This window comes from Neisseria sp. P0020.S005 (assembly GCF_051957055.1).
In the GTDB taxonomy this organism is placed as follows: domain Bacteria; phylum Pseudomonadota; class Gammaproteobacteria; order Burkholderiales; family Neisseriaceae; genus Neisseria; species Neisseria subflava_A.
On record NZ_JBQCWV010000006.1, the window covers coordinates 1 to 113521 of the forward strand.

Consider the following 113521-nt stretch of genomic DNA (forward strand, 5'->3'; position numbering starts at 1 on the left):
CAGCGGAACGGGCGGTAACTTGGAGTACAAAAAATTCAAGTAGTTTCTTTTGAACTCTCTTGCTTAATTTACAATTGGTTATCTGCATTTTCGTAGCCTAGCATAACTGCTAATCTACGTCAGCCCCTATCGATATGCGGATTTTTCAGATATTTGATGCCGCTTGTGCTGACCGTACCCATACTGTCATTGGCATGAGCAGCCCCAGTCAGCAGAAGGAGTAAGATTAAAGCTTTTTGTTTCATGATTTAACCCCTTTGAAACAGGCCGTCTGAAAAACAGGTTTCAGACGGCCTTTAACAGCAGCTTGGTTTTAAGCCAAAGCCACTTCCAAATTATCAATCAGGCGCGTGGTACCCAAACGGGCGGCGGCAAGCACCACCAATTCTTTATCGCCGACATGAGCTACTGCCAAGCTGTGTGCATGGCGGATTTCAACGTAATCAACCACCCAGCCGGCATCGGTCAAACGGCGGATACATTCGGCCTCAAGCTGGGCGTAATCCAGATTGCCGTTTTTCAGGGCGGCGGCAATATTTTGCAACTCTTGATAGAGGCGGGGCGCTTCTGCACGCTCTGCTTCGCTCAAATATTGGTTGCGGCTGGAAAGTGCCAGGCCGTCTGAAGCGCGGCCGGTATCAACCGGGACGATTTCGATATTGAAATTCAAGTCTTCGACAAAGCCTTTGATAATCGCCAGCTGCTGATAGTCTTTTTTGCCGAAACAGGCGGTATCGGGTTGAACAATGTTGAACAACTTGGTCACAACGGTCGCAACGCCGCGGAAATGTCCCGGGCGGAATTTGCCGCACAATTCGTTTTGCAGGTGCGGAGGCTCGACATTGAAACGCTGTTCCACATTCGGATACAGCTCTTTTTCATCAGGCGCAAACACGACGGCAACGCCCTCGCCTGCCAATTTGTCGGCATCTTGCTGCAAAGTACGCGGATATTTGTCGAAATCTTCGCCTTGTCCGAATTGCAGGCGGTTGACAAAAATACTGACCACAACGTTATCGGCACGTTTTTTCGCTTCGCGCACCAGCGCAAGATGGCCTTCGTGCAAATTGCCCATGGTCGGCACAAATGCCACTTTTCCGGCAGTTTTGCGCCACTCGCGCAATTCTTTAATCGTATGAATAATTTGCATGGTTTGAAAAATCCTTTATCTTTTCCGCCGTTTCATCAACGGAAATCACGCGCCGATTATACGCTTTTATTCATTAAAAAGGCCGTCTGAAATAAGTTTCAGACGGCCTGGTTTTTATTTTATCCGGTAAACGTATGTTCGACAGATGGGAACGTTTTTGCTTTGACTTCGTCCACATAGGCTTTGACCGCAGCTTGAACGCTGTCTTTGCCCTGCATAAAGTTTTTCACGAATTTGGCGGTTTTACCGGGGAAAATGCCGAGCATATCGTGCATCACCAAAACCTGACCGTCGCAATCCACGCCTGCGCCAATACCGATGGTTGGGCAAGAAACTGTCTCGGTCACTTTTTTCGCCAACTCTGCAGGAACGCATTCCATCAATACGATTGCCGCACCTGCCGCATCATGCGCTTTGGCGTCGTTAAGCAACGCTTCCGCCTTGTCGCCGCGGCCTTGAACTTTATAGCCGCCGAATGCAAACACGGATTGCGGAGTCAGGCCGATGTGGGCGCAAACAGGGATACCGCGCATTTGCAGAAATTCAGTGGTCTCCGCCATCCAGACACCGCCTTCGAGTTTGACCATATGCGCGCCGGCCGCCATCAATTCGGCCGCCGCCGCAAATGCCTGCTCTTTGCTCTGCTGATACGCGCCAAACGGCAAGTCGCTGACAATCATTGCATTTTGAGTGCCGCGAGCCACGCATTCAGTGTGGTAGCACATATCCTGCAAGCTCACCGGCAAAGTGGACTGACGACCTTGCACCGCCATGCCCAAAGAATCGCCGACCAGCAGTACATCTACGCCGGCATTGTCCATTAGCGCGGCAAAGCTGGATTCATAAGCGGTCAGCATGGCGATTTTCTCGCCCTCTGCTTTCATTTTTTGCAAAGTGTTTACGGTAATCATGGTGTTGTGTGTGTTCCGCCCGACGGGCAGCCCTTTGTTGTAATGGAAACGCGGTATTATAAGGTCTGCTTTTAAAATATCAAAGCATAAGCAAAAAGCCCGACTGCTTTCACAATCGGGCTTTTAATTGGTGCCGGCACCAAGAGTCGAACTCGGGACCCCCTGATTACAAGTCAGGTGCTCTACCAACTGAGCTATACCGGCTTACTGAAATGCCTTGCGGCACCATCAGTCTTTAACTGGTGCCGGCACCAAGAGTCGAACTCGGGACCCCCTGATTACAAGTCAGGTGCTCTACCAACTGAGCTATACCGGCAAGGAAGTCGGCATTATGCCGATAAGTTCCCATCTTGGCAAGCATTTTAAAACAAAGTTACTCACGAAATTATAAAAACCAATGATTTTAAAGAAAATTAAATACATGCCTTATCTTTCCATCCAACACACTCAAAGGCCGTCTGAAAACCGCCCCAGCGCAAAACATCATTGTTTCTGTTAAAATAACGCCTTTTATATCTTTCCATCTGCACCCATGCCACCCCGCCATCCTTACCGCCGCCTGCGCCCAGCCAAATCCCATCTGCCCGAAGTCGGCATTTCCGAAGAAGTCAATATCCGTTCCCTACACTTGGGCAGCGACACCATTCAAAGCTCCATGAATGTCGATCATCCGTCCGAGCTGGTGTTGTCGTACAGCCGCGCCATGATGGGTTGGCTGCTGTTTGTAGAAACCCCGCCCAAACACATCACCCAAATCGGCTTGGGCGGAGGCTCGTTTGCCCGTTGGATAGACAGCTATCTGCCCCACACTAAGCAAACCGCCATTGACATCAATCCGCAAGTCATCGCCGTGGCGCGCAGCCTGTTTGAATTGCCGCACGAAGGCGAAAATTTTGAAATTATCGAGGCGGATGGCGCGGAATATATTAAAGTGTTCCGCCACAATACCGATGTGATTTTGGTAGATGGTTTTGACGGCGAACAGATTATCGATGCTTTGGTGGAAGAGCCCTTCTTCCAAGACTGCCGCAATGCCCTCTCTCCAGACGGCGTATTTGTCACCAACTGGTGGAGTGGCGACCAGCGTTATCAACGCTTTGTCGAACGCCTGCTCAACGTCTTTGACGGCCGCGTACTCGAGCTGCCTGCCGAGAGCCACGGCAACGTAGCGGTCATGGCATTCCAAAGCAGCCCCAAAGAACAAAATCTCGACAACTTAAAAAAACGCGCCGAAAAATTAAGCGAAAAATACGGCTTGGATTTCAAACGGATGCTTGCTGATTTGAAAGCCTACAATCAAAACAACGGTAAGAATTTTTATCTGTAAACCGCTTCAGGCCGTCTGAAAAAACAAACAAGGACACACTCATGCTCAAACCCGACATCATTCAAATCCCCGGCCCGGCCGGTTTGCTGGAAACCATCTACCTGCCAAGCACACAAGAATCCGCCCGCGGCGTTGCCGTCATCAACCACCCCAATCCACTGCAAGGCGGCACCAACACCAACAAAGTCATCCAAACCGCCGCCAAAGCCCTCAGTCAACTCGGCTTCCATTGCTACCTGCCCAATTTGCGCGGCGTAGGCAATAGCGAAGGCGAACACGACTACGGCCGCGGCGAAACGCAAGACTGCATTGCCGTTATCGACTACGCCCGTGCGCAACATCCTGATGCACCGCAATTCGTCCTGGCCGGTTTCTCATTCGGCGGCTACGTTTCCACCTTTGCCGCCCAAGAACGCACGCCTGATTTACTGTTACTGATGGGCGCAGCCGTCCATCACTACACCGACCGACCGGAACCATCCGACGTTCCTGATGTCGCCAAAACATTGATGATTCATGGCGCGGAAGACGAAGTCGTCGAAATCAATAAAGCCCTGACATGGGCAGAACCACAAGGCCTGCCTGTTGTGACCATTGCCGGTTCGTCCCACTTCTTCCATGGCAAACTCATCGTTTTGCGCGATACGATCACACGGTTTGCACCGGCTTTATTAGGCTAAAATCCGGCTACAAAATAAAACAGGGCCGTCTGAAAGCTTTTTCAGACGACCCTGTTTGTATCTTAACATATCAATTCTGAGTCAACCAATACTGCAAACCAATCAAAGTCTTACCATCTTTGATTTCATCGTTTGCCAATGCATTGCGCACCTCTTCCTTGCTCATCAGGACGGTTTCAGTAATTTCATCTTCATCATTGCTCAATTCGCTACCCAAACGCACGCCTTGCGCTTGGTAGAGATACATTTTTTCATCGCAAAAACCGACTGCAGTATAAAAGGAGTACAACAGTTTGACACTGTCGGCGACATATGGCGTTTCTTCCGCCAACTCACGCAAAGCGCATTCGGCAGGATCTTCGTCCGCCACATCCAATTTACCCGCCGGCAATTCCAACGTTGCCTGATCGGCGGCATAACGCCATTGGCGCACCAAAACAACTTTGCCGTCTTCCGTTTCAGCCAACACACACGCAGCACCCGGATGACGGATCACAACCCGTTGACTTTCGTTGCCGTTGGGCAGGCGCACCCGATCGCGGCTGATGGTAACAAAAGAACCTTCGTAGATTGGCTCGCTGCTTAATTTAGTTTCTTTCAAATCCATTTTTTACCTCATTTCCAAATTATTAAATATTAAAGGCCGTCTGAAATCCTTTTTCAGACGGCATAGATAAGTCCTATTCCCGAGCGCGTTCAATCTCAATACCGACCTGCGCCACATCAGGCAAGATACCGGGTTTCACAATACGGACGCGCACTTTGACCGCACCAAAATCATTTAAAATCAATTGGGCGATATGTTCCGCCAAAGTTTCCAGCAGTAAAAAATCCTGTTCGGCAAGGCTGCGGCGTACGACTTCGCATACGTCGCCATAATGGATGGTGTCGCTGATATCGTCGCTCGTGCCGGTACGCTCGGGAACACTGATTTCCAAATCCAAAATCAAAGTCTGTTTACGCTCGCGTTCCCAATCATATACGCCGATTAAAGTATCGGCCTTCATGCCGTACAAAAAGATTTTATCCATTTGCCTGTCCGTTTTTTTGATAGAATAACCGTTCCCATTTTAAGTAAAGCACCCAAAATGTTCAATGTACTCGCCATTATTGCCGCCTATCTTATCGGCTCCCTGTCTTTTGCCGTCATCGTATCAAAATATTACGGCATGGATGATCCGCGCACTTACGGCTCCGGCAACCCCGGTGCCACCAACGTCTTGCGCAGCGGTAAGAAAAAAGCGGCAGCACTGACCCTGCTCGGCGATGCAGTAAAAGGCTTGGTTGCCGTCATCTTGGCGCGCTGCCTGCAAGATGCTTTAAATTTGTCCGATGCGACGATAGCCCTGGTCGCGATTGCCGCATTGGTCGGCCATATGTGGCCAATATTTTTCAATTTTAAAGGCGGCAAAGGCGTAGCCACCGCATTGGGCGTTTTGCTCGCCCTCTCCCCCGCAACCGCCCTACTCTGCTCCTTGATTTGGCTGGTCATGGCATTCGGTTTCAAAGTATCCTCCCTCGCCGCACTGGTCGCCACCGTCTGCGCCCCTATCTTCGCCTTCTTCATGATGCCACACGCCTCTTGGGCATGGGCAACCGTATTCATTGCCGCATTGGTGTTGTACCGCCATAAAAGCAATATTCAAAACCTGATTCAAGGCAAAGAAAGCAGAATCGGAGATAAAGCCGGAAAATCTTAAAAGTGTAGATACAATCAATAAAAGGCCGTCTGAAAGTATATTTTTCAGATGGCCTTAATAGTATTCAAAAATCAGAAGGGTTGTTTCTCTATATTAATCATTATCCAACCTGATAATAAATGCCTAGAGATAAGTAATAAATGCATCAATATACTCTACCACTACTCCTTCTTTTTAGAATTAAAACAGTGAGCATAACATTAAATAATAAGCACATAACTATGCTAATATCTAAAAACTTAAGTCTCAGTAGAAAGTAAAAATATAGAGATGTTCTTCCCAAAAATGATGTTTCATCAATTTACTGTTTTTTTTTTGGCACACTCCACCTGTTCTACTTTTTCTTTGAAATAGTTGTTGAATTTAAAATACAGATAATTACTAATTTCTAAATAATACAGCAAGAGTAAGTCAAATACCACCATAATCAAAAATGCTACTAACCCCGACCAGACTAAATCAAAAGCAACATTAACAGTGCTTATGAGCGTATACAAAATTCTAATTTAATATATATCTTTATGATCAATATGAGAAGTTTGAAGAAGCGATTCGGTTTATACAAATACCATTTTCAGAATTAGAAATAGCGTTTTTATTTAAAATAATCTTTTATAAAGAAAAAACTGGTAATAATAGAGAAATTTAGCTTAAATTTCACTATCAATTTCTTCCCCAATCGTATTCATATATGCCTGTAAATCAATAGCTGGCACTGTTCCGATTGCTTGTTGCAAATAACGAGTTAATTGCATAAAGAAAGTAATTAATGAATTTTCAGGACGACTAAATACCAATGATTGAAAAGTTCGCTTCTGATAATAATCGTGAATGCGTTTTTTAAAATTGACTTTCTCATTTACATCCTCTTCACCATCATACTGAACAAAGAAACTACCATAATCCACAATACAGCCCAAATCAATCCTCTCTAAATCAGTTAAAGATTTGATATGCTTCTCAATGGTGTTATTATGATAACGTGTGAAAGAATTGGTGGTGGTTAAAATACCACCAATAATCTTTGTCAATGGGCGGGCAGATAACTTTTGTCCAGAATTAATCATAGATGTTGATGTGCGGTCTAGTCTTCTAACACTGGCAATTTTTTGACCTGCATACTGAATGTAATTAATATCGCCAACCTTTCCCTGAATATCAGGTTTAACTTCAAAAACTGCATAAACGCCTTCGGCGGGAATGTATTTAAAACCATTTTGATTGAAAATAAATGGCGTAAACCAATTATCGTAAATGACAACATCGATTTGATCACTGGTATTTCCCTGATAATCAATAACAATTGCCTTATCTACACTATAACGATTTGGCAAATAATTTTGCAACCATTCAATCCAAGCATTTTCTAAGGCATCACCTTTTGAGCCCGGATGATGAATAAATTCACGATTAGTACTTAATTGACTTTGCATTTGCCCTTGCATGCCACAAAACAAGGCTGATAAATCAACTTTATTCATAAACAACCAACCTACCTTGATCAAAAATAAAGAAATTAAAATCTAATAATTTATTACTAGAAATACTCAAAATAAGTAGCACTGGATTATAGAGTTGAACTGTATCGCAAGAAACAATATCATTCATTGCTTGTAAATCTGTCAAGCTATACCATGCTGATGCATTGGGATGGCTATGCCATTCACCTATATAATATAATTCAGTTTCTTGGAATATATTTTCAAAATTATGAATTTTTGAATTTAATTCACGCCTAAATTTCACAGATGAGCTGGTGTATTTATCAACCAATAAAAAATCTTTAATATGCAATCTAGTAAAATCATCAGAGTAACAACCTAAAAGAAACCCACCATATTCGTTTGGATAATGATGAATTGCTATTTTTGCCATTTGTTCAATGATTTGGCGTTTAAAACATAATTGAAGGTTTTTATATTTTTTAACAATCATTAAAACCTCTCAACCTTTAAATTAAGATTATCATCATATTGAATAGTAAAATGTTGATAATTATTTTCTTGAATCATTAGATTAATTGTTCTTAATGATAGTTGAACCATAATGGCAATATCATTATACGATGCTTTAAAAGTTGGATTCCAACAGCCAATAGGATTATATAAATCCAAAGTATCATTCTCTAAAATATTATCAAACTGATATCTAACAAATCGGTAATGATTGGGTGAAATGCCACACACCAACGATTTTGCGTAATTTGTTATAGATAAATTAAATATAGTGCTGGTTAAACTGAACTTACCTGTAAGATACATTAAATCATTATCGGTAGAACAATCAAAAATATAATCAAATTCTGAAAATTGCTCTGATAAAAAATTAAGATGTTCTGATGGAAGATCAAATTTAATATATTCTGTTGCTAAATGACGAATGGAACTCAACTCAACAAAAGGAGATATACACCATAAAATACCTGCTAATTCATCTGTTTTATTGGTATAAGATGGAAGAAAGTTATATTCTGAACGGCAAATATTCTCTGGTTCTTTAACATCATAATCAGCAATGGTAATATTTTTACAACCACCACGCACAAGTGTCTTAGCAACTTGACTTCCAATCGCTCCTAGCCCAATAATAAGAACTTTTTTATCAGTTAGATTTGGATGAAACGCACCTCTTCCAAAAAAATAATGATAGGATGAATTTTTTGAAATAACCCAGTTTATTTGCTTATCGCAAAGCTCATACATGCCATTTTTATTTTTAAAGAATAAGTCTTTTAAATCAATCATGGCAACTTGCCAGTGAATATTTTTATTTTTTATATAATACCCAATGAAAATAGGTATAAATTCTTGTTTAATGGAAAAAGAAATTTTCCAAATCTCACTTAACATCTCTTGATTAAATAAGGATTTGAATTCTTGCCAGCTTGAAAATGAAAATCTGTCATAAATTGAAGGTTTATCTTCGATAAAGATATAAATTCCTGATAAGTCGTTTTCCTTGCTTGAATAAAACGATGACCATTGGCAATTTTTATTGGTAATATTATGTGTAAAGGATTGCACTAAATAATTATGTATATCCTTATCTTGATATTTTGATTTTGTTAAGCAAGTGTTAGTAACAATACCAATTTCATTTTTAGAAAATGACTTATCAACATCTGTAAATTGAAAAGAAAAATATGTCCCATTATAAGCATAATTTGCTGTAATTAGATGTTCATAATGTTCATCTTTTTCTTGGTTAATAACATACTTAACAATCCATTTTTTTATTGCCTGGAAATCTTGCTGTAATTTCTTCTCAAAAATAACGCAATGCTGATTATGAAAGCAAATAGCATTATCAGCCATCACATGGCTAAATTTTTTATATTCATCATTTTTTAGATAAAAGCGAATGGATTCACTATCGCTAATTTTTAATGGGTAGGCTTGGTAGATAATGACATGAAAATCAATTGAGTTATCTAATTCTTCAAAATCAAAAGTAATATCAAAACTTACCTGCTCTTGCGAAAATGAAAGAGCAGATAAATTTTGAATATATGGAATAGATTGAATGGTTTGCTTTAATTCAATTTGAGAAAATTTCATATCAACCAAATCTTTGTGAAATTGGAGGTGTTGAAACTAATACCAAACGTTTAAGCCCATAAGCCTTATTCCCATCGTTATTATTTTCAGCAAATTTTTCATTTAATGGAAGATAAAACTCTATTTGTTTCTCATTTAATTCAATTTGTTCCAACATGGATTTTAGTTGAGAAACTAGAACAGTTTTTTTTGTATCATCTAATGATGATGCCAAATCATTATTGCAGTTACCAGGGTCTTTAAGTGTGAAATTTTCACTCTGAATATTATCAATGATATATTTTAAAACAATTTTAAATTGTTCCCATAAATTACCCTTTGGAGACGATTTTTCATAAGCTTTAATCACCAATAATTCAATAAAAAAAGACTTGTATTTGTATTGATGACAAGCTTTCCAAATTTTTAGCAAACGAATAACTTTTCTTTCATTATCTTTAGCTTTAATGTGTTCAATTTGAGCGTGAATATTGGTTTTAAGATAACCCTCATTTTGTGTTTTATGTAGATTTAAATCCTCATGTTCTAGAAAAGAATCTTGGCTAGTCTCTCTTGCAGGAACAACATCAATATTAATTTCATCTTCTTCATCAAAAGTTAAACCTATAGAAACCCCTTGTTTCTTTACAGTAGTTTCATCTTTATACTTTTCTGTTAGTTTTTCCAAAACATCTTCAAACATTTTTTCTAATGTTGAAAAAGCATTATGTTTAAATGGTACAACCAAATCCAAATCAAACTTGGTATTGATGGCCGTGTGTTTTTTATACGAGCCAGAATTAAATGGCTCATAAATTTTACTACCGTATTGTTCATTTAAAAATTGCTTAATCTCATCTCGTTTAGTGCGATATGTGTTGATTAGCTCTTCAATATGTTTCATTCTGTAACTTTCCAGAACAGAATTTAAGTAATCGCTTTTGTAGTCAGCCATAGTCAATCTCCATAAATTTTTTAGTACATAACGGATTATGTGGGGTTATGATGCACTCAGAATAGTTTTGTTTTTGCTATATTGGATCGAACCTATGGAATTTCAAGCCTTAACTGATAGTAAAGATGATTTTTATTAAAATATAAGGTGCTGTCTTAAATAACTAGGGAAGTTCAAATTAAGCTCAAATTATCTGTATTCAAAAATGTCGTCTAAGTAGTTATAAACAAAATAAATTAACTGAGCTATTTGTTGCAGTTGTAACTGCAAGAACGACAAGCAGAGTTAGTCCGTATTAATAAAAATACCCCTGCCTATTATTTTCATTACTTACGTCTGCTTATCTATTAAAAGCAGTCTGCTTTTGGAAATGTTTGACAGAGAAGTAGAAGTTGATGAAAGTTATTTGGGGAAAACATAAAGACAAATACTGTTATGCTACTACCAGTAAAGTCGCCGTATTCAGGCTTTTAAAGCAAAATGGTAAGGTTCACATTGTTACTGCATCGAATACTGAAACAGAAACTTTATTACCCATTATTCGCGAACAAGTTAAATCTGACAGCATTGTTTATAAGGTACCACCGTCTATGCCGATAAAGGCTATGACAGTGAGGAAAAAGGGAGATTAAAGGGGATATTTGAAACAAAAACAGCCGAAAACCTGTGTTTAGGTTTCGACTGTTAGGAGGCAAAGGTCTCAGACCGTCTGAAAGTATATTTTTCAGACGGCCTTTATAGTTTTTATTCACGCATAATCAGTCAATCTTAATATATTCCACCGACAGAATCTCTATAACCTCACGCCCTTCCGGTGTATCCAAGACAACTTCATCCCCTTCGCGTGCTTTAATTAGGCTGCGTGCCAAAGGGGAAATCCATGAGATTTTGTTTTTAGCAGTATCGATTTCATCTACGCCGACGATTTTGACGGTTTGTTCATGACCCTCTCCGCGCAATAAGCCAACGGTGGCGCCGAAAAAAACCTGGTCCGTGGCTTCGCGCGCTTCAGGGTCGACGACAACGGCTGCTTCCAAGCGTTTGGTTAGGAAGCGGATACGGCGGTCGATTTCGCGCATACGGCGTTTACCGTAAAGATAGTCGCCATTTTCGCTGCGGTCGCCATTGCTTGCCGCCCAGTTAACGATTTGGACGATTTCCGGGCGTTCTTTGTTGACCAGATGATAAAGTTCGTCTTTCAATGCCTGCCAACCGGTAGGTGTGATGTAATTTTTGGTTTCGGTACTCATAATGTGTCTATAACATAATTAAAGGCCGTCTGAACATTAATTTTCAGACGGCCTTTATTGTAAGTCAATTTACTTTATTCTTCATCATCATCGCTATCGCTGATACTGATGCTGTGTTCCATTTTGCTTGGATGAACTTTCAAGCCGCCACAACCTGATTTTTCGGTAGAGAGGCGGTTTAGATACACTTCATCGATATCGCCGGTTTGATAGACACCATTAAAGCATGAAGAATCAAAGGATTCGATTTTTGGATTGAGTGCTTTGACTACTGCTTCCAAGTCTTCTAAGTTTTGGAAGACGATGCCATCCGCGCCAATCTCGGCTGCGATTTCTGCCGCGCTGCGGCCGTTTGCAATCAGTTCTTCACGGGTCGGCATATCGATACCGTACACATTCGGATAGCGCACTTCGGGAGCTGCAGAAGCAATGTAGACTTTGCGTGCACCTGCCGCGCGTACCATTTCAACGATTTCACGGCTAGTCGTACCGCGCACGATGGAATCATCCACCAACAAAACGCTTTTGCCGTTAAACTCGGTTTCCATCGGGCTGAGTTTTTGGCGCACTGATTTTTTGCGTGTTGCTTGGCCGGGCATAATAAAGGTGCGGCCGATGTAGCGGTTTTTAATCAGACCTTCGCGGTAAGGTTTTTCGAGATGAACGGCAAGCTCCATAGCGCTGGGTCGGCTGGTATCGGGAATCGGCATCACGACATCGATATCATCGACAGGCAGCTCGCGTTTGATTTTTTCTGCCAAAGATACGCCCATATCCATACGGGACTGATAAACGGAAACGCCATCGATGACGGAGTCCGGGCGGGCAAAATAAACATATTCAAAAAGACAAGGGCTTAATTTGGCTTTATCGCTGCATTGACGCGACACAATTGAACCGTCAAAGCTGACAAATACGGCTTCGCCCGGCTGGATATCGCGTTCCAAATCATAGGCAAGCGCGTTGAAAGCAACTGATTCAGAGGCAACGGCATAAGATTTTTTGCCGGATTCGTCAATTTGCGAACCCAATACCAATGGACGGATACCGAAAGGATCCCGGAAAGCCAGCATGCCGTATCCTGCAATCATGGCTACTACGCCGTATGCGCCGCGCACCAAACGGTGCACTTCGGAAACGGCGTTGAAAATATTGTCGATGGTGAGTTGATAAGGGGCTGTACTTTTAGAGACTTCGCGGCGCAATTCATGCGCGAATACATTGAGTAATACTTCGGAATCGGAGCTGGTATTAACGTGGCGCAGGTGTTTGTTGCATACGTTTTCATACAGCTCTTCGGTATTGGTCAGATTACCATTGTGTGCCAAAACAATGCCGAATGGGGAGCTGACATAAAACGGCTGGGCTTCGGCGCTGCTGCCCGCATTGCCTGCGGTTGGATAACGGACATGTGCGATGCCGGCATTACCGACCAAGTCGCGCATATTACGGGTACGGAACACTTCGCGCACCATGCCTTTGCCCTTGTGCATATGAAATATATTGCCTTCGGCAGTAACAATACCTGCTGCGTCCTGACCACGGTGTTGCAACATCTGCAAACCATCATACAACATCTGATTGACCGGCTCATGACTAACCAAACCTAATACACCACACATATCGTGCTTCTCCGAGTTTGAAGATTAAATGGGTAAGCTGTCATTATAAAATAATTTAGATGAGTTTGCTCAAATTGTTGACAATATGATGCTAAATTTACGCAAATAAAAACGGATTCAGACGGCCCATAGGCCGTCTGAATCCGTCAAACTCAATCATCCAATTCTTCAACTTCAGCTATTTTACCAGAAAGATGGGGCATTGCGGTATCTTTTCCAGGCAGATAAGGCATCGCAGCATCGGCCAGTGATTCAAAATATGGAATTGTGTGTGAACTTTGCCACTCTTCCGTTTTCGGCAAATCAGTGTGTGAAAAAACCATCACTGCCAGTGTCACCAAAATCACACCTTTCACTGCACCAAATACACCGCCAAGCAAACGGTTAATGCTTCCTAAACCAACGGCAGACATCAAACTGCTCAACAGAGACCGTGCCAGTTTTTGCAACAGCCATGCCAGAAAAAACACAGCGGCAAAACCCATTGCAACCGCCAAGGAATGCGGCTCAACCGATTTAAAGACCACATCGGCAAACGGCACGGCGAGCGTTCTGGCTGCAATAAACGATACCACCCAGGCCACCATCGCTCCTGCTTCGGCAATAATACCCCGTGTCAACGAGATAATGATGCAGATGACGATGACGGCAACAGCCAACAAATCGGCAACAGGCAAATTACTCACTGGTCACCTGACCGGCAATGCCATGTACACGCAATTTGTTCAAATCGCGCTCTGCATCGCGTGCATTTTTATAACTGGCTGATTTCACGCGATACACCTTACCTTTATCGGTCATCACTTCAGTAATGGTCGAATCGATACCTGCGGCTTTCATTTTACGTTGCAGGCTTTGCGCGCGTTCTTTTTCAGCATAACCAGCCTGAATGGCGGCTTTTTTCGCAGGTTTGGCTTCTGCTTTTTCTTTTTCAGCTTTAGGTTTGGCTTTTTCAGACGGCTTCTCGGCAGTTTTTACCTTATCGGCTTTTTCTGCTTTGGCCGTTTCCGGTTTAGCCTTTTCATTTTTTGGTTTTTCAACTTTGGCTTCTGCTTTCTTGGCAGGCTCGGCCTTGTCTTTTACGCTGTCTTTGCTGTTTTTGGCAGATTTACGCTCGGCAATGGCTTTCTCTGCTTTTTCCAATTGTGCTAATTTATTGCGTTCGGCAGCGGCTTCACGCTCTGCTTTTTCAGCACGCGCTTGAAGTGCACGTTTTTTAGCAGCCAATGCGTTTTCTTTTTCATCCGCTTCCTGTTGGGCTTGTGCCTTGCGTGCCGCAGCACGTTGTTCTGCCTGGCGTTGGCGGCGTTCTTCGGCTCGGCGCTCCGCAGCTTCGCGTTTAGCGGCCTCAGCTCGTTGAATACGCTCAGACTCTTCCAAACCTTTAATATTGCCGTCATCCAAAGTATCATTAATCAAAACCAACGGCTCGCCGACATCTTCGGGAGCAGACTCACGGTTTGGCTTCAATACTTCAACCGGCGCATTGTCTTCTTCGTCGCCGGCATTTTGAGGTTTGCTTTGCGCTTCGGCATCCGCATGGCGGGCTGCTTCTTCAGCCATCGCAACATCCTCTTTATTCGGCTCTAAAACAACGGCCTTGCTCGGCTCATCAGCCGTTTTGACTTGGCTCTGACCGACAGGCGCTTCTTTAAACGGTGAATTTTTATCGTCGCCCGATGTCAGCGCCAGGCCGAACAGCATACCTGAAGCCACCACCAAGCCGGAGGCCAAGACCAAGCGACGGCGGTTGCGACGTTTGAGTTGTTCGTAACCGTCTAAATCGTATCCGTTTGGAGTTTCTTTTTGTTTATTGTCGGACATGATAATTTCCTCGTTAGTGTTCTTTCAAAACAGCCATTACATCGGCAACAGTATGGAATGAGCCGAAAACAACGATTCTATCATTTTCGGTTGCTTTAGCCAAAGCAGCGCGGTAGGCAGCAGCGACAGTTTCAAAAACATTTACATTGTCGATGCCGTGTTCAGCCATTTTAGCCTGCAAAGCCTCCACAGTCATGCCGCGCGGCACATCTAAAGGCGCGATATTCCACTCGTCAAACTGATCTTTAACGATTTCCAGCACGCCATCAATATCTTTGTCGGACAACATACTGAACACGGCGGTCCGTTTTTGGGCAAAGGCAAGGTTAATCAGACTGCGGCGCAAAGCACGGGCTGCGTGCGGATTGTGGCCGACATCCAAGACCACCAGCGGACGGCCGGGCAAAACTTGGAAACGTCCAGGATTCTCAACCAATAGCAAACCGCGTTTAATCGCGCCGATGTCAACGGGCAGCTGATTGTTCAGACACTCTAAAACAGTTAGTGCGCACGCGGCATTGGACAACTGATAGGCACCGCGCAAAGCAGGAAACGGCAAGGAATTGCGGTTACGGCTTTGGCCGTCTGAAGATTGCGGATGGAAGCGGTAGTTCCACTGTACGCTTTCCATTGACGCAAAATCAAAATCTCGCTGAACCATCAACAGTTTTGCGCCAATTTCTTCTGCGTGTTTGACCAATGATTCAGGCGCAGGATTCTGACCGCACACGGCAGGCTTGCCGCTACGGAACACTCCGGCTTTTTCAAAACCGACCTGCTCAACGGTATCGCCCAAAAAGGCCTGATGATCCAAATCCACACTGGTAACGACTGAACAGTCGCCATCGAATACATTCACAGCATCTAATCTTCCGCCCAAACCGACTTCCAGAATCATTACGTCCACATTTTCACGCATGAAAATATCGACGGCCGCCAAAGCATTAAACTCAAAATACGTCAGAGAAATTTCGCCGCGCGCCGCTTCGATACGCTCAAATGAGGAAACAATCAATTCATCTGAAACCGGCTGAGTGTTGATGGCGATTCGTTCGTTGTAACGCAGAAGGTGCGGACTGGTCAGCGTACCGACTTTAAAACCGGCTTCTTTATAAATATGCGACAAATAGGCGCATACAGAGCCTTTGCCATTTGTACCCGCCACCACGACGACAGGACATTGCGGCACCAAATTCATGCGTTTTTTTACTTCTCCCACTCGTTCCAAACCCATATCGATAAGGCCGGACCTATGGGCAGTCTCCAAATGAGAAAGCCAGTCTTGTAATGTTTTCATTGTATTTATCGCTTCAAAAGGCCGTCTGAAACGGCCGTTTAATCTATATCTGCCGCAAGTTCTGCTTTGTCTTCTTTTTCACGGCACCAGCGCGCCCACACTTTCAGACGGCGGTATGCATCACGGTCGGCCATATCGGGCAAGATGCAGTGTTTGACCATTTTCCCATCAACATTCCATTGTAAAAACAAAGCATAAACCGTCAACATACTGCTGTCTTGCAAAACCGCACTTCTTCCCTCTGCCTCGTCATTCAAGTAAACCGTCGCACGGTATTGGCGGTCTATGATGATTTTTCTGACCGCATTTTGAGTGTAAAAATTAACGCTGCGCCAAGCATAGGCAAAACTGCCGGCCAACGCCGCCAAACCCAGCCACATCATCCAGCCGTAAAACTCGGCAAGGCATAAAGCCAACGCCGAAAGGTGTAAGAAGACAATCAGAATTTTCAAAGAACGCGAGGGCTTTAAGGCCGTCTGAAAACTTCGCACGGCTTTACATCATATTGTCGAAAACAGGCGTAATGTTCAATTCCGCCTCTTCCATATCCAAAACCATATCGTGGATTTCGGTATCGAAAAACTCCCAAAAAGCCTTCAAGCTCATGTCTTGCGGCCATTTGCTTTTATCGATGTCCCAGCCGGCCAATTCAGCTTCAAAAATCTGCTGGTAGCGTTCGTCAAAATAAGAAATGACAGATTCGGGTTCGTCAAATTGCGGCACAAGGAATACAGAACAGTTGGTGCGCAGTTGCTCGACGGTCAGGTCGGGCATATTTTCATCGGCAGATTTCAGCCATTCCAAAAAACGGGCGGTCGGCTTCAGCACAACAGCAGTACGGTCAACAAAATACATAATGTTCAACTTTCAAAATCATTCAAACCGATCATGCCGTCTGAAATTTCAGACGGCCCGAGTTTAATGTGTCATCACCTGTTGCAGGAATTGTTTGGCACGCTCGTGTTTCGGATTGGTAAAAAATTCTTCCGGCGTTTCATCTTCCAGAATCTGGCCTTTATCGACAAAAATCACACGGTCGGCAACTTCGCGCGCAAAACCCATTTCATGGGTCACACACATCATGGTCATGCCGCTTTCCGCCAAGTCTTTCATCACTTTCAATACTTCGCCGACCATTTCAGGGTCAAGCGCAGAAGTCGGCTCGTCAAACAACATCACGCGCGGCTCCATCGCCAAACCGCGTGCAATCGCCACACGCTGCTGCTGACCGCCGGAAAGCTGGCCGGGCAGCGCGTCTTTTTTATGCGCCAAGCCGACACGTTCCAAAAGCTCCATCGCTTTCTTTTCCGCCTCTTCACGGCTTTGGTTTTTCACTTTCATCGGAGAAAGAATAATATTTTCCAAGACAGTCAAATGCGGATACAGATTGAACCCTTGGAATACAAAACCCACTTCTTCGCGCACTTTGTTCAAATCGGTTTTCGGATCGGCAACATTGATGCCGTCCACCCAGATCTCGCCGCTTTCAATGCGCTCAAGTTGGTTTACCGTACGAATCAACGTCGATTTACCACTGCCCGAAGGGCCGCATACAACGACCACTTCGCCTTGTTTGACTTCCAGATTCACGCCGTTGATAACGTGCAAATCTTTAAAATGTTTGTGTACATTTTTGAATTTAATCATTATTTCTTTCCAAACTGCCAAAATTTTCGGGGCTTGAGTTGCGATTGCCGCTGCCAAAGCAAAGGAATAGCCGTTTCCAGCCAAAAGCGGCAACTGACTATGCCGCCGGAGATTCCGCCTTGATTGTACCGATTGACTTTAAATTGCTCTTCCCTATCGAGACGATACCCAGTCAATACCCAAACTGCGCCGATAATTGCCGCTTCAAAACGGTGCTGCTCAGACGGCATATCCTTACTGGAAAAATACTGCGCCAACTCGCACCACAAATATGAATCACCCAGAAACCCCCATTGAATAGGAGATTGCTTAAAAATTGCCATCACTGTTTCAGACGGCCTTTTGAACCAGATAATTGCTCAATTCCACATATTTCTCAGCAGCAATGTGTTCTGCCCTGTCCTGCGGATTGATACCGACTGCCTGCAAATCATCATCGTCGGCAAGTTCCTTCAAATTATTGCGTATGGTTTTACGGCGTTGGTGGAAGGCGAGTTTCACCAGTTTGGCAAAATGTTCAAAATCTTCCGCTTTACCGATGCGGTGTTTCACCGGAATCATGCGCACGACGGCCGAGTCAACCTTCGGCGCAGGATCAAAGGATTCAGGCGGTACTTCAATCAACATTTCCATATCGAAGAAATATTGCAGCATTACGCCCAGACGGCCATAGTCGTTGGTTTTCGGCTGCGCCACCATGCGTTCAACCACTTCTTTTTGCAGCATAAAGTGCATATCGATCACATCGTCTGCCACTTCGCTCAATCGGAACAAAAGCGGCGTGGAAATATTGTACGGCAGGTTGCCGACAATTTTTTTCTTGCCTTCAATGCTGTTGAAATCGAACTGCAATACATCGCCTTCGTGTATCACCAATTTGTCTGCAAACGGCAAGGTTTTCAGACGGCGTACGATGTCGCGGTCGATTTCGCAAACATGCAGGCAGTTGAGTTTTTTCGCCAAAGGCTCGGTAATGGCTGCCAAGCCCGGACCGATTTCAATCACGATATCATCAGGCTGCGGTCTGACCGCGTTGACAATATCGCTAATAATCCGCGTATCCCGCAAAAAATTCTGCCCGAAGCGTTTCCGGGCCTTATGTTCTTTCATATCTTTCTTCAAGCAAGCTGTTTAAGGCAGTATTGTAACTGAAACAAGCGTTTTTGTCGGCACGCTTTCAGACGGCATTTGCCTAATTTTAAGCAAACGGCGGCACTTCCAAACCCAAAGATTTCAGCAGTTGCGCGGTCTCATAAACCGGCAAACCCATCACGCCGGTAAAACTGCCCTGCAAATGCTCGACAAATACGCCGCCCAAGCCCTGAATCCCATACGCACCGGCTTTATCCATCGGCTCGCCGCTGGCAACATAGGCTGCAATCTCCTCAGCCGTCAACGTTTTAAAGCGCACTTCGCTCATCTGTACCACATCATGGCGCACGCCTTGCCAGTAAACGCATACAGCCGTCAGCACTTGATGCGTCCGCCCGGACAGGCGTTCCAGCATATCGACCGCATCCGCCTCGGACTCCGGTTTACCCAAAATAGCCTCACCATCCGCCACCGTCGTATCCGCCGTCAATACAGCAAACTCAGGCTCTTGATCATGAGCAGCAAACCATTGCGCCACCGCCGCATGATTTTTCTCGCAGGCCATGCGGCGCACATACTCTACTGCGGCTTCGCCTTCTTTAGGGGTTTCATCAATATCAGCAGGAAGGCGGCGTACCGTGAAACCCAAATTCTCCAAAATCTCACGACGGCGCGGACTACCCGAAGCCAGATAAATTGCGTTCATTGTATTGGTTGTCCTTATTTTGAAATTTTATGCTGGCCGGACAGGCGGACATAATGCGCAGAGGAATACGTCAAAAATGCCTTTTCCTCATCAGTCAGCGGACGCACTTGTTTCACAGGCGAACCGACGTATAAAAAACCACTTTCCAAACGCTTGCGAGGAGGCACCAAACTGCCCGCGCCTATCATCACATCATCTTCGACAACCGTATCGTCCAAGATAATCGAACCCATACCCACCAACACACGATTCCCAATTCGGCAGCCATGCAGCATGACCTTATGCCCAATCGTCACATCATCGCCGATAATCAAAGGCGAACCGTCAGGCTTCGCCGCATTCTTATGCGACACATGCAAAACGCTGCCGTCCTGCACATTGCTGCGTTTGCCGATAGAAATACTGTTCACATCGCCGCGCAATACGGCATAAGGCCAAATCGATACATCTTCCGCCAGCGACACTTCGCCAATCACTACCGAAGTCTCATCTACAAAACAAGACTCATCAACCGACGGCACATAATCCAAAAACGCACGAATAGGGTTTGCCATTTCCAATAATCCTTTTCTCAAAACCAAAACTGATCAGGCCGTCTGAAAACACGGCGTAAAACGATTTTATACTACAACAATACGAAATCAAGCCAGAAAATCATCAAATGGCCGTCTGAAACAGTTTTCAGACGGCCTTTCATCATAAATCCTTTATCTTGGCTTACGACTATTTATCATTAGCACCCCAGCTATCTTTTATGGAATAATTGCCTTCATTTGATTCTTGGAGAAGCCGATGGATACACGTTCGGGAAATTATGCAGCACCCCTGCTAGTCGTCGGCTGCATCGTCTTCGGCTTGGGCAGTTTAATCGTCAAATTTGTCGATGTCGGCTCTTACGCCATCGCATTCTGGCGCTTACTGATCGCCGCCCCTATATTCTTCCTGCTCGGGCGTTTTTTCAGACAAAAAATACCCACGAAAAGAAAAACAGTTGGCTACGCAATCTTATCCGGCGTTTTTCTCGCATTCGACCTCGCCCTTTGGCATGAAAGCATTCACGCCGTAGGTCCCGGCATTTCCACCTTGCTCAACAGCCTGCAGATTTTCTTTTTAGCCGCCATCGGCTTCTTCTTTTATTCGGAACGTCTAAGCGCCCTGCAAATTTTAAGTTTGATATTGGCCACCATAGGCGTCGCCTTAATCGGCAGCCCAGAGTTCGGTCATAACAACAATGCCGCATGGGGATTTGTCAGCGGCGTATTGTCCGGTGCCATGCTGGCCCTGTCTATGGTCTTTGTACGCAAAACCCATGATCAGGAAAAAGTCGGTTTGTTTCCGCTCATGATGATTTTAAGCTTCGGCGGCGCAATGGCGCTGGTCATCCCATCGCTGCTATTCGATGCCGCCCATCTTTACCCCAAAACTTTAAACGATGTGATTCTAGTCTCCATCTACGGCATCGTTATGCAATGCTTCGCTTGGGCATTGATTGCTTACGCCATCCCGCTTTTATCCTTATCACTAACCGGCCTCCTACTGCTCTCCGAACCAGTCGCCGCCATGTTGATCGATTATTTCTGGTTGGATAAACCGATTAATATCGTCCAATGGTGTGGCGCCACTTTGACTTTATTGGCAATTTATTTGGGTTCGTTAAAAGACAAAAAATAGATACAAAAAAGGCCGTCTGAAAAATTTCAGACGGCCTTTTCATCTGTTATTGCTTATTTAATACTGGTACCTATACGGCTAAGTTCGCCAAAGTTCATCCAAACGAAGAAGGCTTTCCCAACAATCAGTTTGTCATCGATAAATCCCCAATAACGGGAATCGGCGCTGTTGTCACGGTTATCGCCCATTGCGAAATAACGACCTTCAGGAACTTTACAGATAAAGCCATTGCCGTCTTCTGCGTATTCGCAATTTTCCAAACCGCTTGTTTCAAGCGAGTAATTGCTTTCAGGCATTACTTCTGAAGTGTATTTGTTCAATACAGCAATAGATACGGAAGGCTGACCGGCCTCCTTGACCACGTCAAAATTTTTGCCGTTCAAGGCTGTCTGAAAACGCTCAAGCGTATGAATCATAGACGGATCGGTATCATCTGCGTATTGATAATTACCGTTGGGTTTTTCGGGAATAATTTCACCGTTAACAGTCAAAACTTTATCACGATATTCTACAACGTCGCCTGGAATACCGACGATACGCTTGATGTAATTCATCTCAGGCTGAAGTGGGTAATTGAACACCACGACATCGCCTCGTGCAATATTGCCAACAGGGATAATGACCTTATTCAAAATCGGCAGGCGGATACCGTAAGAGAATTTGTTCACCAAGATAAAATCGCCTTTGACCAAGCCCGGACGCATGGAGCTGGACGGAATTTGGAACGGCTCGGCAATAAAGCTGCGCAACACAAAGATAACCAAGATGATGGGAAAAAAGCCGCCCATGTAGTCGGTAAAATGCGCATTGTCTTCTCCGGTCTCGCTTTTTTTCAGACGGCCTTTATGGATTGCCCAAACAATACCGGTAAACACGACAAACACCAGCAATACGGCGGTAAAGCTCATAAATTCGGACAAAATGCCGAATACGCCGACCATGCACAAGAGATAACTCCATTGCAAGCCGGAGCTCCATTCGCCGTTTTCCTGACGCTCTTTGCTGCTTTTGAAGTTGAGGACCAAACCGGCCAGCAGTACAACGATTGCGCCTAAAGTCAGATTTATACTCATTATTTATCACTCACTTGCAGAATCGCCAAGAATGCGCTTTGCGGGATTTCCACATTGCCCACTTGTTTCATGCGGCGCTTACCTGCTTTTTGTTTTTCAAGAAGTTTTTTCTTACGCGTAATATCGCCGCCGTAACATTTCGCCAAAACGTTTTTACGCAGGGCTTTGACGTTTTCGCGGGCGATAATCTGACTGCCGATAGCGGCCTGTACGGCAATATCAAACATCTGGCGCGGAATCAGTTCGCGCATTTTCGATGCCAGCTCTCGACCGCGGTGAACGGCGCTTTGACGGTGCACAATCAGGCTCAAGGCATCGACTTTTTCGCCGTTGACCATAATGTCGAGCTTAATCAAATCAGACGGTTGGAACTCTTTGAAATGGTAGTCCAACGAAGCATAACCGCGCGAAGTCGATTTAAGCTTGTCAAAGAAATCCATTACGACTTCGTTCATCGGCAAATCATAAGTCAGCATGACTTGGCGGCCCATGTATTGCATATTGACCTGAACGCCGCGCTTTTGGTTACACAAAGTCATGACGTTGCCGACATATTCCTGCGGCACAAGAATGGTCGCAGTGATAATCGGCTCAAGAATGGTTTCGATAGTGCTGATTTCAGGCAGTTTGGACGGATTTTCAACTTCGATTTTCTCGCCGTTTTTCAACACGACTTCATAAACCACCGTTGGCGCAGTAGTAATCAAGTCCATGTCGAACTCGCGCTCCAAACGTTCCTGCACGATTTCCAAGTGCAACAGGCCCAAGAAGCCGCAACGGAAGCCGAAGCCCAATGCTTGGGAAACCTCAGGCTCAAATTTCAACGAAGCATCGTTCAGCTGCAATTTTTCCAAAGCGTCACGCAAGGCTTCGTAGTCGTGGCTTTCCACGGGATAGAGACCGGCAAATACTTGGCTTTGTACTTCTTGGAAACCGGGCAACGGCTCAGAGGCAGGGTTGGCAACCAAAGTAACTGTATCGCCGACTTTAGCCTGACCCAATTCTTTTACGCCGGTAATCAAAAAGCCTACTTCGCCGGCTTTGAGTTCTTGTTTTTGGACTGATTTCGGCGTGAATACGCCCAGCTGCTCAACCTGTGTTTCCGCCTTAGTACTCATAAAGCGCACTTTGTCTTTCAGTTTGATGGTGCCGTTTTTCACACGAATCAACATGACCACGCCGACGTAGTTGTCAAACCACGAATCGACAATCACCGCTTGCAACGGCGCATTTTCATCGCCGGTCGGCGCAGGGATTTTGGCAATGATTTCTTCCAAAACATCTTCCACACCAATACCGCTTTTGGCAGAACACTGCACCGCACCAACGGCATCAATGCCGATGATGTCTTCAATTTCCTGCTCCACGCGCTCGGGTTCTGCGGCAGGCAAGTCAATTTTGTTCAAAACAGGCACAACTTCCACGCCCAAATCAATCGCGGTATAGCAGTTCGCCACGGTTTGCGCTTCTACGCCTTGCGACGCATCGACCACCAAAAGCGCACCTTCGCAAGCCGACAGCGAACGGGATACTTCGTAAGAGAAGTCGACGTGTCCCGGAGTATCAATCAGATTGAGCTGATACACCTGCCCATCGCGTGCTTTATAGTTGAGCGCGGCGGTTTGCGCTTTAATGGTAATGCCGCGCTCTTTTTCGATGTCCATGGAGTCGAGCACCTGCGTACTCATTTCGCGCAAATCCAAGCCGCCGCAGTATTGGATGAAGCGGTCGGCAAGCGTCGATTTACCGTGGTCAATGTGGGCAATAATGGAGAAATTCCGTATGTTTTTCATATTGTTATTAAGATAAATGCAATTAAAGTCGGAAAGGCCGTCTGAAAAAACAGGGATTCGGTTTTCAGACGGCCTTAGAATAAGGTTGAATCGTTCCGTATTCTAACGGAAATTCAACGTTTCTGCATGATTTTATAGCGATTTGACAATCTCGGTAACCATCTTCGCCGAGCTGACGGCCGCCATTTTCAAAAACTCTTCAAAGCTGATGTCCGCTTTCTCATCCGCCGAATCGGATACGGCGCGAATAATTACAAACGGCACTTCCAACTGATGACAAGTCTGCGCAATCGCCGCAGCTTCCATTTCTACTGCTTTAACGTCAGGGAAATGACTGCGGATTTCTGCGACACCTTCGCTACTGTGCACAAAACGGTCGCCACTGACAATCAGGCCTTGAGTTACAGCCGCACCTTCAAACACTTGCGCCGCCTTTTCTGCTTGGCGAATCAGGTTTTCATCCGATACGAACACAGCAGGAAGTTGCGGTACTTGTCCCCAAACATAACCAAAAGCCGTTACATCAACATCATGATGCGCCACAGTTTCGCCAATAACCACATCACCGACCTTCAAACCCTTGCCCAAACCGCCTGCACTGCCGGTATTGATGACGCAATCCGGTGCGAACTGATGAATGACCCAAGAAGTCGAAACCGCCGCATTGACTTTACCGATACCGCTCAAAACCAATACCATGCGTTTTCCGGCCAATTCGCCTTCATATGCTGAGAATTTACCGAAGGACACATGCTTGACATTGGCCATGCTTTCACGCAAAAGCTCGATTTCCTGTTCCATTGCGCCGACCACGGCAATTGTTTGTACTGACATCTCGTTACCTTTCCATTCACTAATCGGGCAACATTATAACAGCAGAATTTAAAATCACAGGGATACTGAAAAATCTGCTATATTCCCAGAACGACACCCAATTTAAAACAGATTGATGCTCTAGCTAGCAATCAGCAAATAATGATTACCTCTGTTATAATTACTATAGATAAAATAACTCTATTTTAAATACCTAAATTCTTATGTTTAACGAAAATACTCCGGGCGCAAAAGAAGAATTGTTCGCTTGGCTACGCCATATGAACAAATACAAAGGCTCCGACCTTTTCATTACCACCAATTTCCCGCCAGCCATGAAAGTGGACGGCAAAATCACGCGACTGAGCGATGAGCCGCTGAGTGCTGAAAAATGTATGGAAATCGCTTTTTCGATTATGTCTTCCAAACAAATCGAAGAATTTTCCTCTACAAACGAATGCAACTTCGCCATCAGCCTGCCCGATACCAGCCGCTTCCGTGTCAATGCCATGGTTCAACGCGGTGCAACTGCTTTGGTATTCCGCTCTATTACCAGCAATATCCCTAAATTTGAAACGCTCAATCTGCCCCCTATTCTGAAAGACATCGCCCTCAGAAAACGCGGCCTGATTATTTTTGTCGGCGGTACAGGTTCGGGCAAGTCCACTTCCCTCGCCTCCCTTATCGACTATCGAAACGAAAACAGCTTCGACCACATTATTACCATCGAAGACCCGATTGAGTTTATCCACCAACACAAAAACTGCATCATCACCCAACGTGAAATCGGTGTAGATACCGAAAATTGGCCGATTGCGCTGAAAAACACCCTGCGCCAAGCGCCGGATGTCATTCTGATTGGCGAAATCCGCGACCGCGAGACCATGGACTACGCCATTGCCTTCGCGGAAACAGGCCATTTGTGTATGGCGACACTGCATGCCAACAGTACCAACCAAGCGCTCGACCGCATCATCAACTTCTTCCCCGAAGAGCGCCGTACCCAGTTGCTGACCGACTTGTCGCTCAACCTGCAAGCCTTTATTTCACAACGACTGATTCCCCGTGAAAGTGGCCGGGGTCGTGTGGCGGCGGTCGAAGTTTTGCTCAATTCTCCGATTATTGCCGACTTGATTCAAAAAGGCGAAGTCCACAACATCAAAGAAATGATGAAAAAATCAACCGGCATGGGCATGATCACTTTTGACCAAGCCTTGTATGATTTGTATGAAAACGGCGATATCAGCTATCAAGACGCCATTAAAAATGCTGACTCCGCCCATGATTTGCGCTTAGACATTCAATTACGAAGCCGTCGTGCGCAAAATGCCGGTCCGGATTTAGAATTGATTTAATAACTTCAAAGCATAAAAAAGGCCGTCTGAAACCTCACTACGAGTTTCAGACGGCCTTTATTCCATCAAATAATCAAGCCTGTTTCAATTTTGCATCTGCATCACGCAATGCAGTACGCAGACCTTCTTCGATAACCGGATGGTAGAACGGCATATCCAGCATTTGCGGAATCGTCATCTTCATTTGATGAGCCCAAGCCATCAAGTGTGCCAAATGTTCGGCAGCAGGGCCGACAACTTCCGCACCAATGAAACGGCCGGTCGCTTTCTCAGCATACAAACGCATATGGCCTTTGTTTACCAGCATAACGCGGCTGCGGCCTTGGTTTCGGAAGGAAACTTCGCCGATTACAAACTCATCAGGTTGATATTTTGCCGCAACTTGCGCGTATTTCAAACCGATAGTGGCAATTTGCGGACTGGTGAATACCACGCCGATTACGCTACGGCGCAAACCGCTCTCAATATTCGGGAAAATAGCGGCATTGTGACCAGCAATTTTGCCTTGGTCGGAAGCCTCATGCAGCAGAGGCAATTGATTGGATGCATCGCCTGCGATAAAGATGTGCGGAATGCTGGTTTGCATGGTCAGCGGTTCGGCAACAGGCACGCCACGTGCATCTTTTTCGATATTCAGGTTTTCCAAACCGATATTGTCCACGTTCGGACGGCGGCCGGCGGCAGCCAAAGCATATTCGGCATGGAACACGCCTTTTTCGCCATCTTGTTCCCAATGAACTTCAACATTGCCTTCTGCGTCCAATTTGACTTCGGTTTTGGCATCCAAATGCAAAGTCAACTCTTCGCCAAAAACGGTTTTGGCTTCTTCAGCGACAACAGGGTCGGAAATACCGCCAATCGCACCGGCCACGCCAAAAATTTCAACTTTCACGCCCAAACGGTGCAAAGCCTGACCCAACTCTAAGCCGATTACGCCAGGGCCGAATACGGCCACACTCTTAGGCAGGGTATCCCAAGAGAAAACATCATCATTCACAATCAAGCGATCGCCCAAAACTTCCCACTGAGGGAAAATCATAGGGCGCGAACCGGTAGCAATCACAAAACTTTTTGCAGTAATTTGAGTGTGGTCATCAATTTGGACGGTGTGTTCGTCAACAAATTTTGCCGTACCCATAATACGCTTGTCGGCTGGCCACTCTTCTACATCGCTGACCACAAAACCGACAAAACGGTCGCGTTCGGACTTCACGCGGTGCATGACTTCTTCGCCGTTTACCGTTACGCTGTCTTTATCCAAATGCACGCCAAACGGATCGGTATGCAGAGCATGATGGCGCGCTTCTGCAGCCGCAATCAGCAATTTAGACGGCATGCAGCCGACACGCGCACAAGTTGTTCCGAATACATTGTTTTCGATCAGGTAAACATTGTCTGTATGAAGTCGGGCATTGCGAAATGCGCCCATACCGGCTGTACCGCCACCCAGTACTACCACATCTGCTTGAATCTTTTTCATATTTTATCCTTACTGTCTATATCCAAACCGATATTGCCATCAGGTTATCCGTTTTCAGACGGCCTAAACTTCATAAACTATCAAAATTTAAAAATTAATAGTCAATACCTAAATATCGATTTAAAACAATAATCTCAAATTCTATTTGTAAATATAGAGTTATTCAGAACGCCGATTTGCAAACGTCGTCTGAATAACTCTATATTTGGGTCTTTCAGACGGCTTTTTCAAGCCGTCTTAAGCATACAGGCAATTAGTTTTTAGCCAAGTAAGCTTCCAAGTCTTCGCTGCCGCCGATGTATTTACCGCCGATGAATACTTGAGGAGCAGTCATCTTGCCGGTAATAGCGCGTACGGAAGTAACAGTTGCATCTTTGCCCAATACGATTTCTTCGTAAGACAAGCCTTTGTCTTGCAGCGCTTTTTTAGCTTTAGCGCAGAATTGGCAGCCAGGTTTGGTGAAGATGGCAACAGACTCTTGAGCTTTCCAGTCAGGAGCAATGTATTTCAACATAGTGTCAGCGTCAGACACTTTGAAAGGATCGCCTGGTTCTTCAGGTTCGATAAACATTTTTTCAACCACGCCGTCGTTAACCAGCATGGAGTAACGCCAAGAGCGTTTGCCGAAGCCCAAGTCTTCTTTGCCAACCAACATGCCCATGCCTTCAGTGAATTCACCGTTGCCATCAGGGATCATGTAAATGTTGTCGGCTTCTTCTTCAGCAGCCCAAGCGTTCATTACGAAAGTGTCGTTTACAGATACGCAGTAGATTGCGTCAACACCGTTTTCTTTGAACGCACCAAACAATTCGTTGTAGCGTGGCAGGTGAGAAGAAGAGCAAGTTGGAGTAAATGCGCCAGGCAGAGAAAACACGACTACTTTTTTGCCTTTGAACAAATCATCAGTAGAAACATCTTTCCAAGTGTCGCCAACGCGAGTGCGGAATACTACGGAAGGTACTTTTTGACCGGTACGATCTTGCAAAGCCATTTTTAAGCTCCTTAAAAATTCGGGTTTGAGAAATGAATCAATGCTTGCATTCTAATGCAGGCCCATCGATTTGTATAATTTATAGTTCAAATAATATTAATTACATCAAACTATCAATTCAATTAAACCGAAAACAGCTATTCCTCTAAATGAAGGCTATCTGAAATAAAACAAGTGCCTGACTGAAATTATTTTTTAGGTAAGGGCTGAACGGGAGAATCCGAAGCCACAATTTCACCGATGGCTGTTTCCGCAATATCCTTCAAAGCATAGCGGTCTTTATCAGGCATATCTGTCGATTTGTACTGAGGCGAGAAATCCAAGCGGATACAGATTTTCTTCATAGAAACAATGCGCCATAAAGATTGAAGCAGGTTTACCTCCGCATAGGATGGCAGAACCGTCCGTTGTCCTTCGTCATCATAATATCGCAAAGTTACCGCCTGAATCGGCGCTTTCGCATCAATAGCCGATTGGAACAGGGCAGCTTTAAACGGCAAAATACCCAAGCCGGAAGAAGTACGCGCCTCAGGGAAGAAGCTGACATTCTGCCCTGCTTTCAATGCTGCACAAATCGCCTGATTAATCGGCTCGATATCTCGGCGGGAATTGCGGTTGATAAACACCGTGCCGGCATTTTTACCCATTTTTCCCAAAACCGGCCAACCGCTGATTTCCTGCTTGGCAATAAAACTGCTCGGATAAACGGCGCTCATGGCAAAAATATCCAACCAAGACACATGATTGGCTACCACCAAAGTACCACTCACATTTCCTTGAGGCGGTACGCCGATTTCCAATTCGATATCCAAAGCATCCAATGCGCCTTTTCCCAAAACAACCACCGCATGATTGCGTTCCTCTGCATTATTGCCATCGATGGCACGCAAATTCCGACCGGTTCGGAACAACCAAGCCGCCAAACGGCAAAGCCTGCCCAGTCGTTTAAAAAAAGGAGCTTTTTGTTTAGACATAAAATTTCTTCTGTATGGTATTCATTATTTTCAGACGGCCTCTGACATTTAAGGCCGTCTGAAACTATTTCTGGCAATTTGGACAATAAAATGTTCCACGCTGCCCCAAAGTTTCTTTAAAAATCAGCCCGCCACATTGGACACAAGGCTCATTGTGACGGCCATAGACCGTATATTCCTGCTGAAAGTAGCCGCTTTTTCCATCGCTATTAACGAAGTCTCGCAGCGTACTGCCACCCGTTTCAATCGCCCTTTGCAGAACCGCTTTAACGGTTTCCACCAATAATGCGCATTCTTTCTTGGTCAGCTTATTCGCCGGACGCAATGGCGAAATACCTGCCTTAAACAGACTTTCATTCGCATAAATATTACCGACACCAACCACCACTGCATTATCCATCAGCGCTAATTTGACTGCACGCTTTTGGGTTTTCAATTTCTGATACAGGTAATTTGCATCAAAATCATCCGAGAGTGGCTCCGGTCCCAACTTTTCCAACAGCGGATGATGCTCGGAAATACCCTCATACCACAATACCGCACCAAATTTACGCGGATCGTGATAACGCAATACGGTACCGTCATCAAATACAAAATCTAAATGATCATGTTTATCCGGCGTGGCAATGCGCTTATCATCGGCGGTAAAAATCCGCAAACTGCCGGACATACCCAAATGCATAAGTAAAATACCCGTTTCAAAAGTAACAATCAAATACTTCGCACGCCGGTTGCATGCCAAAACTTTGCGCCCGGCCAAAATTTGCGCCAAGTTCGGATGGATAGGCCATCTCAATTTAAACTGGCGAATAATGACTTTTTCTATCTTTTTGCCATCAATATGCGGCGCGATTCCGCGTAAAGTCGTTTCTACCTCAGGTAATTCAGGCATCATTATTCTCCAAATTCATCATTATATATAGGCCGTCTGAAAACTATTCGGCCAAACGTGCCGTACTTAAAGCAACCGTATTGCCATCGAATGCAGATTCCAATTCAGGCAAAGGATGGACACCAATCAAATGTTTTGTTAAAACCACACCATACACCGCCGCACACTGCGGCCACCACCTATCCCCTGCCTTTTCCATAAACTGCCAAAATTTCAAAGCAGATGATGAATTCACAGCAGGCAGATAATCCATAAACTGCCCATATTCCATTTCAAAACCAATAGCGGCAGTTTTTCGTTTCAACTCAGCCAGAGCCAAGCATTGAGATTTCATAGGCAGTCTTTTGCCATCAAACCACGAGCTCAATCCCCACAAAGATTTAGGGTTAAACCCCGTCAAAATCAACCTACCCTCGGGTTTTAATATCCTAAATGCTTCTTGCAACACCAAATCTGCAGTTGAAATTTCCAAAAGATGGGGCATCAATAACACATCCACGGAATGCGTTTCAAATGCCAACATTTCAGCATCCATCCGCACATCGCGCGGCACCACAATCATATTTTCAGACGGCCTCTGCCATATGCCGCCCAATTGAACCACCACTTGGCCATTCAAATATTGCAAATGCCGTCTGAAAAAATCCTCCTCTTTTTGAGCAAGATACTGCCCCATTGGCGTTTGCATAAAAAAAGTTTCCATTAAATGCTCCCCTATGCATCCCGACTTGTGTGACAGAATTTTAACACCACGACCACATCATACACGCAAATTCCCTGCCCGACTTGACGTTTGAATTCTGAAACGATACCATCGAAAGGACAAAATTTTATTATATATTTGATAACTCTATTTACTATGGCAAAACTAAAAACCATCGTTCTGACCGTTTCAAGCCTGTCGGCAGTTTCCGCCACAGCCTACGCGCAAAACGCTACGCCCAACCAAGTCGGCATGGCAATGATGCGCCTCAACTCTTCCCTGCTCGACCAAGCCAAAGCACAAACCTTCGGCTCTGGCAGCTTGTGGGCATCATTACGTAAAGACTTCCGCATTAACGAAGTCAACACAGAACTGGTTCGCCGCCATGAAAACAAATTTGCTGCAAACAGTGCATATTTCGACCGCACCATCTCCCGCAGCAAACCTTATATGTACCATATTGCCAATGAAGTTAAAAAACGCAATATGCCTGCTGAAATCGCTTTGCTGCCTTTCATTGAAAGCGCATTCGTAACCAAAGCCAAATCACACGTCGGCGCATCCGGCCTGTGGCAATTTATGCCGGCTACCGGCCGCCACTTCGGCTTGGAAAAAACGCCTTTGTATGACGGCCGCCACGACGTTTACGCCGCTACCGATGCTGCATTGAACTACCTGCAATACCTGCACGGTATGTTCGGCGACTGGTCTTTGGCCCTTGCCGCTTACAACTGGGGCGAAGGTAACGTCGGCCGTGCCGTAAACCGTGCCCGTGCTCAAGGTTTGGAACCGACATACGAAAACCTGCGTATGCCGAACGAAACACGCAATTACGTTCCCAAACTTTTGGCTGTCCGTAATATCGTTGCCAATCCGCAAACTTTTGGCATGAATATCAGCGAAATCAGCAATCAGCCGTATTTCAAATCCGTCAGCATCGATAAACCTATTGATAACAGCACAATCGCTCGCTTTGCAAACATCAGCGAAAGCGAACTGTTGGCGCTCAACCCAGGTTTCAATGCCCCGGTATTCATCCCTAAAAACAACCGTCGTCTGTTGTTGCCGGTTTCTGCGGTTTCCGCATTTGAGAAGAACTACCGCAATGCCAATCCAGATACCCTGATGTCTTGGGATATTTATACTTCTTTGGGCAACAAAAAACTTAATGCCATCGCCAACGATACCGGCATGAGCGTAGCCGAACTCAAACGCCTCAATGGCCTGAGCGGTAGCGCCATTTCTGAAGGCCGCAGCATTTTGGTGGCTAAAAACTCAGCTATCCAAAGCCAAGATATTATTAACTTTATCGACAAAGACAATACGCCGGATACTTACCAATCCAATATGCCGGCCATGTCTCCGATTATTGCTTCCAACGCAGCAGAACCGGTTAAAGTCGCTCAAACTACCTTGACCAATATTGTTGCACCTGTTGTTCCTCAGTCCACTAAACCGGTTGACTTTATTGCACACAGCAAAACTGAAAACGTTACTTCCGTAGCGGTAACAGAAACCAAGGCGCAGCCTCAAGTTGCAAGTGCGGAAGTAGCAGCCCCTGTTGTAGCCATGACCCATACTACTGCTGAGCCTGCTGCTACAAATGTTGCTGAAGCACCCAAAGCAGCTATCCCTGCCGACTTGACTGCACCGACTGTTGCCGCAAACGATGTAGCCCCTACTCCAGCAGTTGAATCTGTTGCTGTTGCACCGGTTCAAGAAGAGCATGATGACCTGATGGCTTTGGTACAAAGCCAACCTGCGGAGGAACCTGCAGCGACTGTTGCTGAAGCGGCTTCTGAAGCCAAACAAGTTCAAACTGTTGTGACTGCCGAAAGCGCTCGTACAGCACGTATCGCAGCCAATACCGCTAAACAACAACAACGCATCAATGCGCGTCTTGCCCGTGTAAATGGCCAACAAAACACACAAACTGCAGCACTTGCAGCAGGCACACACCGTGTGGAAGATGGTGATACGTTGTTTAATATCTCCAAACGTTACAACTTGAGCGTAGCTGATTTGATTATTGCCAACAACATCAAAGGCAACAATATCAGAAAAGGCCAAATCCTCCGTGTTACAGCTGCTCCGACAAAAGTCCACAGCAACCCGGTTCAAAACGTTTCCTACACTGTACGTAAAGGCGATACCCTGAACACCATCGCTAGCCGTTTCAATGTTGATATTAACGATATCCGCCGTTGGAACCGCAATACCCGTACCGTATCTCCCGGTCAACGTTTGAAGCTGATTGGTAGCTAATATTATCTTTAAAACAAAGGCCGTCTGGAAGATTCAGACGGCCTTTTTCTTGATGATAGATAATCAAGTTAATGTTTGATAACAAACAGAATAGTCTTTACTTAAAGATAAAAATATTTTTTGAAAATTACTGTATAAAAAAAAAGAGTGTGCAAAAACACACTCTCTTCTTCAAACGAATTGTCGTCAAACCCTATGCTAAATACCCTTATCCAAACATATGAATTCCGTAAAATATATTCCTATGCCGGTGAAAAAGCATCACAGAAGAAGGCATCTTCCGGTAAAGCGCAATTTTGAGTCAGCAAACTTTGCGCATTCTCCGTCATGGCTGGTGACCCGCAAGCATAAACTTCATATTGCCCCATATCAGGATAATTTTGTGCGGCAACATTTTGCACGTATCCATTCTCCCCTTTCCAATCGGAATTAGGCTTAGAAAGAACAGGCGAAAATTTTGCATTTTTCAGACGGCCTATTAATGCTTCTACTTCTTCCAATGCGTACAAATCCTCCTGCTGACGTGCTCCCCAGTAAAAATGAACCGGACGTTCGCTATTCTGATGAATCAAATCAAGCAAGATACTGCGGATAGGTGCGTAACCTGTACCCGTTGCCAACAAAACAATCGGTTTATCGCTGCCTTTTTGCAAAGTAAACGTACCCAATGGACCTTTAACACGGACAATACCTTTTTCTTTGATCTTAGGCTCTACACCAAAAATCATTTCCGAACATACGCCGTTTTCACGTTTACGGATATGCAGCTCCAAAATGCCTTCTTGATCAGGCGAATTAGAGATTGAATAGCTGCGGCTGATATTGCCGGGAAGCAGCAAATCAATATATTGTCCGGCATAAAATGCAAATGGCGGCGCTTTAGGCAAAGCCAATCTCAACAAAGCAACATCGTGTTTGATTTCAATGTTTTCAATACGTGCCGGCAATGTGCGTATTGGCAAAGCATTTTGATTAAAACCTGGCACATTAATTTTGAGGTCACTCTTCGCAGTGGTACAGCACAATAATACTTTACCCTGCGCTTTTTCTTCTTCACTGATGGCTTTATCAATATGCTTGCCCATTTCAAATTCGCCACTAATCAACTCGGCCTTACACTGCCCGCAAGCACCGCTTTTGCAAGAATGAGGCAAATTTAAATTCTGACGGGTTGCGGCAGCAAGAACAGTTTCGTCCTCATTCGCCGTAAATGTAGTTTGATCTGGTAAAATAATGGTATGTGTCATGGTATTTAGAATAAATTTATTATCAAAAACAAAGGCCGTCTGAAAATAAAACCTGTTTTCAGACGGCCTGTCCTATCTATCAAGCCAATTTAGCTTTAATCAACTCTTGAACCTGAGCAGGATTGGCCTTGCCTTTACTTGCTTTCATCACTTGACCGACAATCGCATTCAAGGCTTTCTCATTACCGGAACGAAATTGCTCAATGGCTTTCGCATTGTTTGCCAACACTTCATCCACCATAGCTTCAATTGCGCCAGTATCGGTAATCTGTTGCAAACCATGTTTTTCGATGATTTCAGCAATACCTGCTTCAGGCTCGGCCCACATTGCTTCAAAAGCTTTTTTCGCCAATTTGCTGCTTAATGTTCCATCCGCAACTTTGGCAACCAACTCGGCAAGGCGTGGAGCTGTAATAGGGCTTTCAGCCAATTCCAAGCCTTCTTTGTTCAAAGTAGCAGCAAGCTCGCCGTTCATCCAGTTCGCCGTTAATTTACCTTGGCCGCAGGCTTTGGCTGCTTCTTCAAAATAGGCAGCTTGAGCGCGGCTGGCAGTTAACAAGCGCGCATCATAGTCAGACACGCCGTAATCGGCAACAAAACGCGCCGCCATTTCATGCGGCAATTCAGGCATTTCATCTTTGGCTTTTTGCAATTGACCGTCTGAAATAATGACCGGCAGCAAATCCGGATCCGGGAAATAGCGGTAATCGTGCGCATCCTCTTTCAAACGCATCACACGGGTTTCGCCTTTTTCAGGATCAAACAGCATGGTTGCCTGCTGTACTTTACCGCCGTCTTCTAAGATTTCAATTTGCGCTTCCACTTCATAATTGATGGCTTGTTCCAAGAAGCGGAAAGAGTTGAGGTTTTTGATTTCACGGCGTGTACCAAACTCAGCCTGACCTTTTGGACGTACAGAAACGTTGGCATCGACGCGGAACGAGCCTTCCGCCATATTACCGTCGCAAATATCCAGCCAAGTTACCAAACCATGCAATGCTTTAGCGTATGCCACGGCTTCGGCTGCGGAACGCATTTCAGGCTCGGAGACAACTTCCAACAAAGGCGTACCGGCACGGTTCAAGTCGATACCGGTGGCACCGTTTAAACCTTCATGCACGGATTTACCCGCATCTTCTTCCATGTGCGCACGGGTAACATTGATGGTTTTAACCTCATCGCCCACTACGATCTCCAGTTTGCCGTGTTCCACAATCGGCAAATCCAACTGGCTAATTTGATAGCCTTTTGGCAAATCAGGATAAAAATAGTTTTTACGGTCGAACACGTTTTTCTGATTGATTTTCGCATCCAAAGCCAAACCGAGTTTGATGGCTTTTTCGACGACTTCGCGGTTCATTACCGGCAATACACCCGGCAACGCACACTCAACCACGCTGGCGTGGGCATTAGGCTCGGCACCGAATGCAGTGGATGCGCCGCTGAAGATTTTGGATTGGGTGTTGAGTTGGACGTGGATTTCCAGTCCGATTACGGTTTCCCAAGTCATAAGGGTCTTTCTGTCGAAAAAAAGTTAATCGGTTAAATGAGTGATTCGTTTTTCAGACGGCCTGAATAAAAAACCATAACAGGCCGTCTGTAAGATAAGTTTATTTCCTGCGGCGTTGGAAACCGGGCAGTTGCCAATGGAAACGGTATGCAGTCAGGCGAAACAACAATCCTCCAGCAAAGAGCAGGTTTAACGTAAAAATATTAATCCAGCCCAAATGCCCGAACAGATAAATCAGTCCGCCAATCAAAATAGCCACGCTGCCGTAAAGGTCGGTGCGCAAAATCATCGGCACATCATTGACCAAAATATCGCGCGCAATCCCGCCGCCAACGGCAGTCACAAAAGCCAAAGAAATAACGCCAAACAGATTGAGCTGCAAAGCAATACCGATTTGTGCGCCGGTAATGCTGAACGCTGCCAAACCGATGGCATCGGCAATAATAAAAGCAGCGGCCAAATAGGTGCTACGATAACGTTGCACCCTTATCAACCATGCAATGGCAAGCGTGGCAAACACGACTATCAGCGCATCGGTTTGCAAAAACACTTGCGGAATCCGGCCGACCAAACCATCGCGTATCATGCCGCCGCCGACAGCCGTCAGTAACGCAGTAATGACGACACCGAGTACATCCAACCGCTTGTTGTAGCCGACCAAATAGCCGGAAATGGCAAACGCGGCTGTCCCAATGATTTGAATGAAGTCGGTGGCTGTCATAATTTTTTAAATATCTACAATATGCAGCACCTCAACACATTCAGGCGCTTTTATATGGTTTATTTTCAGACGGCCTTGAACCATCAAGGCCCTAAAAATATTATTCCGGCGCTTTAGTATGCCAATCGCTGTTCAGCTGAACTTGATGTGCGGCACCCAAAATTTTAGCTTCGGAGAAATAGTTGCCGATAAATTGCACACCAATCGGCAGGCCGTTTGCGCTGAAACCGGCAGGCAGAGTCAGTGCAGGCAAACCGGCAAGATTCACGGCGATGGTGTAAATATCGGACAAGTACATTTGCACAGGGTCGTGAATGTCGCTGCCAAGTTTTGGCGCGGCAGTCGGCGCAGTCGGCGCCAAAATGAAATCACATTGACCAAAGGCCGTCTGAAAATCATTGGCTACAAGGCGGCGCAATTTTTGCGCTTTCAGGTAGTAAGCATCGTAGTAACCATGGCTCAATACATAAGTACCGATCATGATACGGCGTTTGACCTCGCTGCCGAAACCTTCGGCACGGGTGTTACTGTACATTCCTTCCAAATCGCCGAATTGCGCTGCACGGTGGCCATAACGTACGCCGTCAAAGCGGGATAAGTTGGTACTTGCTTCCGCAGAGGCGAGAACGTAATAAGCGGGAATCGACAATGATGTTTGCGGCAGGGAAACTTCAACAGTCTCCGCGCCTTGAGCTTTGAGCAAATCAATAACGCTTTGCAAGGCCGTCTGAACATCGGCATCTGCGCCTTCGCCGAAATACTCTTTAGGCAAACCGATTTTCAAACCTTTGAGCGGCTTGTCCAAATCACGGGTGTAGTCTTCTTTGTCGCGTTCCAAACTGGTGGAATCGCGCTCGTCAAAGCTGGCCATGGCGTTCAACAAAATCGCGCAGTCTTCGGCCGTTTGCGCCATAGGACCAGCTTGGTCGAAGCTGGAAGCATAGGCAACCATACCGAAGCGTGAAACCGTACCATAAGTCGGCTTGATGCCGGTAATACCGCAATGCGATGCAGGCTGACGGATAGAACCGCCGGTATCCGAACCCAACGCAGCCGGTGCCAAACGCGCCGCAATTACAGCAGCCGAACCGCCTGACGAACCGCCAGGAACATGTTCAAGATTCCATGGGTTTTTGGTTGCGCCGTAGAACGAAGTCTCATTGGTCGAACCCATGGCAAATTCGTCCATATTGGTACGGCCAAGAGTGACCATGCCGGCATCCAACAGGTTTTGCACCACAGTGGCAGTATAAGGAGAAACAAAGTTATTCAACATTTTGGAGCTACATGCACTGCGCCAACCTGTTTGGCAGAAAATATCTTTGTAAGCAACCGGTACACCGGTCAAAGCCGTTGCATTACCGACTGCTATACGCGCATCGGCTGCTTTGGCTTCAGCAAGGGTCTCATCTTGGTCGATGGTCACATAGCCATTGATGGCAGGGTTTTTCACAGCAATAGCGGTCAAATATTCGGTCGCCAATTCGACTGCGGAAATTTGTTTGGATTGCAGCAGGCTGCTGGCTTGTTTGAGCGTGTAAGCGGTCATTGTGCCGTACTTTCTATAAAACAGTTTTTGCTTTCAAAACAGATATTGAAAACATCCGTTTAAATCAATAAATCAGGCCGTCTGAACAGAATATCCTTTCAGACGGCCTTGCAATAGGAGTTTGCCGATAAGCAAAGGCCGTCTGAAACCTTATTCTTCAATCACTTGAGGAACGATATACAGGCGGTTGCGCACTTCTGGGGCAACAGCCTGATATTCTGCAGCGTGGTCGGTTTCAGTTACTTTATCTTCGCGCAGACGCAAAGCGGCTTCGTGCGGATGCGCCATGGGTTCGATGCCGTCGGTATTGACGCTTTGCATGTTTTCAACCATAGCGAAAATGTCGTTCAACTCGGCAAGCGTTTTGTTTTTTTCTTCGTCCGTTAAAGTGAGGCGCGAGAGTTTTGCGATTTTTTCCACATCATTTAAGCTTAAAGCCATAAAAAATCCTTGTCTGATAGCAATGCCTCTTAGGTTTGGGGTATCATTGCATTTCGTCTTCTATGAAGCGAAGAATTATAACCGAAAACCAAACAGGTTGGCATGGTGTTTTGATTCAGACGGCCTTTTAAGGGCGCATTTATCCGTCTAAAACCGTGTACCTGTTTTTCTTATTTTAAATACTGCTTAAAGCATCCGGACTGGGCCGGAATTTCAGGAATCCTAATGTTTCGTCTTTTATCTCGTTTCCTCTCCAATGATATTGCCATCGATTTGGGCACGGCCAACACGCTGATTTTTGTACGCGGCAAAGGGATTGTTTTGGATGAGCCGTCCATGGTTGCGATTCAATCCGGCGCAGGCAATAAAAGTAAAATTATGGCAGTGGGCACGGAAGCTAAAAAGATGCAGGGCCGTGCGCCACGCAATATCGAAATTGTCCGCCCGATGAGGGACGGTGTGATTGCAGACTTTGTGATCACCGAGCGTATGCTGGGGATGTTGATTAAAAAAGCCACCGAAGGACGGTCTTTGGTTCCGCCTCGTGTGGTTATCTGTGTTCCGGGCGGCTCTACCCAAGTGGAACGTAAAGCAATTTTGGATTCTGCGTTTGCTGCCGGTGCGGCAAGCGTGCATTTGATTGAAGAATCGATGGCTGCCGCTTTAGGCGCGGGCTTACCGATTGAAGATGCAGCAGGTTCGATGATTGTCGATATTGGCGGCGGTACGACTGAAATCGGTATTCTTTCACTGGGCGGTATGGCCTATTCTGCTTCTGTCCGCGCAGCCGGCGATGAATTCGATAAAAGCATCATCCATTACCTGCGCCGCCATCGCGGTGTCTTGATTGGCGAAGCTACAGCCGAAGAATTGAAAAAACAAATCGGCTCTGCCTCTGGCTTTGAAACCGAAACAGCCATGCGCATTAAAGGCCGTGATCTGGCCGAAGGTACGCCTAAATCCTTGGCGGTTACTTCAGATGAAATCCGTGAAGCATTGAGTGAAACGGTAAATCAAATCATCCGTGCCGTCCGTCTGGCTTTGGAACAGGCACCGCCTGAGCTGGCCGGCGACATCGCAGACCGCGGCATTATGCTGACAGGCGGCGGTGCGCTTCTGCACGGTATTGATACCGTCTTAGCCGATGCAACCGGCCTGCCTGTCGGTATTGCCGATCAGCCTCTGAACTGCGTCGCCTATGGTGCCGGTAAGGCTTTGGACTATATCGGCAAATGGGATACCGTGTTTACGGAAAACCCATAAGGTAGATGGTTATGGAACGCTCTTCTTTGCGCTTTGACGAGGCAAAAGGCTCTAAGCTGTTGCCTCGTTTTGTCGTTTATATCGCTCTGGCTGCCGGCCTGATGGTAGCCGATTACCGCTTTTCATTGATGCAGCCTGTACGTGCGGCAGTCATGCCCATGCTCTACCCTGTTCAATGGCTGGCCAATCAACCTGTTCAACTTTATCAATATTTTGCCGAACTCTCCCAGTCCAAATCCGAGCTCTTGGAACAAAACCGCCAGCTTATGGAAGAAAATGGCCGTCTGAAAATCGATTTGCAGCGGGATAAAGTCAATACCGATGAATTGCGCGAATTAAAAAAACTGTACGGTTTGCAACAAAAAGGTATTCACAACGTTATCGGTGCGGAAGTCATTTCCAATGGCAAAGATCCGCTTTCCGAAAGACTGATTATCGGCAAGGGCAGTCAAGACGGCTTGAAAGTTGGCGATGCGGTCATCGATCAAAGCGGTTTGATCGGCCTGTTGACACAAGTTCACACACAAAGTGCAGAAATTGGGCTGATTTCAGGCGGACAAAGCATTGTCCCCATAGCCGTCAGCCGCACCGGCGAACGCAACTTGGCATACGGCAATGGCAGCGGTTTAGATTTGCGCTATTTCCCAACTGGCTCAGACTTGAAACCCGGCGATATTCTGCTGACTTCCGGTTTGGATGGTACTTATCCGGCGGGGATTCCCGTTGCAACCGTCAGCAAGGTTGTCCGCGCATCGGGAACACCTTATTACGATACGCAACTGACGCCTTTGGCCGCTTTACGCAGCAGCCGTTTTGTCTTGGTACTTTCTTCCGCCCCTTCTTCCCCACGCTGATTTCATGAACGATTTTGACGATTCTTACCGTGCAGTACCGCTGCACATCATGGCGGCCAGTCTCATTGTGATGATGATACTGGACTTTATGCCGTTTTCCTTTGACGGGTTCTTCTGGCTGCCTGAAATGACGGCACTGATGCTGCTGTATTGGGCATTGCACCAACCGCAACGCGCAGGCATGGGACTGGCTTTTGCCATCGGTCTGATTGTCGATGCAGCAACCGCCGCGACTTTGGGCTTGCACGCCCTGTCTTACGTCGTGATGACTTATTTCATCTTAAACCGCCGCCGCCAAATCATGCTGTACGGCCACATTATGCAATTGGCCGCTGTCTTGGCTGCGTTGTTGCTCAATCAGGCCGTTTTAACTGCTGCCCGTCTGTTCCTCAATAATCAGGTCATCACTTTGCAAGGCTTTGTTGCTCCATTTGTCGGCGCACTGCTTTGGCCCATACTCAGCCAGCTGATGCTGATCGTGACCCGTATTTACCGCTCCCACTGAAAAGATGAAACCGATTCTTCCACGCCGTCTTTCCGGTGGTCAACATACCAAAAAACCTTCCGCTCAGGCAGCACAAACCGATGCTTTGTTGCGCCTGCTCGTTGCGTTTATCCTGATTGTTATCTTCTTTTCCATTTTGCTGGCGCGGTTCTTCTACCTGCAAGTGACCCAACACAACGAGTTTTCCGGTCAGGCATCGAGCAACCGTATTACCCTGATTCCAACGCCGCCCGTACGCGGCGAAATCGTCGATATCAACGGCGTTCCTTTGGCCAAAAACTATCCCATCTTTTCGCTCGAAGTTATTCCCAGCCGCATCGAAGGCAAGATGGAAGATGTCATTGAAGCATTGAAAAAATACGTCGATATCACGCCGACAGATTTAAAACGCTTCAAAAAATACCGCGAAAGCTATCGAAAATTTGAAAACATCCCGCTCAAGCTCAGGCTGACCGATGAAGAAGCTGCACGTTTGTCTGTGCATCTGCGCGAATTCAAAGGCGTAGAGGTTAACTCACGCACATTCCGCGAATATCCTTACGGCAAGCTGACTTCCCATTTCTTAGGCTATATCGGCCGTATTAGCGATAAAGACAAAGAAATGCTGGAAGAAGAAGGCCTGACTGCCCTCTACCGCGGCAGTACGCATATCGGCAAATCCGGCTTGGAAAAATATTACGAACACCAGCTTCATGGCATTCCAGGCTATCAGGAAGTCGAAAAAGACGCTTACGGCAATATCGTCCGCGTATTGAAAAATGTTCCGTCCAAAATGGGGCAAACCTTGCGCCTAGGCATGGATATCCGTATGCAACAGGAAGCCGACCGCATCTTGGGCGACCGTCGTGGCGCATTGGTGGCCATCAATCCGCAAGACGGTACTGTTTTGGCTTTTGTTTCCAAACCTTCCTTTGATCCCAACCTCTTTATTGACGGCATCGACAGCGACACTTGGAAAATGCTGAATGACGATTGGAAAAAGCCTTTGATCAACCGCGTTACCCAAGGCCTTTATCCGCCGGGTTCTACATTCAAACCCTTTATTGGCATGGCTTTGTTGGAAAGCGGCAAAATCACTCAAAACACTATCATCCCCGCCCCCGGCGCATGGAGCATCCCTGGCAGCCGCCATATCTTCCGCGACTCTGTCCGCAGCGGCCACGGCTCGGCCAACTTGAGTAAAGCCATTCAAGTATCGTCTGATACTTTCTTCTATCGTCTCGGCTATGAAATGGGTATCGATAAAACCTCTCCGTATCTGGCGCAATTCGGTTTCGGCCAGAAAACCGGCATTGATCTGCCCAGCGAATACACAGGCGTTTTACCTAGCCGCGAATGGAAAGCCAAACGTTTTGCCAAGTCTTCCGACCCTACCGCAAAAGAATGGCGCGCCGGCGAAATGGTTTCTGTCAGTATCGGCCAAGGCTACAACGCCTACACGCCTTTGCAAATGGCACATGCGACAGCTTCTCTGGCCAATGACGGTGTCGTTCATCAGCCGCATTTGGTCAAAGAAGTATTGGACTTCGGCGCACGCAAAATTACCCGTATCAACCCCAATCCTGAGCGTCAAATTCCGTTCAAAGCCGATAACTTCGAATACGTCAAACGCTCAATGGAAAAGGTATTGAAACCGGGTGGTACGGCGCACCGTATCGGTGGCGGACTCGCCTATACGATGGGCGGTAAAACCGGTACAGCCCAAGTCGTACAAATTAAACAAGGCGGCCGCTACAATGCCGCAGCCCTGCGCGAACAACACCGCGACCACGCATGGTTTATCTCGTTTGCGCCATTGGAAAAACCTGAAATTGCCATTGCCGTTATTTTGGAAAACGGCGGCTGGGGTGCGTATGCCGCGCCATTGGCCCGTGAAATGACTGATTTTTATATGCTTCACGTCAAGCCGCAACAGTTTTCAGACGGCCTTGAGTCAGATTTAGCCAAAACTGAAACAACGGACAAGCATCAGCCTATTACCAGCATTTTCCAATCTGCCTACGGACTGACGCCGACAAGCCCTGCCTCACAGCCGGAGGTTCATCATGAATAACACATCAGTGTGGAAAAATTTCAAATCCACCATTGCAGCCCCGATTGACCCTTGGCTGTTTTTTGCCATGCTCGCCATCTACATCATGAGCCTGTTCCTGCTCTATTCTGCAGACGGGCAAGAGTTCGGCCAATTGGAAAACAAAACCATCCATACCGTTTTGGGCTTTGCCCTTTTATGGATTATCGCCGTATTCAAGCCGCAAACGGCTGCCAAAGTCGCCTTGCCTGTTTACATTGTCGGCGTATTACTGCTGATTGGCGTCGAAGTCGCCGGCGTTACCGTCAACGGCTCGACCCGTTGGCTGAGCCTCGGCTTTACCCGTATCCAACCTTCCGAAATCATGAAAATCGGTATTCCCATGACTGTCGCGTGGTATTTCCAACGCTATGAAGGCCGTCTGAAATGGATACATTATATTGTCGCCCTTGTGCTGATTCTTGCTCCTGTCGCCCTGATTTTGAAGCAGCCCGACCTCGGTACGGCCGCGCTGATTATGGCTTCGGGTATTTTTGTCATCTTTTTTGCCGGATTGCCTTGGAAAGCCATTTTTTCCGCTATTATTGCCTTTGTAGCCGCCTTGCCGCTCTTGTGGAATTACGGCATGCACGACTATCAAAAAACCCGCGTCCTTACCCTGCTCGACCCAACCAAAGATCCGTTAGGTGCAGGCTACCACATCATCCAATCCATGATTGCCATCGGCTCGGGTGGTGTATGGGGTAAAGGCTGGCTCAACGGTACGCAAACCCATTTGGACTATATTCCCGAATCAACGACTGACTTTATTTTCGCGGTATTCGGTGAAGAGTTCGGCCTGATTGGCAATATCCTTTTACTGCTGGTTTACCTTATCATTCTGGCACGCGGATTGTGGATTGCCGCGCAAGCGCAATCCCTTTACAGCCGTACTCTGGCAGGCGCGTTGACCATGACCTTTTTCTGCTATGCCTTTGTAAACATGGGCATGGTCAGCGGTATTTTGCCCGTTGTCGGCGTCCCCCTCCCCTTGGTCAGCTACGGCGGTACAGCTACGCTTTCCATCATGGTGGTACTCGCCCTGTTGATGGGTATTGCCAACGAACACAAAAACCGTCGCCGCCGTAATGCGGATAACGATAACCTAACTGAAAGCGAGGAATAATATGGAACTGGGTGTAGAAATCGGCAAGCTGCTTGTGGCATTTCTCGTGCTGATTAATCCTTTCAGCGCACTCTCAATTTATCTTGATCTGACACAAAACCACAGCACCAAAGAAAAGCGCAGAATCGCGCGTACTGCCGCATTGGCTGTTTTCATCGTAATCATCGTCTTTGCACTGAGCGGCGGTATCTTATTGAAAGTACTAGGCATCAGCGTCGGCTCTTTCCAAGTCGGCGGCGGTATTCTGGTTTTACTGATTGCCATCTCCTTAATGAACGGCAACGATAATCCTGCCAAACCCAAAATTGATCCCCATTCAGAAGAACATCAAAGTGCGCAACAAGTCCGCCGCAATGAAAAAGCGATTGCCGTCGTACCCATTGCCATTCCGATTACCATCGGTCCCGGCGGTATCTCCACTGTCATCATTTATTCCTCTGCCGCCAAAAATTACAGCGATATTGCCCTGATTATCATCTCCGGCTTTTTGGTCAGCCTGATTTGCTATTTCATTCTGGTCGTGGCCGGACGCATCAGCAAACGCCTGGGCACTACCGGGCTGACTATCCTCAACCGCATCATGGGCATGATGCTTGCCGCCATTTCCGTAGAGATTATTGTTGCCGGCTTAAAATCCATTTTCCCCCAACTGGTCGCTTGAAGTACAATCATCACAATAAAAGGCCGTCTGAAACATTTTCAGACGGCCTCATAAAAACATAAAAACAAAGGAGCCAACCATGTTTCACAGCACCCACGTTTTCACCGGAGAAACCATTTACCGCAGACCGGCGCAAAGCTATACCGAGTTCACCGACGAATTAAACCGCCTCCAAACCCTTCAGCAAACCTTCGCACAATCAAGCATTATCGAGCGCACCGCCCTCTTACAGCAATTTGCCAACAGCCTTACCCAAAACCAAGAACGCCTCGCTGAAATGGTTTGCGAAGAAGTCGGACGCTGCCTGCACGAATGCCGTGCCGAAATCAGCAAATCCATCGAGCTTATCCGCTACTACGTCCGCCTTGCCCCCGAACTGCTTGCCCATAAAACCATCGCCACCCAAGCCAGCCTCAGCCAAGTCCGCTTCGAGCCTTTGGGCGTTGTTTTGGCAGTCATGCCGTGGAACTACCCTGTTTGGCAGATTTTACGATTTGCCATCCCTGCCCTCTGTGCCGGCAATGCCTGTGCGGTCAAACCTGCGCCCAGTGTTGCCCGCGTCAGCGAAACCCTATTCAGCCTTATCCCCGAAGGTTTACCACTTATCGGCGCATGGTTAAGTCATGAAGACACGCTTCAAGCCATTGAAGATACCAATGCCATGGCGTTTACCGGTTCGACCCATACGGGCCGCCTGCTGGCCGCCCATGCGGGCAGACATCTGAAAAAAAACGTCCTTGAACTGGGCGGCAGCAATCCGTTAATCATCCTGCCCGACGCCGATCTGCAACGCGCAGCCATCGATGCCTGCTATTCTCGTTTCCGTGATGCCGGGCAATCCTGCAATGCCGCTAAACGCATCGTTGTTACCCAAGATATTGCCGAACAATTTATCCCGCTCTTCCTTGCCGAATGCGCCAAACTGCAAACCGGCAATCCCAAAGATCCGAACACTACCCTTGCCCCGCTTCACCGCGAAGACCTGCGTCAAACCGTACACGAGCAGGTTCAAGATGCGGTTGCACATGGCGCGCAGTGCTTGAGCGGCGGTTATATCCCTGAGGGAGAAAGCTGGTTTTACCCTGCCACGGTATTGGATCAAATCAACCCGAACTGCCGCGTTTGGCACGAAGAAGTCTTCGGCCCAGTTGCCATGATTTTACGCGCCAACAATCCGGATCATGCCGTCGCACTTGCCAATGACACACCTTTCGGCCTCGGCGCCTGTATCTACACAGCCGACACGGCAAACGCATGGCAATACGCCGAAAAAATCCAAGCAGGCTCTGTCTTTATCAACCGCCACACCAGCAGCGACCTGCGCCTCCCCTTTGGCGGCGTCAAAGCTTCAGGCTACGGACGGGAGCTATCCGAATTCGGACTGTACGAATTCGTCAACATCAAAACCTATTGGCAAAAATAAACCGTTTCATTAACTCAGGCCGTCTGAAAACCCAATTTCAGACGGCCTGATGTTTTTTAAAGACTGGCAAAAATGTTGTATTTAAAACCCATACCAATTCTGCAAAATCAAAGCGGCTCAAAAATAAGCAACCTATTTTAGAAAGCAATTTATATTTCCACGCCTATTTTGAATCGGCAGCTTACCATGTTCATCATTCCAGCCGTTTCATTAAACTCTCTATAAAATACGCGACAAACAAAAATGCCGTCTGAAATACAACTTTCAGACGGCATTTTCAATCAAATACTACTTACCGGATTACAATTTCAAACCGGCCAGTTTAGCAGCATACGCATCCAAATCAGCGATTGGACGGGTAGCCACGCCGCTTTCCATAGCTGCTTTAGCGGTAGCAGAAGCAACGCGCGGCAACAGGCGGGAGTCGAATGGGGTAGGAATCAGGTATTCCGCACCGAATTCAAATTTCTTACCGTAAGCAGCAATCACTTCTTCAGGAACTTCTTCCATTGCCAAGTCAGCCAAAGCATATACGCAAGCGCGTTTCATTTCTTCATTGATGGTGGTTGCGCCGACATCCAATGCGCCACGGAAGATGAACGGGAAGCACAATACGTTGTTTACTTGGTTCGGGAAGTCTGAGCGGCCGGTACCAATGACCACATCCGGACGGGTTTCTTTTGCCAAAGGAGGCAGAATTTCCGGATTTGGGTTTGCCATAGCGAACACGATTGGTTTTTCGTTCATGGTGTTCAGCATTTCAGGAGTCAGCAGGTTTGCACCGGACAGACCCAAGAAGATGTCTTTACCTTTTACGGCATCAGCCAATACGCGTTGGCCGTTGTCTTCGATGGCGTAGAATTGTTTGGATTCGTCCATCGAGTCTTTGTCTTCGCGGGTTTTGTAAATCACGCCTTTGGAGTCGCAGACGGTCACGTTTTCACGTTTCAGTCCGACGGCGAGCAGTTGGTTCAAGCAGGCAATCGCTGCGGCACCTGCGCCGGAGCACACCAAAGTCGCTTCTTCAATTTTGCGGCCGGTATAACGCAAAGCGTTCAGTACAGCGGCAGCGGTAATGATGGCAGTACCGTGTTGGTCGTCGTGGAATACGGGGATTTTGCAACGTTTGCGCAATTCGCGTTCGATGTAGAAGCACTCAGGCGCTTTGATGTCTTCGAGGTTGATACCGCCGAAAGTCGGTTCCAAAGAAGCAATGATGTCTACCAATTTTTGCGGGTCTTTTTCATCGATTTCGATATCGAATACGTCAACGCCGGCGAATTTTTTGAACAATACGCCTTTGCCTTCCATTACAGGTTTACCGGCCAATGCGCCGATGTTGCCCAAACCCAACACTGCTGTACCGTTGGAAATCACGGCAACCAAATTGCCTTTGGCAGTGTATTTGTAGGCATTTTGCGGATCGGCATGGATTTCCATACAAGGAGCAGCTACGCCCGGAGAGTACGCCAACGCCAAGTCTTTAGAAGTAGCCAGAGATTTGGTTGGGGTAACGGAGATTTTGCCCGGCACGGGGAATTCGTGGAACTGCAGAGCGGCTTCTTTTAATGAATTTTCCATTTATCAATCCTGTTTGCGAGAGAGATTTTACAGCGAACAAGTCTGAAACAGGCTGCTTCAGACGTTTAAAATTTCTAAAGTCGGGTTGTTAACAGACCGGCTTTGTAACAGGCCGTAATTTTATCATGTTCTTTTGGTGGCGCATACCGATATTTATTACATTTGTTTTGATATTTCGTTTTATTTGGTTTTATGTCTAAAAACTTCTGTAATAATATTTCTTCGCCACATTACCCTTCTTTCAGACGGCATTTTATTTAAACTTAAACATTCAATCCAAAATAACTGTCTAGCGCGGTTTCAATCTGATTTTTTACCGCGTCCAGACTTTGGCTGCTGTCGATGACGGCATAGCGTTCCGGCTGTTCGTTAGCACGTTGCAGATATACTTCGCGCACCCGATTGAAAAACTCGGCTTCTTCTTGTTCAAAGCGGTCTTTCTCACGCGTTTGGTTGATGCGTACCATTGACACTTCTAAAGGCACATCCAACAGCAAGGTTAAATCTGGGCGGAAATCGCCCTGTACCCAATGCTCAAGCGTGGCAATATCTTGCAAGGGAACGCCTCGTCCGCCTCCTTGATAGGCAAACGTTGCATCGGTAAAGCGGTCTGAAACGACATGCGTGCCGTTTTTCAGGGCAGGTAAAATGACTGTTTCCAAGTGTTGCTGTCTGGCTGCAAACATCAGCAGGGTTTCTGTACGCAGGCTGACTTGGGTGGCTGGGTTGAGCAGGATTTCACGCAATGCTTCTCCGGCCGGAGTACCTCCCGGTTCACGCGTAAACAATACGGGCAGTTGGTGTTTCTCAAACCATGCTTTCATTACGGCAAGATTGGTGGATTTGCCTGCGCCGTCTATGCCGTCAAGGGTAATAAATCTGGGTTTCATATTGATATCGTCAATTTAAAGGCCGTCTGAAACAGGGATTATAAATGTTTCAGACGGCCTATTCGGTTTATTTCTTCAAAATATATTTGCGTACAGCGGCGTTGTGTTCAGAAAGATTGTGGCTGAACTCGCTCAAACCCGTACCATCCATTTTTGAGACGAAATACAGATATTTTTCATCAGACGGATGACCCGCCGCCTCAAGCGCGGCCTTACCGGGAAGCGCAATCGGCGTCGGTGTCAGACCGCTGCGTGTGTAGGTATTGTAAGGCGTATCGCGTTGCAGGTCGGCTTTGCGGATTCTGCCTTTATACGCATCGCCCATACCATAGATGACGGTCGGGTCGGTTTGCAGGCGCATGCCGATATTCAGGCGGTTGACGAATACGGCGGCCACATGGGCGCGATCGTCTTCGTGCGCGGTTTCTTTTTCAATCAGACTCGCCATAATCAGCATTTCATACGGATTTTTATAAGGTAGGCCGCTTTGACGGTCGTCCCATGCTTCTTGCAGGTTTTCCCGCATTTTACGGTAGGCGATTTTGTAAATTTGAAGATCGCTGCCGCCGGCATCAATTTCGTAACTATCCGGGAAAAACTGTCCTTCGGGATTGCTGCTCAAGGCGTCGGGTGCTACTTCGGCCATCAGTTTTTCATCGCTCCAACCGCGCGTATCGTGGGCAATGTCGGCAGTGTTGTCGATAATACGGCGCATTTGGGCAAAACGCGCGCCTTCCAAAATTTGCACGCTGACCGAGTCAGGGCGGCCTTTTTTAATGCGTTTTAAAATGTCCCAAGCCGATACTTTGGAAGACAGGCGGTAAGAGCCGGCATTGAGTTGGTTGTGTACGCCCATCACATACGCGGCGGCTACCAGCACATAACGGTTATAAACGATGCCATCTTGAGCCAGTTTGCGGCTGACGGAAGAGATACCTTGGTTTTTGGTAATGGTAATACGGTATGGTTTGCCGTTGTCTTTCGGAACAAACAACAATGCGGCAACCACGGCGGCAAATGCCGTCAAAAATACGGCCAGCCATTTCAACAATTTTTTCAGCATGGTAGGATTCTTGGTTTGTGAACGTGTCGGGCGACAGTATAACCGAAAACAAGCGCACCACGCCTGCCACCTTCCCCAACGTATGTTTTCCTATCCCGAAAGGCCGTCTGAAACCATGAATTCCCCTTCCAAAAACATTTGGCAAAACGGCCGTTGGCTGAATGCACGCCAAACTCATTCGCCCAATTTCAGCCCGCGCGAACTGGATGAAAACATCTCATTGGTTGTCCTACATAATATTTCCCTCCCTCCTTTTGAGTACAACACGGGTGCGGTGGAAAAATTGTTTACCAACCAAATCAATCCTGACGAGCATCCTTTTTTCAGCATCATCCACACCTTGCGCGTCTCCAGCCATTTTTTCATCAGCCGTAAGGGCGAAACCGTCCAATTCGTTTCCTGCGACGACATGGCCTATCATGCAGGCGTATCATCGTTTCAAGGCAGAGAAAAATGCAATGCCTTTTCCATCGGTATCGAATTGGAAGGCTGCGATTTCGAGCCTTTTACCGAAGCACAATACACCAGCCTGCAAGCCTTGCTGACCGCTATTTCCGGGCATTATCCGATTCAGGCCGTTACCGGTCATCAGGACATCGCGCCGGACAGGAAAACCGATCCCGGACATTTCTTTGATTGGCCTCGCCTTCAAAAAGCAGGTTTCCCCATCCGGCGCGGATAACTTTCAGACGGCCTGAACAATGATTGGCAGACATAATGCTGTCACAACCGTTTATTTTCGTTATAATTCAGCTATTCATTCGGACGCATAAAGTCCGGCTCCAACGAACTTCCCACGCAGCAAGATTCCGCACCCTGAAAAAGACGGAATGCTGCCTTTTTAAAAAGTGATTACTCCATGATTTTCATCGTCTTAGCCCTCGCCGCCCTTTTGGCGGTCATCGGTTACAACATGTACCAGGAAAACCAATACCGCAAACAAGTGCGCGAACAATTCGGCCATTCCGATAAGGATGCACTTTTGACCAGCAAAACCAAACACGTCCGCGACAGCAAAGAAACCGGCGGCCAAGGTTTGTTTATCAAGAAAAACAAAAAAACCGAAGAGGCATTGCGCAACCTGCAAGAGCAAGATGAAATCTACGCGGCAAAAGCCAAACTGGCTCACCCTGCCCAACTTAAAACGGATGTCGAGCTGACCATGGAAGACGACTTTTCCGCAGAAGAAAAAGTCCAACACACCGTTATCGGCTTAAACAACGAAATTACCGTCAGCCCTGCCGAAGCCGCTTCAGCCTCGGTTGAAACCGCCTCCGAACCTGTGGCACAAGTACCATTGATCAGCTTGGACGAATTGTCTCAAGTCGAGCTGCCTTGGTTTGACCCGCGCTTCGACTACATGGCCTACATCTCCCTGAAACAAGCCCAAGAATTGCACGCCTTGCCGCGCCTTTCCAGCACACACCGCTTCCAAATCATCGGTTGCACCATGGACGATCATTTCCGCGTTGCCGAGCCAATTCCGGGCGTTTACTACCAAGGCTTCGTCATGGGTCTGCAAGCTGTCAGCCGCAACGGTTTGGCAGCGCGTGAAGAGCTGCAACACTTCGACCAACAGGTTGATGCTTTTGCCCAACTGATGGACGGCAAAGTTTTGCATACCGACTTGGACGCGTTCACCGAAGTCGCGCAAGCCCTCGACCAATTCTGTGCGCGTGTTGACCAAACCATCGCCATTCACTTGGTTTCCCATTCCAATATCAGCGGCGTAGAACTGCGTGCTGCCGTGGAAGATACAGGCTTCAAACTGGGCGAAGACGGCGCGTTTCACTTCGGCGACAACAACAACCCTAAATTGTTCTCCATCCATACTTTGGATAACAAACCGTTTACCAACCCTCTGTTGGACAACCAAGCCTACCGCGGTTTCAGCATGCTTTTGGATATTCCGCATGTTCCTGCCGGCGAAAAAACTTTCGACAAATTTATGGACTTGGCAGTCAAACTCTCCGGCCAACTCAGCTTGGATTTGGTTAACGACCAAATGGAAGAAGTTTCCACCCAATGGCTTAAAGACGTACGCAACTACGTTTTGGCCCGTCAGGAAGAAATGCTTAAAGTCGGCATCAAACCCGGCAGCAAACAAGCCCTGCGCCTGTTCTCTTAAAATTCCCCAATCAAAAAGCGGATATGCAATGACGGCATATCCGCTTTTTTTCAGGTAAAATCCCTTCATCTTCAATATTCATCGATTTTCAGACGGCCTCTCTATCCTCAGGCCGTCTGAAAACTCTATTTCGATTGCACATGAATCCGACCGCACAACGTATCAAATACCTGACCGACCTCCTCAACCGCTACGCCTACGAATACTACACCCTAGACGCGCCCAGCGTACCCGACGCCGAATACGACAAATTGTTCCGCAAGCTCGAGGCATTGGAGCGAAACTACCCCGAGTTCAAACTGCCCGACAGCCCGACCCAACGTGTCGGTGGCGAACCTTTGGCAGGCTTTGATGAAGTGCGTCATGAAGTGCCTATGCTGTCACTGACCAACGCCTTTTCGCCACAAGACGAAAACGGCGTGTTTGACCATGCCGAAATGTACGCTTTTGATGAACGCGTTCGTGGCGGATTAAACGGAGAAAAACCAGAATACGTTATCGAACCTAAATTTGACGGTCTGGCCATCAGCCTGCTGTACCGCGACGGCGTATTGACTCAAGCAGCAACCCGTGGCGACGGCACAACAGGCGAAGACGTTACCCAAAACGTCAAAACCGTATCCAACATCCCCCTGCGCCTGCATGGAGAAAACATTCCCGAGCTTATCGAGATACGCGGCGAAGTACTGATGCTTAAAGCCGATTTTGCCGCCTTAAACGCACGACAGGCTGAAAACGGACAAAAACCTTTCGCCAATCCGCGCAATGCCGCCGCCGGTAGTTTACGCCAACTCGACTCGCGCATTACGGCACAGCGCAAACTGCATTTCTTCCCCTATTCCATCGCCCGACAACAAGGCGGTTTTATCGCAGAAGAACACCTGCAAGAGCTGAGCTACTGTAAAGAACTCGGCTTCAGCCTGCCTGACGGTAATTTCGGCTGTTTCCAAAATATCGACGAAGTATTAGCGTTTTACGAGCAAATGCAGCAAAAACGCCCTACATTACCCTACGAAATCGACGGCATGGTGGTCAAAGTCAACAGCTTGACGCAACAGCGCGAACTCGGCTTCATCTCACGCGCACCGCGCTGGGCCATTGCCCACAAATTCCCTGCCGAAGAAGCATTGACCATTGTCGAAGCCATTGATGTACAAATCGGGCGCACCGGCGCAGTAACCCCCGTCGCCCGCCTGCAACCTGTATTCGTCGGCGGCGTTACCGTTACCAACGCCACACTGCACAATCAGGACGAAGTATCGCGCAAAGACGTACGCGTTGGCGATACAGTTGTCGTGCGCCGCGCCGGAGACGTGATTCCCGAGGTAGTGCGCGTGATTTTTGAACGCCGCCCAATGCAGGAGACCAACATTGCTGTTTCAGACGGCCTGCAAGATGATTTATTCGCCGAAACACCTTCTGAAACCCGAGCCGAACCGCTTCACAAACCCTACCACCTGCCCACCCATTGCCCTATCTGCCGCAGCGAAATCGAACGTGAAGAAGGCGAAGCGGTTGCCCGATGCAGCGGCGGTATGCTTTGCCAAGCACAACGCGCGCAAGGTTTAATACACTTTGCCTCACGCAAAGCCATGGACATCGACGGACTCGGTCAAAAACAAATCGAGCAGCTTGTAGCACAAGATTTAGTTCGTCATTTCGCCGACCTCTACCGCCTCGATATTCCAACCCTGCAAAAAATGAAGGAAACAGCGGATAAAGCATCGACTAATGAGGAAGAACCATCAAACAGTGAGATTGAAGACTTTGAAAGCGAGACCGGCAATGCCCCGCTTAGCAAAACCAGTAAAAAACAGCCAACTAAATGGGCGGAAAACATCCTTGCAGGCATAGAAGCCAGCAAAACGCCTGAACTTGCCCGCTTCCTTTTTGCCCTCGGTATCCGTCACGTCGGCGAACGCACCGCCAAAACGCTGGCGCAGGCATTCGGCACACTGGAACACGTCCGCTATGCCCCCGAACCCATCCTCGCTTGCCTGCCAGATATCGGCACGGTGGTTGCCCACTCCATCGCCCACTTTTTTGCCCAAGAAGCGCAACAGGCGATGATCGACGAGCTACTGGCTGTAGGTGTTGCCCCGCAAAGCCAGGCTGTCACTATCCCGCCGTTGCGCCATGCCGAGCCGCAACGCTGGATTGCCCGCCTGCCCGATTTTAAAATCAGCGAAACTAAAGCACTGGCCTTGTGGGAGCTTGCCGGTCAAAGCATAGAAGGTTTGCAAACCGACAAGACGTTGCCTGCCGATTGGCAAATATGGCGCAGTAAACCGCAAAACGCAGCCCTGCTTGAAAATATGAAAACTTTCTTTGCTCAAACGCTGTCTACTCTTCAAGATGAAACTATTTCAGACGGCATTAACGAGGCCATAGCAGGTAAAACCTTTGTATTAACAGGGACTTTACCCACACTCAAACGCGACCAAGCCCAAGCCATGATTGAGGCTGCAGGCGGTAAAGTTTCCGGCAGCGTATCCAAAAAAACCGACTACGTTGTCGCCGGAGAAGCCGCAGGCAGTAAATTGGAAAAAGCCCAAGCTTTAGGCGTGGCCGTATTGAGCGAAGAAGAATTACTGTCGTTGCTGGGATAAGACAGTATCCATGACCAATTCTCCTTTTCAAACCGCCTGATACTTTATCATGTGGTATTATCATTACATACGACTACATCTTTACACTTTTTGGGGTATAAACCCACAGTTAAAATAGGATAATAATATGAAACCCATTAAAAAATGCGTCTTCCCCGTTGCCGGTATGGGCACCCGTTTCTTGCCTGCAACCAAAGCCAGCCCCAAAGAAATGCTGCCTATCGTGGACAAACCTCTGATTCAATATGCAGTTGAAGAAGCGGTTGAAGCCGGCTGTACTGAAATGGTGTTCATCACCGGCCGTAACAAACGCAGTATCGAAGACCACTTCGACAAAGCATACGAGTTGGAAACCGAATTGGAATTGCGTCAAAAAGACAAGCTGTTGGAGCACGTTCGCGATATCCTGCCTCCCAACATTACCTGCATGTACATCCGTCAAACTGAAGCATTGGGTTTGGGTCATGCCGTATTGTGCGCGCAGGCTGCCGTTGGTAACGAGCCTTTTGCCGTTATTTTGGCAGACGATTTGATTGACACGCCTAAAGGCGCGTTGAAACAGATGGTTGATGTGTACAACCAAAGCGGTAACAGCATTTTAGGCGTTGAAACCGTTGATCCTTCTCAAACAGGCTCTTATGGTATCGTTGAAGTTGAAAAGCTAAAAAGCTATCAGCGTATTATCAACATCGTTGAAAAACCCAAACCGGAAGAAGCGCCTTCCAACCTTGCTGTTGTCGGCCGCTATATCCTGACTCCGCGTATTTTTGACTTGTTGACCAACCTGCCCCGAGGTGCCGGCGGCGAAATTCAACTGACAGACGGTATCGCCCGCCTGCTTGATCATGAGTTTGTCTTGGCTCATGCATTTGAAGGTAAACGCTACGACTGTGGCAGCAAATTGGGTTACCTTGAAGCAACCGTGGCTTATGGTTTGAAACACCCTGAAACTGGCGAGCAACTCAAAGAATTGCTCAAACAATACGCTTAAGCCCAGCCATTATAAAAGGCCGTCTTAAATTTCAGACGGCCTTTTCTCACACTTATTTCTTCCAATATGCCGGAGTCAGCAAAATCAGAACGGTAAAAATTTCCAAACGTCCCAACAACATCACCGCCGTACACAGCCACTTCTGTACATCACTCAGCGCAGCGTAATTATGCGACGGACCAACTGCGCCCAAACCCGGACCTGCATTAGTAATACAGGCAATGACTGCCGTAAAGGCGGATAAAAAGTCCAAGCCTGCCGCCATCAGTAAAAAGCTGAATACAATGACCGTCATAAAATAAATAAAGATGAACGACATGACAGTCAGCGCCATGCGATCCGGAATAGAACGGTTGTTGACCTTTACCGTACGAACCGCGCGTGGGTGCAACAAAATCAGCATTTCGCGCAAGCTGAATTTGAACAATACCAACGCACGCACGTTTTTAATACCGCCCCCCATAGAGCCTGAACTTGCCAATACGTTCGACAGGAAAAACATCCACAACGACACAATCAGCGGCCATTGGGCAAAGTCAGCATTGGAGAAACCGCTGGCCAATCCGATGGACACAAAGTTGAAGCTGACAAAGCGTAAAGCTTCGCCAAGGCTTTGATAAACATCCTGCTGCCATAAATACAATGCCGAAATCAAAATACTGCCCGACAAAACCAGCAACATGGAACGGCATTCCTCATCTTTCCAATACACCTGCAAAGAGCGGTTGCCCAACGCAGTAAAGTGGCTGGCGAAATTGATACCGCCCCAGACAGTAAAAAACATCAACGTCCATTCGACTGCTACAGAATTGAAATATGCAACGCTGTCATCATGTGTCGAAAAACCGCCCAAGGCCACAGCCGACATCGCATGACACAAGGCATCAAACCAGCCCATACCAGCAATATGCAAGGATACAAAAGCCGCAGCAGTTGTCAGCGCATAGGCAAACCAAAGCCGTTTGGCCACTTGCGAAATACGGGGAGCCATCTTGCTTTCCTTATCCATACCCGGAATTTCCGCTTTGAAGAGCTGTGTCCCCCCCACGCCCAACATCGGCAAAATCGCCACAGCCAGCACGATAATACCCATACCGCCAAGCCAGTTGAGCATGTGCCGCCAAAAATTGACCGACGGATCCAGCGTATCCAAGCCGGAAATCACTGTTGCCCCCGTTGTCGTCAGCCCCGACATCGCTTCAAAAAACGCATCGGTGAAACTCATGGACGGCATATAGAAATAAATCGGCATCGCCGCCACGACGGCAAAAGCCAGCCATAGCATCAATACCAGGGTAAATCCATCACGCGGCCGCAATTCACGGTTGAAACGCAAAGTCAGTACCCAAGTAACGCACGACACCAGCAATACCGTCAAAGCCGTATAGGCAAACACGAGAAACGCGCTGTCGTGATAAAAATACGACATCAGTGTCGGCACGGCCAACAGCAGTGAAAACAACAGCCCCAGCTTGGACAATACATGGACAATCGGCATCACCTTGCTTACCGCACCACCCAATCTGAAACCCTTATACAAATACATCATATCCCTATCATCAGAAAACAAAATATTCAGACGGCCTCATGAAAAAAAAGGCCGTCTGAAACCGCATATTTTATCAAAATGCCGCAACCCCGTGATAAAGAAAAACCAAAAAACACTTGCCTGCTCTTTTTCTAAGAGTATAATGTTATACTATAACACTCACTGGAGAAAGAAATGAAACCCGATATCCACCCAGACAACTATCGTACCGTCCTGTTTTACGACAGCGGTGCAGACCAAGGATGGCTCATCCGTTCATGTGCCAATACCCACGGAAAAACCATGGTTTGGAAAGACGGAGTAGAGTATCCCCTCTTCTCTCTTGATACCTCTTCCGCGTCCCACCCCGTATACACAGGCAAACAACGCAACGTCAATATCGAAGGCCGCGCCAGTAAGTTCAACCAACGTTACCAATCCATGATGTCTTCCTTCAGAAAGGATAAATGATGCAAGTCCTCTCATCCCTAAAAACTGCAAAAAAACGACACCGCGACTGCCAAATTGTCCGCCGAAAAGGCAAAGTGTACGTCATTTGCAAGAGCAATCCCCGTTTTAAAGCACGCCAGCGTTAAGCTGCCCTATCCTTCTTTCAATGTAACTCTCTGAATTTTCCGCACTTTCGTTTACCTCTAGCGCAAGTGCGGCTTTTTTTCAAACAGCATTAATCATTCATATCAAAACTACAAAGAATCCTGCCATACTCCCAAAAACAGGAAGAAAAAGTAAATAATGGTTATCCCTATTGTGAAGCCATAAAGATATTTATAACATGCCGCTACATTCTTCCTTCAACACTGACCATAGGAGTCAAAAATGAAAGTAAAAGCCCTGCTTGCAATTGCCGCCGCCATGAGCCTCGCTGCCTGCGCCGCACCTGAAGCCCATCGCCATGACCATGGTCAACGTCATGAGCACAATCATGCACACGAACATGGCCACCAACATCATGACATGCACAGCCATGGCCGTGTTCAATCATTCAGCTGCGAAAACGGCCTGTCTGTACAAGTCCGCAACCTGAGCACCAACCAAGTCGAACTGCGTCTGGATGACAAAGTTGCCACCCTGTCTTCTGCCGTTGCAGGTTCAGGCGAACGCTATGTTGCCAACCAAGGCCTGTTCGGCAAAGGCGCTGAATGGCATCAAAAAGGCAGCGAAGCATTCTTCGGCTTCACTGACCCATACGGCAACAAAGTAGAAACTTCTTGCTCTGCACGTTAATTTCTACTAAGCAATAGAATAGCTAAAGGCCGTCTGAAAACTTGTTTCAGACGGCCTTTTATATTGGATAAAACGAAAGAGAAATATAGTTTCCGTTCAATGAGAAAATGTAAATATGAGGCTATTTGAAGGTTCAAAATACATCCATACCCCACAGATAGTAAGGCCCTTTGAAAAGTGCTTTCTACGAGAATATATTTCTCAATATACGTCAAATCCACTATACCTATACTGACTATCTCTATTTATCAAAACTACAAATCCCAATTACCCTTCAAAATCTATCCGTTATACGAAACAGATTCAATAAACAAAGGCCGTCTGAAACCTATTACCAAAGTTTTCAGACGGCCTTTATCTTAGACCAAACAATTAAGCGTAATGTCTGTCTTCGCCTTTACCATCAACGTTGTCGGCACAACGTTTACAGATGGTTTCATGGCCTGCAACTGCGCCCACATCGTGGGTGTAGTGCCAGCAACGTTCGCATTTTTCACCATCGCTGGCTTTGGCGGTTACAGTAAGTTCATTACCTACTTTCACTTCTGCTTTAGACACCAGCAAAGCAAAGCGTAATTCTTCGCCCAAAGTGTTCAGATAGTCGGCAATTTCTTCCGGAGCCGTAATTTCGGTTTCGGCTTGCAATGAAGAACCGACGGTTTTATCCGTACGCAGAGGCTCGATGGCGGCGGTTACTGCTTCGCGGGCTTCTCGGATTGCCGTCCATTTTTTCACCAATTCGGCTTCGGCTTTTTCATTGATAGACGGGAACTCATGCCATGTGTGGAAGAGGACGCTGTCTTCTTCTCCACCACCGATGATGTCCCATGCTTCCTCTCCGGTAAAGCACAAAATCGGAGCAATCAACAGAACCAAACTGCGTGTGATGTGATACAGGGCAGTTTGCGCGCTGCGGCGAGCATGGCTGTCTGCTTTGGTGGTGTAGAGGCGGTCTTTCAGGATATCGAGGTAGAACGCGCCCAAGTCTTCCGAGCAGAAAGAAACAATGTCTTTTACAGCAAAGTGGAAGGCGTAGCGAGGATAGAAGTCGCCTGCCAGACGCTCTTGCAGCTGACGTGCCAATACCACGGCATAGCGGTCGATTTCCACCATGTCTGCCTGTTGCACGGTATCTTCAATAGGATTGAAGTCGCTGAGGTTGGCAAACAGGAAGCTCAAGGTATTGCGGATACGACGATAGCTTTCAGTTACGCGCTTAAGAATTTCTTTGGAAATCGCCAATTCGCCGCTGTAATCGGTGGATGCCGCCCACAGACGCAGGATGTCCGCGCCGAATTCGTTGTAAACTTCTTGTGGTGCAACGACATTGCCGATGGATTTCGACATCTTGCGGCCATTTTGGTCAACCACAAAACCGTGGGTCAGCAGCTGTTTGTATGGCGCGCGACCCATTGATGAGGCGCAACCGGTCAACATAGACGATTGGAACCAGCCGCGGTGTTGGTCGCTGCCTTCGAGGTACAAGTCAGCCGGCCATTCCAATTCTTCGCGTTGTTTCAAGACGGAATAATGGGTCGAGCCTGAGTCGAACCATACGTCCATGGTATCGGAAAGTTTGTCGTAATTTTCGCAATCTTCCGCACTCAAGAGTTCGCTCTTATCAAGAGAAAACCATGCTTCGATACCTTTTTCTTCGATTTTTTGGGCAACTTTTTCCAGCAACTCGGCAGAGTTCGGGTGTAGCTCGCCCGTTTCTTTGTGGACGAAGAAAGTCATCGGCGTGCCCCAGTAACGTTGGCGTGAAACCACCCAGTCAGGACGGCCTTCAATCATGGCTTCCAAACGCGCACGACCCCATGATGGGAAGAATTCGGTGTCATCAACGGCCTTGATGGCTTTGTCGCGTAAGGTTTTACCGTCGGCACCGGCTTTGTCCATACCGACAAACCATTGGCCGGTCGCACGGTAAATCAACGGCGTTTTGTGACGCCAGCAGTGTGCGTAGCTGTGTTCAATTTTGCTGCTTGCCAAGAGGTTGCCGGTTTCTTCCAGCCATTGCAGGATGACGGGATTGGCTTCCCAAACGCGCATACCAGCGACACGAGGTGTTTCGCTGATGTATTTGCCTTCGGCGTTAACAGGGTTGTAAAGCTCGATGCCGTATTTATTGCAGACGGCGTAGTCTTCCAGACCATGCGCAGGCGCAGTATGCACCAAACCAGTACCGGCATCGGTGGTCACATGGTCGCCGTTGAGCATGGGAATATCGCGTTCGAGGAACGGATGATTCATGTGCAGGTTTTCCAGCTTGTCGCCGGTTGTTTCTGCCAATACATTCAGGTCGTCTGAAGCAAAGCCGTAACGTTTGAGCGCATCTTCTGCCAAATCCTTGGCCAACACCAATTTGCCTTTAGGCGTATCAATCAGTTGATACACCACGTCTGCACCAGCTGAAACAGCTTGGCTCGCAGGCAAAGTCCAAGGCGTGGTCGTCCAGATGACGGCAAACGCTTTGCCTTCGATGCCGGACAAACCGAATGCGGCGGCAAGCGCAGCAGTATCTTTAAACGGATAGCCCACATCAATCGCAGGCGATACTTTGTCTTTATATTCCACTTCGGCTTCGGCCAATGAAGAGCCGCAGTCCAAGCAGAATTGAACCGGTTTCGCGCCGCGGTAGAGATAGCCGGATTTGTAGATTTCGCCGAGCATACGCACGGTATCGGCTTCGGTTTTGAAATCCATGGTCAAGTAAGGATTGTCCCAGTCGCCCAACACGCCCAGACGGATAAAGTCTTTTTTCTGGCGGGCAATCTGTTCGGCGGCGTATTCGCGGCACAATTCGCGGAAACGGGCTTTAGGCATGTCTTTGCCGTGCAGCTTTTCTACCATCACTTCGATAGGCAAACCGTGGCAGTCCCAACCCGGTACATAAGGCGCGTCAAAACCGGCTTGGGTTTTGCTGCGGATAATGATGTCTTTGAGAATTTTATTGACGGCATGACCGATGTGGATGTCGCCGTTGGCATACGGAGGACCGTCGTGCAGAATGAATTTCGGACGGCCTTTGGCGATTTCGCGCAGTTTTTGGTAGCGTTTTTGCTCGTACCAGCTTTTCAGCCATGCAGGCTCGCGCTTGGCAAGATTGCCGCGCATTGGAAACGGGCTCTCGAGCAGGTTTACGGTTTTACTGTAATCGGTCATTTTTTGATCTCTATTGTTGCGGTATTTCGGTTTCAGACGGCCTGATTGCTCATTTTGAAAAGAACAGGCCGTCTGAAAAAATTCAAAGGACTTATTGTAGCCCAATTATCTTGATTTTATAAGCTTCTAGAAGCGTTTCTATGCTTCCCAAACCCTCGCATCTTCCATATCTTGCAAAATTTGGGTTTTCAATGCCTCGATACTCTCAAATTTTTTCTCGTCACGCAGTTTGTGCAGGAAACGGACGAAGATGCGTTGTCCATACAAATCGCCGTTAAAATCGAACAGATGGACTTCCAGCTTTTGCGAACGATTGTTGCTGACAGTGGGGTTAAAACCAAAACTGGCCACGCCTCGGCGCGTACCGAATGCGCCGTCAGCTTCAACGACAAATACGCCGCTTAGCGCATAATGATATGGGGGAAGCTGGACATTGGCGGTAGGCGCGTTAATGGTGCGGCCGAGTTTTTGCCCGTGTTTGACCTTTCCGCTCAACACGTAATCATGGCCCAACAGTCTTTTGGCGTATTCCAACTTACCGTCTGAAAGGGCTTGGCGGACGGTGGTACTGCTGGTACGGATGTCTTCAACGATAACGGACGGCGTGCGCTCGGTTTGCATATCGGGCTGTTGAGCCAAGAGTTCAAAACAGCCTTCACGGCCAGCACCGAAACGGAAATCGTCGCCAATCAACAAATAACGCGTGTTGAGCGTTTGGCGCAAAAGTTGGTCGATAAACGCTTGTGCGCTCATATCGGAGAAAGCTTGGTTAAAACGCAAGACCCAAACGGCATCCACGCAGCCGGTTTCACGCAAAAGGCGCAATTTGGTACGCAGCGGGCTGATGCGGTAAGGCAGCTTTTTCCCGGCTTTGCGCGCAAAAAATTCTTTGGGCTGAGGCTCAAAAACAACAACGACAACAGGCAGACCGCGCTGGTCTGCCTCTCGTTTGAGTTTTTGTAGAATGTGTTTGTGCCCGAGGTGTACGCCATCGAAGTTGCCGATGGTTACGGCGGCTCCTTGCGGAAATTTGGGCGCGTGTCGCTGTCCAAGCCAGATGTTCATGGGTGGTGGGTATTGTGTTTGAATAGGCGGCTATTGTAAACGTTATTGCCGTTTCAATAAACCTTAGGCCGTCTGAAACCAATAAATATATGCTTTCAGACGGCCCTAAAGTTTGTTAATACCTTACCACCACCAAGGATAACGGCCAAACGGATAGCCCCAATCGTCGTAATAACGATAGTAACGGGCTTCGCGCAGCTGTTCTTGAGAAATATAGTTTTGCCATGCCATTTTGTAGCAGGCTTGGAACATCGGATCGGAAACTTTGTCGATATATTTGAGGCGGAAGGCTTTTTGTTCCGCAGTTGCGGCACCGGGTTTGCCTTCTTCGTCAAATTTGCGGCGGATCAGCGCGGCAGTCTCCTGATCGCATTGGGCAGCAAGATGTACTTGAAGATCCTGCTCATAGCGTTTCTGCGCTTGGGCGCGTGCGGCTTTTTGCTCAGGCGTGGTGGCGCAGGCGGCAAGTAATGCGGCAGCACCAATCAATAAAGTCAGGCGGATAGGATTCATCGGATGTTTCCTTATAGTCATGTATAGCTATTAATGTACGCCCTCATCTTGTAATGGGCAAGTGTGGCAACTTGGGGACACTTTCATATTATTTGTTCTTGGCAGCAGGCAGTTGCATATAAAATACACCCAATATAAATGCTCGCTCCTACCCTCAATCAATGAACGACGACAAACGGCCCCACTCTTACCGACCGCGCCACCATAGGCAACACACGCCGCCGTTTTGGCAGGCAGACCGCCCGTATCTGCACGAACACAATATTTCCGATGCCCGTTTCAGACGGCTGGGCTACATCATGGCCTTTCTTGCCGGTGCGATTAATGCCGGGGGTTACTTCGCATTCTCACGTTATACCTCCCACGTTACCGGCTCAATGTCGCTGTTGGCAGATGTTTTGTATCTTCAAGAGTGGAGTGTGGCCATTATTGCCACAATCAGCGTGTTGTGTTTTGTTGCCGGAGCCGCGCATTCGGGCTGGGTGATTTTGTGGACGCAGCAAATGCGTTTCCGTGGCAGCTTTGGGTTTTCCATGTGGCTGGAAGCAGTTTATCTGTTGATCTTCGGCTTGTTCGGTATTGCCGCGATGGAATGGGATTTTGGTGGCTCTGATTTTATTATGCCGTCTTTGGCATTGTTTTTATTGTGTTTTATTATGGGCATGCACAATACGGTTATCACGCTTCTTTCCGGCGGCGCCATCCGCTCCACCCACATGACCGGTACGGCGACCGACTTGGGCATTGAAATTTCACGCGCGCTTTATTACTCCAAACAACATCATCCGCGCCTGCCGCACGTCCGCGTCAACAAACCGAAAATGTGGCTTTTAAGCGGCTTGATGCTGTCGTTTTTGCTGGGTGGCGTGGTTGGCGCATGGGGTTATCATCTGGTCGGCCATCATTTCGCCCTGCCCGTTTCCGCCGTTTTACTCATACTGGGTGCAGGTTCAGTGGGATACGATGTCAAGGTCAGATTGAAATGGGCATTCGTCAACTGGTATCGCCGCAAGCATAAAAAACGGAAGAAACTGTAAAAAACTTTGCTTGTTATTTCGCGGCAAAATGACCAAACTGTCGGAGAAATGCAGAAATGCTTCAGAATTATGTTAACTGGCAAATATTTTCGTAATATCGGGTTAAACCCATTCTTTTACGTTTCGGATATTGGGTATCATAAATCCGTAATGACCCACGCGGTTTTTATTGATTTTTTTCAGACGGCCCGGACCGTCATCTAAAAAGAGGATACGACATGAAATTCTTGAAACCCCTGACCGTTATTGCCACTGCAATTCCTTTGGCGCTCACCGGCTGTGTAACTGATCCTGTTACCGGCCAACAATCCGCCAGCAAAACCGCTATGTACGGCTTGGGCGGTGCGGCTGTTTGCGGCATCGTGGGTGCGCTGACCCATGGCGGTAAAGGCGCGCGTAACTCCGCATTGGCTTGTGGTGCAGTAGGTGCCGGTATCGGCGGTTACATGGACTACCAAGAGAAAAAACTGCGTCAAAGCCTGGCCAACACCAACATCGAAGTTGAACGTCAAGGCAACCAAATCAAACTGGTTATGCCTGAAAACGTAACCTTCGCTACCGGCAGCGCTGCCCTGAGCGGCCATGCTCAAAGCGCCTTGTCTGCCGCTGCGCAAACTTTGGTTCAATATCCTGACACGACTTTGACCATCAACGGCCACACCGACAACACCGGTAACGACGCCATCAACGAACCATTGTCTCGCAACCGTGCCGAATCTGTTGCCACCTTCCTGCAATCCCGTGGCGTAAGCAGCACCCGTTTGAGCACTTTCGGTTACGGCTCCCGTCAACCCATCGCCTCCAATGCTACTGTTGAAGGCCGCGCACAAAACCGCCGCGTTGAAATCTTGATCAACCCTGACCAACGCGCTATCGATGCCGCTAAAAAACAAATGTAATCCGACATCTGTCTGATTCCCATACTTAAGGCCGTCTGAAATTTCAGACGGCCTTTTTCTTTATAGATTTTGTTTGCAATTTCTCCTCCTCAATCCAATCCATCATAAAATTTATTCCTTTATTAACAAGACTTTTCAATTTTTTCTTTAAAAAAACTGTATTAATACTCTAATTTTTACACTAACTTAGAGTATAATTCCTAAAATTTTAAAAACACGCCCCATGCCGTCTGAAAAACGGCGGCGAAAAACACACTTATTTATATACACATCAGCCTGTTATCCAATCCATTTCATAGGATTTCAGACGGCACCATCCAGAATCTATGAAGGAGCATCCATGCAAAACAACTTTGACCCATTGACTATCCGTGGCAAATCACTGATTCCCGTCGTTCAAGGCGGTATGGGTGTAGGCGTTTCCGCATCAAAACTCTCCAGCGCGGTTGCACGCGAAAACGGCGTAGGTACCATCGCCAGCGTCGATTTACGCCACTTGCACGAAGATTTGCTGGCCGAATCAAAAATCGATTCCAGCGAAGAAAAATACACCCGCCTCAACTGCATCGCGCTTGACCGTGAAATCAAAAAAGCCAAAGCCGATTCAGAAGGCAAAGGCATGATTGCCGTCAACGTCATGAAAGCCGTCAAAGACCATGCCGCCTACGTCCGCCAGGCCTGCGAATCCGGTGCAGACGCGATTGTGATGGGTGCAGGCTTGCCTTTGGACTTGCCGGAAATGACCGAGGGTTACCACAAAGATGTCGCCCTTTTCCCTATCCTGTCCGAATCACGCGGTATCAACATCGTTTTGAAACGTTGGATGAAAAAAGGCATCTTGCCCGATGCCATCGTTATCGAACACCCTGCCCATGCGGCCGGCCACTTGGGTGCGGCGACCGTTGACGGCGTGAACGATGCCAAATTCGAGTTCAAACGCGTTATTGAAGAAACATTTGAAGTATTCAAAAACTTGGGTTTGGAAAGCGAAAAAATCCCGTTGGTACTCGCCGGCGGCATGGCAAACTTTGAAAAAGTCAAAACAGCCTTGAAAAACTGGGGCGCGTCCGCCGTTCAAATCGGTACCGCGTTTGCCGTGACCGAAGAAGGCGATGCCCACATCAACTTCAAGAAAACGCTGGCCGGTGCGGAAACCGAAAAAGTGGTTGAATTCATGTCTGTTGCCGGTTTGCCTGCACGCGGCGTGCGCACCAAATTCCTCGACAACTACATCAAACGCGAGGCCAAATTGCAAGCCAATGCCAAAAACGATCCGCGCCGTTGCACACAAGGCCTGAACTGCCTGACCAGCTGCGGTTTGCGCGACGGTTTGGCCAAAGCCGGTCAATTCTGTATCGACATCCAACTTTCCGCCGCATTCCGCGGTGAAGTCGATAAAGGCCTGTTTTTCCGCGGCAAAGACCCGCTGCCGTTTGGCAACGCCATCCGTACGGTTCAAGAAACCATTCATTATCTCTTGAACGGTTCCCTGCCCGTCGTCCCTGCCAAATAAACGCATCAATATTCAAAAGGCCGTCTGAAAAACATTTAAACCCTGTTTTCAGACGGCCTTTTTGTCCCAATCCATCTAAAAAATGCTAAGATTATTGCCTGAATTTATCGGCAGAAATATCATGAACCCATTATTGAACCATCTCAAACCCTATCCTTTCGCCCGCCTGCGTGAAGCCATGCAAGGCATTGATGCACCCGAAGGCATTACGCCCATTCATCTGCAAATCGGCGAGCCAAAACACCCGACGCCCAAAGTCATCACCGACGCGCTGACCGCCTCCCTGCACGAACTGGAAAAATATCCGCTGACCGCAGGCCTACCCGAACTGCGCCAAGCCTGCGCCGAATGGGTTGCCCGCCGTTATGATGGTTTGAGCCTCAATCCCGACAATGAAATCCTGCCGGTATTGGGCAGCCGGGAAGCGTTGTTTTCTTTTATCCAAACCGTTTTAAATCCGGCTTCAGACGGCTCCAAACCGGTCGTTATCAGCCCCAATCCGTTCTATCAAATTTACGAAGGCGCGACTATTTTGGGCGGCGGAGAAATCCATTTTGCCAACTGTCCTGCGCCCAGCTTCAACCCCGATTGGAGCAGCCTGCCCGAAGACGTATGGCGGCGCACCAAAGTCCTGATCGTCTGCTCGCCAAACAACCCGAGCGGCAGCGTCCTGCAATTAGAAGACTGGAAAGAAATTTTTGATTTGCAAGACAAATACGGTTTCGTTATTGCCTCTGACGAATGCTATTCCGAAATCTATTTTGACGGCAACAAGCCGATCGGCGGCCTGCAGGCTGCGGCGCAATTAGGACGCGGCACACGCAACATTATTATGTTCACCAGCCTGTCCAAACGCTCCAATGTCCCCGGTTTGCGTTCCGGCTTTGTCGCAGGCGATGCCGAGTTACTCAAAAACTTCCTGCTCTACCGCACCTACCACGGCAGCGCGATGAGCATTCCCGTCCAACGCGCCAGCATTGCCGCTTGGAACGATGAAGAACACGTCATTGACAACCGCCGCCTCTACCAAGAAAAATTCGACCGCGTCATCCCTATTTTGCAACAGGCATTCGATGTCAAACTGCCTGACGCGTCGTTCTACATTTGGCTGAAAGTTCCCGATGGCGACGACTTGGCATTTACGCGCAACCTGTGGCAGAAAGCCGCTATCCAAGTATTGCCCGGCCGATTCCTCGCCCGCGATACCGAACAAGGCAATCCGGGCGAAGGCTACGTCCGCATCGCTCTGGTTGCCGATGTGGAAAGCTGCGTCAAAGCGGCTGAAACCATGGTTGCTTTATACCGCCGATAAAACAAAGGCCGTCTGAAATTTCAGACGGCCTTTTTAAATCAACCCAGTTATATCACGAAATCCAACAGATAAAAATCTTCTTTGCCTACGCCGCACTCAGGGCATTTCCAGTCATCGGGAATATCTTCAAACTTAGTTCCGGCAGGCAGGCCGTGCTCGGGATCGCCGAGGTCTTCGTCGTAAATCCAGCCGCAAGGGCCGCACATATATTGAGCCATTTTGTGTTCCTTCTATTTTAAAAGGCCGTCTGAAACCGTATTTTCAGACAGCCTTTCGTGTGTTTTATTGTTAATATTTTGGATTTATTGCGCTGCTTCCAAAGCGGCGATTTCTTTACGCAGGTGTTTGATGGCCGGTGTTACGATGGCGACGAACATGGCCTCGCGGACGCGGCGTTGTGCCGGGCTGCGCATCAGATAACCTTTCGCGCCTGCATGCAATGCGGCAGATTGAGTGGCGTTCAATGCCAATACGGCCGCCGCTTCACGCAGTTTCAAGGTTGCCAGCGTGTCAGGTTTGTTGTTCCACGCATCATCGGCAAGGCGTTCGGTTTCCGCCCATGCGCTATCCAACGCAGCTTTCAAATCATCGTAGCTATGGTCGAGGTAAGCGTTCACTTCCGCGTTCACTACATTGGCCATGCGGATAATGCCGAGCGCACCGTCAATCACACCGGCGCCGATACCTATTTGCAGCAAGATGAAACCGGCTTTAATGGTCAGGATATAAGACTGGAACTGCTCAGGCGTAGCAATCACATCTTCATCGGGAATAAACACATCTTTAAAATTCAGGCTGTAAGTGCGCGTGCCTTCCAAACCGCAGAACTCAGGGCAATCTTGCAAGGTCACGCCTTCCCATTGACCGCCGGTGATAAACATCACATAGCTATCGCCGATTTGGGCGGTATTCGCCCAAATATGGTCTTCGCCGATATTGGATACCCAAGGCAAAGCGCCGTTGATTTTGTAGCCGCCTTCGACACGTTCGGCTTGCAGATTATGTTTTTCGATACCGGCAAGGTGTTTGACGGTATTGGACATACCCGTACCGGCCAAGACTTTGCCCTGCAGAATATCGGCAAAATATTTGTCTTTAACCGCTTGGTTGGGCGATTGGTGCAGATACCACGCGCAAGCCGCCTGACACCATGCGCTGAACGAAGTGGCGCCGCATTCTTTACCGATTTCGCGCAATACGGCGATTTGCGTTGCCAAACCCAAACCGTTACCGCCCTCTTCAACCGTACCGGTCGCGGCAAAGCCGCCGATTTTGCCCAATTCCAGCATAAATTCTTTCGGATACAGGCCTTTGCGGTCGATGTCGTCCACCAATGGTTTCAGCTTGCTTTTAACGAGTGCGGCAACATTGTTCAGTAAAGCTTCGCGTGTCATGATTTTTCCTCTGAATAAGGTTTGAAGCGTAGATGGTTCTACTCATGAATTATTCTTGACAACAAGGATATCCCTTGCTTTTTGCTAAAAGGCCGTCTGATTTTTCAGACGGCCTTTGATGAGATTAGGCAAATGCCTGCAATTCAGGGTTGATTTCAGTTTTGGCAAGGTTGTTGACGTAGTTGCACAAGGTTGCCAAAGCAACGCCCATAACTACTTCAACGGCTTGCTGTTGGTTGTAGCCTGCATCGAAGAATGCTTTCAGCTCGTCGTCGGATACCGCGCCTTTTTTCGCCATAACGGCTTGGGTGAATGTTGCCAAAGCACCCAGTTTGGCATCGTCAAACTCGCCTGCAGCCAATGCGCGGGCGGCTTTGATGGATTGTTCAGACAGCAGTTTTTTCAGGGTAGCCAGTTTGGTGTGGCCGGCAACGCAGAAACCGCATTCGTTGGTACGGGCGGCGATGATTTGGACAACTTCAACTTCGCCGTCAGTCAGGCTGTTGGCCGCATTCAGCTTGCCAACTTCTTGATAAAACGCCAAAGCTTCAGGCGCATTGGCCAAAACGCCGATCAGGTTAGGAATAAAGCCATTGTTTTTCAATACGGCTTCAATGCGTGGTTTGGCGGCTTCAGGAGCGGTTTCGACTGTGTGTATGGTCAAGCGGGACATGTGTATAACCTTCTTATCTGGTGAAATGAAGCGACCATCATAAGCCATCCGTCTCTATAAGAAAAAGACTTATTGGTTATTTACCGTGAACCAAAAGTTATAAGGCCGTCTGAACGGATTCAGACGGCCTTATCAAATGATTCAACTCATTATTTCATAAAGTTTTTCAGCAGCATAGAAGCAATGTCGTCCAAGCCAAAGCCATCCGCATCTTGAACCATGCCGTTAGGCGTGGCTTTATCGACCAAGTCAGGCAATACTTTTGCCAACAAATCGCCTGCTTGACCGGCATCCACGCCGAATTTTTGCGCGATTTGGTTTACCGTATCGCTGCCCAAAGCATTTTGCAGGTCGCTGCCGGACACAGGCAGGTTGCTGGATTGGTTGGAAACCCAGCTGCTCAGGGCATCGCCCAAACCGCCTTGTTGCAGTTGGTTGATCAGGTTGCCCACGCCGCCTTGTTGTTTCACCAAATCCATCGCCATATCGGTCAGAGAACCTTGTGCGCCGTTTTCGCTGTTGCCACCCAACATTTGGGTAGCCGCATTCAAAAGATTGTCCATGAGTGCCATGACTTTTTCCTTATATTTGTGTCTAAAAAAGAGAACGGAGTGTAGCAAAATTTATGCTGGAAAAAATCAGGCTTAACCAAACTAAACCTCTTTTATCTCAAAGCCGTAATAAAACCAAGGCCGTCTGAAATCAAGTTTCAGACGGCCTCTATAACGAACCATGTGCTATTCTTCGCGGCCATTGAAATACTCGGCCGCTCCGCCTTCAAAAAAGCCTTGCAAAATCGCCTGCGCCGCTACTTGGTCAAGCACGGATTTTTGTTTTCGGCCAAATACTTGGGCTTCCGCAAGTAGGCTTTCCGCGTATAAGGAAGACATCCTTTCGTCCACCCAATAAACCGGCAAATTAAAACGTCCGTGCAAACGGCGGCCAAACTTACGGCTCAAACGGGTCAGCTCATGCTCCGTTCCGTCGGTATGCATCGGCAGTCCGACCACAAAATACTTGGGTTGCCATTCTTTGACCAGCTTGGCAATGGCCTCGAATTTTTCATCATTGCTGTTGCCGGTTACCGTCGCCAGTGGATGGGTCATGCCCAACTCGGCCTCTCCCTGCGCGACGCCGATGCGCGCTTCGCCGAAATCAAAAGCCAAAACCGTGCCTTTTGGTGCTTCAGGCATGGCCGACTCCCGAAACCAAGGCGTTCGGATTGACTCCCAATTTTTCAAAAGCGGCGGCATAACGGAGTTCATAAGGCACATCAAACAGAATATGTTCGTCCGCAGGAACGGTCAGCCAAACATTTTCTGCCAGCTCGCGCTCCAACTGCCCTTTACCCCATTTCGAATAACCAATACTGATCAAAGCCTTATCCACCGCACCTTCTTTAGACAAGTTTTCAATCACATCGCGCGAAGAAGTTAGCGCGACGTTATCGGTTACCACCATGCTGTTTTGCCAGCGGCCGATCGGCGTATGCACGACATAACCGCGCTCAATCTGAACCGGCCCGCCCATCATCACGTTTTCATGTTGCAGGCGCAACGGGATATTGCGGTCGGCAGCGGCGAAAATCATGTCCATGGTAATCGGCGAAGGCTTGTTGATGATGATGCCCAGCGCACCTTCTTCATCGTGTTCGCACACATAAATGACCGTATCCGTAAAAAACGGATCATCCATATGAGGCATGGCAATCAGGAAATGGTTGGCTAAATTCATATTCTTTTAATCTATAAGCTGATTTTATTATTTTTGTCCGTCGGCAACCGGCGCATCCACCACGCATGCACCGTAAACCGCGCCGCCTGCCGGTACCGGCGTATCGGTTTTCGCATGGGCAAAACACGATACCGCGCTCAAAGAGTTCTTCGGCGAACCTTGAACGATTTTATCGCTGTATACCAAATAAGCAAAAGACTTACGTTTCGGGTCGTAGTAGCGGATAATCTGCTGGCTCTTAAATGCTATGCTGGCGCTGCGTTTGAACACTTGTCGAGGTTTCAAAACCGCAGCCTCGTTATAACGGATGACTTCCGCACTTTGTACGCAGGAAACCGATGCGTCGCTGGCATCTTCTTCCAGATTGACCGTTTCTTTCAAACCGCCTTTTTTCGCGTACGAAATATAACAGGCAACCCCCTGCACATCAGGATCGTCAAAACCTTCTACTTCAATACGGTCGTTTTTACCCAGCATATGAAACACCGTACTGGCGCGTCCGATTTTATCGGTATTGTCACCGCAAGCCGCCAAAACCATGGCACCCAACACTACTAATAAATATTTTTTCATAATATCCTGTCGATGCAGACTGTCAGTTTCCAGGCAGACTAAACCCCGTCCGCCTACTCTATCGTTACTATATAAGACCGTTCGTCCATATTGCAACCCAATATTATTTTCAGACGGCCTGACAGACAGTATAATCCGTCCTATTGTTCCTACTTTGATAGCAAGATCGAACCATGCGTTACAAACCCCTCATTCTCGCCCTGTTGCTCAGTTTCTCCCTGCCAACCTATGCTGCCAAAGACGCGCCGAAAGAAAAAGCGGCCGCCGTCAAAAAAACTGCGTCCGTGAAAAAAGAAAAAGAAGCCGCTAAGGCAGATGTAAAAAAAGAAACCTCAAAAAAACAAGCGGTAAAAGAAAAAGAGGAAGACAAAAAAGCGGTTAAAGCCCAAGCTGCCAAAGAGAAGGAAACTGCCGACAAAAACGAACGCGCTTCAGCCAAAAACAAACCGGCTAAAGCCGCCGAAGCTGCTGCCGACAATAAAAAGGCCAACCGCAAAGCTGAAGAGCCTAAAGAAACGGCAAAAGACAAAAAAGCCGCAGCCGCAAAATCCGGCAAAACCAAAGAACAAGACAAGAAACCTGCTGAAGATAAAAAAGACAGCAAAGCCAAAGAACCCGTAAAAAAAGCAGACCCTAAGGAAACCAAAGCCAAAGAGCCTGCTAAAAAAGCAGCTGAAGATAAAAAAGACGGCAAAAAAACCAAAGAACCAGTAAAAAAAGCAGCCGAAGACAAAAAGGCCGAAGCTAAAGAGCCTGCAAAAAAAGCTGTTGACGACAAAAAAGACACAAAAGCCAAAGAGCAAAACAAAAAGGCCGAGCCTAAAGTTGAGCCTAAAGTCGCTTCTTTAGCCGACAACGATTTCAAAGCAGCCGTAACTGCCGCCGCCAACGACATAGAAACCAAGAAATCCTTTGCCAAACGCAACGAGGGTTTCATTATCCATGTCAATGCCACGCTCAAACAGCTGCAACAAACACGCAACAACCTCTCCGGCATCAACCGCAAACAACGCGACGCATGGGAAAAATTCCAAAAACTCAATGCCGATGCCAACCAGTTGAAAGCCGAAGTGTCCAACACGCGCGCCCAAATTTCGCGCTTTGTGTCCGGCAACTATAAAAACAGCCAGCCCAACGCGGTCGCCCTCTTCCTGAAAAACGCCGATGCCGGTCAAAAAAACCGTTTCCTGCGTTACACGCGTTATATCAACAACGCCAACGACCAAGTCATGAGAGACTTGGAAAAACAACAGAAAGAGCTGGCGGCGCAAGAGCAAAAAATCAACAATGAATTGGCTTACCTGAAAAAACTGCAAGCCAATATCCAAGCTTCGTTGCGTCAACAAGGCGTAACCAATACCGCCGAACAAGCCGAAAGCCGCCGTCAAAACGCGCAAATGGCCAAAGAAGCGCAAAAGAAAATCAACCACAGAGAAAACGAGCAGCGCCTCAACAATCTCTTGAAAGATTTGGAAAAACGCAAAGCCGAGCAACGCAAAGCCGAAGCCGAAGCGCGTAAAAAAGCCGCCGAAGCCCGTTTGGCCGCCGCCGAAAAAGCCCGCAAAGAGCAGGCTGCCGCCCAACAAAAAGCCGAAGCAGAACGCGCCGCCATGTCCACGCTGACTGACGAAGACATGAAACTGCAAGCCCCAAACACCCAAGGCTTGACCGTCAGCAACGCCAACAGCTTCAGCCGTATGCAAGGCCGTCTGAAAAAACCGGTCAACGGTACATTGGCAGGCCTGTTCGGTCAAGACCGCGGCGATGGCGAAGTTTGGAAAGGCGTGTTCTACAATACCGTTCCTGCTCCGGTCAGCAGCATTGCCTCAGGCACGGTTACTTTTGCCGGCGAACTTGAAGGCTACGGCAAAGTAGTCGTCCTCGACCACGGCGACGGCTATGTCAGCATTTACTCCGGCCTGAACGAAATCGACATCGCCCAAAACTATGCCGTCAATGCCGGCAGCAAGATTGGTACCAGCGGCACTTTGCCGTCGGGCGAAACCGGCCTTTACCTTGAAGTCCGCTACAACGGACAAGTCATGAATCCGCTTTCCTGGATTAACTGATGTTTCAGACGGCCTGAGTGAATTTTCCCCTTCAGGCCGTCTGAATTTCATCATAAACTACAATAAAACACGATTTTCACGCCTGTTCAGCACATTAAACAACAAACTTTTACCTTAAACTTATTGTTCCAAGCGTTTAAATCACATAAAGTCAACGGGTTCAGAGAAAACAAAAACCACTTTGCTTACCGTACACAAAAAGAAAGTCAAACGAATGTCAACAAAATCCACTTTGAAAAAAGTTGCAATCTACACTCTCGGCGCGTTTAGCGGCATCGCTCTCAGTCTGAGTGTACAAAGTTTTGCCGCCGAAAAAGACAAAAAAGACAACGAGGCCCTGCCCGTGCAAACCATCCGCACCATGGCAGAAGTGTACGGCCAAATCAAAGCCAACTATTACCAAGACAAACCCGATGCCGAGCTCTTTGAAGGCGCCATGAAAGGCATGGTGTCCGATCTCGATCCGCATTCCGAGTATATGGATAAAAAAGGCTATGCCGAAATGAAAGAGTCCACCAGCGGCGAATTCGGCGGCCTGGGCATGGAAATCGGACAAGAAGACGGCTTCGTCAAAGTCGTTGCCCCGATTGAAGACACTCCGGCAGAGCGCGCAGGCGTGAAAAGCGGCGACTTCATCGTCAAAATCGACAATACCTCTACGCGCGGCCTGACCGTCAGCGAAGCCGTCAAAAAAATGCGCGGCAAACCGGGGACCAAAATCACCCTGACCCTTTCACGCAAAAATGCCGACAAACCCATCGTCGTCAATCTGACCCGCGCCATCATCAAAGTCAAAAGCGTGCGCCATCACCTGCTTGAAAAAGACTACGGCTACATCCGCGTCTCCCAATTCCAAGAGCGAACCGTTGCCGCGCTTAACGAAGCCGCACAAGCCCTTGTCAAAGAAAACAAAGGCCCTCTCAAAGGCATCATCCTCGACTTGCGCGACGACCCGGGCGGCCTGCTCAACGGTGCAGTCGGCGTATCCGCAGCCTTCCTGCAACCTGACGTAACCGTTGTCAGCACCAAAGGCCGCAACAAAAAAGAAGGCATGGTACTCAAAGCAACTGCCGAAGACTACATCACCACCAGCGGCAAAGACCCGTTGGCCGGATTGCCTGCCGAGCTAAAAACCATTCCTATGACCGTCCTGATTAACGCAGGCTCGGCCTCCGCTTCCGAAATCGTTGCCGGTGCATTGCAAGACCACAAACGCGCCGTCGTCGTCGGCACACAAAGTTTCGGCAAAGGCTCAGTGCAAACCCTGATTCCGCTTTCCGGCGGCAGCGCAGTTAAACTGACCACCGCCCTCTACTACACGCCAAACGACCGCTCGATTCAAGCACAAGGCATTGTTCCTGACGTTGAAGTCAAAGATAAAGACCGCGCCTTTGAAAGCCGCGAAGCCGATTTGGTCGGTCATATCGGCAATCCGTTGGGCGGCCAAGACGTCAACAGCAGCACTGAAACGCCTGCCAACGCCGAAACCAAAGCCGATAAAGACAAGTCCAAAAAAGACAAAGATGAAGACATCTCCAGCCGCCGCATTCCAAATCCGGCCAAAGACGATCAGCTCCGCAAAGCCTTGGACTTGGTAAAAAATCCAGCCGAATGGCAAAAATCTTTGGGTTTGGCAGCGAAAAAACCTGCACCGAAAAAAGATGAGGATAAAGACAGCAAAAAATAAACCCATCTTTATCCAATAAAAGGCCGTCTGAAAACTTTCCCATTTTCAGACGGCCTATAAACACTTTCCTACTCCAAGGCAAAAACAAACATGAACATTTCCAAACTCATCCTCCCCGTCCTGACCGGCCTATTCCTCTTAAACTCCCCAGTATCATCGGCAGCCAAACCCGAACAAGCCTCTGAAATGTACATTGCCAACAAAATTACCGGTGAAAACCTACACGGTTTCTGGGGCAATGCAGTCGAAAACGAAGAAGGCGCTCTTATCAACACAACCATCTTTAACCCCGACAACACTGGCACAGACATCGCCATAATGAGTTTCAAAGCCACCAACAAAATCTTCACCATCAGACAGGACTTTAATTGGACATTTGACGAGAAAAAACAAGAAATCCACCAAACCGTAACTGACTATAAAACCTCCATCAACGGCAAAGAAGAACAAAACAAACAAAAAATAGGTGAAGAAAGTACCATAAAAGCCAGAATCCTCATCATCAAAGGCCTGCCCGGCATGTTGGAATTGACTGACAAAGCCAGTGGCAACCAAACCAGCTACTTTAAACAAGATCCGGATAAAATACTCAACCATCTTGAAAACAGCAAAAAAACACGCCCATAATCTCAAGGCCGTCTGAAAACCTCCCTCACTTTTCAGACGGCCTTCCCACTAAAATACTGCGGAAACAAAACACCATGGCAAAAGCCCCCAAAACCATCTACCAATGTACTGAATGCGGCGGCACTTCCCCAAAATGGCAGGGCAAATGCCCGCATTGCGGCGAGTGGAACACACTTCAGGAAAGCCTTGCTGCGCCCGAGCCAAAAAACGCCCGTTTCCAGTCTTGGGCGGCGGACACTTCGACCGTCCAATCCCTCTCCGCCGTTACCGCCACCGAAGTGCCGCGCAATCCGACCGGCATGGGCGAGCTTGACCGCGTATTGGGCGGCGGTTTAGTTGATGGCGCGGTTATTCTGCTTGGTGGTGACCCCGGCATCGGCAAATCCACACTGCTGTTGCAAACCATCGCCAAAATGGCGCAAAGCCGCAAAGTGCTGTACGTTTCCGGTGAAGAATCCGCCCAACAAGTCGCCCTGCGCGCGCAACGTTTGGAACTGCCCACCGAAGGCGTGAACCTGCTTGCCGAAATCCGTATGGAAGCGATTCAGACGGCCTTGAAACAGCATCAGCCCGAAGTCGTCGTCATCGACTCCATCCAAACCATGTATTCCGACCAAATCACTTCCGCCCCCGGCTCCGTGTCGCAGGTGCGCGAGTGTGCCGCCCAACTGACGCGTATAGCGAAACAAATGGGCATCGCCATGATATTGGTCGGACACGTTACCAAAGACGGCGCAATTGCCGGCCCACGCGTGCTGGAACACATGGTCGATACCGTGCTGTATTTTGAGGGCGACCAACACTCCAACTACCGCATGATACGCGCCATCAAAAACCGCTTCGGTGCGGCAAACGAACTGGGCGTATTCGCCATGACCGAAAACGGTTTGAAAGGCGTATCCAACCCGTCCGCTATCTTCCTTGCCAGCTACCGCGACGACACGCCCGGCTCGTGCGTTTTGGTCACACAGGAAGGCAGCCGCCCGCTTTTGGTCGAAATTCAGGCACTGGTCGATGACGCACACGGTTTTACCCCAAAACGACTCACCGTCGGCCTCGAACAAAACCGCCTCGCCATGCTGCTCGCCGTCCTCAACCGCCACGGCGGTATTGCCTGCTTCGACCAAGACGTGTTCCTCAACGCCGTCGGCGGCGTCAAAATCGGCGAACCCGCCGCCGACCTCGCCGTCATCCTCGCCATGCTCTCCAGCTTCCGCAACCGCCCCATGCCCGAAAAAACCGTGGTTTTCGGCGAAATCGGCTTAAGCGGCGAAGTCCGCCCCGTCGCGCGCGGACAAGAGCGGCTCAAAGAAGCGGAAAAACTCGGCTTCAAACGCGCCATCGTCCCCAAAGCCAATATGCCGCGCAATGCCAAAGAATTTCCAAACCTGAAAATCTACGGCGTCAGCAGTTTGCAGGAAGCGATTGACGTTTGTCGTGACGGGGACTAAACCGTTTCGATAATCTGATTCAAAAAAACAATCAGCTAAAAGGCCGTCTGAAAACTTCCAGACGGCCTCTCTTTAAATTTAAATAATTTTGTTATATTATAACGAACGACTTTGTTCTATCTTTTCTACACATCGAAAATCGGAGAGAAATCATGAAAAAAACCGCTTTGCTTATCGCATCCGCCTTCCTGTTCAGCACTGCCGCACACGCCCATCGCGTTTGGGTTGAAACCGCCCACACACATGGCGGCGAATACCTTGAAGCCGAATTGGGCTATGGCGAATTCCCTGAGCTTGAACCTATCACCAAAGACCGCCTGCACATTTTCAGCAAACCCATGCAACTGGTAACTGAAAAAGGCAAAGAAAACATGATTCAAAAAGGCACATACAATTACCAATACCGCAGCAAATTGCCGGTCAAAGACGGTAGCTACCTCGTTACCGCCGAATACCAACCGACTTTCTGGTCAAAAAACAGCGCGGGCTGGAAGCAGGCAAGCATCAAAGAAATGCCTGATGCAAGCTATTGCGAACAAACCCGTATGTTCGGTAAAAACATCGTCAATGTCGGCCACGAAAGCGCAGATACCGCCATTATCACCAAGCAAGTCGGCCAACATTTGGAAATCGTTCCTTTGGACAACCCTGCCAACGTCCACGTTGGCGAACGCTTCAAAGTCCGCGTCCTCTTCAATGGCGAGCCGCTGCCCAACGCTACCGTTACCGCCACATTTGACGGCTTCGACACCAGCGACCGCAGCAAAACCCACAAAACCGAAGCCCAAGCCTTCTCCGATACAACGGACGACAAAGGCGAAGTCAGCATTATTCCCCTGCGCCAAGGTTTCTGGAAAGCCAGCGTAGAACACAAAGCCGATTTCCCCGATCAAAGTGTGTGCCAAAAACAGGCGAACTACACTACTTTGACTTTCCAAATCGGTCATTCACATCATTGATTTCTCCATAACAAAAGGCCGTATGAATATTTCAGACGGCCTTTATTCATTCTATTTAAGGACGATGCGGTGCAAACTGCCATTGTCCCAATTCCAAATTCAAATCAAACAGATTCAGACGGCCTATTGCCACACGGACCAAGCGCAAACATGGAAAGCCTGCTTTCGCCGTCATCCTTCGCACTTGACGGTTTTTCCCTTCCGAAATTTTGATTTCCACCCAAAAATCAGGCACAGACTTGCGCACGCGAATCGGCGGCACGCGCGACCATAAAATATCCGCTTCGCCCTCTTCCAATACCCTGACCTCGGCCGGACGGGTGACAAAATCGCCCAAATCTACGCCACGGCGCAATAAATCCAATTTGGCTTCATCAGGAGAACCCTCCACCTGTGCCCAATAAGTTTTAACCTGCTTAAATTTCGGGTCGGCAATCTGCGCCTGCAAACGGCCATTATTGGTCAGCAGCAGCAAACCCTCGCTGTCCGTATCCAAACGGCCGGCTGGATAAAATCCCGGTTTCTCGACAAAATCCTTAAGGCATTGATGTTTTTCATGTGCAGAAAACTGGCAAATCACGCCATAAGGCTTGTTTAGAATAATCAAATCGTTCATTTCACACTTTCAGACGGCCTTGGATTTCAAGCAATTCCGGATAATAAAAAAGACACCGTATAAAACGGTGTCTTTCATATTTGGCGGAGTAAGAGGGATTCGAACCCTCGATGCAGGTTGACCCCACATGCTTCCTTAGCAGGGAAGTGCCTTCAGCCTCTCAGCCATTACTCCTAAGGAAGACCGCAATATACGCTTTCTGCCCTCCTTCGTCAAGCATTACCGCCCCAAACTTTCTTAACGCCATGAAATCATTTAAATAAAAATATAATATTTTTTGCACCATTCTGTTTTTATACTTCTTTCATATATGTTAAAATGATTCTGCTTTCTGTAAACTTTTTCTACGCCCATTATTACAAAGGAGTTCGTATGTTACGTTTTTCTGCTTTGGTTGCCGTATCCGCCCTGATGCTTGCCGCCTGCTCACAATCCGGCAATTCCCAACCATCCACTTCCTCCTCTCAAACTTCTACTCCAAAAACAACTGCCGCCGGTTCTGCCTGCCGTAGCATGGGTGAGGGCCATAAAGTCAATGGCAAAGGTCAAAACGATATTTATATGTGTAAAGTCGATGTGGCTTTGAACTCTGCCGAAGCCAAATCCGCTTTGGATCCTAGCATCCGCGTTCACTACGGCAGCACATCCGGCGCGACTTTGACTTCCCGTCAAATCTCCAACTCAGTCGGCAAAACCCCTGATGAAACCTGCCAACGCGCATTCCTGAGCGCGGTTAAACGATTCCAAAGCACTGCTCAACGCAAAAAAGCCAAATCCGTTCATCTGGTTAGCTACTTTGACAAAGTAACCAAAGGCGGTAACGAGTACGAATGCCACATCGCTACATTCAACAGCCGTGTGGTTTTGAAAGGCAGCTTCCACTAAGCAATGTCAAAAATGCCGGACTTCAATATGAAGTTTGGCATTTTTCTATTTTATGGATACGACAACCCTTCACTGTCTGCTGGCCGATCCCTCTTTTGCCGCCTGCTACGACCATGCGTCTCTAAACGCAGCCGATTCCCAACGTTTGGCTACCACGCCTCAACTGGCGCAGCGTCAAGACTGGCAAGTCAGCCGCGCATTAAAACAGCAAACCGATTTACCGACTGTATCGCTGAGCCACAGCAAAGGCTTTGCCGCTTTATTGTGTGCGCCTCATCCCTTAACAGCCGGTGTCGATATCGAATTTATCCGCCCGCGTGATTTCAAAGCGCTGTCGGCTTTGGTCTGCACACAGGAAGAACAAGACTACTTGGAAACGGCAAACTGGCCGTCTGAAACGTTTTACCGATTGTGGTGTTTCAAAGAAGCCCTGATTAAAGCGGCGAATTTGAATTTCCCGTCAGACATGAAATCGGTCGGCTATGTTTTCGATTCAGGGCAACCCGTCGGTTTACGCGCTGGAAAGCAAACCGATTGGCACGGCACGAGCGCAATTTTGGCGGATACGATGGCACTTGCCTGCGTTTGGAAGGACAACGCCGTCGCCCTGCAATGGCAGTTTTTCGGTTCGCTCAAATCCAATGATTTAACCAACCGGCAAACTATCTAACAACTGACAAACTAATAATAATCTGATTTAATTTACTGGACTTTTACTTATTCCACACACCAACAGCAGCATTTGCAAAAGGCCGTCTGAACGATGAATCTTCGCCTCCTAAACCGCCTCTATACTGCCCTTATCCTGTTTCTTACCCTGTTTTTGGTTTATGCCTTTGCTTCACAAGCACGCATCCAAACCGATTTGACAGCGTTGTTGCCAAGCGAGCAGCAACCCGATGCCTTACTGACGGCCGCGGATAAAGCCGCAGAAGCGCAGCTCAATTCGCAAGTCATTTTGCTTGCCGGCAGTACCGATGCCGAAACTGCTTTTCAGACGGCCTCACAAATTGCCGACGCATGGCGCAAAAGCGGCGTATTTGAACAAGTCGACAGCAGCATGACGCCGAATTTGGATAAAGTGCGGGCGGATATGCAGAAGCTGAGCTTGGCGGTTTTGCCGCAAGACGAAATACGCCTGCTGTTTGAGCAGCCGCAAGCCTATTTTCAAGCGCGTGCAGAAGCCGCAGCCAATCCGTTTGCCGCCCCCTCGCCTTTGTCTTTAGAACAAGACTGGCTGGGCTTTGGACGCTTTGTTGCCGACAAGGCTAATCCGCAAAGCCGTTTGCAGTGGGACATGGACAACGGCATGCTGTTTGCCGAAGACAAAGGCAAAACTTGGGTATTTTTGCGCGGACGGCTCGCAGGCGGCGATCAATTTTCCGGCAACGATGCCCTCTTGCCGCTGATGACGCAAAGCCGTCAAATCGCTTCGGAAAACGGCGCGGAAACCTTAAGCGCAGGTGGCGCATTGTTCGCCGCCGTATCCAAAGCAGCCGCAGAAAAAGAAAGTCGGCTGATGAGTATGGTCGGACTTGGACTGACCTTTGCGCTGCTGTTGTGGGTCTTCCGCAGCGGCCGCGTCTTTTTGCTTTCCTTGCCACTGGCAGCCGGTATGTTGACCGGATTGGCAGTTGCGTTATTAACCTTCGGCGAAGTGCATATCCTGACCATCGTCATCGGCACCAGCTTGGTGGGTATGTTGGTGGATTTCCCGTTGCACTGGCTTGCTCCGTCAGTATTCGGGCCGTCTGAAAAGACTGTTTGGCAGGCCGAATCAGCAATGAAACATGTCTTGCCAAGTTTTGCCGTCAGCCTGACAATTACCGTCTTGGGCTATGCGCTGCTGTGGTTTACCCCTTTGCCTGTATTACGCCAAACCGCCGTATTTTCAGGCTTTGCCTTATTTGGCGCGTTTGGTGCCACCGTTTTATGGCTGCCGCCGCTGTTTCGCCGCTACCGTGCCAAAACCGTGCCTTTTGCCGCATTAACCGAAAAGCTCTATTCCTTGTCAGGCCGTCTGAAAAACCGCCTGCACAAACGCGGCTGGTTAATCGTGGGCGGAATTTTGCTGGCAGTCGGACTGTGGCGCAGCGACTGGCGTGACGACATCCGTCAATGGGTCAATATGCCGACCGCGATGTTGGCCGAAGTACAACAAATCGGCCAGTTGAGCGGCACGGATTTTGGCGGCAAATATTTGGTGGCCGAAGCACAAAGCGAAGACGCCCTGTTGAAAAAAACCGCCGAACTCGGCCGCGCCCTGCAGCCCTTAATTGCGCAAGGCAAACTGTCCGGCATCCAATCGCCCGACCAATTCATCCTGCCGACAACGGAGCAGCAAAAACTACAAAACCGCCTGCGCGAATTGACCAAGTTGCCTGATAGCTGGAAACCGCTTACCGAAATCGGTATTCCGCGCAAAACCGTGCGCGATGCCCTGCTGCAAGCTGCCGATACACAACCATTGTCGCTTTCAGACGGCCTGAATACCGATTTGGCAGAAGCTTGGCGTTCCTTGTATTTGGGTGAAGTGGAACCAGGCCGTTTTGCTGCCGTCGTGCGTTTGAACGGCATGACCGATGAAGCCGCCGTACGCGCCGTGGCGCAACACGTCTCCGGCGTACATTGGGCTGACAAACGCGCCCACTTAAACGAGCTTTTCCACCACACGCGCAATCAGGCTGCATGGTTGAAACTGGCTTCCTACGCGTTGGCATGGCTGCTCTTGTGGAAAATGTTTGGTTTCAAACGCGGCAGCAAAATCCTTGCCGTGCCGCTGGTCGCCGCCATCTGCACCGTTGCCGTACTCGGTTTGGCCGGCATTCCCGTCAGCCTGTTTGCCATGTTCGGCCTGCTTTTAGTGTCCGCCATCGGCGTGGACTATGCCGTCTATGCCGCCACTGCACATCACAGCGCGCCGGCAAAATTAGGCGGTATGCTGCTTGCCGCTGCGACAACAGCCATTTCCTTTGCCCTGCTCGCCATCAGCAGCACGCCCGCTGTTGCCGCGTTCGGCATGACGGTTACCATCGGCGTGGCATTCAATATTTGGCTGGCAGGCACATTGTTGAAAAATTAGACAAAAGATGAAGACGATAGAAGTTGAAGCGATATTTGTTTCAACTTCTATCGCCAAATTGCAAAAGGCCGTCTGAAAAATTTCATATAGCGGTTTAAGCATTATTAAAATCAAAGGTATTTTCAAATACCCATCGAATTTGACGTTGCCGTTATCGGCGCAGGCCCTTCAGGTTCGGTTGCTTCCGCTTTGCTGAACAAACAAGGCTTTAAAGTTTGCGTATTGGAAAAACAACATTTCCCGCGCTTTGTCATCGGCGAGAGCCTGCTGCCGCATTGGTGGGCGATTTGAAGGTAGAATAAAGGACGAATGCCTTTCAGACGGCCAAACCTGAAAACAGAACAGGCCGTCTGAAACTTCATCCACATCATTAAATATTTTGACCGATAGATAAAACCTTATGCGATTTATCCCTTTTCTTGCCGCACTACTGCTTTCCGCATGCGCAACCTCGCTCCCCCATCCGCAAACGCTGCCGCCGCTTTCCAAAGGAGGCCAATGGTTCAAACTCGAGCAGACCAATGCGGCGGGGCAAACCGTTCAAACCAATCTCTTGGCAGTCGAGCCTCATTCAGACGGCATCCGCTTTGTCCAAACCGATGCACTGGGTGCGCCGGTATCACGTCAATCGGTCAACACCAAAGGTTGGAAAAATGACGGCTTTGTGATGCCCAATGCCAGTTCGCGTCGACTGTTTGCCGCCCTGTTGCCGCTTTTGGCCGCCGAACACGCCGCCACGCTTTACCCTGAAGCCCGCCAACAAAACGCCACCCATCAAGGCTTCTGCCCTGACGGCAAAGGCGCAGTGTTCAGCTACCGTGAGCGTGATTTGTGGTGTGTCGCCCACCATTCCGAACAATTCCTTATCGGCTTCCCCGACCAAACTTTCTGGACGGTCAGCCCGATTGCAGAAGACTAATTCATGAATACTCCTATTTATCTCAGCCGTCCGGCACTGACCAGCGCATTGGGCAGCGGCTTGCAAGTTCATGCCGATGCCTTACTCACGCCGTCTGAAAACACGCCCCTGACTTTTTCAGACCAATGGGTAAAAGGCAAAACGTATGCTTTCGGTGCAGTCAAAGAAACCCTGATGCCTCTGCCCGACAGCATTCCCGAAGCGCATCGCAGCCGCAATAACCAACTTATCCTGCACGCGCTTTCGCAAATAGACGGACTGATTCAGACGGCCATTGCCCGTTACGGCAAAGAAAGGATTGCTGTCGTGACTGGTACGTCCACCAGTGGCGCAGACGAAAATATCCCTTTGTTCCAACACGTTGTCGAAGGCGGTGCATGGGCGGATGTTCCATTCAAACAGCTGCAACACACCATGGCTTCGCCCTCCGAATTTATCGCTCAAGTTTACGGTTTGGACGGCTTGCGCTATACCGTCTCCACCGCCTGCACTTCCGGCGCACGCGCCCTCATCAGCGCAGCCCGGCTGCTTCGTGCCGGATTGTGTGATGCCGTGATTTGCGGCGGCGCGGATACGCTTTCTCCGCTGACGATTAATGGTTTTGCCTCTTTGGAAGTGCTTTCAGACGGCATCGCCAAGCCTTTTTCTGCCAACCGCAACGGCATCAATATCGGTGAAGCGGCCGCATTTTTCGTGATGACGCGCGATGCCGATTTTGACGGCGAAATGCAGTTGCTGGGCTACGGCGCAAGCAGCGATGCCTACCATATGTCTTCGCCCCGCCCCGATGGTTTGGGTGCAGCCCAATCTTTTCAGGCCGCTTTGGATAAAGCCGGTTTGAAAGCGGAAGACATCGGCTGGATCAATCTGCACGGCACCGGCACGCAGCACAACGACAGCATGGAAAGCCGAGCCGTTGCCGAAGTATTTGGCAGCCATACCCTTTGCACCTCAACCAAGCCGTCCACCGGTCATACCTTGGGTGCAGCCGGTGCGATTGAAGCCACATTTGCCTGGTTGATGGCCAACCGCCAATACAATCCGGAAGGCAAACTGCCGCCGCAACAATGGGACAATGTACCCGATTCCGAGCTGCCCAACATCGCTTTGACCGACGGTAACAGCCGCTGGCCGTCTGAAAAACGCATTGCCGCCAGCTCGTCATTCGCTTTCGGCGGCAGCAATGCCGTTTTGATTATCGGATAAGTCCTTATATTTAGGCTGTCTTTTCAGACGGCCTTTTTCTTTTCCGCAACTTAAAAAACAATAACATCAAAACAACAACCAAATCCGCCGAAATATGCCATAATAGGCTTAGCACATTTCTTCTCGCGATGTGCCCGAAAAGAAAAACTTAACCTACATAGAGAATAATCCCATGACTAAATCCACCATTATCTATACCTACACCGACGAAGCTCCTGCATTGGCCACTCAATCCCTGCTGCCAATCGTGCAGGCGTTTACCCGCCACGCCGATATTGATGTCAAAACCAGCGACATTTCTCTCTCCGGCCGTATTTTGGCGGCGTTTCCCGAATACCTGACCGAAGCGCAACGCGTACCTGATGCGCTTGCCGAATTGGGCGAACTGGTTAAACAACCCGATGCAAACGTAATCAAACTGCCGAACATCAGCGCATCCGTACCTCAACTGACGGCCGCGATTAAAGAATTGCAGTCTAAAGGCTTTGCCGTTCCCGACTATCCTGCTGACCCTCAAACCGATGAAGAAAAAGCCGTACGCGAACGCTACGACCGCATCAAAGGCAGCGCGGTAAACCCTGTCCTGCGTGAAGGCAACTCTGACCGTCGCGCGCCTAAAGCAGTGAAAAACTTTGCGAAAAAACATCCGCACAGCATGGGCGCATGGACCAAAGACTCCAAAACCCACGTTGCCACCATGCAAAGCGGCGACTTTTTTCATAATGAACAATCTGTTACCGTACCTGAAGCGACTTCCGTATCCATCGTGTTCACCGACAAACAAGGCAACAAAAAAGAGCTGCGCGAGCCTGTTGCCCTGAAAGCCGGCGAAATCATCGACGCGACCGTGATGAGCAAAAAAGCCCTGCTCGCCTTTCTTGCCGAACAAGTGAAAGACGCGAAGGCAAAAGGCGTATTGTTCTCACTGCACATGAAAGCCACCATGATGAAAGTGTCCGACCCGATTATCTTCGGACACGCCGTCAAAGTGTTCTTCGCGCCTGTCTTTGAAAAATTCGGTGACAAATTGGCTGCCGCAGGCGTCAACGTCAACAACGGCTTCGGCAACCTGCTTGCCAATCTGGACAAACTGGATGCGGACACCCGCGCCGCCGTTGAAGCTGAAATCGCTGCCGTTTACGCTGCCAACCCTGATTTGGCCATGGTTGATTCCGACAAAGGCATTACCAACCTGCACGTTCCTAGTGATGTCATCGTCGATGCTTCTATGCCTGCAATGATTCGTAACTCCGGCCGCATGTGGGATAAAGACGGCAAAGCGCAAGACACCAAAGCCGTGATTCCTGACAGCAGCTACGCCGGCGTTTACCAAGCAACCATCGACTTCTGCCGCGAACACGGCGCATTCGATCCGACAACCATGGGTACCGTTCCTAACGTCGGCCTGATGGCGCAAGCAGCCGAAGAATACGGTTCGCACAACAAAACTTTCGAAATCGAAGCCGACGGCCAAGTTCAAGTCATTGATGCAGCAGGTAATGTCCTGATGCAACACGACGTTGAAGCCGGTGACATCTGGCGTATGTGCCAAACCAAAGACGCTCCGGTTAAAGACTGGGTACAGCTCGCTGTTAACCGCGCCCGTCTGAGCAATACACCAGCCGTGTTCTGGCTCGACGAAAACCGCCCGCACGACAAGAGCCTGCTCGCCAAGGTTAAAGCCTACCTTGCCGAACTGGATACCGACGGCCTCGACATCCGCGTCCTCGCTCCTGAAGAAGCCGCTAAATTCAGCTTGGGCCGTCTGAAAAACGGCGAAGACACCATCTCCGTAACCGGTAACGTCCTGCGCGACTACCTGACCGACTTGTTCCCAATTTTGGAACTGGGTACCAGCGCGAAAATGCTGTCTATCGTTCCATTGATGAATGGCGGCGGTATGTTTGAAACCGGCGCGGGCGGTTCTGCACCGAAACATGTTCAACAATTCCTCGAAGAAAACCACTTACGTTGGGACTCTTTGGGCGAATTCCTCGCACTCGCCGTATCGTTTGAACATTTGGCGCAAAAAACCGGCAACGCCAAAGCCCAAGTCCTCGCCGACACTTTGGATGCAGCCACCGAAAAACTGCTGTTGAACGACAAATCGCCTAAACGCAAAGCTGGCGAACTCGACAACCGCGGCAGCCATTTCTACCTCACCCTCTACTGGGCGCAAGAATTGGCGGCGCAAGACAAAGATGCCGAACTGAAAGCCGCATTTGCGCCGTTGGCAGCCGCTTTGACTGCTGACGAAGCCAAAATCGTTGAAGAACTCTCTGCCGTACAAGGCAAAGCGGTCGACATCGGCGGCTACTACGCAGCCAATCCTGAAAAAGCTGCACAAGCGATGCGTCCAAGCGCAACCTTTAATCAGGCCTTGTCAGCCTTATAATTAAAGCAATAAAAGGCCGTCTGAACTTTCAGACGGCCTCAAACCTTATGGAAACACAATGAAAAAAACCATTCTTTCTCTTACTTTCCTCATCAGCGCTCCGGCTTTATGGGCATTTTCCCCTGCCGAATTGGCACAAACCCTGCAAAAACCGCAAAACGTGCAAGGCAATTTTGTCCAACAACGCCAGCTCAAATCCCTCAGCAAACCCATGACCACCAGCGGCAGCTTTACCCTTGTCCCACAAAAAGGCCTGCTCTGGAAAATGCAAAAACCATTTGAAACCACCCTGCGCGTGCGTTCAGACGGCATCATGCAATGGAACGGCAGTCAATGGGTCAACCCAAATGCCAGCAAACTCAACGGCCAAAGCCGCCAAATCAAACTCTTCCTCGACCTTTTGGGCGGCAATACCCAGGGCTTGGAAAAACAATTTGATTTGAAATTAAACGGCAACGAGAAAAAATGGACGTTGACCCTGACTCCGAAAACCGCCATTACCCGCCAAATCTTCAACCGTATCGAAATCAACGGCGATACGCTGGTACGAAAAATCGAATTGGACGAAAAACAAGGCGACAAAACCATCATGCAGTTCAACCAAATCCAAACCGATAAAGCTCTGGACAGCTTCAGCCGTACCGCCCTCTAAATTGTCTATTCCAACAAAAGGCCGTCTGAAAATACATTTCAGACGGCCTTTTATATTAATCGGCTGAAGGCTTCTGCCCTTTTCGTTCCGCCTTTCTTGCTTCGCGAATGGCTTTAAGTTCGGCCTCTTTCTGTCTGGCTTTTTTCAGCCAAGTTTCCCATTGGTTTGGTGTTTCCAGCGTGATTCTGCCGATTTTTCCTTCGCGGAAATCGGTCAGGATATTTTCAGCAGCCTTTTGGTAGTTGACCCGTCCGCCGCTCAAAACCGCACCGCGTTTCTTGGCAATCCACTCCAGCCAAGAAGTATCGTCCCAATGGCTGCTTGGATCTTTGTCGGCTTGATAGCGCTCTTGCAACAGGGCCAGATAATGGCGGCGGAGGTAATCCAAAAGCTCAAGCGCTACTTCTTCTTCATCCAGTGCGTTGCGTCCGACTGCACCGCCGGCCGCAAGGTTGTAGCCGCCTTCTTCGACGATAATTTTCGGCCACAACATACCGGGGGTATCGTAAAGCCAGAAATCGTCTGCAAGGAAAAGGCGTTGTTCGGCTTTGGTAATACCGGGTTCGTTACCGGTTTTGGCAGATTTTTTGCCGATCATGCCGTTAATCAAGGTGGATTTGCCGACGTTGGGAATGCCGCAAATCAGGACACGTAGCGGCTTCTCGATACCTTGGCGATGCGGAATCATGGAGCGGCAGGCTTGGGTAATTTTGCCGTGCGCGCCGGTTTCGGAAGAATCAAGCGCAATGGCGCGGGTATCTTGACGGCTGTTGTAGTGTTCGAGCCAAACTTTGGTGCGCTCGGGATCGGCAAGGTCTTGCTTGTTTAAGATTTTGAGTTTTGGCTTGCCTTTGGACAACTGGGCAAGCAAGGGGTTTTCGCTGGAAGCAGGCATACGCGCGTCCAGCATCTCAATCACCATATCAACGCTTTTAATGCGTTCGGCAATGGCTTTTTTTGCCTTGTTCATGTGGCCGGGAAACCATTGGATAGCCATGTCTTTTTATTCTTTCTATTCGTATCTGAGGCCGTCTGAAAAATCATTGTTTTTCAGACGGCCTCGGTATTTGGATAATCGGTCAATCAGGATTTAGAGATTGCCATGCTCGTAGCTGTAATACCCTGCTTCATCCATACATTGCTCAAAAGTTTTGGATGTATTGCCACGTTTGGTTCCATTTTGAACTTGTGATTTGCAGGTATTGATTTGACGGGAAACCTCAGCTTCGCTCGCTCCGGTACGGTGCCAACGGTAAGCAGTGACAGGCTCTGTCGCGCAGGCGGTCAAGATAAGCAAGGATAATGCGGTCAGACTGATTTTTTTCATGGTTTCTTCCTTTGAGGCCGTCTGAAACGGCAAGTTAGCGTCCTGCCAAGCTTTGAGCCTGACGGTGGCGGACAAGGAGTTCATAACGGCCTTTGAGGCGCTCGGCCAGTTTTTCCACAACATAAACGGAGCGGTGCTGACCGCCGGTACAACCGATGGCAATCGTCACATAACTGCGGCTCTCTTGTTGCAGGCGCGGCAACCAGCGGCTAATAAAATGGTCGATGTCATCAACCATTTCTTGAACCAACGGCTGCTGGCCCAAATAATCTTGAATAGGTTTGTCCATGCCAGTAAAGGGGCGTAATTCCGGATCGTAATACGGATTGGGCAGGCTGCGCATATCAAACATAAAGTCGGCATTATTGGGAGCGCCATATTTGAAACCAAAGGATTCAAGAATGACCAGCAAACCGACACGTTCAATATTGAGCCATTGTTGCACAGCATAACGCAGCTGCTGAGCGTTCATTTTGGACGTATCGATGCAATATGCGATGTCTCTAAGCGGAAAGAGCCACTCGCGTTCTTTTTGCAGGCTTTCCAACAAAGTCAGGTTTTGACCAGACAAAGGGTGTCCACGTCGGGTTTCTGAGAAGCGGCGAACCAAAACGCCTTCTTCCGCTTCAACAAACAGGACTTCGACTTGATGCCCTTCATTACGCAAATATTGGATTTGCTCTTGCGCTTCTTGGATATTAATACGGGAACGGATATCAACGCTGACACCGAGTTGGGTTTCATCGGCCCGTTCGATGTGGAGTGAAACCAATGATGGAAGCATTTCCAAGGGAAGATTATCGACACAGTAATAGCCCAAATCTTCGAGCTGCTTGAGAGCTACGGACTTTCCCGAGCCGGATAAGCCGCTAATCAGGACGATTTTCATGATTTTGTTCGTTTTCTTTGAGTTGTGTTTGGTGACGTTCGAGAAATTCTTTGGTGCTGTCTTTACCACGCAATTGAAGGATGTAATTGCGTACTGCAGCTTCAACCAATACTGCTAAGTTTCGACCGATTGCAACAGGCAGGGTAACGGAACGGACGCTAACGTTGAGGATAGATTCTGTTTCGGTACGGATGCTCAATCGATCGAGTTGTTTCATGTATCCGTCGTCGGCCGGAACCAAATTGATAATCAGCTGGAGGATTTTTTTCGGACGGATGGAGGTTTCGCCAAAAATGTGGCGGATATTGAGTATGCCCAAGCCGCGTACTTCGAGGAAATCACGCAGCATAGGCGGGCAACGGCCTTCCAGCATTTCCGGGCCGGTACGGAAGAATTCGACCGCATCATCGGCAATCAGGCTGTGGCCGCGCGAAATCAGCTCCAATGCCAATTCGCTCTTACCCAAGCCGGATTGTCCGGTAATGAGTACACCCACTTCAAATACATCCAAAAATACGCCGTGCTTGATGGTGGAAGTAGCCAATGTACGTTGCAGATAAATCCGCAAAACGTCCATCAAGTGCGGGCTTTCCTGTTTGGAAGTCAGCAAGGGGATACTGTTGGTATGGCAATAATCGCGTAATTTGGGCGAAACCGGCAAACCGTTGGCGACGATGACCAAAGACATTGGGATGTCGAAAAGCTCACCGAAATCATAGTTGAGTTCGCCCGATTCCAGACGGCGTAAATATTCGGCTTCGGCTACGCCGACAACTTGAATTTGGTTGGGATGGATAAAGTTTAAGTGGCCGACCAAGGCCAAGACGGGTTTATCGGCTTCGACACCGATACGGTTGTCCGCGCCGGAATTGCCGGCAGCCCAAGCGAGTTCGAGTTTGTACTGATTGTCGGAAAACAGGCGGCGGACGGATATGCTGGGCATGAATTACTCTTCGGTCAGGAGTGTGCGTACTTCTTCGGCAGAAGTCGCAGCCATCAATGCTTCACGGACGGCTTTTTGAGAGAATCTGCCGGCCAGTTTGGACAAGACTTCCAAATGTTCGCCGGTAGCGTTTTCAGGCACAAGCAGGATGAAAATCAGGGAAACGGGTTTACCGTCAGGCGCATCAAAGGCAACCGGCTCTTTGGTGCGGATAAACGCACCAGTGGCTTTTTTCACGCATGCGTGACGGCCGTGAGGGATCGCCACCCCCTGCCCCAAACCGGTCGAACCAAGCTTTTCACGGGCAAACAGGCAGTCGAACACGTTGGCATTCGGTAATTCTGCTTCATTCTCCAGCAGCTGGGCGGCCTCTTCAAACAGACGCTTTTTGCTGCTGACTTCCAAATCCAAAACGATATGGGACAAAGGTAAAATTTCGCCAATCAGGCTCATGTGTATCTCTTTTAAATGTCGCAAAACAATGGGATTGTACCGATTGTCGGTGCAAATCTCAATCCTGAAGGCGTAATTTACACTCGCCCTGCTAACATTTTCCATGTTGTTTTTGATATTTTTTAACGAGCTAAAAATAATCCAACTGTTTGCTTATATTGAATTTAAAGTAAAAATTCTATCATTAGACAAACTATGATTCAAATGAAAAGGGGTATGTCCGGCATACCCCTTTTCCCTTTCTTTTCAGACGGCCTCAACCTAGTTTTTTAAAACAATTTGGAAACCAAAAACAACCAGAAATAATGGCAGACCAATCCGCAAAACCACGCTAAACCGATGCGGTTGTTGGCCAAAAACGTTTGGAAACACAACTGGCGATTGCGCGTACGGATGACAACATATTGCTGATACTGCCAATAAACAGTTATCGGCAATATCAACCAATACGGCCAAGTTGCGCCGATTTTAATACCCAACACCGCCATCAATACCGTAAACCAAAAATGACAAAGCATAGAGGCGGTAATATCGTGATGGCCAAATGTGATTGCCGAAGTTTTAATGCCGATTTTCAAATCGTCTTCTTTGTCCGCCATGGCATAAATCGTATCGTAAGCCAGCGTCCATAAGGCATTGGCGGTAAACATCAGCCACGCTTCGGGAGGCACTCGGCCTTGCACGGCGGCAAAGGCCATAGGAATGCCGAACGAAAATGCCAGTCCTAAATAAAACTGCGGCAACGGGAAAAAGCGTTTGGTAAAGGGATATGTGATGGCCAGGAACAAGGCCGGAAGGCTCATCAACCAAGTAAAGCGGTTGAGCTGCACCAAGCATAAAGCTGCCATCAGACACAACATGACGGTCAAAAGCAGCGCTTCGATTTTAGAAACCAAACCTTTGGCAAACGGACGGTTTTTGGTGCGCTCTACTGCGCCGTCAAAATTGCGGTCGGCAAAGTCATTCACCACGCAACCTGCGCTGCGCATCAAAAATGTGCCTGCGCTAAAGGCAAGAAAAATATCCGCGTCAGGAACGCCTTTAGACGCAATCCACAATGCCCAATAAGTCGGCCACAGCAAAAGCAGTGTGCCAATGGGTTTGTCAACGCGCATCAGCTTGGCGTATATCACCATCCGTCCGACAGCGTAACGCGGTAGAAATTGTAGAAAAAAGCGCCTTATGTTCATTGATGTAATGTGTCGTTGTTTATGTGTCGATTCGGAAGGAAAGGCTTTTTAGAGCCTTAACTCTTATTATAATGTATTACCGTCTGAAATTAAACAGATCTTAACAATTTAATTTATTGTATTATAACAGAATTATGACAAACATCGGTAAACGGTTTTATTTTCAGACAGCCTTAGCGGTATAAATCTATTAATTTCAATAAGAAATATTCTGTTAATTCCAATGTTTCGCCGTTCCAATCGAAATACGAACGGCGCGCGGTAACAGGCCGTCTGAAAGATGGATGGTCGAAATCTTCAAAACGAAGAAACTCAAAATCCGAACGCTTCAACGGCAATGTACCGTCAAACAGGCGCTCGCCCAAAGGCTGCGTTCCGCAATCCAATAATTCTGTCCATAGACTGCTGTCCGGCCGGCACGCGCTTCTGGCTTGTATCACTGTTTCGCCGTCCAGTTTGAGCAAAACATCGCGCACAAAGATTTCGTCTCCATTTTCCACTCCCTTCGTCAAACCCAAATACACCGGCTCGACTGAAAAATCCTTACCGGAAGCGCGCAAAGCGGCAGTTAGCGAAGAAACGGTCAGCAGATGTTCGGCCTTAGACGGCAAAAGACTTGAAGCTTCGGCATGTGAACAAAGCGTGCCACGCGGTATATCAAACGCCATTTACCACCTCTGTTTTGGCCAACTCCTGCCATTTGGCTTCGGGAAACTCATCTTTCAGACGGCCTTTAAGATATTCCAAGGTATCGCCGGCAACGGTTTCATCTTTGCTGTCGTGAATATGGTTGAAAATCAGGCTGTGCAACCGGATGCCGTATTGTTTGAGCGCAGCGAAGCTGAGCAGGGTGTGGTTGATGCTGCCGAGCCGCCCGCTGGTAACGAGGATGACGGGATAAGCCTGTTGCTGAATATAATCAATGGTCAACAGATTTTCCGTCAGCGGCACCATCAATCCGCCCGCGCCTTCGACCAACACGATTTCGTATTGCGCCGCCAATTCTTGCGTGGCGGTACGGATTTTGTCCAAATCCAAAGCCCTGCCGTCCAGACGGGCGGCGAGGTGGGGCGAGGCCGGGTAGCTGAAGATTTCGGGCATGGTCAGCCCTTGTTTGTCGGCTTCTTGCATGGGTATGCCCATGACTTTGCGGTGGACGGCGATGTCGTTGGCGATGTCGCGGCAGCCAGTTTGCACAGGCTTTTGCGTAATCACGCTTTTGCCCTGCTGCAACAATTGTTTTGCCAATACGCCGGTAGCGACGGTTTTGCCGATGTCCGTGTCTATGCCGCTGACGAAGTAAACGCCTTTCATTTGCTGTGTTCCTTCAAGATTTGCACGGCTTTGTCGGCAAGTTCGGTCAAGAGGTCGTCTGAAATGATGTAAGGCGGCATGAGGTACACCAGCCTGCCGAATGGGCGCACCCAAATGCCCTGCGCCACGCAGTCCGCTTGAAAACGCGCCATATTCACGCCTTTTTCCAGCTCAATTACCCCGATGGCACCCAAAATGCGCACATCTTTCACGCCGCGAATGTCCCATGCAGTTTTCAGACGGCCTTTCAGGATGCTTTCGATGCGGCGGATATTTGCCTGCCAATCTTGGGATAAAAGCAGCTTGACTGAAGCGCAGGCAACGGCACACGCCAGCGGGTTCGCCATAAAGGTCGGGCCGTGCATGAACACGCCCGCTTCGCCGCGCGAAATCGTTTCGGTAACTTTTTGCGAAGTGATTGCCGCCGCCAGCGTCATATAGCCGCCGCTCAAGCCCTTGCCGATACACATAATATCCGGCACGACCTCCGCGTGTTCGCAGGCAAACATCTTACCCGTACGCCCGAATCCGGTGGCGATTTCGTCAAAAATCAACACGATATCAAATTCGTCGCACAAATCGCGCAATCCGCGAAGATACTGCGGATGATAAAAATACATGCCGCCCGCGCCCTGCACGACCGGTTCCAAAATAAAGGCGGCAATATCCGCATGATGCGCTTCAAACAAGACGCGGACAGGCTGCAAATCCGCCCCGTCCCATTCATCATCGAAACGGCTTTTCGGATTATCGACAAAATAACGCTGCGGCAACGCGCTGCCGAAAATATGGTGCATCCCCGTTTCCGGATCGCAGACGGACATCGCGTTCCAAGTATCGCCATGATATCCGCGCCGCACCGTCGCAATATTCTGTTTCGCCGTCAAACCCCGCGCCTGCTGGTATTGCACTGCCATCTTCAGCGCGACTTCCACCGAAACCGAACCTGAATCCGCATAAAAAATACGATCCAGACCCTGCGGCAAAATCCCAACCAACAACTTGCCCAGTTCTACCGCAGGCTCATGCGTCAAACCGCCGAACATCACATGCGACATCTGTTTAATCTGCGCCTCAACCGCCTGATTCAAAACAGGATGATTGTAGCCGTGTATCGCACACCACCAAGACGACATCCCGTCAATCAGCCGCGTGCCGTCCGCCAATTCAATATACACGCCCTCTGCACGGCGCACCGGATAAACAGGCAACGGGTCGGTCATGGATGTATAGGGATGGAGCAGGTGGGCGCGGTCGAAATCGAGCAGGGAGGAATGATCGGACATATTCTTTTTAGAGACAGATTGACAATTTTTGTTATTATATAGCATCTTTACCTTTTCAGACGGCACGTCTTCCGTACTGCATCAACGCCAATCCGCCCACTGCCGCCAAACAGCCGGCAACCAAGGAAACATGCAATGCCTCGCCCAAAAACCAAGCGGAACACAAAATACCGAATACCGGCACCAAAGTGATGTACGCCGCCGCACTGCCTGCGCCTAAAGTCTTCACGCCTTCAAAATACCACGCATAGCTCAAGACCGTTGCCCCGACAGACAGGCCAATCAAAGCAAACCAGCCCCTACTGTTCATTTCAGCAAGCATACCAAACGGCAGGCCGTCTGAAATCAGCGCAGGCGGCAGCAACATCATTGCACCCAGCCAAGCGGTGGCCACGGTAACCGTCAGCGCATCAATCCCCCGCAACACCGCCCTGCCTATCATCGTATAAGTAACCAAACAGCAAAGGCTGCAAAACACCAGCACTTCGCCCCACCCTATGCCGTCGCCCGACAAAAATGCCGCAATCTCGCCATGCGTGACCGCCCATATCGAGCCTGCCACAGCCAACAACATACCCGACACAATCTTGCCGTTGAGCTTCTCGCCAAATAGCAAAGCCGCAAAAAACATCGTCAATACAGGATTGAACGTGACCAACACCGTCGCCCTTGAAGCAGGAAGCCGCTGCAAACCCAGCATAGACAATACGGTAAAACCAAATACACCGAAGGCCGCCGCCAGTGCCAATCCAAGCCATTGTTTACGCAACAAAACCGCCAAAGTACGCAATCGATACCGTGCAAACAGCCAGCCCAAAAGCAAGATTGCCGCCGTCAAAAAGCGCAGCATACCGCCCGTTAAAGGCGGCAGCGCTTGTCCCAGCATCCGTCCCATCGGCCAAGATGCGCCCCAAAACGCCGCCATGCCCAATAGTTTTAGATGGATTGCTAAATGTTTCATGGTGATAGATAACTTGAATAATCGGTTTAGAAAGCGTACAAGCTTGGTTTGGAAGGATAAATTTCCTTAGCTACCGATACTTGATAGAGTTTGCGCGGATAAAATACTACGCTGAATCATTACGGAAACAAAGGCCGTCTGAAAGACTGAAATCCAGCTTTTTCAGACGGCCTTTGCTGCTCAATCAACAAGGCTTACAACTCAATGCCTTTGAGTTTTGCCACGGTATTAATGTCTTTATCGCCGCGACCGGAGAGGTTGACCAAAATCACTTGGTCTTTGCTCATTTTCGGCGCGTTTTTCACCGCCCAAGCAACGGCATGGCTGGACTCCAGCGCAGGAATAATGCCCTCGAAACGGCAAAGCAAATCAAAGGCTTCGAGTGCTTCGTCGTCTTTGGCAACGGTGTATTCCACGCGGTTGATGTCGTTCAAATGGCTGTGTTCCGGGCCGATGCCTGGGTAGTCCAAGCCAGCGGAAACGGAGTGCGTACCCAAGACTTGACCGTTTTCGTCCTGCATCAAATAACTGCGGAAACCGTGCAATACGCCGATAGGGGCTTTACTGGTAATCGGTGCGGCGTGGTCGGGGGTATCTACACCCAAACCGCCGGCTTCTACGCCGACCAGACGTACGTTTTCTTCTTCGATATAGGGATAGAACAAACCGATGGCGTTTGAGCCACCCCCCACGCAGGCAACGGCAACGTCAGGTTGGCGGCCGATGGCTTCCAACATTTGTTCTTTTGCTTCATTGCCGATCACGCATTGGAAATCGCGTACCATTTCAGGATACGGCGCAGGGCCTGCGGCAGTGCCGATGATGTAGAACGTATCGTCCACACGTGCCACCCATTCGCGCATGGCTTCGTTCATCGCGTCTTTCAAAGTACGGCTGCCGCTGTCAACGCCAACGACATTCGCGCCAAGCAGCTTCATACGGAACACGTTGGGCATTTGACGTTGGATATCGTCCGCACCCATGTACACGTCGCAAGTCATGCCAAAACGTGCGGCGACGGTGGCAGAAGCCACGCCGTGCTGACCCGCGCCGGTCTCGGCAATCACGCGCTTTTTGCCCATGCGGCGGGCGAGCAATGCCTGACCAATGGTGTTGTTCACTTTGTGCGCGCCGGTGTGGTTCAAATCTTCACGCTTCAGCCAGATTTGCGCGCCGCCCAAATGCTCGGACAAGCGCGCGGCATGGTAAACGGGGCTGGGACGGCCGACATAGTGTTTCAAATCATGGCGGAACTCTTCCCAAAATGAAGGATCTTCTTTCGCTGCTTTATAGGCTTCTGCCAATTCTTGCAAAGCAGGAATCAGGGTTTCGGAAACGTACAGGCCGCCGTGTTCGCCGAAAAAGCCGTTCTCGTCGGGAGCGTGATAATTTTTCATGGGATTTTTCCTTGTTCGTTTTATGGTTTCAGACGGCCTGATTCAGTACAAGGCCGTCTGAAAGTAAAATTGTCAGCAATTATAGCCGTTTTCCATTCATCTTGTCGGCAACTAATTGAATAATAATATCAGCAGACAAAATAGGAACAACAGCGTGCAGCTCGATGTTGCAACTAATGCCGTACCCAACGGCGGCGCGATATATTTTTCTTCGTTTTTGTTTCTCAGGCATAGTTTTAATGCCAACATCCCCAGCCACAGTGCCAGCAACCACCAACCCAAAAAGTTAAGCACAAGCAAAGCAATAATCAACTCATTGGTATTTATAGTGCTTATGTTCAAAAATATCCAATTAAGGCCGTTAACAGACATAATGACTGCAGATATTTGTATCACATACAAAAGCGTTCCGCCCAACAATACCTTGATGTGCCATTGTTTGGCCTTCTGCCACACCGAGACGACATTAAAAAGCCACCACAAAGCCATAAACACCATTACAGAAATTTCATAACGGTCCATCACCTTACTCCTGAAAAACAGTCAATCCAGCCATTTCAAAAAAAGCCCGATACGCCGCCGCTTTTTTCGCCAAACTCAAAGGATAGGCACGCGAAGTCGAAGGCAGGCGCGTCAGGGTCAACTCACGTCCAGCATAGTGAAACGGCACTGTTTCGCCGGTCTTCGGCATTTTCATACCGCCGCCCTGAATCTCCAACAAAACTTCAGTTGCCTTGCCGCCGGTGGTACAAAGATGGCGGCACTCGGGCATTTGCGCCAATACTGCCGCCAAATCGACGGTTTCTATCACTTTTAAAAACTTATCCGAAGCATTGCCATGTTCGCGTATTGCCTTTAATACGGTCGGACAGGATGCAATCCCCTTTTCACTCAAAAACGCTTTGATTTTATCGGCATCAAACGCCTTTTCGCCCTGCTTTTGAAAATGTGCCGCATCACCAAAAAATACCAACCCATACACACGCCACATATCGTTTTGGAAATTCGGATAATGAAACTGCATCGCGTGTTTTTCTTCTTTAGGCGGAAACGTCCCCATCATCATGACCGTTGCCTGCGGCGGCAACAAGGCTGCGAAGGGGTGGGATTCAACAATTGGCTCTTGCATAGCTGTATTCCGGTTGTTTTTCATTCAAACAAATTTTCAGACGGCCTTTACTGCCTGAATAAACGCCGCCATTTTCTCCCTGCTCTTAATCCCGCCGGAGATTTCCACGCCGCCGGACACATCCACCGCCGCCGCGCCGCTGATTTTTACCGCTTCGGCAACGTTTTCCGCAGTCAATCCGCCGGCAAGTATCCACGGTTTGCCGATATTGCCGTGCAACATGGTCCAGTCGAAACTTTGTCCCGTACCGCCGTATTCGGTCGGATGATAAGCATCAAACAGTAAAGCGCGGGCATTCGGGAATTTGGCACAGGCCGTCTGAATATCGGCAGCGGACTGTACACGCACGGCCTTCAAATACGGGCGGTCAAACAGACGGCAAAAATCATCGTCTTCATCGCCGTGAAACTGAATCACATCTATCGGCACCTGACGCAAAATCTCGCGGATGGTTTGCTCGTTTTCATTCACAAACAAGGCCACCACCGATACAAACGGCGGCAGGTTTTTCACAACCGCCTGAGCCTGTTCAATACTCACTGCCCGTTTACTCTTGGCGTAAAACACCAGCCCGATGGCATCCGCGCCCAATTCGGCCGCAGCCAGAGCGTCTTCAGGTCGGGTAATACCGCAAATTTTGGTGCGTATGGTGTTCATGGGGATTGCCTTTTTAAACAGATGGGTTGGATATTATATAAGTTTAAGGCCGTCTGAACATGAAATATCAGGTGCAAACGGCCTTAAACTTTAAAACAACCATCAGCCGATAATATTGGCGGCTGTCAGCTGCGCAGCGTCTTCATTATAGAAACGCACAAACTCTGTGCTGCTTTCAGCTCCCACTTGATATACAGAACATCATGCTGATAATTACTAAGAACTTTGTGATTATTACCCTATTTTCAAATTGCCTATTTTTTCATCACGATTAATTTATTCTTTATTATCAAATATCAAACCAAACTATCCACAATTGGATTCACACAAAATTTGGATAATGCCCGTCAATAAAAAATATTAAGGCCGTCTGAAAAGTCTTTCAGACGGCCTTTTAGCCTTTTTACTCAAACGGTTTCTTCTGCCAATAAAACTTATCCTTTTTCAGACGGCCTTGAAATATATCGTCCTGTCCCAAAGCAAACACCAACGCGCCTGACAAATCCGTTCTCAACAAAGTAATGCCGTGCGCGCGGACACGATTTTGTACGGCAACGGTCGGATGTTTGTAGGCATTGGCATAGCCGCTGGATGCCACGGCATATTGCGGCGAAACCGTATGCAGAAAGCTGCCCGACGAAGCCGTGCTGCTGCCGTGATGTCCCAATACCAACACTTGGCTATACAGCGCATTGCCGTATTTCTCAATTAAACTTGCCTCGCCCTTCACACCCAAATCACCGGTTATCAACAAGGCTTTGCCGTTTGCCACGACACGCAATACGCAGCTTCGGTCATTATCTTCCTTGCCGGAATTTTCAGACGGCCTGAGCAACTCAAAATCTACGCCGTCCCATTGCCATTTGTCTTCTTGGCAAAACTCTGCATTTGGATAAAACTCAGGTTGTCCGGCAAGCAATTTATCGGTACCGACAGCCGCCACACTTTGAAAACCGCCGTCATGGTCAATATCATGGTGCGACAAAATCAAGCTGTCCAAACGGCGCACACCCATAGCGTTCAAACTCGGCACAATACCTGTTTGCGCCACTTGCTCCGTTCCCGTATCAAACAAAAGATTACGGTTACGCGTTTGTATCAACACCGACAAGCCTTGTCCCGCATCCATCACTGTAACTCTTGCCACCCCCTCCTCCAGCTTGGCAGGACGGTAAAACACAAAACCCAATAAAACCAGAAATGCCCAAGGTTTCAAGCCCATTCCTTTAGGCAGCAATAACAGTAAAGCCGCCATCATCGCCAACACGAGCAAAGGCACGGGCGCCGCTGCAACGGCAAATTCAGGCGATACCGTAGCCAGCCATACTAAACCGCGTAAAGTATATTCCGCCAAAAATGCCGCTACCAACTGGACAAGTTCAAAGGGAAAAATCGAACCCAGCAAAGCCAACGGCGTCAACACCCAAGAAAACCAAGGAATAGCCAGCGCATTAACCAACGGACTGAGCAAAGGTAACGAAGCAAACAAATAGCCCAGTAATACCACCGACAATACAGTCGCTGCCCATTGTCCCCGTACAGCCAACCGCCAGCCCGACTCTTTCAGACGGCCTGATGAAGCCCAAATCAAAGCAGCAACCAAACCAAATGACAACCATGTTCCCACGCCCAATACGGCCAACGGGTCCAACAACAAAACAACGGCCAAAGCCTGCCACCATGCCGTCCAGCCCGAGCCGCCACTTCCGCGCCACCATGCCCACGCAAACGCAGCCAACATCAACACGCTGCGTTGCGTCGGTACGGAAAAACCGGCCAAAAGCGCATAAAACAAAGCACCGGCAACACCGCCAGCCAATATCCACACACGCGGTTTTGCCGGAATCCACGGCAAATAACGGAAAATTCGCTTAATCAACCAGGCAAACAATACCGCCACCATCGTCACATGCAAGCCCGAAATACTGACCAAGTGCGTCAGTCCCAAAGGCCGGAATGCCTGCCACAAAGGCGGCCGCAACGCCGATTGCTCGCCAATACTCAAAGCACGCATCAGCCCTATGCCGTCTGAAAACTCAGGATATTTGTCCGCTGTTCCCTGCCAACTTCGGCTTACCGCATCACGCATATTAGCCAAACCGAAACCGCCGCCTTGCCGCACGAGTTTCCTATCGCGTCCCAAAGTACCCATGCCATCGATACCATTGGCCAAAGCCCATGTTTCACGGTTCAAACCGCGCACATTCACTTCACCGATTACCGGCCTTACCCGCGCCGATACAGACCACCTGCTGCCCACCGCCCAATCGCGCCGCTGATAATCCGACAACATCAAATCAAAAGCCTGCCCACGCCCATCCCAAGCCCTTGCCGCAAACTGCACACGCCGACCATCATCACGTGGCATATCTGCCACTTCAACCGTCAAAACTTTAGCCGCCGCCCCCACAGGCCATTGATCAGCCAACACCAGCCCAGTCCGCCACACCCCAAACGCCATACCCACGCAAACAGCCAGCACCAACCAAGCCACAGCAAATCTTCGACACAACGTAAGCGCGCCAATAATTACAGCCAACCAAACCCACCAAGAAGGCACAAACGGCAACGCAAACGAAAGCACTACACCCACCACCCAAGCAGGCAACACAAACCGCCACGCCATAAACGTTTTCCCTTAAATTATGATTATTAGATATGTAATAATAAATGCTTTTAGTAGATTATGACAAATGCCAACCTGCATTAGCAGATAAAAAGAGAGATTCAAATCATTTCAAAACCGATAGACGCAAAAAAGCGCAATCCGAAACAGATTGCGCTTTTTTATAAACTGGCACGCCCACGGGGAATCGAACCCCGGTTACCGCCGTGAAAGGGCGATGTCCTAACCGCTAGACGATGGGCGCGGAGATTTTCTGTGGCGCACCCGGAGCGATTCGAACGCCCGACCCTCTGGTTCGTAGCCAGATACTCTATCCAACTGAGCTACGGGTGCATCAAGAAAGATTCGAATTATAAAGAGAGGGCTATTTACTGTCAAGCGTTTTATTTGGAAAACTTGCAGACAGCGTGTAAAATGCACATTTGCTATTGAATTTACAGAGAATAAAATGTCAGATTTCGCACGCTGGCCGCTCTTATCCGAAGCATTTTCCCGTTTGGGACGGCCTGTGGTCGTGGTGGATTTGGAGACGACCGGTGGAAATTTCTATCAAGACAGGATAACGGAAGTTGCCCTTGTTCGTTTTGAGCAAGGACGCGCCACACATTACGAGCAGTTGGTCAATCCTTGCCGCAGCATTCCCGAATTTGTTGCCAGACTGACCGGGATTCATGATGAAACGGTGAAAAACGCGCCCGTCTTTGCCGATATTGCAGCCGATTTGTTGCCGCTATTGCAAGGGGCTGTAGTTGTTGCGCACAACAGCCGCTTTGACTACACCTTCCTGCGCCACGAGTTTGCCCGTATCCATACTGACTTTGCCGCCCCCTCGCTCTGTACGGTTCAACTGTCGCGCCGCCTGTATCCTGAGTTTTACAAACACAGCCTCGACAGCATTATCGAACGCACCGGCATTCAGACGGCCAACCGCCACCGCGCCATGACCGATGTTGCCGCATTGTGTGATTATCTCGAATTAAGTCTGGCAGAAAAAAATCATCAACAATGGGACGAACACGTCCGTGTATTGATGAATCCGAAAATGTTGCCCACTTGGCTGCCTGATTCGCTCGCCCAACAGCTCTATGCCCTGCCCGACAGTTACGGCGTATTGGTTTGGTTTGACCATTTCGGCAAAGCCCAAGCTATTGAAGCACACGAACGCGCATACAGTGAAACCGCCACCCTTCTGCACAGCAAAAAACTGCCGCCGCACATCAAAGCCGCAGCCTCCATCCGTTTTATTCCGGCAGTCGGGCAGCTCCATACATTATGGCTCAAAGCCCAGACCATGCAGGAATACCAACTGATGCCGTCTGAAAAGTCCACATCGTTTTCTACCGTCCGCTTTATCGCTGACGAACACGGCAGCCTTCAAGCACGCATTGTCTTGTTAAACAGCGGCACCAGAAACTGGCGTCCATACGGTTTATTTGCCCACAAAAAAGCAGCCAAACGCGCTTTGACCCAATGGTCGCAAGAACACAGGCTCTGTCCAGATTCACTCAACATTTTGCCGACCAGCTACGCAAAGGGCGAACCCTGCCCTGTCGAGGCCGTCGGAAAATGCAATGGCAACTGCCGCCAGCCAAACGGCATCAAACATCAAAACCAACGCATTACCGAGCTTGCCGCCCTACTCCCCGTAACCGATTGGGGCAAAGCGCACGAAATTGAAATTACCGAAACCGACCCCCTGACTGGAAACAGCATTACCCTGCTCTGCGCCGGCGGCGCGTTGGCATTGCCTGATGGAAGCTGGTATTTCGACAGCAGCCTGCCTCTCGTGATTAAAAACAAATTCAGGCAAGACAAAGAAAATATCCGTTTGATTGCTTAAAACAAGGCCGTCTGAAAACCAAATTTTCAGACGGCCTATTGTGAATAACTTTCCGCTTTATTCTCAAAATAAAACTCTGCCTAAATTTTAATCAGAACTTATTTTTATAATAGCAATCAAATACTAAACCGATTTATACACAAGCTGTTCACACAATTTTCAATGAAAGCTGTGTATACCCAGCCCAACGAGTAAACCATGAACAACCCTGAAATCATCTTCTTTGACATCGACGACACCCTCTACCGCAAATACACAGATACCTTACGTCCTTCGGTCGCACAAGCCATGCGCGCATTGAAAGCCAAAGGTATTCTGACAGCGATTGCCACCGGCCGTCCGGAAGCCGCCATTCCCGCCAAAGTCAAAACCTTAATTCAAGAATGCGGTATCGACATGCTCGTTACCATCAACGGCCAATATATTTCCTTTCGCGGTGAACCCCTGCAAAGCTACCCTTTGGACATTGCCGACATCGAAACCGCCATCAACCTGCTTGAACAACACAAAATAGACTACGCCTTTGTCAACAACCAAGAAATTGCCGTTTCCTCCCATTCGCCGCGCGTTGTCGAAGGCTTATCGCATATCCTGCCCAACTTCCTGACGGACAAAGAATATTTCCGCAAACAACCTGTTTATCAAATGTTGGTCTTTGTGGATAAGGAGGAAGAAAAAATCCTGCAACCGCTGACCCAGCAACACGGCTTCAAATCCGTCCGCTGGCATGAATATGCTGTGGACCTGCTGCGCAAAGAAGGTTCAAAAGCACGGGGCATCGCCCACGCAGTGGAAAAACTGGGCATTGATATGAGCAAAGTGATGGCATTCGGCGACAGCTTTAACGACTTGGAAATGCTGTCAACCGTCGGCTTTGGCGTTGCCATGGGCAATGGCGAAGAAGCAGCCAAAGCTGCCGCACAATTCGTCTGCCCAAGTGTCGATGAAGACGGCGTATTGCGTGGCTTGCAAGAATTGGGCGTCATTTAAAACATCAAATCAAAAGGCCGTCTGAAAAAATGTTCAGACGGCCTTGTTCTATCAATAAACTTCCTGCCTACTTCGGCAATACCAAAAAGCTAATCAGCAACTCTTTAAATACGAATCCAAACACACCCAAGCCCAAAACCAAGAATAACATGGCAATGCCGAATTTGCCGGCTTTGGATTCTTTACCCAAGTTCCAAACGATAAAACCCAAAAAGATAATCAGGCCGGTGAGGAGGATTTTCATTGCCCACGAGGCGAATTCTGCTTCAGACATTATTTTTTCCTTTTATTCTTAAGATGTGTGTTTAATTGCTTTCAGACGGCCTATTAAAATTTAAGGCCGTCTGAAATTTGTTTTTAGATTATTTGTTCAAGACTTGTTTCAAATCTTCAATCAAATCGTCAACGTATTCCAAGCCGACAGACAGGCGCACCAAGCCCGAGCGGATATTGGCGGCAAGTTTTTCTTCAGGCTGCATACGGCCGTGGGTCGTTGTCCACGGATGGGTGATGGTCGAGCGCACATCGCCGAGGTTGGCAGTACGGGAGAAAAGCTCCACGCCGTCCACGATTTTCCATGCCGTTTCTTGGTCTGCAACTTCAAAACCTACAACGATACCGCCGCCATTTTGCTGTTTGCGGATAAGCTCTGCCTGCGGATGGTCGGGCAAACCGGTGTAGTACACGGCTTGGACTTGCGGCTGCTCTTTCAACCATTGCGCGATTTTCAGCGCATTGTCGTATTGTTTTTCCATACGCAGCGACAGAGTTTCCACGCCGCTTAACAGCTGCCATGCGTTAAACGGAGACATCGCCAAACCGCAAGAGTTGCAATACATGGCAACTTGCGTCATCAATTCTTCCGAACCGGCCAACACGCCTCCCATCACGCGGCCGTGACCATCAATGGCTTTGGTTGCGGAAGACACGGAAATATCCGCACCGTGTTTCAAAGGCTGCGAACCGACGGGCGACAACAGGCTGTTGTCCACCACCAAAAGCGCGCCGATGCTGTGTGCCAGTTCTGCTAATGCTTCCAAGTCGGCAACTTCGCCCAAAGGGTTGGACGGCGTTTCCAAGAAAAACAGTTTGGTATTGGGCTTGAGTGCCGCTTTCCATTCATCTACATCAACCGGCGATACATGGCTGACTTCGATGCCGAACTTGGTAACGATGTTGTTGATGAAACCGACGGTCGTGCCGAACAGGCTGCGGCTGGAAACAACGTGGTCGCCTGCTTGCAAGAAGGTAAAAAACGCCGCCTGAATTGCAGACATACCGGTCGAAGTGGCTACCGCGCGCTCTGCGCCTTCCAATGCGGCAATGCGTTTTTCAAAAGCGGCAGTAGTCGGATTGGCTGTACGGGTATAGGTAAAGCCTTTAATTTTTTTGGAAAACAAATCTGCCGCATGTTGCGCGCTTTCCCACATAAAGCTGCTGGTCAAAAACAGCGCCTGATTGTGTTCGCGATATTCGGTCTGCTCTTTGCCGCCCCGGATGGCCAGCGTTTGTGGATGAAGTTTTTTGTTCATTTATTTTCCAATCTACTGTGTATTCCAATGGACGGAACAATATTTTCCGTCTGTTTAACTTGTTAACATTTTGCGCCGATTTCTACCATCTTTCAAGCCGAAGGCCGTGTTTCGGGCCGTCTGAAAAAACAGGAAAACCGTTTTTACTGATAAAGGCGGCCATCGTGTTTCAACCAGCCGTCAGTATGCCGGCCTGACGGGTCATGGTGCGTCCAATGGATAACGCCGCCCTGCTCCGACCATTCGTATTCGCCGTAAAATGCTACTTTATCGCCTTTTTTCAAACCCTTAATCTTATCGGCAAGGTCGATATTGTGTGCCACCAAAAGCGTCTGGCCGCTGGATAGCTTCAAGATAAAGCGTTGGTGGCGCGTGCCTTTGTTGTCATCCGGCAGGGTTTTCCATACCGTGCCCTCGCCCTCAACCTGAATATCGCTTTGTTCGTTTTCAAACGCCTGTTTCAAAACCGCTTCGGCTGATTCTTTACCCGAACCGATTTGCTGCTGAACTGTATCGGCATTCTTTTTGCCCGCATTATTTTGTTTTTGAACGGCTTCTATTTTCTGCTGATTCTGCGATTGTACCGGCTGCTTGTTTTGCATTTTGTTATAGGCAAATACGACAACAAAAGCAATCAGCAATACAATGATTTTATTTTTATTCATAACAATCTCAAAAAAAATGCCCGATTCTGCATCGGGCATATCAACTATTTAGAAAGGATATTTATCACGAAAACGTGAGCCGCCATTATACACGCTTCGTAAAATTTTAAGGGAAATTTACGCCGAAGGCCGTCTGAAACTTTTCAGACGGCCTGGATACTCAACGGCGGTATTTCATTTCAGTCTTCATATCGTCCAAAATGCGTTTGACGTTGTGTTCCAACACATCCTCCACCAAGCCCGGCGCCTGCTCGTTCAGCATTTGCTGCAACTGATAAGTGAACAAGGCCATTTGTTTTTGTACGGCAATCCGAATCATGCCGTTGACCGCATCGGCCACATGGGGACGCAAACGCTTAATCAGACGCTCGGTCAAATCTTTTTCAGAAACGCAGAATACTTCCCGACGGCCAATCGCTTGCGGGTTCAATACATTGATATGGACATTAATGGCCGGTTCTTGTTCAAGGCCGTTTGAAACCGCCTCTTCAGCCGCTTCCGCATCATCATTTTCCGGTTTTTCAGTTTCTTCCACTTCAGGCACATCAAAATCTACGGCACCTGATTTCGGATTCAGTCTGACGGTGCGGGTTGATTCGATATGACGCTCTGAAGCCGCAGCCTGCAATGCCGATTGCGCGCTCAACCAGTTGTCCTGCAAAACCACCATTGCATCGGTTTCCACTGCTTCGCCCTCGTCGGCTAAAGCAGTATTGTGTTCCAGCTGCCAACGGTACAAATATTCTTCCAATACTTTTTCACGATTGTCAGCATCCAACTTATATTCTTTTTTAGGTGCGGTTTTGGGCGCAGCTTCGACAGCTTCGTCCGATTTTTTGACCAATGGTGCATGAGTCGGCGCAGTATTAAATTGTCGTGCCTGACGCAATCTTTCCAGGCGTTTTTCCCAATTCAAGTCTTCTTTCTCGAGAGCTGTGGGGTCAAGACGGTTGTTTTCCATAATAATCTCGTTTTTTCATTTTTATTGTGAACCGCATTCAAACCTAAAATCACTTGAAATACGGCCAATGGTTGGACATATCCGGCAAGCCGGCGCAAGCGTCACATTTTAATATTAATTCGCTATATAATCACTATTTTATTTAATACTCAAGGATACATCATGAGCAGCATCGAACAACGCCTCGAATATCTGGAAGAGGCCAACGACGCTTTGCGTATGCAAAACCACGTCCTCGCCACCGCACTCAAAGGCCTCATCCGCTCCCTGCCCTCCGACATGGCCAACGATGCCGTAGAATCCATCCAGCTTGCCTTTGAAGACGCGTTGGCGGAATTGAGCTATGAAGACAGTCCGCACACCGACCTCTTCCATGACGTAACCTACGCATTTTTCCGAGAAAAAGACCACTAATTTCAGCTAGTTTGTTCACAAAATTATGCTAAACTAAGATTTTATCCGTTAACATTTTATTAAGAAAGCACATATCATGAACATGAAAAAATGGCTGGCCACTGCCCTCGCTTGTTCCGCCCTTGCCCTGACTGCCTGCGGCGGTCAAAGCAACAATGCCTCTGCTCCTGCCGATAAAGTGTACCGTGTCGGCTCCAACGCCGAATTTGCCCCATTTGAATCTTTGGATTCTGCCGGCAAAGTGGAAGGTTTTGACGTTGACTTGATGAATGCCATGGCCAAAGCCGGCAACTTCAAAGTCGAATTCAAACACCAGCCATGGGAAAGCCTCTTCCCTTCTCTGAACAACGGCGACGTGGACATCGTTATGTCCGGCGTAACCATCACTGACGACCGCAAACAAAGCATGCTCTTCAGCGATCCATACTTTGAAATCACCCAAGTTGTCCTCGTTCCAAAAGGCAAAAAAGTGGCTTCTTCCGAAGACCTGAAAAACATGGCCAAAGTCGGCGTGGTAACCGGCTACACCGGCGACTTCTCCGTTTCCAAACTCTTGGGCAACGACAATCCGAAAATCGCCCGCTTTGAAAGCGTTCCCCTGATTATCAAAGAATTGGAAAACGGCGGTTTGGATTCCGTAGTCAGCGACAGCGCGGTTATTGCCAACTATGTGAAAAACAACCCGACAAAAGGCTTGGATTTCATTTCCCTGCCTGACTTCACCATCGAAAACTACGGTATCGCTGCACGCAAAGGCGACGAAGCCACCATCAAAATGTTGAACGATGCGCTGAAAAAAGTACGCGAAAGTGGCGAATACGACAAAATTTACGCCAAATACTTTGCTAAAGAAGGCGAAAAAACCGAAGCAGCCAAATAATCTGGTTTGACTTCCTAAACTAAAGGCCGTCTGAAAACTTTTCAGACGGCCTTTAATCTGGTTAACGCCATTAAACGCAAGCGTCCCCTATAATCCGCTCGTTTTATACTTCAAATGAAAGACACGCCTTGATCAAACCCGTTATCCTCAGCCTCGCTGCCGTAACCGCTTTGGCCGCCTGCTCCGCTTCTGAAAAACAAGAATCTCCTAACCTCGGCGCAGCCAATCCGGCTTCTGAATTCTGCGTCAAACAAGGCGGCAAATCCGAAATCAAAAAAGACAAAGACGGCAATGAATACGGCGTGTGCCACTTGCCTGACGGTACCGTTGTCGAAGAATGGGAATATTTCCGTCAGCACAACAAATAATTGCTTAATCATAGAAAAGGCCGTCTGAACCCAAGTTTCAAACGGCCTTTTCTTTTAAACAGCAATTATTTTACTTCCAATTTGGTCACGCCGCCCATATACGGTTGCAACGCAGCAGGAACATTAATGCTGCCATCGGCATTTTGATGGTTTTCCAATACCGCCACCAAAGTACGGCCGACAGCCAAGCCTGAGCCGTTCAAAGTATGTACCAAACGGTTTTTACCGTTTTCATCTTTGAAACGCGCCTTCATACGGCGTGCTTGGAAATCTTCGCAGTTGGAGCAGCTGGAAATCTCACGATAAGTATTTTGCGCAGGAACCCAAACTTCCAAGTCGTAGGTTTTGGTTGCGCCAAAACCCATATCGCCGGTACACAAAGTAATCACGCGGTATGGCAGTTCCAACGCTTTTAAAATATTTTCAGCGTGGCCGACCATTTCTTCCAGCGCTTCGTATGATTTTTCCGGATGAACGATTTGCACCATTTCCACTTTGTCGAATTGGTGTTGGCGAATCAAACCGCGCACGTCTTTGCCGTATGCGCCCGCTTCGGAACGGAAACATGGGGAATGCGCAGTCAATTTCAACGGCAAATCGCTGCCGGCCACGATGCTGTCGGCAACGGTATTGGTCAGCGTTACTTCGGCGGTCGGAATCAGATATTGCGTTTTTTTGCTCTCGTCACCGCCGCGGGTAACATGGAACAAATCTTCTGCAAATTTAGGCAGTTGGCCCGTGCCCTGCAAAGTGGTGTCATCCACGATATAAGGCGTGTAATGCTCGGTATAGCCGTGTTTCAGCGTGTGCGTGTCCAGCATGAACTGAGCCAAAGCGCGATGCAGACGGGCGATTTGGCCTTTCATCACGGTAAAGCGCGCGCCGGAAAGTTTCGCACCGCCTTCGAAATCTAAGCCCAAAGACTCGCCCAAATCAACATGGTCTTTGATTTCAAAGTCAAATTCTCGCGGCGTGCCAACTTTGCGGACCTCAACGTTTTCAGTTTCGTCTTTACCGACAGGCACACTTTCGTGCGGCAGGTTCGGAATGCTCAGCAGCCAAGCATCCAATTCTTTCTGAACGGCATCCAAATCAGCGGCAGCCTGCTCCAAATCCGCCTTGATTTGGGCAACCTGATCCATCGCAGCTTGAGCTTCTTCGTGTTTGCCTTGGCCTTTCAACGCACCGATCTGTTTGGAAATACTGTTGCGCGAAGCCTGCAACTCTTCTGTTTTCACTTGAACGGCTTTACGTTGCTCTTCCAAAGCATTAAAACGCGCGGTATCAAACTCGTAACCGCGGGCGGCCAAACGTTCGGCAACTGCGGCGGTATTGCTGCGGAGCAATTGGATGTCTAACATTGTTTTCTCTCGTTAAGATTCAGAATGGCATTATTGTAAACCAATTTAAAGATATTTTCACAGCGACAGGCCGTCTGAAAACAAAAAACGCCCCTGCAAAAGCAGGGGCGTTTTTTAAGAATTTTGGCACGCCCACGGGGATTCGAACCCCGGTTGCCGCCGTGAAAGGGCAGTGTCCTAGGCCTCTAGACGATGGGCGCGTAACCGAAGCGCGAACTATACAGAAAGCCTTTTCTTCTGTCAACGCCTTTACTGCATTTTTAAAGATACTGCCGATTTCCGTATGTTATTTTCCCTGTATAATGCCGGTTTTAATAAAAAGGAAAACTCGCCATGTGGTTTAAGCAAATCAGTTTTTATCCGCTCAACAAAGACAAGTTGCCCAAATTAGAAGTCCTTGCCGACAAATTGGCACAATCCGAATTTGCCCATTGTCAGGGTTTGGACTGGTTTAGCGAAGGCTTTGCCACTCCGGTTTCCTTTTCGCCAGAGCTGGTTTTCCCTGCCGATTACACTTGGCGCGTTGCCCTGAAAAAAGAAGAAAAAGTCCTGCCTGCCGGCGTGATCCGCGATATTTTGGATGAAAAGGTTTTGGAAATCCAAAACAACGAAGCGCGCAATGTCGGCCGCAAGGAAAAACAAGAGCTGAAAGAACAGATTACTGACGACCTGCTGCCCCGTGCCTTTACGCGCAGCAGCCGCACACAGGCGATTTTCGACACGCGCCACGGGTATCTTTTGGTCAACAATGCCGCATCTGCCAAAGCGGAAAATATCCTGACCAAACTGCGCGAAGCCT

111 protein-coding genes, 6 tRNA genes and 3 pseudogenes (1 of these 120 cut by a window edge) are annotated in these 113521 nt (G+C 48.4%); 44 read left to right on the top strand and 76 right to left on the bottom strand.

Translation table 11 applies throughout. From position 1 onward, the window contains the following. The 6 genes and pseudogenes from ACTHTU_RS06050 to ACTHTU_RS06075 form a co-directional block, all read right to left on the bottom strand. Positions 1–88 (bottom strand): annotated as a pseudogene (locus tag ACTHTU_RS06050) (IS1595 family transposase); the annotation flags it as partial. Between the two features lie 31 nt (positions 89–119). Next, on the bottom strand, positions 120–245 hold the full coding sequence (locus ACTHTU_RS06055) for a hypothetical protein (RefSeq protein WP_440362064.1): 126 nt from the start codon (positions 243–245) through the stop codon (positions 120–122). A gap of 68 nt (positions 246–313) precedes the next feature. Then, a complete protein-coding gene (panC, locus tag ACTHTU_RS06060) occupies positions 314–1150 on the bottom strand; it encodes a pantoate--beta-alanine ligase (RefSeq protein WP_070824223.1) in 837 nt (278 codons plus the stop codon). A 119-nt stretch (positions 1151–1269) separates the two neighbouring features. After that, positions 1270–2061: a 3-methyl-2-oxobutanoate hydroxymethyltransferase gene (gene panB / locus ACTHTU_RS06065; RefSeq protein WP_440362065.1), complete on the bottom strand. Its 792-nt coding sequence runs from the start codon at positions 2059–2061 to the stop codon at positions 1270–1272. A 128-nt stretch (positions 2062–2189) separates the two neighbouring features. Further along, positions 2190–2265: transfer RNA gene (locus tag ACTHTU_RS06070), tRNA-Thr, on the bottom strand. 36 nt (positions 2266–2301) lie between these two features. Beyond that, positions 2302–2377: transfer RNA gene (locus tag ACTHTU_RS06075), tRNA-Thr, on the bottom strand. Between the two features lie 216 nt (positions 2378–2593). Here ACTHTU_RS06075 and ACTHTU_RS06080 point away from each other — a divergent pair. Continuing rightward, complete coding sequence (locus ACTHTU_RS06080; RefSeq protein WP_440362066.1) at positions 2594–3388, top strand: polyamine aminopropyltransferase; 795 nt, start codon at positions 2594–2596, stop codon at positions 3386–3388. A gap of 41 nt (positions 3389–3429) precedes the next feature. Next, positions 3430–4068, top strand: coding sequence for an alpha/beta hydrolase (locus tag ACTHTU_RS06085; protein WP_150537500.1), 639 nt, complete (start codon positions 3430–3432; stop codon positions 4066–4068). Between the two features lie 70 nt (positions 4069–4138). Here the strand turns inward: ACTHTU_RS06085 and ACTHTU_RS06090 are convergent, their stop codons facing one another. After that, the gene (locus tag ACTHTU_RS06090) at positions 4139–4675 is read right to left on the bottom strand and encodes an NUDIX hydrolase (RefSeq protein ID WP_070646807.1); all 537 of its coding nucleotides are present in this window, start codon (positions 4673–4675) and stop codon (positions 4139–4141) included. 73 nt (positions 4676–4748) lie between these two features. Continuing rightward, positions 4749–5099, bottom strand: coding sequence for a dihydroneopterin aldolase (gene folB, locus ACTHTU_RS06095; RefSeq protein WP_440362067.1), 351 nt, complete (start codon positions 5097–5099; stop codon positions 4749–4751). Between the two features lie 57 nt (positions 5100–5156). Between folB and plsY the strand changes: the two genes are divergently transcribed. Next, on the top strand, positions 5157–5768 hold the full coding sequence (gene plsY, locus ACTHTU_RS06100) for a glycerol-3-phosphate 1-O-acyltransferase PlsY (RefSeq protein WP_440362068.1): 612 nt from the start codon (positions 5157–5159) through the stop codon (positions 5766–5768). Positions 5769–6418: 650 nt separating this feature from the next. Here the strand turns inward: plsY and ACTHTU_RS06105 are convergent. Genes ACTHTU_RS06105 through ACTHTU_RS06120 form a run of 4 tightly spaced genes read right to left on the bottom strand, consistent with a single transcriptional unit; the run spans position 6419 to position 10259 of the window. Continuing rightward, positions 6419–7249 (bottom strand): DUF6602 domain-containing protein, encoded by an 831-nt coding sequence (locus ACTHTU_RS06105; RefSeq protein ID WP_285069870.1) that lies wholly within the window; start codon positions 7247–7249, stop codon positions 6419–6421. Further along, positions 7242–7703: a Mov34/MPN/PAD-1 family protein gene (locus ACTHTU_RS06110; protein ID WP_440362069.1), complete on the bottom strand. Its 462-nt coding sequence runs from the start codon at positions 7701–7703 to the stop codon at positions 7242–7244. Before ACTHTU_RS06110 ends, ACTHTU_RS06105 begins: the two co-directional genes overlap by 8 nt. Further along, complete coding sequence (locus ACTHTU_RS06115; RefSeq protein ID WP_440362070.1) at positions 7703–9325, bottom strand: ThiF family adenylyltransferase; 1623 nt, start codon at positions 9323–9325, stop codon at positions 7703–7705. The genes ACTHTU_RS06110 and ACTHTU_RS06115 overlap by 1 nt, the downstream gene beginning before the upstream one ends. A gap of 1 nt (position 9326) precedes the next feature. Then, positions 9327–10259 (bottom strand): nucleotidyltransferase domain-containing protein, encoded by a 933-nt coding sequence (locus ACTHTU_RS06120; protein ID WP_285069867.1) that lies wholly within the window; start codon positions 10257–10259, stop codon positions 9327–9329. Between the two features lie 197 nt (positions 10260–10456). On the opposite strand from ACTHTU_RS06120, the pseudogene ACTHTU_RS06125 reads away from it, so the two are divergent. Further along, a pseudogene (locus ACTHTU_RS06125) lies at positions 10457–10834 on the top strand (transposase); the annotation flags it as partial. A 183-nt stretch (positions 10835–11017) separates the two neighbouring features. On the opposite strand, the gene greB reads toward ACTHTU_RS06125, so the two are convergent. From greB to ACTHTU_RS06185, 12 genes are all read right to left on the bottom strand, one after another. Then, complete coding sequence (greB, locus tag ACTHTU_RS06130; protein ID WP_440362071.1) at positions 11018–11509, bottom strand: transcription elongation factor GreB; 492 nt, start codon at positions 11507–11509, stop codon at positions 11018–11020. 74 nt (positions 11510–11583) lie between these two features. Then, positions 11584–13131 carry an amidophosphoribosyltransferase gene (gene purF / locus ACTHTU_RS06135; protein ID WP_440362072.1) on the bottom strand — a complete coding sequence of 516 codons (1548 nt, stop codon included), beginning with the start codon at positions 13129–13131 and terminating at the stop codon, positions 11584–11586. Positions 13132–13283: 152 nt separating this feature from the next. Continuing rightward, on the bottom strand, positions 13284–13817 hold the full coding sequence (locus tag ACTHTU_RS06140) for a CvpA family protein (protein ID WP_440362073.1): 534 nt from the start codon (positions 13815–13817) through the stop codon (positions 13284–13286). Next, positions 13810–14955 carry a cell division protein FtsN gene (ftsN, locus tag ACTHTU_RS06145; protein ID WP_440362074.1) on the bottom strand — a complete coding sequence of 382 codons (1146 nt, stop codon included), beginning with the start codon at positions 14953–14955 and terminating at the stop codon, positions 13810–13812. The genes ACTHTU_RS06140 and ftsN overlap by 8 nt, the downstream gene beginning before the upstream one ends. Before the next feature lie 13 nt (positions 14956–14968). Beyond that, the gene (gene folC / locus ACTHTU_RS06150; protein WP_440362075.1) at positions 14969–16252 is read right to left on the bottom strand and encodes a bifunctional tetrahydrofolate synthase/dihydrofolate synthase; all 1284 of its coding nucleotides are present in this window, start codon (positions 16250–16252) and stop codon (positions 14969–14971) included. Positions 16253–16290: 38 nt separating this feature from the next. Further along, on the bottom strand, positions 16291–16743 hold the full coding sequence (locus ACTHTU_RS06155) for a protein YgfX (protein WP_440362076.1): 453 nt from the start codon (positions 16741–16743) through the stop codon (positions 16291–16293). Between the two features lie 4 nt (positions 16744–16747). Then, positions 16748–17107: a hypothetical protein gene (locus ACTHTU_RS06160; protein ID WP_003747228.1), complete on the bottom strand. Its 360-nt coding sequence runs from the start codon at positions 17105–17107 to the stop codon at positions 16748–16750. Between the two features lie 63 nt (positions 17108–17170). After that, positions 17171–17899, bottom strand: coding sequence for an amino acid ABC transporter ATP-binding protein (locus tag ACTHTU_RS06165; protein ID WP_003747231.1), 729 nt, complete (start codon positions 17897–17899; stop codon positions 17171–17173). Beyond that, a complete protein-coding gene (locus ACTHTU_RS06170; protein WP_440362077.1) occupies positions 17899–18222 on the bottom strand; it encodes a hypothetical protein in 324 nt (107 codons plus the stop codon). Before ACTHTU_RS06170 ends, ACTHTU_RS06165 begins: the two co-directional genes overlap by 1 nt. A 7-nt stretch (positions 18223–18229) precedes the next feature. Beyond that, a complete protein-coding gene (gene rsmA, locus ACTHTU_RS06175; RefSeq protein ID WP_440362078.1) occupies positions 18230–19009 on the bottom strand; it encodes a 16S rRNA (adenine(1518)-N(6)/adenine(1519)-N(6))-dimethyltransferase RsmA in 780 nt (259 codons plus the stop codon). An 88-nt stretch (positions 19010–19097) separates the two neighbouring features. Then, entirely contained in the window at positions 19098–19697 is a 600-nt protein-coding gene (locus ACTHTU_RS06180; RefSeq protein WP_440362079.1) for a Maf family protein, read from the bottom strand. 14 nt (positions 19698–19711) lie between these two features. After that, positions 19712–20251, bottom strand: coding sequence for a gamma carbonic anhydrase family protein (locus ACTHTU_RS06185; RefSeq protein ID WP_440362080.1), 540 nt, complete (start codon positions 20249–20251; stop codon positions 19712–19714). 238 nt (positions 20252–20489) lie between these two features. On the opposite strand from ACTHTU_RS06185, the gene ACTHTU_RS06190 reads away from it, so the two are divergent. Further along, positions 20490–21368, top strand: coding sequence for a DMT family transporter (locus ACTHTU_RS06190; protein WP_440362081.1), 879 nt, complete (start codon positions 20490–20492; stop codon positions 21366–21368). 53 nt (positions 21369–21421) lie between these two features. On the opposite strand, the gene lepB is transcribed toward ACTHTU_RS06190, so the two are convergent. From lepB to ACTHTU_RS06205, 3 genes are all read right to left on the bottom strand, one after another. Continuing rightward, positions 21422–22441 (bottom strand): signal peptidase I, encoded by a 1020-nt coding sequence (gene lepB, locus ACTHTU_RS06195; RefSeq protein ID WP_440362082.1) that lies wholly within the window; start codon positions 22439–22441, stop codon positions 21422–21424. Continuing rightward, positions 22441–24234, bottom strand: coding sequence for a translation elongation factor 4 (gene lepA / locus ACTHTU_RS06200; RefSeq protein ID WP_070646796.1), 1794 nt, complete (start codon positions 24232–24234; stop codon positions 22441–22443). The genes lepB and lepA overlap by 1 nt, the downstream gene beginning before the upstream one ends. 132 nt (positions 24235–24366) lie before the next feature. Next, positions 24367–25068: a 5'-methylthioadenosine/adenosylhomocysteine nucleosidase gene (locus tag ACTHTU_RS06205; protein ID WP_440362083.1), complete on the bottom strand. Its 702-nt coding sequence runs from the start codon at positions 25066–25068 to the stop codon at positions 24367–24369. Between the two features lie 203 nt (positions 25069–25271). On the opposite strand from ACTHTU_RS06205, the gene ACTHTU_RS06210 reads away from it, so the two are divergent. After that, positions 25272–26402 (top strand): PilT/PilU family type 4a pilus ATPase, encoded by a 1131-nt coding sequence (locus ACTHTU_RS06210; RefSeq protein ID WP_293206974.1) that lies wholly within the window; start codon positions 25272–25274, stop codon positions 26400–26402. 73 nt (positions 26403–26475) lie between these two features. Here ACTHTU_RS06210 and ACTHTU_RS06215 read toward each other — a convergent pair whose 3' ends face one another. From ACTHTU_RS06215 to ACTHTU_RS06235, 5 genes are all read right to left on the bottom strand, one after another. After that, complete coding sequence (locus ACTHTU_RS06215; RefSeq protein ID WP_440362084.1) at positions 26476–27882, bottom strand: dihydrolipoyl dehydrogenase; 1407 nt, start codon at positions 27880–27882, stop codon at positions 26476–26478. 253 nt (positions 27883–28135) lie between these two features. Further along, complete coding sequence (locus ACTHTU_RS06220; protein ID WP_003747251.1) at positions 28136–28873, bottom strand: redoxin family protein; 738 nt, start codon at positions 28871–28873, stop codon at positions 28136–28138. Between the two features lie 188 nt (positions 28874–29061). Beyond that, positions 29062–29847 carry a 1-acylglycerol-3-phosphate O-acyltransferase gene (locus tag ACTHTU_RS06225; protein WP_440362085.1) on the bottom strand — a complete coding sequence of 262 codons (786 nt, stop codon included), beginning with the start codon at positions 29845–29847 and terminating at the stop codon, positions 29062–29064. Between the two features lie 64 nt (positions 29848–29911). Next, a complete protein-coding gene (gene mutM, locus ACTHTU_RS06230; RefSeq protein WP_440362141.1) occupies positions 29912–30739 on the bottom strand; it encodes a DNA-formamidopyrimidine glycosylase in 828 nt (275 codons plus the stop codon). A gap of 43 nt (positions 30740–30782) precedes the next feature. Continuing rightward, the gene (locus ACTHTU_RS06235) at positions 30783–31442 is read right to left on the bottom strand and encodes a class I SAM-dependent methyltransferase (protein ID WP_070712522.1); all 660 of its coding nucleotides are present in this window, start codon (positions 31440–31442) and stop codon (positions 30783–30785) included. 156 nt (positions 31443–31598) lie between these two features. Between ACTHTU_RS06235 and ACTHTU_RS06240 the strand changes: the two genes are divergently transcribed. After that, on the top strand, positions 31599–33707 hold the full coding sequence (locus tag ACTHTU_RS06240; RefSeq protein ID WP_440362086.1) for a LysM peptidoglycan-binding domain-containing protein: 2109 nt from the start codon (positions 31599–31601) through the stop codon (positions 33705–33707). 242 nt (positions 33708–33949) lie between these two features. Here the strand turns inward: ACTHTU_RS06240 and ACTHTU_RS06245 are convergent, their stop codons facing one another. From ACTHTU_RS06245 to gatC, 5 genes are all read right to left on the bottom strand, one after another. Then, positions 33950–34954, bottom strand: a complete 1005-nt coding sequence (locus tag ACTHTU_RS06245; protein WP_440362087.1) for a 2Fe-2S iron-sulfur cluster-binding protein — start codon at positions 34952–34954, stop codon at positions 33950–33952. Positions 34955–35033: 79 nt separating this feature from the next. After that, positions 35034–36464 carry an Asp-tRNA(Asn)/Glu-tRNA(Gln) amidotransferase subunit GatB gene (gatB, locus tag ACTHTU_RS06250; RefSeq protein WP_250580404.1) on the bottom strand — a complete coding sequence of 477 codons (1431 nt, stop codon included), beginning with the start codon at positions 36462–36464 and terminating at the stop codon, positions 35034–35036. A gap of 100 nt (positions 36465–36564) precedes the next feature. Continuing rightward, positions 36565–37185, bottom strand: coding sequence for a trimeric intracellular cation channel family protein (locus tag ACTHTU_RS06255; RefSeq protein WP_440362088.1), 621 nt, complete (start codon positions 37183–37185; stop codon positions 36565–36567). Between the two features lie 100 nt (positions 37186–37285). Next, positions 37286–38734, bottom strand: a complete 1449-nt coding sequence (gene gatA, locus ACTHTU_RS06260; RefSeq protein WP_440362089.1) for an Asp-tRNA(Asn)/Glu-tRNA(Gln) amidotransferase subunit GatA — start codon at positions 38732–38734, stop codon at positions 37286–37288. 150 nt (positions 38735–38884) lie between these two features. Next, the gene (gene gatC, locus ACTHTU_RS06265; protein ID WP_003685110.1) at positions 38885–39175 is read right to left on the bottom strand and encodes an Asp-tRNA(Asn)/Glu-tRNA(Gln) amidotransferase subunit GatC; all 291 of its coding nucleotides are present in this window, start codon (positions 39173–39175) and stop codon (positions 38885–38887) included. Between the two features lie 225 nt (positions 39176–39400). Here gatC and ACTHTU_RS06270 point away from each other — a divergent pair, with 225 nt between their 5' ends. From ACTHTU_RS06270 to ACTHTU_RS06300, 7 genes are all read left to right on the top strand, one after another. Next, positions 39401–40438 (top strand): rod shape-determining protein, encoded by a 1038-nt coding sequence (locus ACTHTU_RS06270; protein WP_440362090.1) that lies wholly within the window; start codon positions 39401–39403, stop codon positions 40436–40438. 11 nt (positions 40439–40449) lie between these two features. Further along, positions 40450–41292, top strand: coding sequence for a rod shape-determining protein MreC (gene mreC / locus ACTHTU_RS06275; RefSeq protein WP_440362091.1), 843 nt, complete (start codon positions 40450–40452; stop codon positions 41290–41292). 4 nt (positions 41293–41296) lie between these two features. Then, positions 41297–41797, top strand: a complete 501-nt coding sequence (gene mreD / locus ACTHTU_RS06280; protein WP_440362092.1) for a rod shape-determining protein MreD — start codon at positions 41297–41299, stop codon at positions 41795–41797. 4 nt (positions 41798–41801) lie between these two features. Further along, on the top strand, positions 41802–43850 hold the full coding sequence (gene mrdA / locus ACTHTU_RS06285) for a penicillin-binding protein 2 (RefSeq protein ID WP_440362093.1): 2049 nt from the start codon (positions 41802–41804) through the stop codon (positions 43848–43850). Further along, positions 43843–44994 (top strand): rod shape-determining protein RodA, encoded by a 1152-nt coding sequence (rodA, locus tag ACTHTU_RS06290; protein ID WP_440362094.1) that lies wholly within the window; start codon positions 43843–43845, stop codon positions 44992–44994. The genes mrdA and rodA overlap by 8 nt, the downstream gene beginning before the upstream one ends. Position 44995: 1 nt before the next feature. Then, the gene (locus ACTHTU_RS06295) at positions 44996–45655 is read left to right on the top strand and encodes a MarC family protein (protein ID WP_049328611.1); all 660 of its coding nucleotides are present in this window, start codon (positions 44996–44998) and stop codon (positions 45653–45655) included. A gap of 79 nt (positions 45656–45734) precedes the next feature. Beyond that, on the top strand, positions 45735–47078 hold the full coding sequence (locus tag ACTHTU_RS06300) for an aldehyde dehydrogenase family protein (RefSeq protein ID WP_440362095.1): 1344 nt from the start codon (positions 45735–45737) through the stop codon (positions 47076–47078). Positions 47079–47378: 300 nt separating this feature from the next. On the opposite strand, the gene ACTHTU_RS06305 is transcribed toward ACTHTU_RS06300, so the two are convergent. The 3 genes from ACTHTU_RS06305 to mltG all read right to left on the bottom strand — a co-directional run bounded on the left by ACTHTU_RS06305 (position 47379) and on the right by mltG (position 50612). Beyond that, the gene (locus tag ACTHTU_RS06305; RefSeq protein WP_440362096.1) at positions 47379–48659 is read right to left on the bottom strand and encodes a malic enzyme-like NAD(P)-binding protein; all 1281 of its coding nucleotides are present in this window, start codon (positions 48657–48659) and stop codon (positions 47379–47381) included. Positions 48660–48922: 263 nt separating this feature from the next. Beyond that, positions 48923–49549 carry a dTMP kinase gene (gene tmk, locus ACTHTU_RS06310; RefSeq protein ID WP_107867517.1) on the bottom strand — a complete coding sequence of 209 codons (627 nt, stop codon included), beginning with the start codon at positions 49547–49549 and terminating at the stop codon, positions 48923–48925. Positions 49550–49616: 67 nt separating this feature from the next. Continuing rightward, positions 49617–50612 carry an endolytic transglycosylase MltG gene (gene mltG / locus ACTHTU_RS06315; protein ID WP_293192752.1) on the bottom strand — a complete coding sequence of 332 codons (996 nt, stop codon included), beginning with the start codon at positions 50610–50612 and terminating at the stop codon, positions 49617–49619. 115 nt (positions 50613–50727) lie between these two features. Here mltG and ampD point away from each other — a divergent pair, with 115 nt between their 5' ends. From ampD to galU, 4 genes are all read left to right on the top strand, one after another. Continuing rightward, positions 50728–51294, top strand: a complete 567-nt coding sequence (ampD, locus tag ACTHTU_RS06320; protein WP_440362142.1) for a 1,6-anhydro-N-acetylmuramyl-L-alanine amidase AmpD — start codon at positions 50728–50730, stop codon at positions 51292–51294. 177 nt (positions 51295–51471) lie between these two features. Beyond that, positions 51472–52740 (top strand): cell division protein ZipA C-terminal FtsZ-binding domain-containing protein, encoded by a 1269-nt coding sequence (locus ACTHTU_RS06325; RefSeq protein ID WP_440362097.1) that lies wholly within the window; start codon positions 51472–51474, stop codon positions 52738–52740. 140 nt (positions 52741–52880) lie between these two features. Further along, positions 52881–55349: an NAD-dependent DNA ligase LigA gene (gene ligA, locus ACTHTU_RS06330; RefSeq protein WP_440362098.1), complete on the top strand. Its 2469-nt coding sequence runs from the start codon at positions 52881–52883 to the stop codon at positions 55347–55349. Positions 55350–55476: 127 nt separating this feature from the next. Next, the gene (gene galU, locus ACTHTU_RS06335) at positions 55477–56340 is read left to right on the top strand and encodes a UTP--glucose-1-phosphate uridylyltransferase GalU (RefSeq protein ID WP_440362099.1); all 864 of its coding nucleotides are present in this window, start codon (positions 55477–55479) and stop codon (positions 56338–56340) included. Positions 56341–56392: 52 nt separating this feature from the next. On the opposite strand, the gene ACTHTU_RS06340 is transcribed toward galU, so the two are convergent. Further along, complete coding sequence (locus ACTHTU_RS06340; protein ID WP_440362100.1) at positions 56393–57889, bottom strand: TrkH family potassium uptake protein; 1497 nt, start codon at positions 57887–57889, stop codon at positions 56393–56395. Positions 57890–58063: 174 nt separating this feature from the next. On the opposite strand from ACTHTU_RS06340, the gene ACTHTU_RS06345 reads away from it, so the two are divergent. The 3 genes from ACTHTU_RS06345 to ACTHTU_RS06355 all read left to right on the top strand — a co-directional run bounded on the left by ACTHTU_RS06345 (position 58064) and on the right by ACTHTU_RS06355 (position 59113). Further along, on the top strand, positions 58064–58339 hold the full coding sequence (locus tag ACTHTU_RS06345) for a type B 50S ribosomal protein L31 (RefSeq protein ID WP_049328620.1): 276 nt from the start codon (positions 58064–58066) through the stop codon (positions 58337–58339). Then, entirely contained in the window at positions 58339–58464 is a 126-nt protein-coding gene (gene ykgO / locus ACTHTU_RS06350; protein WP_003685279.1) for a type B 50S ribosomal protein L36, read from the top strand. The genes ACTHTU_RS06345 and ykgO overlap by 1 nt, the downstream gene beginning before the upstream one ends. Positions 58465–58705: 241 nt before the next feature. After that, a complete protein-coding gene (locus tag ACTHTU_RS06355) occupies positions 58706–59113 on the top strand; it encodes an MliC family protein (protein ID WP_063075394.1) in 408 nt (135 codons plus the stop codon). 372 nt (positions 59114–59485) lie between these two features. Here the strand turns inward: ACTHTU_RS06355 and ileS are convergent, their stop codons facing one another. The 3 genes from ileS to ACTHTU_RS06370 all read right to left on the bottom strand — a co-directional run bounded on the left by ileS (position 59486) and on the right by ACTHTU_RS06370 (position 63856). Then, the gene (gene ileS, locus ACTHTU_RS06360; protein WP_440362101.1) at positions 59486–62278 is read right to left on the bottom strand and encodes an isoleucine--tRNA ligase; all 2793 of its coding nucleotides are present in this window, start codon (positions 62276–62278) and stop codon (positions 59486–59488) included. A gap of 138 nt (positions 62279–62416) precedes the next feature. Then, positions 62417–63343, bottom strand: coding sequence for a bifunctional riboflavin kinase/FAD synthetase (ribF, locus tag ACTHTU_RS06365; protein WP_440362102.1), 927 nt, complete (start codon positions 63341–63343; stop codon positions 62417–62419). Positions 63344–63466: 123 nt separating this feature from the next. Next, complete coding sequence (locus ACTHTU_RS06370; RefSeq protein ID WP_049331430.1) at positions 63467–63856, bottom strand: hypothetical protein; 390 nt, start codon at positions 63854–63856, stop codon at positions 63467–63469. Between the two features lie 161 nt (positions 63857–64017). Between ACTHTU_RS06370 and ACTHTU_RS06375 the strand changes: the two genes are divergently transcribed. From ACTHTU_RS06375 to dapC, 4 genes are all read left to right on the top strand, one after another. Then, positions 64018–64893 (top strand): YoaK family protein, encoded by an 876-nt coding sequence (locus tag ACTHTU_RS06375; protein WP_440362103.1) that lies wholly within the window; start codon positions 64018–64020, stop codon positions 64891–64893. 218 nt (positions 64894–65111) lie between these two features. Continuing rightward, the gene (locus ACTHTU_RS06380) at positions 65112–65792 is read left to right on the top strand and encodes an OmpA family protein (protein ID WP_004520099.1); all 681 of its coding nucleotides are present in this window, start codon (positions 65112–65114) and stop codon (positions 65790–65792) included. A 340-nt stretch (positions 65793–66132) separates the two neighbouring features. Next, positions 66133–67305, top strand: coding sequence for an NAD(P)H-dependent flavin oxidoreductase (locus ACTHTU_RS06385; protein WP_440362104.1), 1173 nt, complete (start codon positions 66133–66135; stop codon positions 67303–67305). Between the two features lie 121 nt (positions 67306–67426). Continuing rightward, entirely contained in the window at positions 67427–68617 is a 1191-nt protein-coding gene (gene dapC / locus ACTHTU_RS06390; RefSeq protein WP_440362105.1) for a succinyldiaminopimelate transaminase, read from the top strand. Between the two features lie 47 nt (positions 68618–68664). Here the strand turns inward: dapC and ACTHTU_RS06395 are convergent, their stop codons facing one another. The 7 genes from ACTHTU_RS06395 to ACTHTU_RS06425 form a co-directional block, all read right to left on the bottom strand. Beyond that, entirely contained in the window at positions 68665–68835 is a 171-nt protein-coding gene (locus ACTHTU_RS06395) for a rubredoxin (protein WP_003680460.1), read from the bottom strand. Between the two features lie 84 nt (positions 68836–68919). After that, positions 68920–70011, bottom strand: a complete 1092-nt coding sequence (locus tag ACTHTU_RS06400) for an acyl-CoA dehydrogenase family protein (protein ID WP_440362106.1) — start codon at positions 70009–70011, stop codon at positions 68920–68922. A gap of 124 nt (positions 70012–70135) precedes the next feature. Beyond that, positions 70136–70684, bottom strand: a complete 549-nt coding sequence (locus tag ACTHTU_RS06405; protein ID WP_003685141.1) for a carboxymuconolactone decarboxylase family protein — start codon at positions 70682–70684, stop codon at positions 70136–70138. A gap of 149 nt (positions 70685–70833) precedes the next feature. Beyond that, positions 70834–71256 (bottom strand): YidB family protein, encoded by a 423-nt coding sequence (locus tag ACTHTU_RS06410; RefSeq protein WP_440362107.1) that lies wholly within the window; start codon positions 71254–71256, stop codon positions 70834–70836. Positions 71257–71421: 165 nt separating this feature from the next. Further along, positions 71422–71877, bottom strand: a complete 456-nt coding sequence (gene ruvX / locus ACTHTU_RS06415; RefSeq protein ID WP_440362108.1) for a Holliday junction resolvase RuvX — start codon at positions 71875–71877, stop codon at positions 71422–71424. Beyond that, positions 71870–72418: a YqgE/AlgH family protein gene (locus tag ACTHTU_RS06420; RefSeq protein WP_049322876.1), complete on the bottom strand. Its 549-nt coding sequence runs from the start codon at positions 72416–72418 to the stop codon at positions 71870–71872. Before ACTHTU_RS06420 ends, ruvX begins: the two co-directional genes overlap by 8 nt. A gap of 27 nt (positions 72419–72445) precedes the next feature. Continuing rightward, entirely contained in the window at positions 72446–72991 is a 546-nt protein-coding gene (locus ACTHTU_RS06425; protein ID WP_049328632.1) for a CreA family protein, read from the bottom strand. A gap of 173 nt (positions 72992–73164) precedes the next feature. Here ACTHTU_RS06425 and ACTHTU_RS06430 point away from each other — a divergent pair, with 173 nt between their 5' ends. From ACTHTU_RS06430 to ACTHTU_RS06450, 5 genes are all read left to right on the top strand, one after another. Beyond that, positions 73165–75060 (top strand): peptidoglycan DD-metalloendopeptidase family protein, encoded by a 1896-nt coding sequence (locus ACTHTU_RS06430; RefSeq protein WP_440362109.1) that lies wholly within the window; start codon positions 73165–73167, stop codon positions 75058–75060. A 214-nt stretch (positions 75061–75274) separates the two neighbouring features. Beyond that, entirely contained in the window at positions 75275–76747 is a 1473-nt protein-coding gene (locus ACTHTU_RS06435; RefSeq protein WP_371460475.1) for a S41 family peptidase, read from the top strand. A gap of 90 nt (positions 76748–76837) precedes the next feature. Then, positions 76838–77374 carry a hypothetical protein gene (locus ACTHTU_RS06440; protein WP_070825986.1) on the top strand — a complete coding sequence of 179 codons (537 nt, stop codon included), beginning with the start codon at positions 76838–76840 and terminating at the stop codon, positions 77372–77374. A 74-nt stretch (positions 77375–77448) separates the two neighbouring features. Further along, positions 77449–78825 (top strand): DNA repair protein RadA, encoded by a 1377-nt coding sequence (radA, locus tag ACTHTU_RS06445; protein ID WP_440362110.1) that lies wholly within the window; start codon positions 77449–77451, stop codon positions 78823–78825. Between the two features lie 152 nt (positions 78826–78977). After that, on the top strand, positions 78978–79784 hold the full coding sequence (locus ACTHTU_RS06450) for a DUF4198 domain-containing protein (protein WP_440362111.1): 807 nt from the start codon (positions 78978–78980) through the stop codon (positions 79782–79784). 55 nt (positions 79785–79839) lie between these two features. Here the strand turns inward: ACTHTU_RS06450 and ACTHTU_RS06455 are convergent, their stop codons facing one another. Both ACTHTU_RS06455 and ACTHTU_RS06460 read right to left on the bottom strand, forming a co-directional pair. Continuing rightward, the gene (locus ACTHTU_RS06455) at positions 79840–80400 is read right to left on the bottom strand and encodes a pseudouridine synthase (protein ID WP_440362112.1); all 561 of its coding nucleotides are present in this window, start codon (positions 80398–80400) and stop codon (positions 79840–79842) included. Positions 80401–80481: 81 nt separating this feature from the next. Then, positions 80482–80574: transfer RNA gene (locus ACTHTU_RS06460), tRNA-Ser, on the bottom strand. A gap of 198 nt (positions 80575–80772) precedes the next feature. On the opposite strand from ACTHTU_RS06460, the gene ACTHTU_RS06465 reads away from it, so the two are divergent. The 8 genes and pseudogenes from ACTHTU_RS06465 (at position 80773) to ACTHTU_RS06500 (ending at position 89539) form a co-directional block, all read left to right on the top strand. Then, positions 80773–81285: a hypothetical protein gene (locus tag ACTHTU_RS06465; protein WP_440362113.1), complete on the top strand. Its 513-nt coding sequence runs from the start codon at positions 80773–80775 to the stop codon at positions 81283–81285. 52 nt (positions 81286–81337) lie between these two features. Continuing rightward, positions 81338–81955: a 4'-phosphopantetheinyl transferase family protein gene (locus ACTHTU_RS06470; RefSeq protein ID WP_440362114.1), complete on the top strand. Its 618-nt coding sequence runs from the start codon at positions 81338–81340 to the stop codon at positions 81953–81955. Positions 81956–82048: 93 nt separating this feature from the next. Then, the gene (locus ACTHTU_RS06475) at positions 82049–84367 is read left to right on the top strand and encodes an MMPL family transporter (protein ID WP_440362115.1); all 2319 of its coding nucleotides are present in this window, start codon (positions 82049–82051) and stop codon (positions 84365–84367) included. Between the two features lie 126 nt (positions 84368–84493). Then, positions 84494–84643 (top strand): annotated as a pseudogene (locus tag ACTHTU_RS06480) (NAD(P)/FAD-dependent oxidoreductase); the annotation flags it as partial. Positions 84644–84767: 124 nt separating this feature from the next. Beyond that, positions 84768–85286: a hypothetical protein gene (locus tag ACTHTU_RS06485; protein WP_440362116.1), complete on the top strand. Its 519-nt coding sequence runs from the start codon at positions 84768–84770 to the stop codon at positions 85284–85286. Between the two features lie 3 nt (positions 85287–85289). Next, entirely contained in the window at positions 85290–86492 is a 1203-nt protein-coding gene (locus ACTHTU_RS06490) for a beta-ketoacyl-ACP synthase (RefSeq protein WP_440362117.1), read from the top strand. 172 nt (positions 86493–86664) lie between these two features. Then, entirely contained in the window at positions 86665–88887 is a 2223-nt protein-coding gene (locus ACTHTU_RS06495) for an NADP-dependent isocitrate dehydrogenase (protein ID WP_070646760.1), read from the top strand. Positions 88888–88945: 58 nt separating this feature from the next. Next, entirely contained in the window at positions 88946–89539 is a 594-nt protein-coding gene (locus ACTHTU_RS06500; RefSeq protein ID WP_036490350.1) for a LolA family protein, read from the top strand. A gap of 55 nt (positions 89540–89594) precedes the next feature. Here the strand turns inward: ACTHTU_RS06500 and ylqF are convergent, their stop codons facing one another. From ylqF to ACTHTU_RS06585, 17 genes are all read right to left on the bottom strand, one after another. Then, entirely contained in the window at positions 89595–90536 is a 942-nt protein-coding gene (ylqF, locus tag ACTHTU_RS06505) for a ribosome biogenesis GTPase YlqF (RefSeq protein WP_315040369.1), read from the bottom strand. A gap of 93 nt (positions 90537–90629) precedes the next feature. Further along, a complete protein-coding gene (locus ACTHTU_RS06510) occupies positions 90630–90866 on the bottom strand; it encodes a lipoprotein (protein ID WP_003684875.1) in 237 nt (78 codons plus the stop codon). Between the two features lie 34 nt (positions 90867–90900). Continuing rightward, positions 90901–91755 carry an RNase adapter RapZ gene (rapZ, locus tag ACTHTU_RS06515; protein WP_285071039.1) on the bottom strand — a complete coding sequence of 285 codons (855 nt, stop codon included), beginning with the start codon at positions 91753–91755 and terminating at the stop codon, positions 90901–90903. Then, positions 91736–92698: an HPr(Ser) kinase/phosphatase gene (gene hprK / locus ACTHTU_RS06520; protein ID WP_440362118.1), complete on the bottom strand. Its 963-nt coding sequence runs from the start codon at positions 92696–92698 to the stop codon at positions 91736–91738. The genes rapZ and hprK overlap by 20 nt, the downstream gene beginning before the upstream one ends. 3 nt (positions 92699–92701) lie before the next feature. Beyond that, positions 92702–93151, bottom strand: coding sequence for a PTS IIA-like nitrogen regulatory protein PtsN (ptsN, locus tag ACTHTU_RS06525; RefSeq protein WP_003747374.1), 450 nt, complete (start codon positions 93149–93151; stop codon positions 92702–92704). A 269-nt stretch (positions 93152–93420) separates the two neighbouring features. After that, the gene (gene ubiA / locus ACTHTU_RS06530; RefSeq protein ID WP_432760696.1) at positions 93421–94287 is read right to left on the bottom strand and encodes a 4-hydroxybenzoate octaprenyltransferase; all 867 of its coding nucleotides are present in this window, start codon (positions 94285–94287) and stop codon (positions 93421–93423) included. 227 nt (positions 94288–94514) lie between these two features. Then, entirely contained in the window at positions 94515–95009 is a 495-nt protein-coding gene (locus ACTHTU_RS06535) for a chorismate--pyruvate lyase family protein (protein ID WP_440362119.1), read from the bottom strand. After that, entirely contained in the window at positions 94999–95655 is a 657-nt protein-coding gene (gene bioD, locus ACTHTU_RS06540; protein WP_293206626.1) for a dethiobiotin synthase, read from the bottom strand. The genes ACTHTU_RS06535 and bioD overlap by 11 nt, the downstream gene beginning before the upstream one ends. Further along, entirely contained in the window at positions 95652–96941 is a 1290-nt protein-coding gene (gene bioA, locus ACTHTU_RS06545; protein ID WP_440362120.1) for an adenosylmethionine--8-amino-7-oxononanoate transaminase, read from the bottom strand. Before bioA ends, bioD begins: the two co-directional genes overlap by 4 nt. Before the next feature lie 55 nt (positions 96942–96996). Then, on the bottom strand, positions 96997–97902 hold the full coding sequence (locus ACTHTU_RS06550) for a DMT family transporter (protein WP_293206620.1): 906 nt from the start codon (positions 97900–97902) through the stop codon (positions 96997–96999). Between the two features lie 194 nt (positions 97903–98096). Then, positions 98097–99299 (bottom strand): tryptophan synthase subunit beta, encoded by a 1203-nt coding sequence (trpB, locus tag ACTHTU_RS06555; protein WP_440362121.1) that lies wholly within the window; start codon positions 99297–99299, stop codon positions 98097–98099. 111 nt (positions 99300–99410) lie between these two features. Next, a complete protein-coding gene (locus ACTHTU_RS06560) occupies positions 99411–99821 on the bottom strand; it encodes a hypothetical protein (protein ID WP_440362122.1) in 411 nt (136 codons plus the stop codon). Positions 99822–99825: 4 nt separating this feature from the next. After that, positions 99826–100428, bottom strand: coding sequence for a DNA glycosylase (locus ACTHTU_RS06565; protein WP_440362123.1), 603 nt, complete (start codon positions 100426–100428; stop codon positions 99826–99828). A 36-nt stretch (positions 100429–100464) separates the two neighbouring features. Continuing rightward, positions 100465–101085, bottom strand: coding sequence for a phosphoribosylanthranilate isomerase (locus ACTHTU_RS06570; RefSeq protein ID WP_440362124.1), 621 nt, complete (start codon positions 101083–101085; stop codon positions 100465–100467). Between the two features lie 403 nt (positions 101086–101488). After that, on the bottom strand, positions 101489–103711 hold the full coding sequence (locus ACTHTU_RS06575; protein WP_315039796.1) for a DNA internalization-related competence protein ComEC/Rec2: 2223 nt from the start codon (positions 103709–103711) through the stop codon (positions 101489–101491). Between the two features lie 169 nt (positions 103712–103880). Continuing rightward, positions 103881–103955, bottom strand: a tRNA-Glu gene (locus tag ACTHTU_RS06580). A gap of 12 nt (positions 103956–103967) precedes the next feature. Continuing rightward, positions 103968–104044 (bottom strand) — tRNA-Arg (locus ACTHTU_RS06585). A 115-nt stretch (positions 104045–104159) separates the two neighbouring features. Here ACTHTU_RS06585 and ACTHTU_RS06590 point away from each other — a divergent pair. Both ACTHTU_RS06590 and ACTHTU_RS06595 read left to right on the top strand, forming a co-directional pair. Next, complete coding sequence (locus ACTHTU_RS06590) at positions 104160–105551, top strand: exonuclease domain-containing protein (protein ID WP_440362125.1); 1392 nt, start codon at positions 104160–104162, stop codon at positions 105549–105551. Between the two features lie 198 nt (positions 105552–105749). Further along, positions 105750–106541 carry a Cof-type HAD-IIB family hydrolase gene (locus ACTHTU_RS06595; protein ID WP_070826009.1) on the top strand — a complete coding sequence of 264 codons (792 nt, stop codon included), beginning with the start codon at positions 105750–105752 and terminating at the stop codon, positions 106539–106541. A gap of 67 nt (positions 106542–106608) precedes the next feature. Here the strand turns inward: ACTHTU_RS06595 and ACTHTU_RS06600 are convergent, their stop codons facing one another. The 4 genes from ACTHTU_RS06600 to ACTHTU_RS06615 form a co-directional block, all read right to left on the bottom strand. Further along, entirely contained in the window at positions 106609–106815 is a 207-nt protein-coding gene (locus tag ACTHTU_RS06600) for a DUF2788 domain-containing protein (protein WP_003747401.1), read from the bottom strand. An 88-nt stretch (positions 106816–106903) separates the two neighbouring features. Then, entirely contained in the window at positions 106904–108073 is a 1170-nt protein-coding gene (gene metZ, locus ACTHTU_RS06605) for an O-succinylhomoserine sulfhydrylase (RefSeq protein WP_440362126.1), read from the bottom strand. Positions 108074–108216: 143 nt separating this feature from the next. After that, entirely contained in the window at positions 108217–108777 is a 561-nt protein-coding gene (locus ACTHTU_RS06610; protein WP_440362127.1) for a DUF3465 domain-containing protein, read from the bottom strand. A gap of 121 nt (positions 108778–108898) precedes the next feature. After that, the gene (locus ACTHTU_RS06615; protein WP_440362128.1) at positions 108899–109699 is read right to left on the bottom strand and encodes a hypothetical protein; all 801 of its coding nucleotides are present in this window, start codon (positions 109697–109699) and stop codon (positions 108899–108901) included. 162 nt (positions 109700–109861) lie between these two features. Between ACTHTU_RS06615 and ACTHTU_RS06620 the strand changes: the two genes are divergently transcribed. From ACTHTU_RS06620 to ACTHTU_RS06630, 3 genes are all read left to right on the top strand, one after another. Next, positions 109862–110113, top strand: coding sequence for an NGO1151 family protein (locus ACTHTU_RS06620; RefSeq protein WP_003680526.1), 252 nt, complete (start codon positions 109862–109864; stop codon positions 110111–110113). A gap of 76 nt (positions 110114–110189) precedes the next feature. Beyond that, positions 110190–110993, top strand: a complete 804-nt coding sequence (locus ACTHTU_RS06625) for a basic amino acid ABC transporter substrate-binding protein (protein ID WP_049347925.1) — start codon at positions 110190–110192, stop codon at positions 110991–110993. A 128-nt stretch (positions 110994–111121) separates the two neighbouring features. Beyond that, positions 111122–111361: a putative hemolysin gene (locus ACTHTU_RS06630; RefSeq protein WP_440362129.1), complete on the top strand. Its 240-nt coding sequence runs from the start codon at positions 111122–111124 to the stop codon at positions 111359–111361. 65 nt (positions 111362–111426) lie between these two features. Here ACTHTU_RS06630 and serS read toward each other — a convergent pair whose 3' ends face one another. Then, positions 111427–112722, bottom strand: a complete 1296-nt coding sequence (serS, locus tag ACTHTU_RS06635) for a serine--tRNA ligase (protein ID WP_440362130.1) — start codon at positions 112720–112722, stop codon at positions 111427–111429. Between the two features lie 124 nt (positions 112723–112846). After that, a tRNA-Glu gene (locus ACTHTU_RS06640) sits at positions 112847–112922 on the bottom strand. A gap of 133 nt (positions 112923–113055) precedes the next feature. Between ACTHTU_RS06640 and ACTHTU_RS06645 the strand changes: the two genes are divergently transcribed. Beyond that, positions 113056–113521, top strand: partial view of a recombination-associated protein RdgC gene (locus tag ACTHTU_RS06645; RefSeq protein WP_440362131.1) — the 5' portion only. The gene runs 434 nt beyond the window's last position; only the first 466 of its 900 coding nucleotides appear in the window; its start codon is at positions 113056–113058; its stop codon lies off the right edge, out of view.

Excerpts from the sequence above, each read along its gene's own strand:
- ACTHTU_RS06205 (WP_440362083.1), bottom strand. The coding sequence starts at position 25,068 with ATGTCAGTACAAACAATTGCCGTGGTCGGCGCAATGGAACAGGAAATC.
- ACTHTU_RS06550 (WP_293206620.1), bottom strand. The coding sequence starts at position 97,902 with ATGAAACATTTAGCAATCCATCTAAAACTATTGGGCATGGCGGCGTTT.
- ACTHTU_RS06570 (WP_440362124.1), bottom strand. The coding sequence starts at position 101,085 with ATGAACACCATACGCACCAAAATTTGCGGTATTACCCGACCTGAAGAC.
- ACTHTU_RS06620 (WP_003680526.1), top strand. The coding sequence starts at position 109,862 with ATGAGCAGCATCGAACAACGCCTCGAATATCTGGAAGAGGCCAACGAC.
- gatB (WP_250580404.1), bottom strand. The coding sequence starts at position 36,464 with ATGACTTGGGAAACCGTAATCGGACTGGAAATCCACGTCCAACTCAAC.
- ACTHTU_RS06450 (WP_440362111.1), top strand. The coding sequence starts at position 78,978 with ATGAAAAAAACCGCTTTGCTTATCGCATCCGCCTTCCTGTTCAGCACT.
- galU (WP_440362099.1), top strand. The coding sequence starts at position 55,477 with ATGAAACCCATTAAAAAATGCGTCTTCCCCGTTGCCGGTATGGGCACC.
- radA (WP_440362110.1), top strand. The coding sequence starts at position 77,449 with ATGGCAAAAGCCCCCAAAACCATCTACCAATGTACTGAATGCGGCGGC.
- ACTHTU_RS06435 (WP_371460475.1), top strand. The coding sequence starts at position 75,275 with ATGTCAACAAAATCCACTTTGAAAAAAGTTGCAATCTACACTCTCGGC.
- ruvX (WP_440362108.1), bottom strand. The coding sequence starts at position 71,877 with ATGCCTGAAGCACCAAAAGGCACGGTTTTGGCTTTTGATTTCGGCGAA.
- ACTHTU_RS06560 (WP_440362122.1), bottom strand. The coding sequence starts at position 99,821 with ATGGACCGTTATGAAATTTCTGTAATGGTGTTTATGGCTTTGTGGTGG.
- ACTHTU_RS06255 (WP_440362088.1), bottom strand. The coding sequence starts at position 37,185 with ATGACAGCCACCGACTTCATTCAAATCATTGGGACAGCCGCGTTTGCC.
- ileS (WP_440362101.1), bottom strand. The coding sequence starts at position 62,278 with ATGACCGATTACAGTAAAACCGTAAACCTGCTCGAGAGCCCGTTTCCA.
- ubiA (WP_432760696.1), bottom strand. The coding sequence starts at position 94,287 with ATGGTGATATACGCCAAGCTGATGCGCGTTGACAAACCCATTGGCACA.
- ACTHTU_RS06625 (WP_049347925.1), top strand. The coding sequence starts at position 110,190 with ATGAACATGAAAAAATGGCTGGCCACTGCCCTCGCTTGTTCCGCCCTT.
- rodA (WP_440362094.1), top strand. The coding sequence starts at position 43,843 with ATGAATAACACATCAGTGTGGAAAAATTTCAAATCCACCATTGCAGCC.
- ACTHTU_RS06270 (WP_440362090.1), top strand. The coding sequence starts at position 39,401 with ATGTTTCGTCTTTTATCTCGTTTCCTCTCCAATGATATTGCCATCGAT.
- bioD (WP_293206626.1), bottom strand. The coding sequence starts at position 95,655 with ATGAAAGGCGTTTACTTCGTCAGCGGCATAGACACGGACATCGGCAAA.
- gatC (WP_003685110.1), bottom strand. The coding sequence starts at position 39,175 with ATGGCTTTAAGCTTAAATGATGTGGAAAAAATCGCAAAACTCTCGCGC.
- ACTHTU_RS06055 (WP_440362064.1), bottom strand. The coding sequence starts at position 245 with ATGAAACAAAAAGCTTTAATCTTACTCCTTCTGCTGACTGGGGCTGCT.
- ACTHTU_RS06120 (WP_285069867.1), bottom strand. The coding sequence starts at position 10,259 with ATGGCTGACTACAAAAGCGATTACTTAAATTCTGTTCTGGAAAGTTAC.
- ligA (WP_440362098.1), top strand. The coding sequence starts at position 52,881 with ATGAATCCGACCGCACAACGTATCAAATACCTGACCGACCTCCTCAAC.
- ribF (WP_440362102.1), bottom strand. The coding sequence starts at position 63,343 with ATGAACATCTGGCTTGGACAGCGACACGCGCCCAAATTTCCGCAAGGA.
- ftsN (WP_440362074.1), bottom strand. The coding sequence starts at position 14,955 with ATGTCCGACAATAAACAAAAAGAAACTCCAAACGGATACGATTTAGAC.
- ACTHTU_RS06485 (WP_440362116.1), top strand. The coding sequence starts at position 84,768 with ATGCGATTTATCCCTTTTCTTGCCGCACTACTGCTTTCCGCATGCGCA.
- ACTHTU_RS06610 (WP_440362127.1), bottom strand. The coding sequence starts at position 108,777 with ATGCCCGATGCAGAATCGGGCATTTTTTTTGAGATTGTTATGAATAAA.
- ACTHTU_RS06590 (WP_440362125.1), top strand. The coding sequence starts at position 104,160 with ATGTCAGATTTCGCACGCTGGCCGCTCTTATCCGAAGCATTTTCCCGT.
- ACTHTU_RS06295 (WP_049328611.1), top strand. The coding sequence starts at position 44,996 with ATGGAACTGGGTGTAGAAATCGGCAAGCTGCTTGTGGCATTTCTCGTG.
- dapC (WP_440362105.1), top strand. The coding sequence starts at position 67,427 with ATGAACCCATTATTGAACCATCTCAAACCCTATCCTTTCGCCCGCCTG.
- ACTHTU_RS06340 (WP_440362100.1), bottom strand. The coding sequence starts at position 57,889 with ATGATGTATTTGTATAAGGGTTTCAGATTGGGTGGTGCGGTAAGCAAG.
- ACTHTU_RS06220 (WP_003747251.1), bottom strand. The coding sequence starts at position 28,873 with ATGGCTTTGCAAGATCGTACCGGTCAAAAAGTACCTTCCGTAGTATTC.
- ampD (WP_440362142.1), top strand. The coding sequence starts at position 50,728 with ATGAATTCCCCTTCCAAAAACATTTGGCAAAACGGCCGTTGGCTGAAT.
- ptsN (WP_003747374.1), bottom strand. The coding sequence starts at position 93,151 with ATGAGCCTGATTGGCGAAATTTTACCTTTGTCCCATATCGTTTTGGAT.
- ACTHTU_RS06615 (WP_440362128.1), bottom strand. The coding sequence starts at position 109,699 with ATGGAAAACAACCGTCTTGACCCCACAGCTCTCGAGAAAGAAGACTTG.
- trpB (WP_440362121.1), bottom strand. The coding sequence starts at position 99,299 with ATGAAAAATTATCACGCTCCCGACGAGAACGGCTTTTTCGGCGAACAC.
- ACTHTU_RS06595 (WP_070826009.1), top strand. The coding sequence starts at position 105,750 with ATGAACAACCCTGAAATCATCTTCTTTGACATCGACGACACCCTCTAC.
- ACTHTU_RS06215 (WP_440362084.1), bottom strand. The coding sequence starts at position 27,882 with ATGAAAAAGATTCAAGCAGATGTGGTAGTACTGGGTGGCGGTACAGCC.
- ACTHTU_RS06375 (WP_440362103.1), top strand. The coding sequence starts at position 64,018 with ATGAACGACGACAAACGGCCCCACTCTTACCGACCGCGCCACCATAGG.
- lepA (WP_070646796.1), bottom strand. The coding sequence starts at position 24,234 with ATGAAAAACATACGGAATTTCTCCATTATTGCCCACATTGACCACGGT.
- ACTHTU_RS06575 (WP_315039796.1), bottom strand. The coding sequence starts at position 103,711 with ATGGCGTGGCGGTTTGTGTTGCCTGCTTGGGTGGTGGGTGTAGTGCTT.
- ACTHTU_RS06500 (WP_036490350.1), top strand. The coding sequence starts at position 88,946 with ATGAAAAAAACCATTCTTTCTCTTACTTTCCTCATCAGCGCTCCGGCT.
- panC (WP_070824223.1), bottom strand. The coding sequence starts at position 1,150 with ATGCAAATTATTCATACGATTAAAGAATTGCGCGAGTGGCGCAAAACT.
- tmk (WP_107867517.1), bottom strand. The coding sequence starts at position 49,549 with ATGAAACCCAGATTTATTACCCTTGACGGCATAGACGGCGCAGGCAAA.
- mutM (WP_440362141.1), bottom strand. The coding sequence starts at position 30,739 with ATGCCTGAATTACCTGAGGTAGAAACGACTTTACGCGGAATCGCGCCG.
- plsY (WP_440362068.1), top strand. The coding sequence starts at position 5,157 with ATGTTCAATGTACTCGCCATTATTGCCGCCTATCTTATCGGCTCCCTG.
- ACTHTU_RS06300 (WP_440362095.1), top strand. The coding sequence starts at position 45,735 with ATGTTTCACAGCACCCACGTTTTCACCGGAGAAACCATTTACCGCAGA.
- purF (WP_440362072.1), bottom strand. The coding sequence starts at position 13,131 with ATGTGTGGTGTATTAGGTTTGGTTAGTCATGAGCCGGTCAATCAGATG.
- metZ (WP_440362126.1), bottom strand. The coding sequence starts at position 108,073 with ATGAACAAAAAACTTCATCCACAAACGCTGGCCATCCGGGGCGGCAAA.
- ACTHTU_RS06345 (WP_049328620.1), top strand. The coding sequence starts at position 58,064 with ATGAAACCCGATATCCACCCAGACAACTATCGTACCGTCCTGTTTTAC.
- ACTHTU_RS06410 (WP_440362107.1), bottom strand. The coding sequence starts at position 71,256 with ATGGCACTCATGGACAATCTTTTGAATGCGGCTACCCAAATGTTGGGT.
- ACTHTU_RS06085 (WP_150537500.1), top strand. The coding sequence starts at position 3,430 with ATGCTCAAACCCGACATCATTCAAATCCCCGGCCCGGCCGGTTTGCTG.
- ACTHTU_RS06115 (WP_440362070.1), bottom strand. The coding sequence starts at position 9,325 with ATGAAATTTTCTCAAATTGAATTAAAGCAAACCATTCAATCTATTCCA.
- ACTHTU_RS06385 (WP_440362104.1), top strand. The coding sequence starts at position 66,133 with ATGCAAAACAACTTTGACCCATTGACTATCCGTGGCAAATCACTGATT.
- ACTHTU_RS06430 (WP_440362109.1), top strand. The coding sequence starts at position 73,165 with ATGCGTTACAAACCCCTCATTCTCGCCCTGTTGCTCAGTTTCTCCCTG.
- mreD (WP_440362092.1), top strand. The coding sequence starts at position 41,297 with ATGAACGATTTTGACGATTCTTACCGTGCAGTACCGCTGCACATCATG.
- ACTHTU_RS06305 (WP_440362096.1), bottom strand. The coding sequence starts at position 48,659 with ATGGAAAATTCATTAAAAGAAGCCGCTCTGCAGTTCCACGAATTCCCC.
- ACTHTU_RS06490 (WP_440362117.1), top strand. The coding sequence starts at position 85,290 with ATGAATACTCCTATTTATCTCAGCCGTCCGGCACTGACCAGCGCATTG.
- ACTHTU_RS06510 (WP_003684875.1), bottom strand. The coding sequence starts at position 90,866 with ATGAAAAAAATCAGTCTGACCGCATTATCCTTGCTTATCTTGACCGCC.
- ACTHTU_RS06400 (WP_440362106.1), bottom strand. The coding sequence starts at position 70,011 with ATGACACGCGAAGCTTTACTGAACAATGTTGCCGCACTCGTTAAAAGC.
- mltG (WP_293192752.1), bottom strand. The coding sequence starts at position 50,612 with ATGCTGAAAAAATTGTTGAAATGGCTGGCCGTATTTTTGACGGCATTT.
- mreC (WP_440362091.1), top strand. The coding sequence starts at position 40,450 with ATGGAACGCTCTTCTTTGCGCTTTGACGAGGCAAAAGGCTCTAAGCTG.
- ACTHTU_RS06210 (WP_293206974.1), top strand. The coding sequence starts at position 25,272 with ATGTTTAACGAAAATACTCCGGGCGCAAAAGAAGAATTGTTCGCTTGG.
- ACTHTU_RS06235 (WP_070712522.1), bottom strand. The coding sequence starts at position 31,442 with ATGGAAACTTTTTTTATGCAAACGCCAATGGGGCAGTATCTTGCTCAA.
- ylqF (WP_315040369.1), bottom strand. The coding sequence starts at position 90,536 with ATGGCTATCCAATGGTTTCCCGGCCACATGAACAAGGCAAAAAAAGCC.
- ACTHTU_RS06185 (WP_440362080.1), bottom strand. The coding sequence starts at position 20,251 with ATGGCAAACCCTATTCGTGCGTTTTTGGATTATGTGCCGTCGGTTGAT.
- ACTHTU_RS06325 (WP_440362097.1), top strand. The coding sequence starts at position 51,472 with ATGATTTTCATCGTCTTAGCCCTCGCCGCCCTTTTGGCGGTCATCGGT.
- ACTHTU_RS06240 (WP_440362086.1), top strand. The coding sequence starts at position 31,599 with ATGGCAAAACTAAAAACCATCGTTCTGACCGTTTCAAGCCTGTCGGCA.
- panB (WP_440362065.1), bottom strand. The coding sequence starts at position 2,061 with ATGATTACCGTAAACACTTTGCAAAAAATGAAAGCAGAGGGCGAGAAA.
- ykgO (WP_003685279.1), top strand. The coding sequence starts at position 58,339 with ATGCAAGTCCTCTCATCCCTAAAAACTGCAAAAAAACGACACCGCGAC.
- gatA (WP_440362089.1), bottom strand. The coding sequence starts at position 38,734 with ATGACCGCTTACACGCTCAAACAAGCCAGCAGCCTGCTGCAATCCAAA.
- lepB (WP_440362082.1), bottom strand. The coding sequence starts at position 22,441 with ATGAGTATAAATCTGACTTTAGGCGCAATCGTTGTACTGCTGGCCGGT.
- folB (WP_440362067.1), bottom strand. The coding sequence starts at position 5,099 with ATGGATAAAATCTTTTTGTACGGCATGAAGGCCGATACTTTAATCGGC.
- ACTHTU_RS06170 (WP_440362077.1), bottom strand. The coding sequence starts at position 18,222 with ATGGCAATTTTTAAGCAATCTCCTATTCAATGGGGGTTTCTGGGTGAT.
- ACTHTU_RS06370 (WP_049331430.1), bottom strand. The coding sequence starts at position 63,856 with ATGAATCCTATCCGCCTGACTTTATTGATTGGTGCTGCCGCATTACTT.
- ACTHTU_RS06165 (WP_003747231.1), bottom strand. The coding sequence starts at position 17,899 with ATGATTAAATTCAAAAATGTACACAAACATTTTAAAGATTTGCACGTT.
- ACTHTU_RS06105 (WP_285069870.1), bottom strand. The coding sequence starts at position 7,249 with ATGAATAAAGTTGATTTATCAGCCTTGTTTTGTGGCATGCAAGGGCAA.
- ACTHTU_RS06090 (WP_070646807.1), bottom strand. The coding sequence starts at position 4,675 with ATGGATTTGAAAGAAACTAAATTAAGCAGCGAGCCAATCTACGAAGGT.
- ACTHTU_RS06190 (WP_440362081.1), top strand. The coding sequence starts at position 20,490 with ATGGATACACGTTCGGGAAATTATGCAGCACCCCTGCTAGTCGTCGGC.
- ACTHTU_RS06225 (WP_440362085.1), bottom strand. The coding sequence starts at position 29,847 with ATGTCTAAACAAAAAGCTCCTTTTTTTAAACGACTGGGCAGGCTTTGC.
- ACTHTU_RS06440 (WP_070825986.1), top strand. The coding sequence starts at position 76,838 with ATGAACATTTCCAAACTCATCCTCCCCGTCCTGACCGGCCTATTCCTC.
- ACTHTU_RS06180 (WP_440362079.1), bottom strand. The coding sequence starts at position 19,697 with ATGAACGCAATTTATCTGGCTTCGGGTAGTCCGCGCCGTCGTGAGATT.
- ACTHTU_RS06470 (WP_440362114.1), top strand. The coding sequence starts at position 81,338 with ATGGATACGACAACCCTTCACTGTCTGCTGGCCGATCCCTCTTTTGCC.
- ACTHTU_RS06535 (WP_440362119.1), bottom strand. The coding sequence starts at position 95,009 with ATGGCGTTTGATATACCGCGTGGCACGCTTTGTTCACATGCCGAAGCT.
- ACTHTU_RS06565 (WP_440362123.1), bottom strand. The coding sequence starts at position 100,428 with ATGCAAGAGCCAATTGTTGAATCCCACCCCTTCGCAGCCTTGTTGCCG.
- ACTHTU_RS06380 (WP_004520099.1), top strand. The coding sequence starts at position 65,112 with ATGAAATTCTTGAAACCCCTGACCGTTATTGCCACTGCAATTCCTTTG.
- ACTHTU_RS06395 (WP_003680460.1), bottom strand. The coding sequence starts at position 68,835 with ATGGCTCAATATATGTGCGGCCCTTGCGGCTGGATTTACGACGAAGAC.
- ACTHTU_RS06245 (WP_440362087.1), bottom strand. The coding sequence starts at position 34,954 with ATGACACATACCATTATTTTACCAGATCAAACTACATTTACGGCGAAT.
- hprK (WP_440362118.1), bottom strand. The coding sequence starts at position 92,698 with ATGCCCAGCATATCCGTCCGCCGCCTGTTTTCCGACAATCAGTACAAA.
- ACTHTU_RS06455 (WP_440362112.1), bottom strand. The coding sequence starts at position 80,400 with ATGAACGATTTGATTATTCTAAACAAGCCTTATGGCGTGATTTGCCAG.
- ACTHTU_RS06080 (WP_440362066.1), top strand. The coding sequence starts at position 2,594 with ATGCCACCCCGCCATCCTTACCGCCGCCTGCGCCCAGCCAAATCCCAT.
- ACTHTU_RS06475 (WP_440362115.1), top strand. The coding sequence starts at position 82,049 with ATGAATCTTCGCCTCCTAAACCGCCTCTATACTGCCCTTATCCTGTTT.
- rsmA (WP_440362078.1), bottom strand. The coding sequence starts at position 19,009 with ATGAAAGAACATAAGGCCCGGAAACGCTTCGGGCAGAATTTTTTGCGG.
- serS (WP_440362130.1), bottom strand. The coding sequence starts at position 112,722 with ATGTTAGACATCCAATTGCTCCGCAGCAATACCGCCGCAGTTGCCGAA.
- ACTHTU_RS06110 (WP_440362069.1), bottom strand. The coding sequence starts at position 7,703 with ATGATTGTTAAAAAATATAAAAACCTTCAATTATGTTTTAAACGCCAA.
- ACTHTU_RS06425 (WP_049328632.1), bottom strand. The coding sequence starts at position 72,991 with ATGAAAAAATATTTATTAGTAGTGTTGGGTGCCATGGTTTTGGCGGCT.
- ACTHTU_RS06600 (WP_003747401.1), bottom strand. The coding sequence starts at position 106,815 with ATGTCTGAAGCAGAATTCGCCTCGTGGGCAATGAAAATCCTCCTCACC.
- ACTHTU_RS06465 (WP_440362113.1), top strand. The coding sequence starts at position 80,773 with ATGTTACGTTTTTCTGCTTTGGTTGCCGTATCCGCCCTGATGCTTGCC.
- ACTHTU_RS06160 (WP_003747228.1), bottom strand. The coding sequence starts at position 17,107 with ATGTATTTTGTTGACCGTACTGCTGTTGTGCTGAAGCCGACCGCCCGT.
- bioA (WP_440362120.1), bottom strand. The coding sequence starts at position 96,941 with ATGTCCGATCATTCCTCCCTGCTCGATTTCGACCGCGCCCACCTGCTC.
- folC (WP_440362075.1), bottom strand. The coding sequence starts at position 16,252 with ATGAAAACATTACAAGACTGGCTTTCTCATTTGGAGACTGCCCATAGG.
- ACTHTU_RS06355 (WP_063075394.1), top strand. The coding sequence starts at position 58,706 with ATGAAAGTAAAAGCCCTGCTTGCAATTGCCGCCGCCATGAGCCTCGCT.
- ACTHTU_RS06420 (WP_049322876.1), bottom strand. The coding sequence starts at position 72,418 with ATGAATTTAGCCAACCATTTCCTGATTGCCATGCCTCATATGGATGAT.
- ACTHTU_RS06405 (WP_003685141.1), bottom strand. The coding sequence starts at position 70,684 with ATGTCCCGCTTGACCATACACACAGTCGAAACCGCTCCTGAAGCCGCC.
- ACTHTU_RS06495 (WP_070646760.1), top strand. The coding sequence starts at position 86,665 with ATGACTAAATCCACCATTATCTATACCTACACCGACGAAGCTCCTGCA.
- greB (WP_440362071.1), bottom strand. The coding sequence starts at position 11,509 with ATGAGTACCGAAACCAAAAATTACATCACACCTACCGGTTGGCAGGCA.
- rapZ (WP_285071039.1), bottom strand. The coding sequence starts at position 91,755 with ATGAAAATCGTCCTGATTAGCGGCTTATCCGGCTCGGGAAAGTCCGTA.
- mrdA (WP_440362093.1), top strand. The coding sequence starts at position 41,802 with ATGAAACCGATTCTTCCACGCCGTCTTTCCGGTGGTCAACATACCAAA.